The organism is Plantactinospora sp. CNZ320 (assembly GCF_002846275.1).
The window spans coordinates 6322663-6436793 of the sequence record NZ_PJMP01000001.1 but is presented as its reverse complement, the minus strand read 5'-3'; the positions used below and the strand labels follow the sequence as shown (position 1 = coordinate 6436793).

Below are 114131 nucleotides of genomic sequence, written 5' to 3'. Positions count from 1 at the left end.
TGACCCGATGAGCCAGAACACCAGGCCGGACGGGGTCGAGATCGTCGAGGCGGGGCTGCTGCTGCGGCCCTGGCGGGTCGAGGACGCCGAGGACGTACACCGGGCCTGCCAGGATCCGGACATCCAGCGCTGGACCCGCGTACCCAACCCGTACCGGTTGGAGGACGCGATCGATTTCGTCACCAAGCGGGCGCCGCAGGCCTTTGCGACCGGGTCGGGGGCGCCCTTCGCGGTGCGCGACGCGGCCAGCGGCGAGTTGCTCGGCTCCTGCGGGCTGGCCACCATCGACCCGGTACTCCGCTCGGCGGAGGTGGGCTACTGGACCGCCCCCTGGGCCCGGGGCCGAGGGGTCGCCGTCCGGGCCACCCGGGCGGTCAGCCGGTGGGCCTTCACCGAGTTGGGGCTGCGCCGAATCGTCTGGCAGGCCGAGGTCGGCAACCACGCATCCCGGCTGGTCGCGCTGCGGGCCGGATTCCAGGTCGACGGCCGGCTCCGGCTTGCCGACCCGCCGTCCGAGGGGACCCCGGACGGCTGGGTCGGCTCGCTGATCCCGGACGACCTGGCCGGCACCGACCCCTCGGAGATCGCGACGGGCGGCGGCAGGGCCGGCAAGGGCTCGCTCCAGGCCCGCCGGGCCGCCGTCTTCGGCGCGCCCCAGCCGGTGCTCTTCGCCCACCCCTCCAACGGTACGGAGTTGCGGCTCCGCCCCCTGCACGAGTCCGACCTGGATCCGATCGTGCTGACCTGCCGTGACCCGGAGAGCATCCGCTGGACCACCGTGCCCGACCCGTACCAGCGCTCGGACGCGGAGTTCTTCGTGCACGAGCACGGCCCGACGGTGTGGCGGCGGGGTACCGGCGCGGTCTTCGCGATCGCCGACGCCTCCGACAGGTACTCCGGGGTGGTGGAACTGCGGATCTCCCCGGGCGATCCCCTCGTCGCCGACCTGGGTTTCGTGGTCTCCCCGTGGGCGCGCGGCCGTGGCTACTGCCCGGCGGCGGTCGCGGCCGTCTCCGCCTGGGGCTTCACGGCGCTGAACCTGGCCCGGATCGAGTGGCGGGCCAACGTGGGCAACACCGCGTCGCGCCGGGCCGCGGAGAAGGCGGGCTTCACCTTCGAGGGCACGGCGCGGCACGCCCTCCAGCACCGGGGCGAACGGGTCGACGCCTGGGTCGGTGCCCTGCTCCCCGGCGATCTCGGCCTACCGGCGGCCACGGGTCCGGCCGGAGCCCACGGCTGACCACCCGGCGCCCGCTCACCGCCGCAGCGGCGGGGCGTACGTGTCCCCTGACGGGTGCACCCACCGGCTCCGGGGTACCTGCCCCGAGGCCGGTGGGTGCACCGCGCGCGCTCAGGTGTCCAGGGCGATGATGCCGTAGTCGTAGCCCTTGCGCCGGTAGACGACGCTGGGGCGGCCGGACTCCTTGTCCTGGAACAGGTAGAAGTCGTGGCCGACGAGTTCCATCTGGAACAGCGCGTCGTCGACCGTCATCGGCTCGGCCGGGTGCACCTTCTCCCGGGCGATGTGCCAGGGCTGTGCGTCGTCGTACTCGTCGAACTCGGGCTCGGCCTCCGCAGCACGGCCGTTGCCGTTCGATCTCGCGGATTCGGGTGCCGGGGCGGTGAGGGTGGCCAGCGCCGAGTCGCTGGCGTCGACGACCGGCAGCCCGGCGGTGGCGGCGGCCACGGAGATCGGGGCGTGCCGGCCGCGGTGTACGCGGCGCCGGTCGGCGGCCCGGCGCAGTCTCGTGTCAAGCTTCGAGATCGCCGCGTCGAGAGCGCTGTAGAAGTCCTTCGCGCACGCCTCCGCACGGACCACGGGTCCACGCGAGATGCAGGTAATCTCTATTCGCTGGCAGTGATCGGACTGTCGCGGATTGCGTTCGTGAAAGAGTTCCACGTCGACCCGAATAAGCTTGTGGTCGTAGCGCTCGATCTTGGCGAGCTTCTCGGCTACGTGCACTCGGTAATGATCCGGCACCTCGACGTTTCGACCCTTGACCACGAGATCCATGCGTGACCTCCCTGCGCCATCGGAGAGTCTGGGAAACAAAAATCCCGGTCAGCCCGCCCCTGGAGTATCCATTCGGCTTGACCGGATCGGGAACAACGGCGATGCCTCCCTCCAGGTGCGTCCGCGGGGCGTTGAAACACCTGTCATACCCCCGGTAAATAAGACGCTAACCCTAATCGACGCGCCCGTCACCCCGGACAGCAAGACCAATTCGAGAAGATTTGCAGGAAACGCACGACAGGGTGAATCTGGCAACACGTAGAGTGAAGGTTTCTCGCCTGGACCGGCCCTGGTGCACGTGGCCGGGCCGAGCCTCGGGTCAGCCCCGCCCGCGCCGGGCGGTCGCGGCCAGCACCGCAGCCGCGTACACCGGAATGCCGGCGGTCTCCAGCCGCCGGGCCACCGCCGCGAGCGTGGCGCCGGTGGTCACGATGTCGTCCAGCAACACCACCGCGCGGCCGGCGGCGAGCCGACGGACCGCGGGCGAGCGGCCCTCCCGGAGCCGGAAGGCGTCCCGCGCCGCCGCTGCCCGACCCGCGCTGTCCAGCGTGGCCGAGTCAGGCCGGGGCACCGCGCGCAGCGGATGGGCCACCGCCACCGGCCAGCCGGCGGCCCGCAGCCGGCCGGCCGAGTGCCGGGCCAGCCGGCGCAGATGATCGCCGTGCCGGGCCCGCACCGCCCGCGCGGTCGCCGGCACCGGCACCAGCAGCACCGGCCGCCGCTCACCGACCGCCACCGCCACCGCCTCCGCGAGCAGCCTGCCCAGTGGTCGGGCCAGGCCGTGCCGGCCCCGTTCCTTGTACGCCAGCAGCGACTCCCGCAACGCACCCCGGTAGCTGCCGAGCGCCACGCAGTCCGGCAGGCCGGACGGTGCCGGTGACGGACGCACGGGTGTCGGACGCAGCGCGACGAGGTCGGCGGAACAGGTCGGGCAGACGCCCTGGCGCAGCGGCAGCCGCTCGGCCCGGCAACCCGCACACTCGGCCGGCAGCACCAGATCGGTCAGCTCCGCCCAGACCCCCGCCAGCATCCCGCCCGCCTCAGAGAGATCGTTCAGTAGAGATAGAAGGAGGCGGTGGCCGAGTTCACGTCGGGCGGCGGTGCACCCCAGCCGGGTGCAATCTGGTCCGGGATGACTGGTGTGTCGGAGACGAAGGCGACCTCGTTCGCCTCGTACGTCAGGGGCAACGGCCGTACCGCCAGGAAGCTGGGATCGGCGGCCAGCGCCTCGACCGGCGCGGCACTTGCCTGTTTGACCTGCTGCGACTCCAGCGCCCCGTCGACGTTGATCCGGTTGATCGCCCTGGCGTCCTCACCGTCCAGGCCCGCCACCACGAGCAGGTTCTCGCCGAACCAGTCCACCGCGCTCAACGAGTGCAACGAGGTGGCCAACCGGCGGGGCGACTCGACGTTCAGCCCGCCGTCGACCGGCCGTACCCCGGCCACGTAGAGCCGGCCGCCGGAGACGAAGGCGATCCGGTTGCCGTCCATCGAGGCCGCCACCGCCGTCACGCCCGAGGGTGCCCCGGAGAAGGAGACCTGGGTCAGCTCGGGATTGCCCGCGGTGAAGGTCCAGAGTTTGCCCTCCGCCACGACCAGCCCGACCGGCCCGCCGAGGCCCGCCTCCTTCAGCCACACCGGCCGGCTCATGTCGGGGTAGCTGCGCTGGCCGGTGTACAGGGTGCCGGCCGCCCCCGGACCGGTGCCGGTACGGAGCCGGAAGGCGTCGCCGTCCCGGGTGACCAGGGCGACCGCGACGTCGTCGCCGTTGCGGCTCACCCCGGCGGTGACGATGTCGTGGTTCTCCGCGGCGGCGATCGGCACCGGCGCCGGTTCTCCCGGGCTCGTCAGCGGATAGATCCGGCCGGCGAAGACGCCGTACCGGGCGGCGGCACCTTCGAGCTGGTAGAGCGGATGGTCCCGCCGGTAGTCCTCGACGACCTCGATCATCCTGGACTGATTCTGGATCTTGAGTTCCAGCTCGTTGTCGAGCAACTGGTTGGTCCGCAGCGACCAGACGATCTGGGTGAAGAGCCGCTCCAGGTCGAGCCTGGACTCCACCGCGCCGGCCTTGACCGCGAGGTTGATCTCCAGCCGGCCCCCCTCCTCGGGCGCCGGCACGTTACCCACCGGGCTGGTGCCCTCGGGCAGCGCCACGGCCGACTTGAGCCACTCCGCCGGGCCTGCGGTCAGCCACTCCAGCACCGCCGTGGCATGCCGCTGCACCGGCACCGTACGCGGCAGATAGCGCAGGTCCGGCACCAGCGAGGTGCCGTTGACGTTCCAGAAGTAGATGGTGAGCTGCTCGTAGTAGTTGTACAGGGCGTCGTCGGTCATCAGCAGCACCGGCGGCGCCTTGAGCACCCACAGCCCGCCAGGCGTACCCGGGTCGGTCGGCACGGCGCCGATGACGAAGGAGTACGACTTCTCCTGCCGTACCGGCTCGCCTATCGAACCGTTGGCCCGGAGTACCCCGACCTGCTGGACGGTGACCACCACCTTGCTGGTGCCGTCCTTGTTCTGGGTGACCTCGATCCCGCCGCCGTCCAGGTCGACCCGGACGACGTTGATGTCGCCCTTGTCGTTGACCTTGAACCGCTCGGCTTCCTGGATGTACTCGTTCACCCGCTTGTACGCCTCGCCCGCCTCGCCGGCCGCGGCGGTGAGGAAGTTCCTGGCGAACGCCTCCGGGTCGCTGCCGCTGGCGGTACGGTCCGGCGGGCGCACCGCCGGACGGTCGGCCGGCGCGGCCTCGGCCACCGGCCCCCGCCCGTCGATCCGCACGTCGCTCTCACCGGGGATGCCGCAGCCGGCCAGCCCGGCGAGCAGTATCGCCACGGCCCCGAGCGCGATGCCGCGTCGGCTCATCTGGTCACCTCGCTCGGCTCGGCGTCGGCCGGGGGCCTCGGACCGGCCAGCCCACCCGGTACGGCATCGACCGCCTCGTCCGGGGCGGCCGGCCCGTCGGTCACGCCGGTCACCCCGTCGGCCGCCCCACTCGGAGCACCGCCGGACGGGGTCGGGCCGTCGTCGGCGCCCGGAAGCTCCACCCCGGGCGGCAAGGTGGTTCCGGCGCCCGGAAGCTCCGCCCCGGGCCGCGAGGTGGTCGCGGCGCCAGCCGGAACCGGCACGGTCCAGCCGAGGTCGTGCGGGACGGCCAGCGGCGCGTCGGCCGGTACCAGCCGCAACGGCGACGAGGTCAGCCGGTCACCGGCCCGGGCCGGCAGGGTCAGCCGGAACTGGGCGCCCTCGCCCGGTGCGCCCCACGCCTCCAGCCAGCCGCCGTGCAACCGGGCGTCCTCCAGGCTGATGGAGAGACCGAGCCCGGTGCCGCCGGTCTGCCGGGCCCGCGACGGGTCGGCCCGCCAGAACCGGTTGAAGACCAGCTTCTCCTCGCCGGGCTTCAGCCCCACGCCATGGTCCCGGACGGTGATCGCCACCGCCGTCTCGTCCGCCGCCAGCGCCACCGCCACCGGCTTGCCGGCACCGTGCTCCACCGCGTTGCCGACCAGGTTGCGCAGGATCCGCTCCACCCGGCGCGGGTCGACCTCGGCGATCACCGGAGTCTCCGGCACCGTCACCCGCAGCGGGGTGCCGCAGCGGCTGGCGAGCGGCTCCAGCCGGTCGACCACGCGGCGCACCACCGGCACCAGGTCGGTCGGCTCGGCGTCCAGCATGGCGAAGCCGGCGTCGAACCGGCTGATCTCCAGCAGGTCGGTGAGCAGGTCCTCGAACCGGTCCAGCTCGGCGTGCAGCAACTCGGCGGTACGCGTCACCGCGGGGTCGAACCCGTCCCGCTCCGCGTAGATCAGGTCGGCAGCCATCCGTACGGTGGTGAGCGGGGTACGCAGCTCGTGCGAGACGTCCGAGGTGAACCGCCGTTGCAGCCGGGACATCTCCTCCAGCCGGACGATCTGGCGTTGCAGGTTCGTCGCCATCTGGTTGAACGACGAGGCGAGCATCGCCAGGTCGTCCTCGCCGTTGACCACCATCCGTTGGTCGAGCAGCCCTGCCGAGAGCCGCTGGGCGGTACGGGCGGCGACCCGTACCGGATTGACCACCAGCCGGGTGACCAGCCCGGAGAGCAGCCCGAGCAGGACGACCAGGGCGAACCCGGTGGCCAGTACGGTGGCCCGGGAGCCGTCGGCGATCTGGTCCCACCGGGTCAGCGGTACGAAGTAGTAGAGCTCGACCTGACCGAGGCCGGTCCGCACCGGCGAGCCGTAGACCAGGTATTTCGTCGGCCCCTTGTCGAAGAGGTCACCGGTGCGGAACTGGTGGGCGATGTCGCCGCCCCGGACCGCGTCCTCCAGCCCTGGGGTCAGGATGCCGCCGACGTCCACCTGGGGCGAGGTCGCGGGGGCGACCCCGGTGACCCGCAGCGTCACCACCACGCCGCCGAGCTGGGCCGGATCTCCGCCGGCCAGGTAGTTGACGGTGTTCTCCAGGGTCGCCCGCAACCCCTGCTCGGCGACCGTGGTGTGGTTGCTGAGCTGCTCGGAGGCGTACTTCTGGCCGTCCTCCAGCCGACTCTTGACGTCGTTGGTGGCGTTGTCGAGGACGATGTCCGTGATGTTGTCAGCGACCAGATAGGCGAACCCGCCGACCAGCAGGCTCGACGCCACCAGCGTGATCGTGACGACCCGCACCTGGAGCGACCGTCGCCAGGTGCGGTGCAGGCCGCTGACCGCCCGGGCCAGCCGTACCGAGCTGACGCGCCGCAACCGCCGCCCGGTCGCGGCCACACGGCCGAGCAGGGCGGACGAGGAGGTCAGGGTACGGGCCACAGTGCGACCCAGGCTATCCGGTGCCCGCCTTGTAGCCGACTCCCCGCACCGTCAGGATCACCTCGGGTCGCTCCGGATCCGGTTCGATCTTGGCGCGGAGCCGCTGGACGTGCACGTTGACCAGGCGGGTGTCGGCGGCGTGCCGGTAACCCCAGACCTGCTCCAGCAGGACCTCCCGGGTGAAGACCTGACGCGGCTTGCGGGCCAGCGCCACCAGCAGGTCGAACTCCAGCGGGGTCAGCTTCACCTCTTCGCCGTCCCGGCTGACCGTGTGCGCCGGCACGTCGATGTTGATCTGGTTGCCGGGCGGACCGATGGTCAGCAACTCCGGCGCGGCGTCCTCGCCCCGGCGCAGCCGGGCCCGCATCCGGGCGACCAGTTCCTTGGGCTTGAACGGCTTGACCACGTAGTCGTCCGCGCCCGACTCCAGCCCGAGCACCACGTCCACCGTGTCGCTCTTGGCCGTCAACATCACGATCGGGATGCCCGACTCGGACCGGATCGCCCGGGCCACGTCGATGCCGCTCATTCCCGGCAGCATCAGGTCGAGCAGGACGATGTCCGGCCGGTTCTCCCGGAACGCGGCCAGCGCCCGCTCTCCGTCGGCGACGAACGAGGGCAGGAAGCCCTCGCTGCGCAGCACGATGCCGAGCATCTCGGCCAGCGCGGGATCATCGTCGACGACCAGTACCCGGGCTCTCATGGCACTAATATTCCACCCTCTTTTCCACCGCGTGGTCCCCGCACCTCCCGGCGCGGCGCATCGCCGGGCCTGCCCTGGGCACGAGGCGCAGAAGCTTACCCTGGTCAACCGGCCCGCACCAACGACGACCGTCGCCGCCGAACCCCTCCGCGACGCATACCGAACCGTGACGTGCCGACCCCCCTTCCACTCCCCCAATCCCGGCGGCGGGGCGGGGCCGGGTGGCACGCACACCGAACCGTGACGTGGGAACCGGCCGAGCGGCTCCGCCCGGGATGAGCCGACGTGACACCATGACGGCTGCGGTGCGTACCCCCGCCACCCCCGATGCCCGCCGGAGGAGTTCGTTTGCCCGACGCCGGCCAGCCCGCCGTACTGCCGCTGCGGCCGCTCACCGTCGGTGAGCTGATCGACTCGGCGGTGCTGCTGCTCCGCGACCACGCCCGGGTACTGGTACCGGTCGCGCTGGCCCTGGCCGTACTCGAACAACTCCTGCTGCACCCGCTGCGGCTGGTCGCCGAGGTCACCCCGCCGGCCTACCTGCCGAGGATCGACGAGCTGCCGGCGTACTGGTTCCTGCTGGCCGTCGGCGCCGCCTGCGAGGCGGTAATCATCGCGCTGCTCGGCAACCTGACCGCCCGGGCCGCCGGTACGGTCATGCTCGATCCCGGTACCCGGGTCCGCCGGTTGCTCCGCCCGCGCGGTGCCCGACTCCCGGCGACGATCCTGGTCGCCCTGCTGGCCGGTGCCGTGATGTTCGTGGCCTCCCTGGTCATGCCGCTCTGGGTGATCGGCTTCGCGCTGCTCGGCTCGGTGGCGCCGGCGATCGTGCTGGACCGGGTCGGCCCGTTCCGGGCGCTGTGGCGCTCGGCCACCCTCGCCCTGCGCACCGGCGGCCGGGCGGCGGCGATACGGGTGCTCGGCTATCTCGTCTGGTGGCTGTTGCGGATCGGGCTCGCCGTCGGTGTCGTCACCGGGCTGAACTCGCTCGGGCTGCTGGAACCGCGCTGGCAACTGCCCGTCGGCCTGGCGGTCTGGGCCCTGGTCAACAGCATCGCCTATCCCGCGCTCGCCTGCCTCGACGCGGTCATCTACCTGGAGGGGCGGATCCGCACCGAAGGGCTGGACATCGTCATCGACCGGGCCCGGCGGACCGGCTCGCCGATCCTCACCCCGATGGCGGGCCGAAGGTGAGCTTCAGCCGCTGGTGGACGGAGACGACGGCCGCGCTCGGCGACCTGGTGCCGCTCCCCCTGGTCGCGCTGCTGCTGGTGCTCGCCGGCGTGCTCGTCGCGCTCGGCTGGTTCCACTACCCCGCCTGGGTGCCCCGCCGGCTGCCGCGTTGGTGGCCGTCCCGGCGGCGGCGACGGCGCAAGCCCCGCCAGACACAGCCGACCGAGCCGGACGCCGAGGCGACGACCGAGGAGGATCCGGAGTTGCCGGACGTACCGGCCGAGACGCTTGTCGCCCTCGCCGACCGGTACGCCGCCGAGGGCCGGTACGCCGAGGCGGCCCGGGAACGGTTCCGGGGGATGGTCCGGCAACTGGTCGACCGTGGCGTGCTCCAACACCTGCCCGGGCTCACCGTCACCGAACTCGCCACCGCCGCCGCCCGGAACCGGCCGGAGGTGGACCCGGCGCTCACCGAGGCGGGTCGGCTCTTCTCCGACCTCTGGTACGCCCAGCGTCCGGCGAGGCGCGAGCACGACGACCGGATGCGTACGCTCGCCACCGAACTCGACCGTACCCTCGACAGACCGCCCGGCGCCGCCGACGGGACGGCCCCGACGCCGAGCCGGGAGACGATCCAGGAGGGGGTGGCCCGGAGATGACCCCTGCCCCGGACGCGCCCGGGCCGGGCACCCACGCCCCGGCCGGGCAGCAGCACGCCGGTACCGTCCACTCCGGACCTGGCCGGCCGGCAGCGCCAGCAGCGAAGGCAGCGAAGGGCCGCCGACGGCGCCGCTGGCACCGCATGGCGATCCCGCTCGGGGCGGTCGCCGTGCTGCTCGCGGTCACCGGGATCACCCAGGCGATCGACCAGCCCGATCCCGGCTCCGCCGGCTTCCTCTCCCCGGTCAACGGCGACGACGAGGGCGCAAGCCAGCTCGCCGACCGGCTGCGCGCCGAGGGCGTCGCCGTCGAACGGTTCACGAGTACCCGGCGGGCCCTGATCCAGGCGACCAGCCAGGGCTTCACCCTCTTCGTCCCCTCGCCGGGGCTGGTCCATCCGCTCTACCTGCCGTACCTCGCCGAGCCGGCCGCCCGGGCCCGGGTGGTGCTGGTCGACCCGCCACAGCGGGTACTGGAGGCCGCCGGCCTGCCGCTGGCCGTCGCCGGCCGACGCTGGGCCGCCGACGCCGTGGAGGCCGACGCCGACGGCCGCCCCTGCCCGCTGCCCGAGGCGGCGCGGGCCGGCCGGGCGGCCGCACTGCTCCAGCGGTACGCCGCCCCGCCCGGCCTCGACGGTACCGACCACTGCTACGCGGGCGGGCTGGTCCGCACGGAACAGCGGGGCAGCGAGGTCGTGGTGATCGGTGCCAGTGACCCGTTCCGCAACGACCGGATAGCCGAGCGGGGCAACGCGGCGCTCTCCACCGGACTACTCGGCATCCACGACCGGGTCGTCTGGCTCGACCTCGCCGGACCGGAGCCGCCGCCGCCGTACCACCGCGACGGCGAACTGGACCCGTGGACGTCGATGCCGGGCGACTCCGGGTCGGACGAGGACGGCCGGTCCGGAGAGGGCGACGGCGACCGGGAGTACGAGAACCGGCCGCAACCGTCCCCCGGGCAGAACGACAACGCAGACGCGCCGGACCGACGCAACCCGCTCTGGGACGCCTTCCCGCCCTGGTTCTGGGCCCTGCTGGTGCAGCTCGCCCTGGCCCTGCTGCTGGTGGTGCTCTGGCGGGCCCGCCGGCTCGGGCCACCTGTCGTCGAGCCGTTGCCGGTGACCGTCCCGTCCGCCGAGACGGTGCTGGGGCGCGGCCGGCTCTACCAGCGGGCCCGGGCGTACGGGCCGGCGGCGGAGACGCTGCGCGCCGCCGCGCTGCACCGGTTGACGCAGTCCCGGGGCGTACCGCCGGACGCCGGGCCGGACGAGTTGGCCGCGGCCATCGCGGCGCGTACCGGCCGGAGCGCCGCCGAGGTGCACGATCTGCTGCACGGCCCGGCCCCGGAGACCAACCAGGAACTGCTCGACCTGGCCCGGGCGCTCGACGACATCGTCACCTCCCCCGGCACCGCCCCGCCCGACCAGCCCCGGCACGACCGCCCCATCGAAGGAGAAGCCCGGTGACCCGACCCGCCGGAACCACCGATCCGCGCTACGCCGCCGCGCCGTACCCGGTGCCGGCCCAGGCCGGCGCCCCGGCGGAGCCCGACGAGGCCCGCGCCGCCCTGCACCGGCTGCGGGCCGAGGTCGCCAAGGCGGTCGTCGGGCAGGACGCCGTGGTCACCGGGATGGTGATCGCACTGCTCTGCCGGGGGCACGTGCTGCTGGAGGGCGTTCCGGGGGTGGCGAAGACGCTGCTGGTGCGGACCATGGCGGCAGCGCTCGACCTGGAGTCCAAGCGGCTCCAGTTCACCCCGGACCTGATGCCCGGCGACGTCACCGGGTCACTGATCTTCGACCCGCGCACCGCCGCCTTCACCTTCCGGGAGGGGCCGGTCTTCACCAACCTGCTGCTCGCCGACGAGATCAACCGGACGCCGCCGAAGACCCAGGCCGCGCTGCTGGAGGTGATGGAGGAGCGGCAGGTCTCGGTGGAGGGGAACCGCCGGCCGCTGCCGGACCCGTTCATCGTGGCCGCCACCCAGAACCCGGTGGAGTACGAGGGCACCTATCCGCTGCCCGAGGCCCAGCTCGACCGCTTCCTGCTGCACCTGACGATGCCGCTGCCGAACCGGGACGAGGAACTGGGCGTACTCCGGGCGCACCACGCCGGCTTCGACCCGCGCGAGCTGACCGCCGCCGGAGTACGCCCGGTGGCCACCGCCGCCGACCTGGCGCTGGCCCGGGACGGGGTCAGCCGGGTCGGCGTGGTGGAGAGCGTGCTCGGCTACATCGTGGACCTGTGCCGGGCCACCCGGGCGGCACCGGCGCTGGAACTCGGCGCCTCACCCCGGGGTGCGATCGCGCTGCTGGTCACCGCGAAGGCCTGGGCCTGGATGGCCGGGCGGGACCACGTCACCCCGGACGACGTCAAGGCGATCGCCCGGCCGACGCTGCGGCACCGGCTGCGGCTGCGCCCGGAGGCCGAACTGGAGGGCGTCACCACCCGGTCGGTACTGGACGCGGTGCTCGGCACCGTGCCGACGCCACGATGACGGGGCGGGCGGCGGTCCTGCTCGGTGCAGGCGCGCTGACCCTGCCGCTCTGGCCCGCCCCGTGGCTGGGCGTACTCGTGATGTCCGGGCTGGTGCTGGCGCTGACCGTACTCGACTGGCGGCTGGCCGCCCCGCTGAGGGCGATCGAGGCGAGCCGGGAGGGCGACCGGGCTGTCCGGCTCGGCGACACCGCCACGGTCTCGGTGTGGCTGCACAACACCTCCGACCGGCCACTGCGCGGGCTGGTCCGGGACGCCTGGGTGCCGTCCGCCGGGGCGAGACCGGACTTCCCCGGCGCCCCGACGGTACGCGTCGAGCCCGGTATCCGGGTGGAGCTGCCCAGCCGGCTGACCCCGACCCGGCGTGGCGACCGGCCGGCGCTGCGGCTGACGCTGCGCTCGTACGGGCCGCTGGGGTTGGCGTTCCGGCAACGGGCGGAACGGCCGGCGACACCGCCGTGGACCCTGCGGGTGCTGCCCCGGTTCGAGTCCCGCCGGCACCTGCCGGAGAAACTGGCCCGGCTGCGGCTGATCGACGGCACGGAGGTGGCCCGGGGGCGGGGCCAGGGCACCGAGTTCGACACCCTGCGGGAATACGTGGTCGGCGACGACGTGCGCTCGGTCGACTGGCGCGCCAGTGCGCGCCGGGCCGACGTACTCGTCCGGACCTGGCGGCCGGAGCGCGACCGGCGGGTGGTCTGCGTGCTCGACACCGGGCGCACCTCGGCGGTACGGGTCGGTGACGAGCCCCGCCTCGACGCCGCCATCGACGCCAGCCTGCTGCTGGCCGCGCTGGCGGCCCGGGCCGGTGACCGGGTCGACCTGCTGGCCGTGGACGCCGCCGTCCGGCTGGCGCTGACCGGCGGTGCCCAGTCGACGCTGCTGGCCCGGATGGTAAACGCGCTCGCCCCGCTCCAGCCGGCCCTGGTGGAGACCGATTTCGAACTGCTCGCCGGTGAGATCCTCCGGCGGCAGCGCCGGCGTTCCCTGGTGGTGCTCTTCACCGCCCTGGAACCGGGTGCGCTCGGCGAGGGACTGCTGCCGGTGCTGCCCCGGCTGGCGACCCGGCACCGGGTGATCGTGGCGTCGGTGCACGATCCGGTGCTGACCGATCTCACCACCCGTCCGCCGGAGACCGTCCAGGACGCCTACGCCTCGGCCGCGGCCTGGCGGGCGCTCGGCGACCGGGACCGGGTACGCGCGGCGCTGGCCCGGCACGGGGTGACGGTGGTGGACGCCCCGGCCGACCGGCTGGCGCCGACGGTCACCGACACCTACCTCCGGCTCAAGGCCCTCGGCCAGCTCTGATCCGCGCTGGCCCGGAGGCCGGGTTGCCGCCCCTCCGGACCGGCCAGCCCGTTTTGGCGCCCGCCGGGGCGGTCCGGGTAGGCGGCCGGGGCGGGCGGCGCCATAGGGTGTCGCCGATGATGGCCAGATTGATCGCCGAGCGAGAGTTCGTTGTTCCGCAGGGGTTCCCTTCGAGCTGCGACGGCCCGGGTCGTCGGCCCGACGGCGGATGGCAGATGAGGACACCGGATTCGCGACTGCTGGTCCTCGATCCGGAACTGCGCACCGTACGGCAGACGTTCGAACTACCCGGGGAGGGCGGGTGCGCGGTGCGCCCCGACCTGAGCTACGCCGCGGTGGCCGGCACGGATCGGATCACCCTGGTCGACCGGAGCGGCGTCGTGCGGTGGGAGGTCCCGCATCCGGCCTGGACCCCGCGACTCGGGGCGACCGGCTCGGAGGGTTCGTGCATATTCAGCCACGACGGTGACCGGATCTGGGCGGTGGTACCCGGCGACACCGGCGATGACGACGAGATGTGGGTGCTCGACGCGGAGACCGGCCGGGTGCTGGATCGCGCGTCGCTGGGTTGCGTCACCACCGGTTCGCACATGGTGCTGCACCCTGATCGTCGGCACGTGGGCGTGGAGCTGGGCGCACCCCACGATGGCTGGATCGGCTGGGCGCACCTGGTCAATGGTCGCGCCGTCGTGACGGTTCGGGATGCGCGGTACGAGATTCTGGCCGACATCCACCCGACCGGCGATCGTTATCTGACCATGCCGATCGAGGAGGACGTCGTCATGGTGCGCCGCTTCGATGACGGGCTCGTCAGTGCCGCACGCGGCGGAGCCGAGACCTTCGGCGGCGACGCCACGTTCGACACCCACGGTGGCTACCTCGACGTGGACCGGATCGTCGCGACGGCATTCGAGGGGCCGACGGTTCTGCTGACGGCCGACACCCTGGAGCTGGTTGACGTCGTCGACTACCCCGAGGGCGCGGTGACGGAGAGCCCGCTGCCCAGCGGCCGGGGCACCTGGACGACCTTCCAACGGGCATCGGGCCGGGTACAGCTGTGGCGGCTTCAGCCTGCAACTGTGGCGGCTTCAGCCGCTGCCCCAGCTGACCGGCCGGCGACCCGACCGTGAGCGGCGCAGCGGAAACCCGCTGGTCGGAGACAATCTCGATGTCGGATACTTGATGATCAAGCGCGCCACCGTCGCCGCCGGGCGGGGTGGGACGCGACCGACTCGACCCAACCTGGACGGATCTTGCGCAAGCTCGTGTACCTCGTCGCGACCACCATCGACGGCTTCGTCGCCGGCCCGGACGGTGCCGATCCCACCGGCCCGAACGGCTTCTGGCAGATCCCGAAGGACTACCTCGACCACCTCGTCTCGGAATACCCGGAGACACTGCCGCACGCGGCCCGTACCGCGCTCTCCGTGACGGCCGAGGGCACCCGGTTCGACACCGTCCTGGAGGGGCGGCACAGCTACGAGATCGGCCTGCGGGTCGGCGTCACCGACGCCTTCCCGCACCTGCGGCACCTGGTGTTCTCAAGGACCCTGAAGGAGAGCCCGGACCCGGCCGTCGAGGTGGTGAGCGGTGACCCGGTCGCGCGGGTACGGGAGCTGAAGCGCGAGGAGGGTAAGGACATCTGGCTCGTCGGCGGCGGCGAGCTGGCCGGGGCGCTCTACCCGGAGATCGACCAGCTGATCGTCAAACTGGCCCCGCTGACCATCGGTACCGGAATTCCGCTGTTCGGCCGCAAGGCCGAGTTCGACCCGCGCGGCTGGCAGCTCACCGACCACGTCGTGCTGGGCAGCGGATCTGCCTACCTCACCTACACCCGCACGCCCGCCCGGTAGCGATCACGGCTCGTCCGGAGCAGGTTCGCCGGAGAAGATCCGCGGATCACCCGACCGACTCGGTGGCAGCCTGCTCGGTGGCAGCCTGCTCGGTGGCAGCCTGCTCGGCGGCGGCGCGGCGGCCGAAGTGGACGACGTAGCCGAGGAAGCCGAGCCAGGCGACTATGCCGATCCCGACCCGGATCCCGGTGGGCACCGCCGCCGGGGTGACGAAGGCCTCGATCAGCCCGGCGACCGCGAAGAGCCCCACCAGGCCGACCGCGACCAGCACGCCGGAGCGGCCGGCCCGGGCCACCGCCTGGCCCCGGGTCAGGTCGCGCGGCGGCGCGATCCAGGCCCAGCCGATCCGCAGCCCGACACCGGCCGCCACGAAGATCCCGGTCAGCTCCAGCAGGCCGTGCGGCGTGATCATGCTGAAGAAGACGTCGGTACGGTCGTAGGCGGCCAGTACCCCGCCGGTCACCCCGATGTTGACGGCGTTGTGCCACAGCAGGTAGAAGACCGGCACGATCAGGATGCCGGAGGCGAGGCAGCGGGCGGCGATCCAGGCGTTGTGGGTCCACAACTGGAAGGCGAAGCTCGGTGCCGAGTATTCGCTGTAGTAGCCGACGAACCGGGCCTCGAACGCCTCGGCTGCCGCCTCCTCGCCGATCAGTGCGGCGGCGTTCTCCGGGTGCTCGCCGATCCAGTACATCAGGAAGCCCGCGACCAGGACGAACCCGGCGCCGACCGCGGCCCACCACGGCCAGGCCCGGTAGACCGCCAGCGGGAAGCCGGCAACGAAGAACCTGCGGACCGCCGTCCAGGAGAAGCCGGACCGGCCGGCGAGCCGGCCCCGGGCCGCCAGCACCAGTTGGGAGAGCTGGGCGACGAGTACCGGATCGGGCGACCGGCTGCGTACCACAGACAGGTGCGTGGCCACCCGCTGGTAGAGCGCGACCAGCTCGTCCGCCTCGTCCGCGTCGAGCCGCCGCCGCTTCGTCAGCTCCGCCAGCCGCCGCCATTCCCGGTCGTGCTCGGCCGTGTACGCGTCGAGATCCAACTCAGCTCCCCAGGGTTCGGCACCATAGTGTTCACTGTGCTGGTGACAGCGCAAGCACCGAGGTCCACCCTCGCCCGGCCAGCCATCCCTGCCGGGTACGGTGCGGATGCCGGACTGGTCAGCGGCGAGGCGGTCGAGCTGGACGTCCGGGTCGCCCGGCTCGGCTCCCGGGTGCTGGCGCTGCTGATCGACATCCTGACCCAGATCGCCCTGGCGGTGATCCTGCTGGTGAGTGCGGGAATCCTGCTCAGGTCGCTCGTCGGCCCGGGCGCCTTGGACGGGGCGACCCTCAGCGGCCTACAGACCGTCGGGTTGGTACTGGTCCTGGTCGGCTACCCGGTGATCTGCGAGACCCTCAACTCCGGCCGTACGGTCGGCAAGCTCGCCGTCGGGCTCCGGGTGGTACGCGCCGACGGTGGCCGGGTCGGCTTCCGGCAGGCGCTGACCCGCAGCCTGGTCGGCGTCGCGGTGGAGTGGCCGGGTCTGGTGATGCCGCTGCTGACCTGGGCGGTGGGGGTGACCGTGATGCTCACCGATCCACGGGGGCGGCGACTCGGTGACCTGGCCGCCGGCACGCTGGTGATCCACGAACGGAGTCCCGCCGCCACCGGCTACCTCCCGACCATGGTTCCGCCACTGGCCGGTTGGGCGGCCACCCTGGACCTGACCCGGCTGGACAACAACCTGGCGCTGGCCGTACGCCAACTGCTCAGTCGCACCACGACGTTGACCAGGGACTCGCGGCGTGCGCTGACCCGGTCACTCTGGGCGGAGGTGGCGGCCGTGACCTCGCCACCGCCACCGCCGGGCCTGCCCGAGTGGGCGTACCTGGCCGCCGTACTGGCCGAGCGGCACGTGCGGGCCCGGCAACGGCTGGCGCGTACCCGATCGGTGACCTCCAGCCTCTGGCCGGAACTCGCCGCGCCGGCCACCGATCCTGCGGGCTCGCCCGCTGTCCGACCGGCGGCTCCGGCGATGTCGACGACTTCCGCACTGCCGGCGGCTCCCCCGGCGCCGGAGCTGTCGTACCCCGGGGTGGTCCGTCCGATGGTGGCCGGGTCCGCACCGCCGAACGGGTCGGCCCGGTGAAGGCGTTCCTGCCCTGGCTGCTGGTCCTGGCGGTGGTGATCGCGCTGAACGCGCTCCGGCTGCGGCCGCTCGCCACGGCGGTCGCGGTCGCCTGGCTCGGCTACTGCCTCTGGACCTGGTTCCGGCCGCGACGGCGCTGAACGACCGGAGGCGGACCCGCACCAGGAGTTGCGCGACTGCCCGCTGAAGCTCGCGAAGACCTCGGGTACCGATGTTTCCCGTGGTTATGAGCAGTATGATTTCCATATGGTCACCACGGTCAATTTGCCTGACGGATTGCATGAGCGGCTCAAGCAGCTTGCCGAGCAGGAGCACCGGTCGATGAACGCCACCATCGTCGTGGCGGTCGAGGAGTACATCTCCGCTCGCAGTCACCGTGCCCGTGTGCGGGATCTTGCGCGGGAGGTTGCCGAGCGCGACGCCGAACTGCTGCGACGGTTGGCGGAGTGATCAACTATCTTGAGGTCGACGACCTCGTGGAGATCGCCTCGATAGTCTTGGGCGAGACGCCGCAGGTCCGCGATCTCGGCCTGCTTTCGTCGGCGGTGGTTCGCCCGGCCACCGTGGCGTTCGGCCAGGAGGCTTACGCCGATCTCTGGAGCAAGGCCGCCGCGCTGCTTCACTCGATCTGCATGAACCACGCGCTGATCGATGGAAACAAGCGTCTCGCCTGGGCGGCGGTGCGCGTTTTCCTGGCCCTGAACGAGGTGCCGATCCAGGATGTCGATGTTGATCAGGCGGAGGCTCTTGTGATGTCAGTGGCCAGCGGCACCCTGACCGAGGTCTCCGACATCGCCCGTGAACTCCGCAAGCTCTACCTCTGATCCGTCGCACCAATTCTGTAGCGGATGCCGGAGCCTGACGGGCGAGCCCGGGGCGGCAGGGCTGCCGTCCCGGGCTCGCCGGTCGATGCTCAGTAGCGGTAGTGCTCGGGCTTGTACGGCCCCTCGACCGGTACGCCGAGGTAGCTGGCCTGCTCCTTGGTCAGCTCGGTCAGCTTGGCGCCGAGCGCGTCCAGGTGCAGCCGGGCGACCTTCTCGTCCAGGTGCTTCGGCAGCGTGTAGACGCCGACCGGGTACTCCTCGGTCTTGGTGAAGAGCTCGATCTGCGCGATCGTCTGGTTGGCGAACGAGTTCGACATCACGAAGCTCGGGTGCCCGGTGGCGTTGCCCAGGTTGAGCAGCCGCCCCTCGGAGAGCACGATGATCGAGTGGCCGTCGTCGAACTGCCAGACGTCCACCTGCGGCTTGATGTTGATCCGCTGCACGTCGGAGCGCTTCGCCAGCCCGGCCATGTCGATCTCGTTGTCGAAGTGGCCGATGTTGCCGACGATCGCCTGGTGCTTCATCCGGGCCATGTGGTCGTTGCGGATCACGTCGAAGCAGCCGGTCGCGGTGATGAAGATGTCGGCGGTCTCCACCACGTCGTCCAGGGTGGAGACCTGGTAGCCGTCCATCGCGGCCTGGAGCGCGCAGATCGGGTCGACCTCGGTGACGATGACCCGGGCACCCTGGCCGCGCAGCGACTCGGCGCAGCCCTTGCCGACGTCGCCGTAGCCGAGCACGACAGCGGTCTTGCCGCCGATCAGCACGTCGGTGGCCCGGTTGATGCCGTCGATCAGCGAGTGGCGGCAGCCGTACTTGTTGTCGAACTTGCTCTTCGTCACCGAGTCGTTGACGTTGATGGCCGGGAAGAGCAGCGTGCCGTTCTGCTGCATCTCGTAGAGCCGGTGCACGCCGGTGGTGGTCTCCTCGGTCACGCCCTTGATGCTGGCGGCGACCCGGGTCCAGCGCTGGTTGTCCGCGGCGAGCGAGCGGTGCAGCACGCCGAGGATGACCGCGTACTCCTCGGAGTCGGCGCTCTCCACCGGGGGTACCACGCCGGCCTTCTCGAACTGGGCACCCCGGTGCACCAGCAGGGTGGCGTCGCCACCGTCGTCGAGGATCATGTTCGGCCCCTGGCCATCCGGCCAGAGCAGCACCTGCTCGGTGCACCACCAGTACTCTTCGAGCGTCTCGCCCTTCCAGGCGTAGACCGGAACGCCGGACGGGGCGTCGGGCGTGCCGTCCGGTCCGACCACGATGGCGGCGGCCGCGTGGTCCTGGGTGGAGAAGATGTTGCACGAGGCCCAGCGGACCTGGGCGCCGAGCGCCACGAGGGTCTCGATGAGCACCGCGGTCTGGATCGTCATGTGCAGCGAACCGGTGATCCGGGCACCGCGCAGCGGCTGCTCGGCGGCGTATTCGCGACGGATCGACATCAGGCCGGGCATCTCGTGCTCGGCGAGTCGGATCTCCTTGCGCCCGAACTCGGCGAGGGAGAGGTCCGCCACCTTGTAGTCGCCCTCGGCAACGGTGCCGGGCCGGGGCGCGGCGGACGAACCACCCGTGGGTGCCGGGAGAGTGCTGGTCATGAAGGCTCCTGTCGTACGGGTCTGCGGCGCGACCCTCCACGTTACGCCCCGGGCGTACCGCGACGGACTCCGGCCGGGTCGCAATCCGGACAGTACGGATCGAGGGCTGTCCGAGCCAACGGAGGTCCGGGGGCGGCGCCGGAACAGCGCGCGGGGCGGTCGGTCCCGAACGGATTTCCGCCCAGTCTCCGGCCGCCCCGCGCATCCCCCCGGTTTGGTTCCCCGCGCGTGTCTCGGACCTGCGTCGCGATAACGCTGCGTACTCACAGACTCACACTGCGCAAGAACAGTGTCAAGCTGATCCGCAAATTTCCGTTTCGCGGCGGCTCACCTTTGCTCACCGACGGCCGCCGGCTGCCCCACCGTCACCGTCGCCGAACGAACATCCCGCGCTGCGGAACGACGTAGATCAGTCCCTGCTCCACCAGCAGAGCAACGGCCCTACGGACGGTCGTCCGGGCGATTCCATACGTGCCGACAAGCTGGTTCTCCGACGGGATCGCCCGGTCAGGTTGCCAGTCACCACGCTCGATCCGGGCAGCCAAGATCCCCGCGAGCTGCCGGTACGGCGGCACCGGCCCCTCGTGGTCTATCAAGTCGTCGGGCTCCATCTAAACGACGCTAAGCATGATACGTCGACCGAGAGCAACCTCCTACAAGGCTGTACATAGCGCTATGTAGCGCTATAAGGTGTCCGCATGGCCTCCTGCCTGGTAGCACATGTCGGCGTCGGGTGGGGGTGCCGCGCAAGTGAGGGCTGCTGCCGGCACTTCCCCCAAGGTCTCCGGCGCCCGGCAGCAGCCCTCACCCCGACCGCCGAGGAGGTCCGCTTTGCACCCCCAGCCGTTCAACCGCGCTCAACACTTCGACCGCACCCAGCCGTTCGACCGGGTCCGGCAGTCGCCGGAGGAGACCGAACGCCAGCTCCACCGGCTCAAGCAGGAACTGGCCTCCTGCCAGCAGGTCATCTGCGAGATGCAGAGCCGGCTGACCGACGCCCGCTCCCGACTGGCCTTGATAGGGAAGATCGCCCGCGACGACGCCCGCTGCCGGCGTACCCCGACCGTCTCGTGGGCCGCTGTCCGGGCAGCCCTCTACTGCCGACCGGACATGCTCGACCGAATCAGCCCCGACCTGCCCCGCCGATGACCGGCCCGGGACCGCACCCCAACCGGGCCAGGCCAGCCGGTCCGACCACTCGGGCCGATCCGACGGCTCAGGATGGCCCGACCGAGGCGACGTAGAGTTCGCCGTCGCCGCTGACGGTCACCGTCCCGCCGTCGGCCCGGCCGATCGCCGCCGCACCGGGACCGAGCCGCGCCGAACCGGCGCCGTCCGCCACGGTGACCTCGCCGGCCAGGCAGAGCGCGATCCGGGGACCCCGCAGCTCCAGCCGGGCCGATCCGACCCGGTCATCGAGGCGTACCCCGTGCAGGGCGAAGTCGTCCACCGGCACCGGCCAGGTGACCACCCCGGGGCTCACCGGCACCGGGCTGACCACCGGATCGGCCAGCACCTCGAAGCGGAGCACCCGGAGCAGCTCCCGCACGTCGACGTGCTTCGGGGTCAGCCCGCCCCGCAGCACGTTGTCGCTGGCCGCCAGGATCTCCACCCCGGCGCCGTAGAGATAGGCGTGCAGGTTGCCGGCCGGCATCCAGATCGCCTCGCCGGGGGTCAGGGTGACGTGGTTGAGCAGCAGCGCCACCAGTACGCCCGGATCCGCCGGATAGCGTCCGGCCAGCTCCCGGGCCAGCTCGGCCGAGGCGGCGAACTGCTCGCCGACCTCCGCGGCTACCACCGCCGCGACCAGTTCGGCGCGCTCCGCCGACGGCCAGGTGAGCAGGGTACGCACCGCCTCCGCCAGCCCGTCGGTGCCGGCCCGCAGCGCGGCGACCACCGGTGCCAACGCGGGTACGCCGGACGCGTCGAGCAGGTCCGCCGAGACCAACGGGTCGCGGAACCCGCACAGGGCCCGGAACGGCGAGACCGCGACCAGCATCTCCGGCTTGTGGTACGGGTCGACGTAGTTGCGGTGGGTCAACTCCGGATCGGTGGTCTCCGCCGCGTACCCGGCCCGGGCCTGCTCGGCGTCCGGATGCGCCTGCAACGAGAGCGGCGCCTCCGGGGCCAGCACCTTGAGCAGGAACGGCAGCCGCTGCCCGAACCGGTCGACGACGTCGGCACCGAGCCAGCGCCCCGGATCTTCGGCGAACGCGTCGACCAGGCTCAGCGGCACCCCGCCCCGGTCCAGCACGCTCGGGTCACCGGGATGGGCGCCCAGCCACAGCTCCGCCTCCGGGCCGTCGCTCGGCACGGGCCGGCCCTGCAACTGCGCGAGGACGGTCCGCGACCCCCACGCGTAGTCGCGGATCCGGCCGTGCAGCGGCTCCACCGCTCAGACCCCCTTGAGTTCCGGCACCCCGTCCGCGGGCTGCTCGACCTTGCGGTAGATGTCCGGCTCCAGATAGATCACCCGGGCGATCGGCACGGAGTTGCGGATCCGCGCCTCCACCGAGTTGATCCCCTCGGCCAGCTCCGCCGCCGTCTCGTACGGCCGCACCGCGACCTTCGCCGCGACCAGCAGCTCCTCCGGCCCCAGGTGCAGGGTCTTCATGTGGATGATCCGCTCCACCTCGGACCCCGAGGTGATCGCCTCCTCGATCCGCCGGACGTCCTCCGGGGTGGCCGCCTCGCCGAGCAGCAGGCTCTTGGTCTCGAACGCCAGGATCACCGCGATGGCCACCAGCAGGATGCCGATCGCTGCCGTGCCGGCGGCGTCCCAGTAGCCGTTGTCGGTGATCAGGGTCATCGAGACACCGATCAGGGCGAAGACCAGACCGAGCAGCGCGCCCAGATCCTCCAGTAGCACCACAGGCAACTCCGGCGCCTTGGCCCGGCGGACGAACTGCTTCCAGGACGCCTTGCCCCGGATCGCGTTCGACTCGACGATCGCGGTCCGGAACGAGAACGACTCCAGGATGATCGCGACCACCAGTACGACGACCGGCAGCCACTGCCAGCTCTCGATCCCGCCCGGGTGCACCCGCTGCTCGTGCCACTTGTGGTACGCCTCGTAGAGCGCGAACAGGCCGCCGACACTGAACAGCACGATGGAGACGATGAACGCGTAGATGTAGCGCTCGCGGCCGTACCCGAAGGGGTGTTGCGGGGTCGCCCGGCGACGCGCCCGGCGCCCGCCGAGCAGCAGCAGCGCCTGGTTGCCGGAGTCGGCCACCGAGTGGATCGACTCGGCGAGCATCGACGACGAGCCGCTCAGCGCGAACGCGACGAACTTGGTGACCGCGATGCCCATGTTGGCCAGCAGGGCCGCGACGATCGCCTTCGTACCGCCACTCGCGCTCACGACCGCTCCTCCGCCGCGTCGGCCGGCGCCTGGGCCACGGCGGCCCCGGCCCGGGTGATCTGCTCGGTCACTGGTTGGAAAGCTCCTTCATCTCGGTGATCGCGGGCACGGCCATCGGGTCGAGTCCGTGCGCCAGCGCAAGATAGATCGAGGCGAAGTCGGGTACCGCGGTCAGCGAGGCGAGCCGCTCCAGCGCCGACCCGCCCTCGGCGGTCACCACGTCGCAGCGCACGCCACGCCGCTCGGCGAGGGTCTGCACGGCCTCGGCCCGGCGCTCCTCCACCACCAGCGGCTCGTCGGCGTCGTCCTCGGCGTTCAGTCCGCCGTCGCGGAGCAGCACCAGCCGCAGCCGGGTGCCGGTCGCCTCGTCCCCGGGGTCGGCGAAGATGTCCCGGCTGGATTCGACGAGGCCGCCGAAGACGCCGTCGAGCAGGCCGACCCGGCCCCGCCCCGCCTCGCCGAGCGCACCTGCCACCACCGGGTAGCGGGCGTTCGCCGAGAGGGTGTCGCCGAACCGCCGGGCCGCCACTGTGGCCAGCGGCGACGAGCCCCAGACGATCGGCACCGAGCCGGCCAGGCCCAGCGCCAGCGACTTGGCCGGGTTGACGAAGGACTCGGCGGACGGGCGGCACCTGTCGGCCTCCGCGTCCAGCCGGGCCGCCGTCTCGGCCAGGTCCGCCTCGTTCACCTTGACCAGGCCGAGCGCGCGGGCGGCGAGCAGCACCGGCACCGTCAGCGCCCAGAGGCTGGCCCGGGCCGGCGCCCGGCGGGGAACCGGGACGAACGGCGCGCGTACCCCCTCGGCCACCGACTGGAGCTGCGAGTCCGGCGCACCGACCGCGACCAGCCTGGCCCCGCGCCGGGCGGCGGCCTCGGCCGCGCCGAGCGCCTCAGGGCTGCGCCCGGAGGCACTGACCGCGATGACCACGTCCGCCGCGCCCACCCAGCCGGGCACCCCGGCGCTGCGGTGCTGGATCACCGGTACCGGGCAGCGCGGGCCGGCGACGGTGGCCAGCACCTCTCCGGTACGCGCGGCGGTGCCGATGCCGGCGATCACGACCGCCCGGGGGCGCCCCTCGTCGGCCAGCACCCCTAGGTTGGCCTCGGCGGCGAGCGCGGCTGACTCCCGCACCTGTGCCCCGGCCGACGCGGTGTGCCGGAGCATCCCGCCCGGGTCGTTCTCGCTCATCGCGGCGACGTCGTCGAGCAACCCCTCGTCGGGGACCGGGCGGCCGCGCAGACCGGCCGTACCGTCCATCACCGCTGGTCCGCGCTGCCGCCGGGGGTCGCGTCGGAACCGGCCACCGGGCCGCCGCGCGCCTCGTCGAGCAGCAGCACCGGCACGTCGTCGCGTACCTCGAAGATGCGTGCGCACTCGGTGCAGGTCAGGGTCTGCGCCGTCGGGTCGTAGTCCAGCGGTGCGTGATGGGTGTCCGGGCAGGCCAGGATCTCCAGCAACTGCGGGTCGAGGGCCACCGTGCGGCTCCTTCCACTCCTCGTGCGTCGGGTCGGCTACGGCGGGTCTCCGACCAGCGCGATGGATCTTATCGGCGAACCAGTCCGAGCACCTCGTCGCGGAGCGCCACCATCCGGTCCGGGGTGGGCGCCTCGACGTTGAGCCGGAGCAGCGGCTCCGTGTTGGACGGGCGCAGGTTGACCCAGGCCCCGTCCGGGAAGCGCAGGGTCAAGCCGTCCAGATCGTCGGTCTCGGCGTCCGGATAGGCGGCCCGGACCTCGGCGAGCTTGGCCCGCTGGTCCGGAACGGTCGAGTTGATCTCACCGGAGGCGGCGTACCGCTCGTACGCCCGGCCGAGTTCCGACAGCGGGCCGTCCTGCTCGCCGAGCGCCGCCAGCAGGTGCATCGCGGCGAGCATCCCGGTGTCGGCGAACCAGAAGTCCCGGAAGTAGTAGTGCGCCGAGTGCTCGCCGCCGAAGGCCGCGTTGGTGCGGGCCATCTCGGCCTTGATGAAGGAGTGGCCGACCCGGCTGCGCACCGGCTCGCCGCCGTGCTCCCGGACGATCTCCGGTACCGCGCTCGACGTGATCAGGTTGTGGATGATCGCCGCGCCGGGGTGCTTGGCCAGCTCGCGTACGGCCACCAGGGCGGTGATCGCCGACGGCGAGACCGGCTCGCCCCGCTCGTCCACCACGAAGCAGCGGTCGGCGTCGCCGTCGAAGGCGAGCCCGAGGTCGGCGCGGTGCTCGCGTACGGCCGCCTGGAGGTCGACCAGGTTCGCCGGGTCCAGCGGGTTCGCCTCGTGGTTGGGGAACGAGCCGTCCAGCTCGAAGTAGAGCGGCACGATCTCCAGCGGCAGCGCCGGCAGGACGGCGTCGCCGAGTACGGCCGGCGCGGTGTGCCCGCCCATGCCGTTGCCCGCGTCGATCACCACCTTGAGCGGGCGGATCCCGGTCAGGTCGACCAGGGTGCGCAGGTGTGCCGCGTACGCGGGCAGCAGGTCGCGATGCTCCAGCGGCGGCAGCGGCTCGTCCGCCTGCCGCGTCTCGCCCTTGTCCAGCAGCGCCTGTGCCCGGTCGCGCAGCTCGGCCAGCCCGGTGTCCTGGCCGATCGGCCGGGCCCCGCCGCGACACATCTTGATGCCGTTGTAGGCGGCCGGGTTGTGGCTGGCGGTGAACATCGCGCCGGGCAGGTCGAGGCTGCCGGAGGCGTAGTAGAGCAGGTCGGTGCTGCCGAGGCCGAGGTGGAGCACGCCGAGCCCCTCGGAGCGGACCCCGTTGCTGAAGGCGGCGGCCAGACCGGGCGAGGACTCCCGCATGTCGTGGGCGACGGCTACGGTCTCGGCCGGCTCCCCGGAGGTACGGAGCAGCTGCGCGAAGGCCGCGCCCAACGCCTCGGCGGCCCGCTCGTCCCACTGCTCGGGAACGGTACCCCGGACGTCGTACGCCTTGACGATAGCGGACAAATCAGACAAGATCTCGCCCCTCAGCCGGAGACTCGGTCAACGGCCTGAGCGTATCGGAGCCGGACGCCACGCCCCGCCCCAAGGCGATCCGCCGAGGGGCGAACAGCCGCCGTCCGCGCTGTTCGGCGGACAGGCCGACCCCGACACGCCCGATTGGCAGCGGCATCGGCTGACTACTGCTGGGGTCGCCGGGCCGGCGGCAGGATCAGGGTCGCGTCGGGCCCGCCGGCCGAGGGCTGCTCCGGCGGTACGGTCTCCTCCGGTCGGGCCGGTGTCCCCGCGTGGGGCAGCGCACTTTCCGGCCTCGGCGGCGCATTGTCCGGCCTGGGCGGCACGTCGCCGGGGGTCACCGAACCGGGCCGGGCCGGCGGCACCACGGGCGGCGGGACGGCCCCCGGCCGCCGGGGCGGCGTCGACCCGGCCGGACGCGGCAGGACCGTACCCGAGGTGGGCAGGATCAGGGTCTGGTCACCGACCGCCGGTGGTACGGCCAACGGCGTGCTCCGGCCCGCCGGGTCCGGACCTGCCTGCGGAACGGCCGGCGGTACGGCCAACGGCGTGATCCGGGCTGTCGGGTCCGCGTCGACCGGCGGTACGCCCATCGGCGCGCCCCGGGGCGTCCGGCTCGGGCCGGCCTGCGGATTCGGGCCGGCCGGCGCGATCCGGGTGGTCCGCTCCGCGCCGAGTACGACGATCCGGGCGGTCTTCTCCGCGTCGTCCCCCGCCGCCAGGGCCGCCCGGCCACGCTCCGCCCGGCCACGCCGGATCAGCAGCACCAGCAGGGCTATCCCGATCCCGACCATCACGATGCCGACCACCATCACCATGCCGCCCAGCCCGAGCGACCCGCCGGACTCGTCGGCGGCGGCAGGCGGCGCCGGCAGGGCAGCCGCCACGGCCTCGGTCGTCGGCGCGGCCGGCTCCTCGGTGGCCTCCGGGGTCGCCGACGGGATCACCAGTTCGGGAGTACGCTCCGACGCCTCCGGAGCGGCTCCGGTCCGGCCGGTCACCCGGGCCGAGTCGGTGTCCCGGCCGAGCAGCCGGCCACCCGCCCCGTACGCCTCGGCGAGCAGGGTCACCCGGCCGCCGGGCGCACCCTCGGCCAGACTCACCCGGTAGCGGCTGGAGACGTTCTTCCGGGCGCAGAGTTCGGGCTTCTGCGGCGTGGTGCGCTCCCCGACGATCAGCCCGTTCCCGCCGTCCGAGACCGGCACCCGGCGCCAGTCACCATCGGCGGCGACCCGGATCTCGACCCGGTCGGCGGTCAACCCCGGCAGGTGCACCCCGAGCACGGTGCGGACGTTTACGCAGCCGCCCTCGCGCATCGAGACGTTCACCGTCACCGAGCCCGGCGAGCCACCCGCACTTATCGAGTTGGGCGCGCGGACGCGTACCGACTCGCCCTCGGCCACCGCCGGGGCGGCGACGAGTGACACCGTCGTACCGACCAGCAGTCCGACGGTCCCCAGCCAGGTCGCGCCACGCCGTACCGACATGATCACCTCGCTCGTCGCAGTGCGGAATCCGGGCACAGGCTACCGGTGCAGTGGTAACCGCCATCTCTCATGCCCGGCCGGCGCCGCGCCGAATCCTCCGGGTCACGCCTGCCGGTCACACCCCGGCGAATCTGCGCAGTTCGGCCCGACAGAGCCGGTCCGCCTGGCGGGTGGTCTCCGGCAGGCGGTAGGACGGGGTGAGCCGGAGCACCTGGGCGCAGGCGTTGTCCAGGTCCATCCGGTGCCCGACCGAGACGAAGACCGGCTTCACGTCGTCCCGGGTCCGCAGCACCCGGCCGACCAGCTCCGCGCCGTCGACCAGCGGCGCCCAGGATCCACGCCGCCGATCCGGCCCGGCCCACGTCCCCAGCAGCGGCGTCTTGCCGACGCCGATCGCCGGGCGATCGGTGAGCACGCCGAGGTGACAGGCGAGCCCGAACCGACGCGGGTGGGCGAGCCCGTGCCCGTCGCAGATCAGCAACTCCGGCTCGACCGTCAGCCGGGCGAGCGCGGTCAGCAGGGCGGGCAGCTCCCGAAAGGCGAAGAGCCCGGGTACGTAGTCGAAGGCGGCCCGCCCGGTGGCCACCGCCGTGTCCAGTACCTCCAGGGTGGCCGGGTCCAGCACGGTCACCGCGGCGGCGAGCCGGTCGCCGTCCTCGGCGTACGCCACGTCGAGCCCGGCGACGGTGCGGGGTGCGGCCGGCCCCGGCCCGGTCAGGTCGACAAGTGGACGCAGCCGGTCCTGCACCGCCTCCGCCTCGGCGACCGTGCCCGGGATCTCGATCGTCGCGGAGACGGTGGAGAACTCCGGCGGCCGATCCGCCGCCCGGTCGTCGCCGCCCTGCAGATGGTTCACCACTCGATCCCGCTCAGCACCATCACCCGGGACTCGGTGTAGTCCTCCATCGCGCTGCGGACCCCCTCCCGGCCGACGCCGCTGCCCTTCACTCCGCCGTACGGCATCTGGTCGGCCCGGTACGACGGCACGTCTCCGACGATCACCCCACCGACCCGCAACGTCCGGTAGGCGGTGAACGCGGTCTGCAGACTGTGCGTGAAGACCCCGGCCTGCAACCCGTACGCCGAGTCGTTGACGGCGGCGAACGCGGCCGCGTCGTCCGGCACCGGCGCCACCACCAGAACCGGGCCGAAGACCTCCTCGGTGCTGATCCGGCACTCCGGGCGTACCCCGGTCAACACCGTCGGGGTGTAGTGCGGGCCGTCCCGACGGCCGCCCAGCTCGACGGTGGCCCCGGCCGCCACCGCCTCGTCGACCCAGCTTTCGACGCGCCGGGCGGCGGTCTCGTCGATAAGCGGCCCGACCTCGGTCGCCTCGTCGGCCGGATCCCCGGTACGCAGTGCGGCGACCGCCGCGACCAGCCGGGGCAGGAAGCCGTCCAGCAGCCATTCGTGCACGAAGACCCGCTGCACCGCGATGCAGCTCTGCCCCGCCTGGTAGTTGCCGAAGGTGGCGATCCGGTGCGCCGCGTGGTCGAAGTCGTCGGCGCTGGCCCAGTCCGCGCAGACCACCGCGGCGGCGTTGCCGCCCAGCTCCAGCGTGACGTGCTTCTCCGGCACCGACCGCCGGATCGCCGCGCCGACCGGCCCGGAGCCGGTGAACGACACCACCGGCAGCCGGGGATCCCGGACCAGGTCACCGGCCCGGTCGTTCGGCAGCGGCAGCACCGAGACCATTCCGGCCGGCAGGCCGCTGCCCGGACCGTCCGGCTCGGTAACCTCGGCCAGCAGTTCACCGAGGAGCAGCGCGGTCAGCGGGGTCGCCGGGGCCGGCTTGACCACGATCGGCGCTCCGACCGCGAGCGCGGGGGCAACCTTGTGCGCGACCAGGTTCAGCGGAAAATTGAACGGCGTGATGCCGAGCACCGGTCCCCGGGGGAGCCGGCGGACCAGGGCGATCCGACCCTCCCCGGCCGGCTCGGTGTCCAACCGCTGCATCTCGCCGGACCAGCGCCGGGACTCCTCGGCACCCCACCGGAAGGTGGCGACCGCGCGGGCCACCTCGACCCGCGCCCACCTGACCGGCTTGCCGCTCTCGGCCGTGATCAGCCGAGCGACCTCCTCGGCCCGCTCGGCGAGCCGGCGCGACACGTGCGCCAGGGCGTCGGCCCGGACGTGCGCCGGCAGTGCGGCGGCCCGGTCCGCCACCGCGGCGGCGGCGGCCACCGCCGCCTCGACCTGCTCCGGGTCGGCGAAACTGGTCCGGCCGACCTCGCGGCCGTCAGGATGCCGGACCACGAGCGGATCGCCGCCCCGGGCCGGCCGGCCGGCGAGGAGGAACGGCACGGATTCCACGCCCGGCAGCCTATCCCTCCGGTACCGGCCGACAGGTCACCGCTCGCCACCCACCGACGAGTCCGTGGCGGTAGACGGGTCCGTGGCGGTAGGCGGGTCCGTGGCGGTAGGCGGGTCCGTGGCGGTAGGCGGGTCCACGGTGGCTGCGACGCCGTGCCTGTCGCTGGGAACGGTATTCAGGTAGTCGTGCAGCCGGCTCGATCCTTCGAGCATCGCGGTGGCCCGCTCGGTCAACTCCAGCCCACGCCGTGCCACGGCAGCCCGCAGCGCCGCCGTACTCCCGGTGCGGCGCAGACCGTCGAGGATCGGCCGGATCTGCGGCAGCAGGTAGCGGCTCCGCCGGAGCATGCTGATCATCTGGGCGTCCCGGATCTCGGCCGGGCCGAACCGGCGGTACCCGGTGCCCCGTTCCCGCTCCGGGATCAGCAGCCCGGCAGCCTCCCAGACCCGCAGTGCCGAGGTACGCACGCCGAGCCGGGCCGCCAACTCGCCGATCCGCAGCGTCGACCGGGGTACGTTCGCCGACTCGGTTTCCCGTTCGGCGACCGCCTCCAGTGCGGCGGCGGTCTCGGCGAGCGCTCGCCGCTCCTCGTGCAGCCCGGCGTGACTGGCGTCGACAAGCGCGAGCGCCGACGGCAGGTCACCGGCGTGCACCGCGTGCATGATCGACCGGGCGACGTCCCAGCCGTACCCATTGGCCAGCGCCCGGTACGTCAACAGTGCCCGGCGGTGCCGGTCGTCGAACTGGCGGTACCCCGAGGCGCTGCGGGGCGCCGGTGGCAGCACCCCGGCGTCGAGGTAGTTGCGGATCTGCTGGGTCGAGATGCCGGCCAGCCGGGCGAGGTCGACCGGTCGCAGCCTCCGCTCCGCCCCGCTCACCACGCCGTTCCCCCGCCCGTCCGCTGGTACGCTCCCCCGGCTGGCCGATGACCTGCCGAGTTGAGGGTTGCCGGACGCATCGGGCAAGGATAGGCCCTCCGGCTGTGGTAACCCTCAAGGCCATTCTTCGGCCGCGCTGGAGGGTCGGTTGACCGTCGTCGCGGTGGAGGTGGTTCTCGCCATCGCCGGCTACTCGCCGACCGTCCCGTCGAGCAGTTCCCGGGCGATGTCGAGGTGGCCGAGATGCCGGGCGTACTCCTGGAACAGGTGGAAGAGGATCCGGCCGAGTGTCGGCGCCTCCTCCGGGGTGCGGAAGCGCCCGCCGAGCCGGGCCGGCGCGGTCAGCTCGGCGGAGGCGGCGATGGCCCGGGACCGGCGTACCTCGTCGTGATAGGCAGCCAACACGTCCTCGACGGACTCGTCGGCCGGTACCCGCCACTCTGCCTCGTCGTCCGCCGACAGGTACGCCACGACGTCCTCGGCGGCGAAACCCCAGCGCATCCAGCGCCGTTCCACCCAGCCGAGATGCCTGACCAGCCCGAGCGGTGACCAGCCGAGCGGCTCGACCGGGGCGCGCAACTGCGGCTCGGTGAGCCCGTCGATCTTGCGCAGCAGTGCCACCCGATACCAGTCCAGATATCCGAGCAGCAGTTCGTGCGGGTCGGAGACGTCGACCGGCGGGTCGTCCAGAGTCGCCGGCACGCGTTCGGGGAGAGCGGACATGCCTGCGAGGTTAATCCGGGTACCGCTGCCCCGGGTCGGCCGCCAGCGGCTCCGACTTCCGTTCCAGTTCGCGACGGACCTCGTAATCGGTGCGTCCGGCCAGCCTGCGTTGCGGGGAGACGAACTCCCAGTCCAACAGACCCTGCTGGTGCCCCCTGCATCGCGGTTCGTGGCATCGATAACCGTAAGATGCAATGTCCTCTGTGGTCGGACTTGGATATCCGGTGCATTGGTACGGACCGGCCGGGTAGCCTGCCCCCGTGGCCAGTCCTGGCGCTGCGGCGTACCCCGACCTCGCCGGTCGGGTGGTGCCCTCGTCCGGCTCCCCGGGCCTGGACCGACGGCGCCCGATGGCTCGTTCCCGAGCCAGCCGAGGCCGCCCGCGCTGACCAACCCTGATCACGACCGGCGGACTGATCCGCCGGTACTCGCGTACGTCGATCAGTCCGCTCCCCCGTCGGTCCGGCAACGGACCGGAGCGAGAGAGGCGTACCGGATGAATCTCGAAGATCTGCTCAGCGATCGGCTGGCACATTCGTTCGCGGCCGTGGCCGGCGGCGATGCGGTGGACCCGGTGATCCGGCGGTCCCGGCACGCCGACTTCCAGGCCGAGGCGGCGCTGTCCCTGGCTCGCCGGCTTGGCCGGGCACCCCGGGTGATCGCCGCCGAGGTGGTCGAGCGGGCGGCGCTGGCCGACCTCTGCTCCTCGGTGGCGGTCTCCGGCCCCGGATTCGTCAACCTGACGGTGGCGGACGACCTGCTCGGCACACTGCTGTCGAGGATGGCCGCCGATCCCCGGCTCGGGGTGCCAACCGTGACCGCCCCCGAGACGGTGGTGGTGGACTACTCGGCACCGAACGTGGCCAAGGAGATGCACGTCGGCCACCTCCGGTCGACCGTCATCGGTGACGCCACCGCCCGGCTGCTGGAGTGGCTCGGGCACCGGGTCGTCCGGGCCAACCACCTGGGCGACTGGGGTACCCCGTTCGGGATGCTGATCGAGCACCTGGTCGACCTCGGCAGCTCCACCGCCGACCCATTCTCGGTAGGTGCCCGGGAGTCCTTGTCGATCGGTGATCTCGACTCGTTGTCGATTGGCGACCTGGACTCGTTCTACAAGGGTGCACGGGCCAAGTTCGACGCCGACGAGGCGTTCCGGCGGCGGGCCCGTGAGCGGGTGGTCGCGCTCCAGGGCGGGGACGAGTTCACGTTGGGGTTGTGGCAACGGCTGGTCACCGAGTCGGAACAGTACTTCCTGGCCGTCTACGACCGGCTCGACGTGCTGTTGACCCGGGCGGACTTCGTCGGGGAGAGCCACTACAACGACATGCTCGGCCCGGTCACCGACGAACTGGGCCGGCTCGGCCTGCTCACCGAAAGCGGTGACGCGAGCTGTGCGTTCCCGCCAGGCTTTCCCGGTCGGGACGGCGAGCCGGTGCCGCTTATCGTGCGCAAGCGGGACGGCGGGTACGGCTACGCCGCCACCGACCTCGCCGCGCTGCGGTACCGGATCGAGCAGCTCGGCGCCACCCGGCTGCTCTATGTCGTCGGCCTGCCGCAACGGCAGCACTTCGAGATGGTGTGGGCGGTTGCCCGGCAGGCGGGCTGGCTGCGTCCGCCGGCTCGGGCCGAACACATCGGCTTCGGTCTGGTCCTCGGCCCGGACGGCCGGAAGCTGGCCAGCCGGGCCGGCGACTCGGTGAAGCTCGTCGAACTCCTCGACGAGGCGGTGGACCGGGCGGCGACACTGGTCCGGCGGAAGAGCCCTGATCTGGATCGGGCTGCGGTGGCCGAGCTGGGTCGGGCGATCGGCATCGGGGCGGTCAAGTACGCGGACCTCGCCAGCGACCGGACCCGGGACTACGTCTTCGACTGGGACCGGATGCTCGCACTGCACGGCAACACCGCCCCATACCTCCAGTACGCGCACGCGCGGATCCGGTCCATCTTCCGGCGGGCGGGTTGCGGGGTGCCGCAGGGCGTGCCGATCTCGGTCGCCGAGCCGGCCGAACGGGCACTCGCGCTCGAACTGCTCGCGTTCGGCACGATCGTCGAGACCGTCGGCGCGACCCTGGAATTCCACCGCCTCGCCGGCCACCTCTACGCGGTCGCGGTCGCGTTCAGCGGCTTCTTCGAGCAGTGTCCGGTGCTCCGCGCCGAACCGTCGGTCCGGGATAGCCGGCTCGTCCTCTGCGACCTCACCGCCCGGGTACTACGGCTGGGCCTGCACCTGCTCGGCATCGCGGCACCGGACCGGATGTGAGCGCCGGACGACGGGAACCCGCCGCCGGGCAGCCGTGCCGGGGTCAGCAGCGGTGGCGGTCAACCCGCGGTGGGAGCGGCTGGTGGCCCGGTCGCTCTGCCTCGGCGGCTGCCTCGGGTGCGGACGAACCGGCTGCCCCACCGGACGACCACGGCGAGCACCGCCGCGCCGAACAGGCCCGCCACCAGCAGTGCCCACCACTGGGCGGCGAACGGGGACGGTTCCGGGGACGGCCCGCCGAAGCGCCCTGCCTCGATCAACTGCCGGGGCACCTCGATTCCGGTGACCTTGTCGGCCGCGTCGACAAGCAGTTCGAGTTCGCTGTTCCGGGTCACCGCGACCAGCACCGTGTGCCTGGACGCCACCTCGGCGGCCGGGGTGTACGACAGCACCGGATCGACACCGGCCCGCCAGCCGAGCACCTCGATCGGCCGGCCCGGCAGGGCGACCGGGGCACCGGCACTCGCTCCGGTCCTGGCGTCGAGGAACTCGATCCGCCATCGCCGGGCCGCGAAACCCTCCTCGTCGCAGATGGTGGTGCAGCCGTCGAAGGCGAGCAGCGCCAACCGCCCACCGTCCGGGCTCCAGGCACCCGGACCGCCCAACTGGCGGTGGCCGAGATCCACGCTCCACCGCTGCCGTCCGGTCTCGACATCGAGCACCGCGAGTTGCTGGGAGCCGTCGACCGGGTGTTCGCTGGTCACCGCCACCGAGGCGCCGTCCGGGGCGTACACCGCTGCGGCGTAGGTCAGCTCGCCACCGGTGACGAGGTCGCGGGACTTCCCGGTCGTGGCGTCGACGATCACGAGATCATCGGGCCGCTCCGGATCGTTCGACGGCTGCCCGTCCGGGCCGTAGGTGATGACCGAGTCGTCGTTGTCCCGGCCGCACACGATCCACCGGCCGTCCGGCGACCATGCCAGCGGAGCGAGGCCGGAGCCGAGCCGCCGTTCGTCGCCGGTGCTCAGATCGAGCAGTCGAGGGCCGGAACGCAGGTAGTACCGACCGTCCGGGGAGAGCAGCCCCCGGCCTTCACCGACGTCGAGGTACACCAACCGGTAGGCGCCGTCACGCCCCACCACCACCCCGGTGTCCTCAAGGTAGCGGGTGGCGTCGGTGAAGAACATGATCGTGGCCGGCCCCGGTGCCCACTGCCCGGCGGTTGCCTGCCACAGCCACGGCAGCTCCACCCGGGCGGGGACGGCATGCCCTGCCGATGCGGTCTCGGCAGGCACCGTGTCTGATGCGGATTCGGCGAGCATCGACGGCGACAGCATCGCCCCGGCCAGCAGCACGACGGCCGCACCGGCAACGGCGGCGAGCCGGACCCGCCGCCGGCGCCGCCCACGGCGCCACAGGTCGTCCGGCAGTCGCACCGGTGCCATCTCCTCGGCGTACGTCGTCAGCACGCCGCGTACCCGCTCATCCATTCGCGCCGCTCCTCTCGCCCGCCCGCGCCCGAAGGGGTGGCCCGGCGCCGGGCGCCGACCCGGTCGGGTGGATGCCGTGCAGGTCGAGCAGTTCCGGAGCGACCGCGCGCAGCCGCGCCAGCCCGTCCCGCACCTGGCTCTTGACGGTGCCCACCGAACAGCCGAGCACCTCGGCGGTCTGCGCCTCGGTCAGGTCCTCGAAATAGCGCAGCACCAGCGCGGCCCGCTGCCGTGGCCCGAGCCGGGACAGCGCCCGACGGATCACGATGGAGGTGTCGAGTTGGGCGGTACCGTCCGGCAGCGCCCGATCCGGAGGGTCGGCGTACGGGACCGCGAACGGGCGGCGGCGTCGCCACCAGGAGACGTGCTGGTGGTAGAGCACCCGCCGGACGTACGCCTCCGGGTCGCCGGACGCCGCCACCCGCTCCCAGTGCCCGGCCACCTTCAGCAGCGCCGACTGGACCAGGTCCTCCGCGAGATGCCGGTCGCCGGTGAGCAGGTACGCCACCCGGGACAGCGCCGGAAGCCGCGCTGCGACGTACGCGCGGAAGGACTCCTCACCGTTCACCGCCACCTCCTCCTTGCATACACGCGTCGAGACGACCGTACGGAGGGGTGTGACGGTCCGTCGAAGGATGTAGCCCGGTTTCGTCCCGGACGGTGAGGCAGGTCGGAGGGGGTACGCCGACCATTGAACGCATGGCCGGCTACGTCGAGATCACCCCGCCCACGCCCCGAGGGCGTACCCCGTGAGCACGGGTCTGCTGCTGTCGCTGGCCGGGCTCGCCCTGCTGGACAGCACCAGTATCGGCACGTTGTTCATCCCGATCTGGCTGCTCCTGACACCGGAGCGGATCGGTGTCGGGCGGATTCTCGGCTACCTCGGCACCATCGCCGGGTTCTACTTCGGCGTCGGCGTACTGCTGGTCTACACCGGTGAGCGACTCGTCGCGGCGCTGGACGGCGCCGCCGACAGCACACCGCTGCTCTATGCCCAGCTTGCCCTCGGGGTGGGACTGTTCGCACTGAGCTTCCGCTTCGACGGCAAGCGGGGCCGGGGGCGGGGTTCGGTCACGAGGTGGCGGGACCGGGTGAACGCCGGGGACTCCTCGTTCGGCTGGCTGATCGGACTGGCCCTGCTCGCCGCGCTCGTCGAGGTGGCCACCATGCTGCCGTACCTGGGAGCGGTCGGTCTGATCACCACCTCGAACCTCGACCTGCCGACGGTGCTGTCGCTGCTCGCCGGCTACTGCCTGGTGATGGTGCTGCCCGCCGTGCTGCTGCTGGTGCTCCGGATGGCAGTGCCCGGCGGGGCCGAGCGGCAGCTCCACCGGCTGAACACCTGGCTGGTGACGAAGCTCGGCAGTGCGACCGGCTGGGTGATCGGCATCGTCGGCTTTCTCCTCGCCCGGGATGCCGTCACTCGACTCGGGTTCGACTTCTTCGGCGGCTGACGTCGCGGTTGTCAATCCGCGGGTACCGGCTCGCCGGGCCGCGGCGCGAAGAAGCGGACGATGTCGTCGGCCGCGGTGGCGGACAGCATCATCGCCTGGACTCGCGCGGACATTTCGGCGATCGGGTGGATTCTGCTGAACATCGCCTCCTCGTACTCCCGAATCGCCGAGTCGGGGTCGGCGCGGTTGGTGGCGAGTGCGGCGGCGAGTTCGGCCCCGTCGAGCATGGCTTGGTTGGCGCCCTCGCCGACCGGCGGCATGAGGTGCGCGGCGTCGCCGAGGAGGGTGATGCCCGGCTGGTGGAGCCAGCGGGTACCGGTGGGCATCGCCTCGATCCTGCGTGGGGTCGGCGGGCCGTCGCCGGCTTCGATCAGTGCGGTGAGGCGGGGGTTCCAGCCGTCGAACATGTCCAGCAGAAGACGCTTGCTGCGGTAGGTGTCCAGGTGGCGATCGTCCGCGGGCACCGAGATTCCGACTTTGATGCTGCCGTCGCCGAGGCGTTGTGCTGCGAGGATCTGGCGCACGCCGATGCACCAGAGGTTTCCGGGGCCGACCAGCTCGGCGAGATCCGGGTGCCGTCGGTCGGCGTCGCTGATGCTCAGCTCCACAAGGGTGGCCACGGGGGACAGCGTCACGTCGGTCAGCACCGACCGGACGACCGAGCGTGCGCCGTCCGCGCCGACGAGGATGTCGCAGTCGGCGCTGTGGCCGCCATCGAACGTCAGCCCGAAGCCTCCGTCCGGCCGTGGCGTCGCCGCGACGAGCCGGTGCCGCCAGACCACCGTGTCGGCGGGTAGCGAATCGAGCAGCAGGTCACGCAACACACTGCGGTCGATCTCGGGGCGTCCAGAGAACGAGCCGGATGGCGGCCTGTGGTGCACGAGGGTGCGCCCGGCCGGGTCGAGGATGCGATGTTCCTCGCCCTCTGGCCGCGCCTCGGACCGGAACCGGCCGGCGAGGCCCGCAGCGGCCAGTGCCTGTTGCCCGGACTCCGGGTGCAGGTCGAGCGATCCGCCCTGCGGTCGTGCGGATCGGCTCGACTCGCGTTCGTACACCACCGCGTCGATGCCGTGCCGGTGCAGGATCCGGGCCAGCGTCAGCCCGCCGAGGCCGCCGCCGGCAATCGCAACTCGCATCATCATCTCCATTACCGTACGCTGTACCTTATGGATACGCCGTACGGTAGCCCATCACCGCCCGTCTGGGAACGGCCCGAGCCACGGCCACGGGCGGCGCCGGTGCCGCTGAGCCGCGCGAAGATCGCCGCCACGGCGATCCGGATCGCCGACGCCGACGGCCTCGACGGGCTATCGGTACGCAAGATCGCCAAAGAGCTCGGTGTCGGTCCGATGCGGCTCTACGACTACGTGGTCAACAGATCCGAACTGCTCGATCTGATGGTGGACGCCGTGTACGCCCAGATCGCCGGGGCCGGCCAGCACTCCGAGTGGCGCGCCACGGTACTGGCCATCGCTCACCGGACCCGCGATGCCGCTCTTGAGCATGAGTGGTTCGCCGACCTGCTCGGCGCAAGGCCACACCTGGGACCACACGCGCTCGCCGTGGGCGAATCGACCGCAGCGGCACTCAGCCAGGCCCCTGGGGTACGCGATATCGACGACCTACAACGTGCCCTGGGAGCCCTCAACGCGTTCCTCGTCGGAGCACTCCGCAGCGAGATCACCGAACGCCGCGCCGCCCGCGCGACCGGCACCGACGTGTCCGCGTGGCAGGCCGCCCTCGGGCCCTACCTGACCCGCATGCTCGAAACAGGCCGCTTTCCCACCGTCGCCCGGATCGTCGTCGACGGCACTCACCTCAACGCCCAGGAGACCTTCCACCACAACCTGATCACCATCCTGGACGGCATCACCAGCCAGCCCCACCCGTGATGCCGAGGCCATCTTCCGTTGCGGCGCTGCCGTCAACGTCCGCCCGCGCGGCAGCCCCCGGGGCCGTCTTCGGACCGGCCCCGGGGGATTCGCTGTGGCTCGATCGCAGCCGCAGCGAATCCCCCGGCGCTTCCGCTAAGCGACGGTGTACCCGTCGAACACGTGGACGCCGTCGGAGGTCGCGGTCTCGCTTTTTCGGTTCGTGTTGAAGTAGAGCTTGCCGCCGCTGAGCCCCACGCCTTCGATCTCGAACTGCTCGGGATATGCCGAGGACGTGATGCGGAAGGAGAGGTCGGAGGCTGAGAATGCCGTCCCGGTCGTCGTCGGCCCCACGTTGCGGTAGACGAGCACGACGCTGCGGTTCGTGTTGGTCAACGGAATGTAGAGAACCCGCTTGTTCTCGTCGTAGAACATCCCCTGGTTGGTCCAGGTCTCCAGGCCCGGCACCACGGCGCCGTTGACCAGTGCGCCCTCGACCTGCAAGGTGAACGCCTTTGTCAGCTCGATGGTCCCGGAGTTGGCACGCAGCGGGAGGCTGCCGTGGTAGATGTCCTTGCCCTTCTTGAACAGGAACGTGATCGTGCTGCTGGTGACCGAGACCCGGTTGATCCCGGACACGTCCAACAGCGCACCGGCGGAACGCACCTGGTATGACCCGACGTAGTAGTAGGTGGTGCCCTCGTAGCGGAGCTTCACCAACTGCGCGCCGGTTTTGTTCATCGTGACGATGAACATGTGGTGCTGACCATCGATGTCGACGATCGTGATGTCGTTCCCGTGCCACAGCCAGGTGTTTGTCGACGTGTTGTTGGTGCCGTTCTTCATCTGCACCCGCGCACCGGTGGTCTTGTCGACCCGGTAGATGGCGGAGAGGTCGTTACCCTTACGGGCCTTGACCGAGTAGAGGTAGGTGGCTCCGGCGGCGAAGCCCTGCACTCCGGTGGCGCCACTGACGTCGGGCAACGTGGCCAGAGTGGTGTAGGTGTTGTAATAGGCGGCTTGCGCTGGTTGTCCGGACAGGGCCAAAACCCCGACGACAATCAGCCCCAAAGTGGACAGCCGTCGACCAAATCGCATACGTCTCCCCGTAATTCTGACAACTGCGGCCGGGTGCCCCAGAGATCATCGAGTGCAGGCTATTGGCCGACGGTAGGGCGGTCAAGACGCGATCAGACTCACCGATGTCGCCGCACGATGTTTCCGGTGTCCTGTCCTTGAAGGTTGATCGTGTTGCCAAGGTTTCCAGATATCGCTGAGCGGCGACCTGAGGTCGGGTTGGGTGCGGAGTCGTTCCATCCGGTCGTGTCTGGACTACTCATGCGGTCTCGGGCTGAAGGGCGGGCCCGAGGAGGAGTCCACCGTCGATCACGTATTCCGACCCCGTGATGAACGACGCTTCTGACGACGTGAGGAACAGGAGAAGCCGGGTGACGTCGGTCGGCTCTCCGAGTCGGGGGATGGCGAACGGCTCGGGTGAGTAGAAGTCGGCGATTGCCACGGTGGCACCGGCTGCTGGTTCCTGGATGAAGGGAGTCGCGATCACGCCGGGGTGGATGGTGTTCACCCGGATGTGGTCTCGGCCGAGCTCGAGCGCTGCCGTTCGGGTAAGGCCTCGCACGGCCCACTTGCTGGCGACGTAGGGCGCGTAGTGTGCCGTGCCGCCCAGGCTCATCGTCGAGGCGATGTTGACGATGGCTCCCCCTGTGGCGCGGCGCAGAGCGGGGGCGGCGACCTTGATGCCGAGGAAGGTCCCGGTGAGGTTGATGTCGAGGATGCGCGACCACGTGGCCTGGTCCGTGTTCTCAATCAGCGCCGGCGGGTTCTGCACGCCCGCGTTGTTGACGAGCACGTTCAGGGTGCCGAAGGCGCTCTCGGCGGCCAGCACGGAAGCGGACCACGAACTCTCGTCGGTGACGTCGAGGCGGGTGAAGTGAGCGCGGGTCCCGAGCTCGTCGACGAGAGCGGCGCCGCGTTCGGTGTCGATGCCGCCGATCACCACGTTCGCTCCCTCCGCGTGGAAGGCACGTACGTGGCTCGATCCCTGGCCACCGGTCCCACCGGTCACGAGCACGGTCTGATTGTCGAAGCGGTTCATCCGATGTTTCCTCCGGGGCGTGGGTGACTGAGACCGGGGGTCATCGGAGACGAAGGCCGGCCGATGGCGAGCCGATTGACTCACCACTGCCTCGACACTAGGTCGCCGGGAGTGGTGAGTCAAGCCACTCACCTCGTATGCTCGGTCCATGAGCCGGGTCGTGCCGACGTACCACCAGCGCGTCGCCCAGGAAAAACGCGCGCTGATCGTGACGGCCGCGACCGCACTGTTCCTCGAGTTGGGCTACGACCGGACGTCGCTGGCGCGGATCGCAGAGCGCTCGGGTGTCTCGCGGGCCACCTTGTTCAAGCAGTTTCCGACCAAGGCTGCCCTGTTCGACGCCATCGTCACCGAGTCCTGGTCAACCGCTGACGAGGAGGATCCTCCGCCGGCAGGCAACGTCGTCGACGGGCTCAGCGCCATCGGTCGCCGTTACGCCGACCTGTTGAGCCGGCCACAGATGACCGACCTGTTCCGGATCGTCATCGCCGAGCTGCCGCGGTTCCCGGAGCTGGCCCATGCGCAGTTCGCGCAGGGGAAGATGCCCTACTTCGAGTCCGTACGCAGGTACCTGCTGGCTGAGCACGAGGCGGGAACGGTGCGGATCGAGGACGTGGAACTCGCAGCCACCCAGTTCCTGGGCATGATCTCCAACTACGTCTTCTGGCCGACACTCCTGGTGCCGGGCTGGGAGGTGAGCGCCGAACGCGTCGCTCAGGTGGTCGACGAGGCCGTCCGCACCGTCGCCGCCCGCTACGTCGTGGCCGGACCAGGGGCGTCCACCAACGACTGAGTCCCGCCGCACCGAAGCAGCCGATGCCCAAAGCAACCGAGGCCGTCGGCACCGAGAGCATTCGCGGGGTGTCAAGCCCAACCCTCGCAGCTACACCCAGCTTGACCTGAAGCGCACTTCAACTTGCACCGTGCCCACATGGTTACCACCAATTCGCGTTCCGCCACCTCGCGGTACAGGTCGCTGCTGCGTCGATCCGAGGTGCCGTCCCTCCTTGTCGCCTCGGTGCTGAGCAGGTTCCCGCTGTGGATCCTGACGCTGTCGATCGTCGTCTTCATCGTCGACCAGACCGGCGACTACGGCCGCGCCGGCCTGGTCGTCGCCGCCTACAACGTCGCGATGGCCGTCACGGCGCCGCTGCTCGGTCGGTTGGCCGACCGCCACGGTCATGCCCGGCTGCTCCGGATGACGGCGGGCCTCTACGCCGTGCTGATGACCCTGTTCGTGTGGCTCGCCACCGCCCGCCCGGGCAATTTCGGCGCGCTGCTGGTCTCGGCGGTGCTCGCCGGTGCGATGTCACCACCACTGAACAGTTGCATCCGGGTCATGTGGGGGCGGGTGACCGACAACGAGACCCTGACGGCCGCGTACTCCCTGGAAGGCGTGCTCGTCGAGGTGATGGCCGTGGGCAGTCGGCTGGCTGTCGGTGGTCTGTTGCTGCTGCTGTCCTCGGGCATGTTGACGCTCTCGTCTGCCCTGCTCACCGCCGTCGGCACGTTCTGGCTGGCCGCGCTCAGCGTGGCCCGGCCAGATCCGTCGGAGGCGACAGTGCCGACGGTACCGCTCTGGTCACTCGGAGCCCTTCGATCGGTCGGTACCCGGACCCTCATCGCCGCGAACACCTGCATCGGTTTCGCTTTCGGCACCGTGGTGCTCGCGCCACTGGTTCTGCTCGACACGGAGGGCGCTCCCGGGATCAGCGCGCTGGGGCTGGCCTGCTTCTCCGCCAGCGGGGTCGTCGCCGGCATCATCTACGGCGCCCGGCCACCTGCGGTGGACCCGGCACGCCGGTTTGCCGCGCTCGGCACCGCTATGGCCGTCGGAGTCGGCGCAGTCGCGCTGGCCTGGGATCCCTGGGCGTTACTGCCCCTGCTGCTGCTCGCGGGGATCGCGGTTCCGCCGTTGATGACCACCGCCCAGATCCTGATCGACATGACCGCAGGCGGACAGCATCCGACCGAGGCTCGGGCCTGGATCTCCACCTCCCTGAGCGCCGGTGTCGCGCTTGGGTCGGCGGCCACCGGCGCGCTCGCGACCTGGCTCGACTGGCGAACTCCGCTTCTGGTCGCGGCCGCGGTCACCGCCGCCGGCACAGCGCTCGTGCTGGCTCCCGGGGCCGGCCTGCGCAGCCGCCGACCCCAGCCGTCGGTCGAGCCGGCGGTCCCGTAGTGAGCGTCGGGACAGCGGGCGCGCTCCGACCGCCGCACTCTCAGCCTGCGTCGACGCTCGGAGGCGGGATTCGCCAGAGGGTCCAGGAACGGAACTTCCCATCCCGGATGTCGGCGGCGAACACGTTCTCTGCGACACCGAACACGGCCTCCGCGACACCGCGCACCGTCGACACCTGCACGTCGCCCGACCCGGAAGGCGGTTCCAGGCTGATCCACGCCACCGGTTCGAGGTCGCCGGTGCAGAGCAACAGCCCATGCTCGTTCGTCAGGAGTAGCGCCGACCGGTCGCTCAGGAAGAATCCGTACAGCGAGAATGCGAGATCTTCGACTTTCATGTCATCCGCGTGGAGCCGGGCAAGGGACCGCCGACTCGGCCACTCCAGGACGGATATCTCGTTGTCGAAGCTGGGGTGACAGGTGAGCAGCAGGCGATCTCCGGACGGTGCGAAGCTGGCCGCGAGCACGTTTTCGGCGACAAGCTCCACCTTGAGCCTGTCGTCGAGCACCTGTGCGACATAGATCAGAGCGCCGTCCTGACCCATGGCCGCGTCCAGGATCACCGATCCGTCGTACGGGTGGGGCACGGTGGTCACACTGGCGTCCACTGCGCCGAGAACGGCCTGGTCCAGGACATCTCCCGAGCCCAGATCCACCAGGAACACCAGGTGCTCGCCCCTGGCGTCGTACTCCCGGCCCTTGTACGTCAGGCGTTCGATCATCGGCGCGGTGACCAACATTCGGCCGCCCGGTAGCAGCGTCGCGGAATCGGCTGCCGCGATCTCGACCGGGATCTGTCGACCTGCCGCCATGATGGTGACCCGACGGGTGTCGGTCACGACGACGGTCGTCAGGTCCGGGCTTGCCGCAAGAAGTTCTGCTGTGGGTGACACGTCGATCGGCAGTCGAACGACGGGCTGCAACTGCTCGTCCAGCCCGCTTACCATTCCGTCAGACAGGTGGTACCTGGCCACCGGCTCCAACGACTGTGGCACGAGAACACGGTCCAGCCGTTCATCCGGGAGGCGACGCACCCATTCTGCTCTGATTGGGCGCACCGGGGCATTCTGCCAGAGCGAGACACCCGGACGCCGGTTCAAGATCAAGCCGAGGCGGCGTGTCACAGCCTCGGCTCCACTGGCCATAACAGGGTGTGAGAACGATCGGGCAGCATTCCGACCCGCAACTGTGGGCCGATGCGGTCGAGGGGTGCCAGGACGCGTTCGGCGTCCTCTACGACCGCCACGTTCAGGCTGTCTATCGGCACTGCTTCCGACTGACCGCCTCCCTGGCGGCAGCCGAGGACGCCACCCAGTCGACGTTCCTGCTGGCCTGGCGCAAGCGGGCCGGGGCGAGGCTGGTCGACGACTCGATGCTGCCCTGGCTGCTGTCGATGGCGGCGAACGTCGTCCGGGACCAGCGGCGCTCGGTCCTGCGATGGCGCAGGGCCGTCCTCCGGATGCCACCCGAACGGGACAGCCCCGACATCGGGGAGGACGTGGCGGGCCGGGTGGACAGCCAACGACGGATGTGGGAGGTGCTGCGGGTGGTACGCCGACTGCCGCCGGCCGAACGCGAGGCCCTGGCGCTCTGCGTCTGGTCGGAGGTGTCGTACGCGAACGCCGCCGAGGTCCTCGGGATCAACGAGGCGGCCGTACGGGCCCGGGTGAGTCGGGCGAAACGCCGTCTGGCGCGCCTGCTCGACAGCGAGTCCGGGCACCAGGAGGACCCGAGATGACCAGTCCCGAACAGCTACCCCCGGTGCAGCTGCCCGAGGGCACCCGGCAGCGGATGCGTGCCCGCCTGCTGGCCGAGATAGCCGATGCCGACCGGCGCACCCGTTCCGGCTGGAGCGGGTGGCTGGCACTCACCGCCGTCGCGGCGAGCGTGCTGCTGGCCGCCGGTGGTGTTGCCGTCTATCGGACGAGCGTCGACCCCGAACCACCACCACCAGGCGCGGCGGGCACCCGAACCAACGCCAGCCCACCGGCCACCGCCTCGCCGGACGCGAGTTCCGGCGGCAGCGTCGACTGCGGCACCATCCGGCTGTCGCAGGGGGAAGATCTGCCGGCAACCGCGGTGGATTGCTTCCTGACGGCCGTACGGGCGGGTCGCCCCGCCCGATTGACGGTGACGAGACCGACCATCGAGGGTGACCCCATTTCCATCGCCTACACCGCTGACGGTCAGGGCAGCGTCGAGGTGGTAACCGACAGCCGCCAGGACAAGTTCGGTGCCCAGGAGATCCACCGACAGTTGTGCACGGGCCCGACCAGCGCCGGAGGTGGTCTCACCTTCGCCCGCTGCTCAACGCCGACAGTCGTCGGCTGAGCCGGCCCGGCCCGTTCACCGGCCCGACCACCAGCCGGGGAACGGGCCGTGACCGCGATCGGTTGCCACATCGTCGGTACGGAAACACGGCCCCTGGTCAGGAGAGTTCGGCGAGCATCCCCTCGCAGCTGCGTACCACGACCCGGGCGGCACGGCGCTGGTCGACGCCGCGTAGCGGATCCTCGGCCAGTTCCTGCCAACGGCGTACCGCTGCCGAGCCGCGCGCCCACAGCTCGCCTCCGGTGGCGTCGTGCTCGACACCGAGCCGGGCCGCCAGGCTCGCCCCGTCCCCGCCGATCAGCCGGTTGGCCTCGGCCGCCAGCTCCGGGTCGAACCGCAGCTCGCCGCCGAGCAGCGCCGCCGAGAGCCGCAGCTCGCGGAACTCGTGCGCGCCGGCCAGCACCTGCTCCAGCCGGGCGAGCAGCTCCGCCGCACCCGGCCGGGGCTCGGAGCGGAGCAGCGACTCCAGCGCCATCAACACCGCCCGGGCCTTGAGCACCGGGGCCCGGTCGACGAAATAACGGGCCATCGACTCGCGCAGCTCGGTCAGGCCACTGCGCCGGACCAGTTCGGCGGCGAGCCGGGCCCGGCTGTCCGAGCCGGTCCGGACCAGCGTGGTCGACAGGCGTACCCCGAAGATGCCGAGCCGGTCGAGCAACCGCCGCCGGGTCTCGACGTCGATCGCGACCGGGAAGTCGGCGGCGAGGAACCGGTCGGCGGAGAGCAGCAGCCGGTCCGTCTCCGCCCGGGGCAACCCGGCCAGCGCGGCCAGCGCGGCGTACTCGGACTCGCTCAGCATCCGGCCGGCGAGCGCGACGAGTCCGCCGAGCGCGACCACGCTCAGGCAGTACGCGTTGATCCGCGGGTCGCGGCGGTGCCGGCGGGCGAGCTGCCGGGCGGTGAGCAGCGCGTCGACCCGACCGCCGCCGAGTTCGTCCACTCTGGACAACACCAGGAGTACGTTCACCGGCGCGGCCCGGGCCACCGAGCCCGGTTGCGCGGCCTGGAACGGGCGCAGCTCGTCCCCGCTGCCGTCCCCGCTCAGATAGAGCACGGCATCGGCCTCGTGCACGATCCGCCGCAGGACCGCGCCGCCGCCGGCACCACCCACCAGTTCGGCGTCGCCACCGGCGGTCGGCCCGGCCGCGAGCGCCAACCGGTCCCGCCCGACCCCGTCCTCGTCGTCGCCGTCGTCGGTCCGGATGTCGTCGGGTCGGTGGTTCACCGCCGGAGTGTCGATCAGCACCGCGTGCCGCAGCGCCCGGGTCGGCCACTGCACCACGATGTCGTCGACCTGGTCCCACCGCCCACCGCCGAGGTCGACCCGCATCCCGTTGGCGGTACGGGTCACCGCGAGGTCCCGGGGCGCGCCCCCGGTCGGGTACGCGGTGACCCGGGGTTCCGGCCCGTCCTCGTACCAGGTGAAGACCTGGCGGCCGTCGGCCACCTCGACCGGTGCGACCGCCTCACCCATCACGGCGTTGACAAGGGTCGACTTGCCGGAGCGCCACGGGCCGGCGACGGCAATCCGCAGCGGCTCCTCGAACCGGGCGAACTGCCGGTGCAACTGCTCCACCGCCCCGGGATCGTTGCCGTAGACCTCCAGCGCCTCGTGCACCAGCCCCCAGGTCGCCTCGTCCAGCCGCCCGACCCGGCTCACGGCCCAGGCTCCAACCCGGTGGCGCCACGGCCGGAGCCGAGGGACTGCGCGCCGGCAAGCGCCTGCGCCTTCTCGTAGAGGTCGGCGAGCCGTTTCATCTCCAGGGCGAGTCGGCGCTGCCGCTGGTCCCGCTCGGCCGCGTCGGCCTCGGCCGCCTGCTTCGCGGTCCGGAACGACCGTACGATGCCCTCCTGCAACTCCTCGGTCAGCCCGGTGAAGTGGTCCCGGAGCATCCGCTGCACCTGCCGGGCGGTGTCCTTGCAGTCCTTGCTCAGCCGCAGGAAGAAGTCGTCGACGTGCCGCTGGGTCGCCGTCTTGACCGCCGCCTGCCGGCGCTTGAGCAGCGACTTTCCCTCGTCGCGGACGCTCTTGCCGCCGAAGAGCGCGCCGGCGCCGAGCGAGATCGGGTTGATCAGCGGCATCCCGGCCAGCGTCGTGGCCAGGCCGAACATCAACACACCGCCGTACGAGCCGCGCAGCCCGGTGACCAGTTTCTGGGTACGGGTGAACTTCTCGACCGTCGGCTGCTCCATGATCTGGATCCGGTCGCTGAGATTCTCCGGTACCCGTACCGACCAGCTCGGCAGCGCGTCGAAGCCGTACCTGTCGAACTGGCTGGCGACCCGGTTGGCGATCCAGCCACAGCGCTCGGCCAGCCAGGCGTAGTTCGCCTCCGCCGCGTCGGTGAGGTTCTCGGTCAGCCACTCCTGGAAGGTGTCCCAGCCGGTGAGCGGGTCGGCCTTGTCGAACGCCTCGTCCACCTTGCGCAGGATCTGCCGGGTACGGTCCCGCAGGTCGTACTCGACGTCGGAAATCAGGTCCGCCATCTCGTCGTTGAGGGTGTTCTGCCAGCGGACCGAGCAGCGGCGCAGTTCGTCCACCTCGCGCTGTGCCGCGTGCAGTTTCGAGATCGGGCCGGACTGCTCGACGGCGGCCTCCCTCGCCACCGCGAGTTCGGCCCGGAGCGGCGCCGCGAGTTGCTCGATAACGGTCCGGGCGCTGTGCGCCACCGCTGCCCGGGCCAGCGCGTCGGCCTTGCCGGCCTGGTCGCGCTTGATCCGGTTGAGCAGCTCCGGAAAGTGCGACTCGGCGTTGAGCTGCTTGTCGTTGCTCCGGGCCGCCTGAAGGCGCAGTGTCGCGGAGACCGGGATCAGCGCCGCCGGTACGCCCGCCTCGGCCAGGTGCTGCCGATTGCGCTCGACCACGGTACGCCAGTTCGGCACCATGTCGATCTTGCTCTGCACCACGGCCAGGTTGGCGTGCGACCGCGCGATGTGCAGCAGCAGGTCGAGTTCGGCGACCGAGAGTTCCCGGGTCACGTCCGAGACCAGCAGCACCAGATCGGCCTGGTTCGGGGTGGCGGCCGGGCTGATCGCCCGCCCCGGGTCGGTGCCGCCCGCTCCCGGGGTGTCGACGAGGACGAGCCCGGAGGCGAGCAACGCCCGAGGAATGCCGATCTCGGCGTGCTCAAGTCCACCGCCCGGTCGCCGCCGGACCGCCCCGGCGCCACCGACAGTGCGCCCACCGCCGTCCACGTCCGGTACGTCGCCGATCCCGCCACTGCGGCCGCTGATCCGGGCCACGATCTGCTCGATCGGTACGGCGAGCCGTTGCGCCGCGCCGGGCACCGCCGCGCCCGGCCGCGCACCTGGCCCGAACGGCGGGCCGGCCGGACCAGTCTGCTCGGCTGCCCCCATCGGGGTGTCCGGTCGGCGACCGGACGCCGGGGTGTCTCGGCGGCGACCGGCCGGACGCCTCGGCTCGGGGCCGTCCACCGGCCGCCCCCGGGCCGGCTGGTCCGGCGCCTGCGCCGGACTCCAGACCAGCGCGGCGGTCGGCGCCTCGGCGTGCCCGACCACTGTCGGGATGGTGGTGCTGATCCCGTCTCCGACCGGGCAGACCGAAGCGTTCAGCAACGCGTTGACGAGCTGGCTCTTGCCCTGTTTGGGCTCGCCCACGATCAGCACCCGCAGCCTCGGGTCCAGCAACTGGGCCCGGCGACGCCGAAGCCACGAGATGAGGTCGCCCCGACCGTGCGCGCCAGAAACCCGCACGATCTCGTCGAGTACGTCAAGCCAACTGGGCGCCATCACCGCACCAAGTGTGCCGGTTACGCCGGAATTATCAAGAGGACCGAAGGCCGGACCGTGGGACCACGGTCCGGCCTTCGGCGGGCCTCACGGACTTCCCGCGCTCAGAGAAGGTTGTCCGTGATTCCCAGGAGGCCGCCGGAGGTGGAGGCGTCTACTTCTCCGGCGGGGTCGCTGTCACCGATGACACCCGAGGTGGTGCCACTGATCGTGTTGCCGAGGCTGCCGGTGAGGTCGGAGACCGTCGAGGTGGTGCCGTCGAGCACCGGCGTGCCGGTGGAGCCGAGTGGTTCGAGGTCGAGCGCGTCGCCGACCCCGGTGACGGTGTCCGTCACGCCGCCGACCGTGCCGCCGAGGCCGCCGACCGTGCCGGTGACGCCGAGCGAGTCGACCAGCCCGGTGACGTCGTCCAGGGTGCCGCGCACGGTGTCACCGGCGAAGTCCACCAGGCCGGTCTGGCCACCGTCCACAGTGTTCTCGACCAGGCCGCCGGGGGTGCCGACCGCGCCGGTGGGGTCGGTGAGCACCGGATCCACCACCTCGGAGTCGAGGGTGTCGGCGACGTCCACACCTGTCGGCACCAGCGGGTCGACCAGCCCGAGCGGGTCGGAGAGCTGGCCGGTGCCGAGCCCCGGCAGGACCGCGCCGAGCCCGCCCGGCGCCACGCTCATCGCACCGAGCGTCGCCGCGTTGACGTCCGAGGCCGTCGACTGTGCGGGAACGCCGAGCTGCGTGGCCACGCTCTGCAACTGGCCGATGACACCACTCGGGTCGAGCTGGAACTGGCCGAGGCCCGCGTCGTCGCCGATCGGCGCCAACGAGCCGAGGCCCTGCACCGGCGCGTAGTCCACCACCAGCGGGACCACGTCCTGGACGTCCGCGACACTGATGTCGGCCAATCCGGCGTCACGCAGCGTCCCCTCCGGGTCGATCTCGAAGGCGGACCGGGCGTCCGGGTTGGTCAGCAGGTTCAGCACGAAGTCGTGCAGTGTCTGGGGCGAACCCATGTGCCGGTCTCCTCGGTGCGGTCGCCGCCCGGCGCAGGTCCGGTGCGGTGTCTTGGCGGCGGCGGATCCGCATCCGGTGGGAGCGGGTCCGCCTGAGGTGGCGCAGGTCGTGCGGGTGGCGCAGGTCGTGCGGGGGTGAATCTCCGGCGGCGACGCGCTGCGTTGCGCCACCGCCGGATGTCTGCCCCAGACGCTAGACGGAATCGGCCTGGCCGGACATCGGGGACGACGCCGGGGTCGTCCGGCCGGTCCGCTAGGGCAGCGCCTTAGATCTGCGTTAGGGGCATAGGGGATGCGTTCCGGCAGAGTTAGGGTCCCGATGGCGGATAGATCTCTGGTACGAAAAGATGACTCCCTAACGGCCCACCGGGCGATCCCAGCCGCCCGGGGGCGTCCCCGGTGAAGCCGCACGCGGAACGCGCCGTCCCGGGGTCATGACTCGCGGTGAAGGAATGGTCGGATGCCCTACGTCCTCGGAATCGATATCGGCAGCACCGCCACGGCTGCCGCTGTCGCCCGACTCCGGGGCAACAACTGGGATCCCCCCGAACCCGTCCGGCTCGGCCCGGCCGGGCACACCGTGCCGTCCGTACTGCTGATGTCGGCCAACCGGTCGATCACCGTCGCCGACCCTGACGAGTACGACACCCCCGTCGACAGCTGCTGGGTCGCCCGCGACTTCGGCAACCGGATCGGCGACGGGGTACCGCTGCTGGTCGGCGACGAGGCGTGCTCGGCGCAGGCGCTCACCGCCATGCTCGCGATGTGGGTGGTCGAGCGGGTCGTCGACCAGGAGCGCGAGCGTCCAGAGTGGATCGTGATCAGCCATCCGGCGAGCTGGGGCGACTATCGGCGGCACCTGCTCGGCGAGGCGCTCTGGGACGTCGGGCTCGCCGACGTGTCACTGCTGCCGGCACCGGTCCTCGCCGCCGCCAGCCACGCCGTGCACGGCTTCTCCGGCCGTACCCTCGCCGTCTACACCCTCGGCGGGCACAGCTACTCCACCGCCGTAGTCGACCGGGCCCAACCGCTCGGCTTCGACCTGCGCGGCGGGCTGGCCGACGCCGGGCCGCCCGCCGGAGCCGACTTCGACGAGGCGCTTGTCGAACACGTCCGGGCCAGCCTCGGCAAGGAACTCGCCGACCAGACCGACCCACTGGTCCGGCACGCCCTGCTCGGCCTGCGCCGGGAGTGCCGCCGGGCCAAGGCGGAACTGACCGTCGCCGACACCGCGGACGTGCTGGTCCGGCTCCCCGACCGGCAGACCCGGGTGCCGGTACGCCGGACCGAGTTCGAGGACCTGATCCGGCCCGCCGTCACGCTGACCGTGGACGAGCTGACCCGCACCGTCCGGTCGTGCGGGCTGGCACCGCACCGGATCGACGGCGTACTGCTGGCCGGCGGCTCGGCCCGGATCCCGCTGGTGCGGGAACTGCTCGCGGCCCGGTTCCCGGTACCCGTGGAGGTCGAGGCCGACCCGCAGCTCACCGTCGCGGCCGGTGCGGCGGTGGCCGGCGGCCAGATCCTGGACCGGCAGCGAGGCAACCGGCCGCCGCCGCGCCCGCCGGTGATGCGTCCGCCCCGCCCCGGCGCCCGGCCCGGCGTCGGACGCGGCGAGCCACCGGCCCGCCGGCAGCGCGGCCGCTCCGGCGACGGCCGCGAACCCGCCCGGTACGACGAGGACGCGCCCCCGCTGCCGCCCCGGCCACCGATCCGGATCACTCCGCTGGAACTGCCGATGCGGGCACTGGCCCGCCTCGCCTCCGGCCGGGAGAGCACGGTGATCGGCCTGGCGGTGCTGGTGACCGCGCTCGGCCTGCTGCTCGGCACGAGTGTCGGAGCCGAGCCGCTGACCGTCACCGCCCCGGCCGGATGGGGCCGGTGAGGACGAGTTGACGCTGCGCACCGACACCGAAACCCGACTCGTGCTCGACGAGCAGACCAGTGCCTTCCTCAACCGGGTCGACGCCGATCCTCGGGCACCGCTCTGCACCGCCGTACAGGCGGCGGGCGGGCACGGCAAGACGGCGGTACTCGCCCGGCTACGACGCGGCTACCGGCAGGCCGGCGTACCGGTGCTGGACTCCTGGCGGGAGCTGACCGGTTCCGGCGACACCGACTGCGTCGTACTCGTCGACGACGCCCACCTGCTCGATCCGGCCGCCCTGGCCGAGCTGCGCCGGCTCGCCGAGACCGGGCACACCCGACTGGCGGTCGCGTTCCGGCCCTGGCCCCGCCCCGCCGGCCTGACCGAACTGGCCGAGGTACTGCACCGGGGCGGTCCACCGGTGCTGCCCGGCCCGTTCACCGAGGCACGCACCGCCGCCTATCTCGGCTCGGTGTACGGGTCGAGCGCGCCGCCCGGAATCGCCCGGCTGGTGCAGGAGCAGACCGGTGGCGTACCCCGGTTCGTCGAGTGGCTGGCCCGGGCGCTGCGCCCGGCCGACCGCCGGCCCGCCCGGATGGATCGGCCGCCCACCGGTGCCGAACGCCCGACGTCGGCCCTTGAGGTGCCCCGCTCGGTACTGCTCCAGTTCGCGCCCGAGTTGGAGAGCCTCGACATCGAGGTACGCCGGCTGCTGCTCGCGATGGCGGCCGGCCCGGCGCTCCCCGCCGACCTGCTCGGCGCGCTGCTCTCCCGGCACCCGGACGAACTTGACGAGTTGCTGGCGGCGGCCCGCGCCGCCGGGCTGCTCGGGCCGGACGACCGGCTCGCCCCGATCGTCCGGCGCGCCATCGGCGCGCTCAGCCCGGCGAGCCAGCGGGCAGCGGTCTGGCAGCGCCTCGCGGAGTTGCAGTTGCAGCGCGGCGGGCGGGTGCTCCCGCTGGTCCGGTCGATGCTCGACGGCGGTTTCGGCAGCAGTTGCCCGCCCGGGGTGGCGGAGGCGGCCGGTGACGAGGCGTTGGGCGAGGATCCCGCGCTGGCGGCCCGACTCTTCTCGGTCGCCGGGGCGGCCGGGCGGCCGGTGGCGGCCCGGCGGGCGATGGCGGCCGCACTCTCCGGCGACCTCGACTCCGCGCTGCGGCTGGCCGACCGGCTGATCTCCACCCCGGACTCACCGGACCGGGCCGACGGGGCGGCGGTCGCCGCGACCGCGCTGGTGCACCGGGGGCACACCGATCGCGCGGTCGAGCTGTACCGCTGGAGCGGCACGCCGTCGTCGCTGGCGTTCGCGGCTCTCGGCGCGGCCGGCACCGGCCAGGTCGAGCAACTCGACCGGATTCTCGCCGACCCGCCCGCCGACGGCCCGCCGACGCTGCTCGCCAGCGCGGCGCTGCTGATGGCGCGAGGGTTGAAGGAGACCCTCTCCGGCCCGCCGACCGCCGCGCTCTCCACCCTGGTGCAGGCGTCCGCGCTGCTCGAACCGGCCGGCCGGTCGGTGCTGCTGCCGGAGACCCCGGCGGCGCTGGCCGCCCTGGTGGCGCTGCACTCCGGAGAGCTGGACATCGGCGAGCGGGCCCTGGACCGGGCCGTCACCGCCGGGCTCGGCGCGGCGCTGACCGCCCGCCGGCACCGGCTGCTCCAGGCCTGGCTGCTGATGGTCCGGGGGCGGGCTACCGAGGCCGCCGCGCAGTTGGCGGCGGTCGCCACCGGCCCGGTACCGCTGGAATCCCGCGATCTGATCTTCGCCGCCGCGCTGGACCTCGGTACCGCCCGCCGCAACAGCGATTTGCCGGCCCTGCAACGCGGCTGGGAACGCGCCCGCGAGGCGGTGGTACGCCACCCGGTGGACCTGTTCACCCTGCTGCCACTCGGCGAGTTCGCCATCGCCGCCGCCCGGCTCGGCGAACTCGACCGGCTCGCGCCCTATCTGGGCGAGGCGCGGGACCTGCTGGCCCGGCTCGGGAATCCACCACTGTGGACGACGCCGTTGCACTGGAGTTGCCTGCACGCCGCGATCCTGGCCGACCGCCCGACGGTGGCGGACGAACACGTCGCCGCGCTGGCCGCCGCCACCGGCCACACCAGGTACGCCTCGGTGGTCGCCGCCGCCGGGCAGAGCTGGGTCGAGGTGCTGCGCGGCGCCGTCGACCCGGTACGGGTGGAGGCCGCCGCCCGGGGCCTGCACGGCATCGGACTCTGCTGGGACGGCGCCCGACTCGCCGGGCAGGCCGCCATCCGTACCTCCGACCGGAAGGCGATGACCACCCTGCTGGACTGCGCACGGATGCTCCAGGGCCGACCGGCCGGGGCGAAGGGCGGTACCCGGCCGGCGGGTACCGGAGCCGCACAGGTGGCGGACGCGATCGCCGTACCGGCGGAGAACCGGCTCAGCGAACGGGAACGGGAGGTCGCCGAGCTGGTGCTGGGCGGCCTGACGTACAAGCAGATCGGCGACCGGTTGTTCATCTCGGCGAAGACCGTCGAACATCACGTGGCCCGGATGCGTCAGCGGCTGAACTGCGCCAACCGCAGCGAGCTGCTGGCCCGGCTGCGGACCATCGTCGAGGAGCGCTCCGGCGGCCGCCCGGCCGGATCGCCGTGGCCACAGCGGACGGCACGGTGAAGAGGGCGGCGCGCCGGATCGCGGCGCTCGGCTCCGGGCTCCGGGGCGGGGAAGCGGTCCCCAGCCCAGCCAACGCCGCGCCGGTGGACGGTCCGGTCAACCGGCCGGCCCCGACGGACCAGCGGGTCGATTCGCCAAGGCCGGCAGAACGACAGCCAAGGCCGACGAAAGGCCAGGTCATCCAGCCACGGCCAGCAGAACGGCAACCGGACCGGCCACGTTCAGCAGAAGGGCAACCGAGGCCGGCAGAAGGGCAGGTCATCCGGCCACAGCCGTCGGCGCAACCTGGTCCTCCGGCGCAGCATGGTCGCCCGGCGCAGCCTGCCGTCCGGGGGCCACGTCCGGCAGAACCAGAGAACGGCAGCAGGACTCGGCCAGCGCAGCCTGTCGCCGGCAGGCCACGACCGGCGGAACAGGCAAGCGGCAACAGGACCCGGCCGGGAGAACAGCCGGGCAGCCGGGTACGGCCGGTGGAGCATCCGGGTGACCGGACCCGGCAGCCGCGGCGGCAGGTACCCGACGGCAAGCCCGACTCCGGCGCGGGGCCGACGCGCGGCGAGGCCGGGACGGTCGGACGTGGCGAAGCCAGGACGCCCGAACCGCCAGCCGTAGCGCCGCCACCACCAACGCCGACACGCCCCGCGACGCCGCCACCGGCGACAGCGACATCGCCAACACCGACGCCACCGTCGACGCCAACACCGACAGCCACACCGAACCGGATCATGGTCAAGGTGGCCGCCCTGCTGGTCGTGCTGACAGTGCTCTGGGGCTACGCCACCTTCCTGACCGCCCGGGACACGATGGACCTGCTCGCGGTCCGCACCCTCGGCACCCAGCTCGGTCAGCCGACCGACGCGCTGATCCTCGGCCTCCAGGCGGAACGCCGGCTCAGCATGGTCGAGCTGGCGGCACCGGGGCGGCACCGGGCCGCCCTGCTCGAACAGCGCGGTCGCACCGACACGGCGGTCGGGGCACTTCGGCGGTTCACCGAGGGGACGGACTTTCGGCTGGTCACCGTCGGCGGGGTACGGGAGCGGGCGGCGGAACTGGTCCGACGGCTGGACGGCCTCCGGCCACTCCGCGACGACATCGACGGCGGCCGGATCGACCGGGCCAGCGCCGCCGCGTCGTACGGCGGCATCATCGACGCCGGCTTCGCCGTGTACGGCTCACAGTGGGCCAGTCGGCGCAGCGACCTGATCGAGGAGACCCGTACCCTTCTCGCGCTCTCCCGCGCCGCCGAGCTGCTCTCCCGGGAGGACGCTCTGGTGGCCGGGGCGCTCGCCTCGCCCCGGTTGACCGAAGCGGAGCACGCCCGACTGGTAGACCTCGTCGCGGTGGCCCGGTTCGTCCGGGCCGAGGCGGGGGCCGGACTGCCCGAGACGGAGCGGGCCGATTACCAGCGACTCGTCACCGGCCCGGTTTTCGCGACGCTGAACGCTGCCGAGACGGAACTGCTGGAGGCGGACTGGGATGGCGGAAGCCCGCCGGTCCAGCCCGCCCGCTGGCAGGCGGCGACCGAACCGGCCCTGTCCGAGCTGCGGGCCCTGGTCACCGTCGGGGTACGGGACAGCGTCGACCGGGCCACCCGGGGCGCGGCCGGGGTGGTCGCCCGGGCCGGCCTGGTCGGCGGCCTCGGTCTGGTGGTACTGGTCGCCGCCGCCGTACTGACCCTGCGCGGCACCCGGCGGGTCGTCGCCCGGCTCGACGAGTTGGGCAGCGAAAACGTCGCCCTGGCAGGTGCCCGCAACGAGCTGGCGGCGGAACTGGCCGCCCAGCGGGACCGGGCCGCCATGTTGACCGACCGGGCGGCCGAGCTGACCGCCCAACGCAAGAGGCTCACCAGCCAGCGGGAACAGCTGGTGGCGCAGACCGGGCGTCGGCAGGCCGAGACCGACCGGGTGACCGAACGGGCCGCGCAGATCTCGGCCCGGCTCGCCGCGCACCAGCGGGCCAGAGAGGTCAACATCTGGTTGAGCAGGGAGAACCAGAGCCTGCTGCACCAGCAGATCGGCCTGCTCGACGCGATGGAGCGGCGGGAGACCGACACCGAGGAGCTGGCCGAGCTGTTCCGGCTCGACCATCTCGCCACCCGGGTCCGGCGCAACGTGGAACAGTTGATCAGCCTCTCCGGCGGTACGCCCGGCCGGCGCTGGCGGCGACCGGTGCCGCTGGTCGACGTCGTACGGGGCGCGGTGGCCGAGGTTTCGGACTATCCACGGGTACTGGTGGCTCCGAACTGGTCCGGTTCGGTAGCCGGGCGGGCCCTGCCCGACCTGATCCACCTGCTCGCCGAGGTCATCGAGGCGGCGCTTTCCGGGTCGGCCCCGACCACCACGGTCCGGATCGCCGGTGAGGTACGCGACGGCGGTCGGGCGATCATCGTCAGCGACGACGGTGTGGGCCGGGGGCCGGCCGAGCTGGACACCGTCAACGAGTTGATCCGGGACACTCCCAACACCGGGCCACTCAACGGCGCCGTCGGGATGTACGTGGTCGGCAGGCTCGCCCGACGGCACGGCGTCACAGTCGAATTGACGGCCGGGCCTCGGGGCGGGACGGCCGCGATCGTACTGGTGCCGGCTACTCTGCTGGTCGAGACATCCGAGCCCGAACCGACTACCGCCCCGGGCACCACCACCGCCTGGGGGCGGCCGACCGACAGTGGCGTCGTCGGACAGTCGGCTGGTGCGCCCCGACCTGGGGCGGCCCCGGCTCTGCCGGTTCGGGTACGCCGTCCGGACCTGGACACCCCGGTCGGCACCCCGAGTCGGGCCACCGGCCCCGCTCCGAACGGCGCGCCCGTCAGGCGTGCCGCAACCGACTGGTCGGCGACGATGGAGCTGCCGGTAGCGCTCCCGGCATCCGGCGCCGACCAACCCGAAAGCAGCGAGAGGACGACAGGTGACTCACGCAGTGGTCACGACGGATAACCTGGTCCGGATACTCGACGAATTCGTGGACCGGGTCTCGGCGGCCGAGCATGCCGTGGCACTCTCCCCCGACGGGCTGCTGCTCGGGGTGTCGCAGGGGGTCGGCGGCGAACTCGCCGACCAACTCTCCAGTGTGGTCGCCGGATTGCAGGCGCTGGCCCAGGCCGCCGCCCGGTATTCCGGCGACGGTGGGGTGCGGCAGGTCATCGTGCAGATGCACCGGGCGTTCCTCTTCGTGGCCGCGACCCGGGGCGGGGCGATCCTCGCCGTCCGGTTCGCCGGGGACGCCGACGTCGACGAGATGGCGTACGAGGTGGCGTTGGCGGCCGGTCGGGCGGACTCGCACCTGCCCACTTTCCCGGTACCGGCCGATGACCTGACCGGGGGGTGACGCGCGGTGCGCACCGGTGCAGGAGGTCGGCACGACGACGCCTGGTACGACCAGGATGCCGGACCGGTTGTCCGCCCGTACGCGATGACGCGGGGCAGGACACAGCCGATCCGGGGACAGTTCGATCTGATCTCTCTCGTGGTGGCCCGCTGGCCGGTGCCGCAGCGCGCCGAGCTGACGCCCGAACAGTCGGAGATCCTCGCCAGTTGCCGCCGGCCGCTCTCGGTCGCCGAGGTCGCCGCCGCACTCGACCTGCCGGTCGGCACCATACGGGTGCTGCTCGGCGACCTGCTGGACGCCGGACTGATCGACACCCACGAGCCACCGGTGCTGGACGCGCCGTCGGAGGATCTGCTGGAGGCTGTGCTCGCCGGGCTGCGGGCGCTCTGACCCGTTCGGCCCAGGTCTGACGGGCGGGGGCGGCGCGGCGTCGCCACCCGTGCTGCGAAAGGGAAGACACGTGCGCAAAGCTCGCCGACGTCCGGCGCGTACCCTGCCGGTCGCCGTCCTCGACGCGCTGCTCGCCGGGGTGGCCGTACTGCGCGCCCCGGTCCGCCGGCTGTCCGGGCTGCTGCCGTCGGGCCGGGGCGACCGGCTGACGGCTACCCTGATCGTCGCCGCGGCACTGGTAGCGGTCATCGGCACCGGATTCTTCGTCGTCGCACTGCTCCGTACGCCGGACCAGTTCGCGCCGTTGGGTGTGGCGCCGCCGCCGACGGTCGGGATCGAGGTGGATCCGGCGGACGGGGCGGACGGGGCCAGTGGCAGCGCGACCCCGCCGGCGTCCTCACCGCTGCCTCCCTCGCCGACTCCGCCCCGGGCTGAACCCCGGAACAGGCCGGAGCGTTCCGCCTCACCGACCCCGGCGCCCCCGCCGGTGTTGGCGGCCCGCTACGCGACCGAGGACGTCACGCTGCTCAACTACACCGCATCGGTGACCATCAGCAACCCCGGCCCCGGGCCGGCGAACGGTTGGCGGCTCGTCATCACCCTGCCCCGGACGACCCAGTCTGTCGGCGCGGTGGACGGTGCCGAGGCCAGCCGCGACGGCGCGACCTGGACCTTCGTGCCGGACCAGGCGACGGTACGGGTGCCGGCGCGCGGCTCGGTGCAGGTGCGCTTCCGGGTCGACGGTGCGTTGATCGACGGCGAGCCGACCGCCTGCACGATCAACGACCGCCCCTGCCAGGCATAGCGCGACAACCGCCCTGTCCCGCAGAGCATGTGCTGCTCTCGGGCCGCCGCCCCGCTGCTATTCGATCGTCCAGTCGAGCCGGCCCTCGGCGTCGACGGTCGGGCGGTAGCGCCCGGCGTACGGCTTTCCGGTCTCCAGCGACCTGGCCACCCCGGTCAGCAGTTCGGTGACCGACGCCGGCCAGCGGTCGAAGCCGGTACCGTCCTCGGGATAGAACTCGCCGACCCGGCCGTGCCCGCCCGGCCGCTGGTCGACCAGGAGACTTCCGCCGTCACCGGCCGACGCGAACGGCACGAAGGACGGGTGCCACCAGTCGTCGCCCATCGACAGATCGCGGCCTACCGAACAGTTCACCGCCCAGTCGGCGGCGATCCGGTCGAGCCGTAGCGGCTGGTAGAAGGGTGGCAGCTCGAAGTCGTCCGCCCCGTCGTGCCGGCGCAGCGAGGCGACCAGGTCGGCGGGGAAAGGTACCGACATCCGGGTCTGGAGCGCGGAGATCCGGGCCGGTGCGGCCGGCGGGCGCAGGCCGGCCCGGCTACGCGGGGCATGCCGGGCCAGCCAGCGTTCGATGCGTAGCCAGGCGGCGTCGACCCGGGCCGTGGTCGCCGCGTCCGGCACGGTTGCCACCACTTTGCGGGCGGCCTGCACGCAGACGCCACGAGTGGGTGACCGGGTCGGGGCCGGAGTCCGGGGCGGCATCGGAATCGAGGGCTGCACCGGTATCGGCATCCGGGCGATCGGCCCCGGCCCTTCCGGCGCGTCGCGCTGCTCGATCCGGTATTGAGTGACGACCGCCGGACCGGTCGGTGCGACGACGTTCAGGCCGCAGAGCAGCAGGACCGACGCGAGGAAGATCAGGAGCAGGGCGATCAGCACCCGCTTGCCGCTGAACGTCCGGGTGACGGGCGCCCGGAGTCCCCCACGATCCGCCGACCCCGCCGAACCGTTGCCCGCCGCCTCCGCCGGCCCCTTCCCCGCCGCCTCCGCTGGGCCCTTCCCCGCCGCCTCCGCCGGACCATCGCCCGCCGGCTCTGCTGGGCCCGTCCCCGCCGGCTCTGCTGGACCATCGCTCGCCGGCTCTGCCGGACCATCGGCCGGCGCGGGAACTGGTCCGACCTGCGATGCGGGAGCGGGTGCGGCCTGGGGCGCGGGAACTGGTCCGGCCTGCGGTGCGGACGGGGCGGTGGTCACGACCGGGGGGCGGGTGGCGTGCAGCAGCGGGTCCAGCCAGCCCGGGGCCGCCGTCCGGAACTCCTCCGGCCGGTCGGCCGCGTCCACCGGAATCCGGCCGGCCAGCCCGATCGGCAGCCCGGCGAGTTCGTCACCCTCGCCGACCGCGACGACCGCGCCGGTGAGGTCGCGTCCGGCGAGCACGTCGAGGGCCAGTGTGGTGTGGTTGACCGCGCCGGGTCCGAGGTCGGCGACGAGCACCACCGGGGCGCCGAGCGCCCAGGCCAGGTCCGCGAGGGTCCAGCCCGTCCGACCCAGCGGTACGGCGAGACCGGGCGCCCCGGTCACCAGGACCAACCCGTGGGTACGCGACAGCGCGCGTACGACCCCGACGAGATCGTCCACCCCGATCGGGTCGACGGTACGGACCCGCACCTCCAGCCAGCTGGCGAGGTTGTCGGGCAGCGGTGCGGGCCGGGCGTCGTCGACGGCGGCTACGTCATTGACGTCGTGGACGATCCGCAGCACCGCCGCTCGTGCCGTCGACGCAGCGCAGAGGGCGGCCGTGGCCACGACCCAACTCGGGCTCGACGACGTCGTGGCGACCACCCAGGGTCCACCATCCGGCCAGGACATCGACGCCTCCCCAGGTCGCCCGCAGCCTACCGAAACCGCCCCGGCACGGGTGTACCCCGCACACGTCACCCGCCGAACGCCCGGCCCCGCCTCCCTGGGGGAAGCGTCGCCGCGTCGCCGTGCCCCGTTTCGGTCGGACCGTGGCCGGGCATTTATGGGTCGGCGAGCTGCGGAGAAGCAGCTCGGCGAGAACTGGAGGACACAATGGGCATGGGAGACAAGATCCGGCACAAGATCGAGGAAGTTGCCGGAGCGGCCAAGGAAAAGACCGGCGAGGCGACCGACAACGAGCGGCTGCGTGCCGAGGGCGCCACCGAGCAGACCGAGGCGAACGTCAAGCAGGCCGGTGACCACGTGGCCGACGCCGCGCGGGACACCCGGGACGCGTTCCGGCCCTGATTTTCCCCGGAGACCCGGGTGGCGGTGTCTCGACCCTCGACACCGCCACCCGGGTCCGCCGTGTCGTGGCAGCCCCATCGAGCTAGTAGTTAGGCTGGCTTATCTTACTTAGGTGCGCCTAAGTCATTTCGCGAAGTAGCGCTGTGCGGCTCTATCTGACCGCGCTCAACCCGACAGACTCGGTGCTGGACGGCTTCCTGCCGGCCGCCGCGCAGCTCGGGCTGCCGGTGACGGTCCTGACCGACCAGCCCGCCGCCTGGCCGGCGAGTCCGGCACAACTGTCCGGGGCGGAGGTCTCCGGCGCCGACGTCCGCGAGGTGCGGGGCGTACTCGACGCGGTGCACCGGGGCGAGCCGCCGATCGCACTGCTCTCCAACAGCGACCATCTCCAGACCCCGACCGCGCTCGCCGCGGCGTACCTGGGCCTGCCCGGCAAGGACTGGCGGGCGACGCTGCGGAGCAAGGACAAGCGGCTGACCCGGCGTACCGTCGCCGAGGCCGGCCTGGACCGGGTGGCCGTGGTGGCGCTCGGCCCGGACGAGTCACCGGAGCGGGCCGCGACCGTGCCGTTCCCGGCGGTGGTGAAGCCCCGGGAGGGGGTGGCCAGCGAGGACGTCTACCTGGTCGACGGGATGCCCGAGCTGCGCCGCCGAGTCACCGAGATCCGCGAACGCCGCTCCGGCCAGGACCTGCTGGTCGAGGAGTACCTGGCCGGCGATCTGCACACCCTGGAGACTCTCGGCGACGGCTCGACGATCGCAGTGCTCGGCGGTTGGCGGACCAGCCTCGGGCCGCCGCCGACCTTCACCGAGGAGGCCGTCGACTGGGCACCGGACCTGCCCGCGCCGGTACTCGCCCAGGTGCTCGCCCAGCTCGACGCGCTCGGCGTCGGCTTCGGCGCCTGCCACACCGAGTTCGTGGTCGCCGACGGTCGGGCCCGGCTCGTCGAGGTCAACTATCGGCTGATCGGCGACCGGGTCGACCTGGTGATGGCCGAACTGCTCGACCTGCCGCTCTTCGCGTACGTCATCCGGCTGCACGCCGGTGACCCGCTGCCGGCCCTGCCCGACCCGGTGACGCTCAATCGGTACGCCCGGGTCGAGTGGGTCTGCGCCGACCGGGCCGGGAGGCTTGTCGACGCCCCGGGCCGGGTGGACGCGACCGGGGCGGCCGGAGTGCTGCTCGGCTGCCGTCCACTCCGGACGGTGGGGGTGACCGCACCGCTGACCGGCACCAACCGGGACTACCTGGCCGCGCTGCACGCGATCGGGCCGGATTCGGCGACCGTGCACGACGCGCTGCGCGACTTCCGGGCGGCCCACCGCTGGAGGATCGAAGCATGACCACGCGACGGCGACCGGAACAGCGCGGCACACCCGGCGGCGACGTCCGGCGGTCCGGGCGCCGGCTCTCCCGGGTGGTGCGGTGACCGGGGCCGGCGCCGACGCCGCCGAGCGGCAGCTCTTCCAGCGGGTACTGGACACGCTGCTCCGGGAGGACCACCTCGGCCTGACCGGCAACGGGCGGCGGAGCGGGCAGTGGTGGTCGACCCGGATCCCCGGCGCCCGGCTGCGGCTGCCGGTCCGACCCGACGGCTTCCAGCACGAGCTACGCACCGCCCGGCCGGAACTCGTGGTGCTGCCCGACGCCGAGCAGGCGAGGGCCGGAGCACTGCCCGACCGCGAACCCCTGGAGTCGCCCGACGTCGAGCGGGTTCCGGGGCGGGTGGTGCGGCGCCTCGACGAGTTGCTGGACCTGCTCGCCCCGACAGGCGATCCGGAGGCCGAGGCGGGCTGGGCGGCGTTCCGCGCCGAGTGCCGGGACGATCTCGTGGCCCGTCGGCTCGCCGACGAGACCCGTTCCCGGGTGCACGCCGACCTGCTCGCCGCCCGCGCGGGTACCCCGGACGGGATGGCCGGGGCGCTGCTCGACGACGTACTGGCGGCCCGGACGGATCACCCCGTCTATCCGACCAGCCGGGCGCGGATCGGCCTGGACCGCGCCGCCCTGCTCGGGTACGCCCCGGAGCACGCCCCGGCCTTCGCGCTGCGCTGGCTGCCGGTGCCCCGGACCGAACTGATTCTCACCGGTACGCTGCCGCACTGGTGGCCCCTGTCAGGTGAGCCGGGGACCGTACTGTTGCCGGTGCACCCGGTCACCGCCGACCGGTTACACCTGCCGGTCCGCGCCGACGAGCCGGAGGTACTCGTCCGGCCGACCCTGTCGACCCGGACGGTGGCGCTGCTCGCCGACCCGTACACGCATCTGAAGCTGCCGCTGGCCACGGCGACGCTCGGCGCCCGGAACGTCCGTACCATCTCGCCTGGCACCCTGGTCGACGGCGCCGAACTGCACCGGTTGCTGGCCCGGATCGCCGCCGCCGAGCCGGCGTTCGCCGGTCGGATCCTGCACGCCGACGAGAGCTGCCACGGCCATGCCGGCGATCCCGCCCGGTCCTTCCTGGTCCGCCGCTTCCCCGCCGGGCTGGCCGGGCGGGTCGTGGTGCCGGCCGCCGCGCTGGCCGCCGAGGACCCGGCTGGCGGAACCGTGGCGCAGCGGGTGGCCGGGCCGGACCCGCGCCCGCTGCTGGAGTCCTATCTGGACCTGCTGGTCGACTGGCACGTCTTCCTCTGGCTGCGGCACGGCATCGCGCTGGAGGCGCACCAGCAGAACATCCATCTCGTCCTCGACCACGGCGCCTGCTCCGGAGGTGACCCGCTCCGGCTGCTCTACAAGGACAACGACGGCGCCCGGTTGGTCCGGCGGCCCGGCCCGGACCTGCGGGACGAGCGGATGTGGATCACGGATCCCGGCGAGCTGGCCGACGTCTTCACCACCATCACGCTGCACCTGGCCGCCGCCGCGCCGCTGCGCGCCCTGGCCGAGCGGGGCGTGCCGGTGCCGGCACCCGGCGCGGCGCTGCGGCACCGACTACTCGCCGCCCGGGACCGCTGGACCGCCACCCCAAACCGCCCACCCCCAACCGGCACGGCTGGCCCGGCGGACGCGGCTGACCCGGCCGACGCGACTGGCCCGGCGGGAACGGCTGGCCCGGCCGGCTGGGACAGCGCCGCCGCCGGGCGGCTGCTCACCGAACGGATCCTGGCCGCCGACCGGCTGCCGGTCAAGGCGATGCTCACCGCCGGAACGCTGCTGCCGAAACAGCGCACCGGCTGTGCCGACATCAACAAGTACTACCTGCGTACCGGCCCCAACTACCTGCGGCCCGACCCCGACCACCTGCGGTTCGATCGGTGACCGCGGTCGGGCGCGGGCCGGGTCCCGACAAGGAGCTGTCGATGACCGCCGCCGTCTCCCGGCGTACCGCCGATGTCGCAAGTACGCACACGCTGCTCGGCTGCGTCGCCCGGGAGGTCGCCGGCCCGGAGCGGCAGACGACGCTTGCCGACGGACACGCCGTGGTACGCCTGCCGCGCAGCGCCGTACTGCTGCGCTGTGCGGTGGCCCGGGTCTCCGAGGTGGGGGCGCACCGCTACGAGGGCCCGGTACAGCGGTTCTCCGGCGGCGTCTGGTCACCTGTCGACGCGGCCGGGCTGGCCGCCCTGGTCGCCGACGAGTTGACCCTGCGCACGGGGGTACGCAACGACGAGTTCACCGGGCAGGTGGTGGCGAGCCGGGACGCGCTGGACCGGGTACTCCGGCTGCGCCCGTCCACCGATCCGGACCCGACCGGCGACCCGGTCGTCGACTCCTATGTGGACTCGGAGCAGTCCCTTGTGCACGGACACCCCCGGCACCCGGCCCCGAAGTGGCGCAGCGGCGACGTCGAGGCGTGGAACGCGTACGCCCCCGAACTGCGTACCAGCCTGCGGCTGCGCTGGATCGCCGTACCGGAGACACTGGTCGGCTCGGACGGGCCGTTCGACGAGCTGGTCGGGGTACTCGACCCGCCCGTGCCGCCGTCCGGGTACGCAGTACTGCCGGTGCATCCCTGGCAGTACGAACTGTCCGGGCCGCTCGACCCCCGGCTGCGCGACCTCGGCCCGGCCGGTGCGGTACTCCGCCCGACCGCCAGCGTCCGGACCCTCTACGCACCAAGGGCGGACCTCTTCGTCAAGACCAGCCTGCACGTCCGGATCACCAACTGTGTGCGCAAGAACGCCCGATACGAGTTGACCGGCGCGGTGGCGCTGACCCGGCTCCTCGCCGCGCTGCCGTTGCCGGCCGGGGTGGCGCTGCTGCCCGAGCCGGCGTACCGGACGGTGGAGTTGCCGGGGCTGGACGAGACGTACGGGGTGATCCTGCGCGGCGGGTTGCGCCCGCACCTGGCCGAGGGCGAGCGGCCGGTGATCGCCGCCGCCCTGGCCGCCGCGCCGCTGGCGGTGACCGACCCGGTCGGCTGGTGGGACGCGTACGCCCGGCTGCTCGTCCCGGCCGTACTGGAACTCTGGTGGCGGCACGGGGTGGTGCACGAGGCACACCTGCAGAACGTGGTGGTGGTGCTGGACGCCGACCGGTGGCCGGTGCGGATGCTGCTGCGCGACCTGGAGGGCGTCAAGCTCGACACCGAACGCCGGGCCGACTGGCTCGCCCGGCTGCCGGCCCCGATCGGGTACGACCCGGAGCAGGCGTTCAACCGGGTCAGCTACTGCCTCTTCGTCAACCATCTGGTCGAACTGGCCGGGGCGCTTGCCGACGCGCACCCCGGGGTGGAGGCACGGCTCTGGGCGGCACTGCGCGAGGTGGTACGCGAAACGTCCGTCCGGCTGGGCGATCCGCCCCGGCTGCGGGCGCTGCTGGCTGGCGTACCGCTGCCGGCAAAGGCCAACCTGCTGGTGCGCTGGCAGCGGGACGCCGACCGGAATGCCGACTACCTGCCCTTCCCCAACCCGCTCGGAAAAGGTTGGTGAGCCGTTCCCACATCCTCACGGTCAGAGGCCGAGGGCGCCGATGGCGGCAAGCAGGGTGGGCGCGGTGGCGAGTTGGCGTACGTCGTGGCGTTCGCGGAGCCAGATCCGGCAGGTGATGCCGTCGTAGTGCGCGGCGACGGGTTGTCCGGCATGGTGCCGGGCGAGCCGGCGCAGCAGGGGTACGGGATCGTCGACCACGGTCGGGGTGGGGTTCTGGGGTACCGGGATCGGTTCGGTCGGGTCGGCGGGGACGTTGTTGGCGATGGCGAGTTCGAGGTATTCGAGGCAGAACGCGGTGGCGGCTTCCGGGCTGGCGTGGGTGGGCGGGTCGGCGGGGGCGGGTGGTCGATCGGGGCGGCTGATGGTGACGTCCCAGCTCTCGCCCTGGATGAGGCGGAGGTCGCCGACATTGTGGGCGTGGTCGGTGAGGGTGATCGTGACTTTCAGGTGTAGCCCGAGGACGAGCCGGACGAGATCTGCCAGGGGTGGCACGTCGGGCCGTCGGGCGAGCAGGAAGAGTCGGGCGGCGGGCCTGCCTCGGGCGGCCCAGCGTAGGTATTCGGTCAGCGGGTCAGCCCCAGGTTGATCGAGGGTGACGGTGCCGTCCCGGAGACCGTGGTCGAGGCTGCCGCCACCGTCGAGCTCGACCAGGTCCTGCGGGCGTACGCCGAAATGGTCGGCCCAGCCGGCGAGCCGGAACTGTTCGGGAAGCTGGTGCAGCGGCTTGCCGCCGGGATGGGTTGCCACGTGTGGGGCTGGCACACGCCGACCGGCCCGCAAGTGCTCCTCACCTGACTCGGCCTGCTTGCCGAGGTTGCTGGGGTGGGCCTGCCAGGTGTGTTCGCCGGTCTGCCAGCCGGTCGGGCCGGTCCGCCAGCTCAGGTGTGCGACCCGGCTGGTGAGGTCGGTGATGGTGACGGTCACCTCCTGGTAGCGGCGGTGGCTGCCCCAGCAGGTGTAACAGCGCAGGAGCGACGGGCTGCGGCCGGAGCCGGCGCACCGTGGGCAGTCGGGATCGGTCCGGTTGGTGCCGAGCCGGCAGTCGCAACGGCGCAACCGGCTGTGTGGGTCGCAGTCGGGGCAGTCGACGTACCCGATGGGCGGGCCCTGCCACGATGGTGCCGGCGGCTGCCAACCGCGCCGCAACGTCGGCGTCCGCCGGCAGTGGATCTGTCCGGTGGTCCACTCGGTGAGGGTCTCGGTGCTGCCGGCGGTGCGGAGGCTGGTGTGCCACCAGCGGCCGTCGCGCCAGACGGCTTGCGCGCCGGGGTGCGGGTCGCCGCTGGCAAGGTCGACGCAGTCGGCGAGGATCCGCCGTTCGAGCTGGTCCAGGTCGATTGTCGGCAGGTCGGCCGGCGGTGGCCCGATCGCCAGTCGGTGGGCGGGAGCGGTCCGACCCCGTTCGTCCAGCCCGTAGCAGGCGTCGAGATCGCTGGTGGTCGTGATCGCGGTGGTCAGGTCGTCGGCGTAGCCGTAGGTCTCGGCCGGGACCGGCCCGCCCGGCACCTCGAACCGGACCGCCCAGGTGAGCGCGTCGCTGGCGGTCAGACGGCGGGCCTCGACCACCAGATCGAGACAGAGCAGGTCGGCGAGCCGGCACCACCTGCCGAGTTCGGCGGCAGGGCTCCGCTCCGGGGCGACAGCGATCCGGCCGAGGTAGAGCCGCCACGCGTCGAGACTCTCCCCCGCGACCGCCTCCGCCTCCAACATCCGGCGCTCGGGTCTGGGCTGCTCGGGTCGCCACGCGCGGGGCACCATGACGAGCGGACCGTCCGGCTCACCGGGCGCCCGAACATCCGTCCACGAGCCGACACCGACGAGCGCGGCCAGGTCGTGCAGCAGCGGGGCCAGCGGTAGATGCCAGCTCCGACCATCGTCACCCGGCCATGGGGTGGGCTCGACAACTCCGGGTACGACGTTCGCCGACGCCACCGCCCCGGTGTCCAGGTTCGCCATCGTCAGGACGAGTTGCGCCCGACACCGGCCGGACTGCCGACAGTCGAAACACGGCCGGGCGAGGGTTCCGACCCCCTGACAGTCCCGACAGTCCTGGTACGCCTGCCCGCCCCGCTGGTCCTGATCGGTGACGAGGAGTCGGTTGCCGCCGTAGGTGCAGCGGCACGGGTCGAGCGTGAACGCCAGCCCGTCACACGACCGGCACCGCACCACCGGCACCCCGGCCATCAACGCCCGGCCAGTTCCCGCGCGGACGGGGCCTGCCGGGACTGCCACCGCCGCAACGCGTCCTTGATCCGGGCGTTCTGCTCCCGAACCCGAGCCAATTCGGTGTACGCCCTGGCCAGGTCACCTGCCACCTGGTCCAGGAACTCGGTCACCTCGTCAGGGTCCACTCCCCGCCGGCCGAAGCCGACCGGGGTGAACCGGCGTAACCGCACCTGGGACGGCCACAACGGCCGGTACACCGCCGACCGGTACGCCGCCCCGAGCCGTCGGGCCGGGTGTCAACCCCGTCAACTTGACGCACTTGCTGATCGTCAAGTCCGTACGTTCGGTTCATGAGGCTGGCAGGCATGGCAGAGATCCAGCAGATGCTGGGCGGAGTCAGTCGGCAGCGCGCCTCTGAGATCGTTTCCCGGGCGGGATTCCCTGCACCGTTGGACACCCTTGCCACTGGCAGAATCTGGTCACGGGAAGCCGTAGCGGCGTGGATCCGCGAGAACCGGCGAACCCAGCGAGAAGACGAGACGTAGCCACTGGGCCCCGGAGCCCGGATTCACCTGCCCGGGGGTTTGCGAGTCCCGTAGCGAACGAGAGGCGGCCTGGTGACGGGGCATGTCGGGCCGAGCTACTGGTACGACCTGGCTGGGCTGGACGTTTCGGTGGCGGCGATCCGGGCTGCGTTGCCCTCCGGGGTCGACCTGCTCTACGCGATGAAGGCGAACCCGGACCCGGGCATCCTGCGTACCCTCGCGCCGCACGTCGACGGCTTCGAGGCGGCCAGCGGCGGAGAGTTGCGGCACCTGGCCGAGGTCTTCCCGGGTACCCCAGCGGCGGCGTTCGGCGGGCCGGGCAAGACCGACGCCGAACTCGCCGCCGGCTTGGCTGCCGGGGTACGCCGCTTCCACGTCGAGTCCCCGACCGAGCTGCGCCGGCTCTCCCTGCTGGCCGTCGACCGGGGCACCGTTGCCGAGGTGCTGCTCCGGGTCAACCTGCCGATGCCGGTCGGCAAGGCGGTGCTGGTGATGGGGGGCCGGCCCAGCCCGTTCGGGATGTCTCCGGCCGACGCAGTCGATTGTGCCCGGCTGGACCTGCCCGGGATCCGGATCCGGGGCGTGCACGCCCACCTGGGCAGCGGGCTCGACGCACCGGCCGCCGCCGAGGTGGCCCGGAGCATTTTCGGCTGGGCGGTGGCCGAACTCGACGCCCGGGAGGTGAACGTCGGCGGCGGAATGGCGGTGGACTACGCCGACCTGAGCGCCCGGTTCGACTGGCCGGCGTACGGCGACGCGCTCGCCAGGCTGCTCGCCGAGCATCCTGGTCGGACGCTGCGGATCGAGCCGGGACGCGCGATGACCGTCTACTGTGGTCGTTACCGGGTCGAGGTGCTGGACGTGAAGCGTTCCGGTGCCGAGTGGTTCGTGGTGGTGACCGGCGGCACGCACCAGCTGCGTACCCCCGCCGCGAAGGCGCACTCCCAGCCGTTCACCGTGCTGCCCCGGCCCGAGTGGGCGTACCCGTTTCCCCGGCCGGTGACCGGGGCCGGGCCGGTGACGATCGTCGGGCAGCTCTGCACGCCGAAGGACGTGCTGGCCCGGATACCGGACGCGGCCGAGTTGCCGCCGCCGGGCCGGATCGCGGCCGGCGACACGATCGTCTTCGAGATGGCTGGCGCCTACGCCTGGAACATCAGCCACCGGGACTTCCTGATGCACGATCCGCCCGAGTTCCGGACCGGAACGCCATCGCCCTGACCACCACCCCCAGGCCAGCTCAAGAATCTTGACGACCATTCCACACGCGCCGGGGCAGGACCGGAGGGGATCTCTGACTATAGTCAGAGAAATGACGGAGATGCTCGAACAGGCTCGGTCGGTCCGCGATTTCAACCGCTACTACTCGCAGCGGATCGGCCTGCTCACCGACCGCTACCTCGGGCAGGACCGGCCGCTCAGCGAGGCCCGGCTGCTCTACGAGATCGGCACCGGCGCGTCAGTGCGCGACCTGCGCAGCCGGCTCGGCTGGGACTCCGGCTACCTGAGCCGGTCACTGCGTTCCCTACAGGACCAGGGCCTGGTCCAGCTCCGAGCACACGAGACGGACGGCCGGGTCCGGGTCGCCGAGCTGACCGACGCCGGCAACGCCGAACTCGCCGAGCTGGACCGACGGTCGACCACCGCCGCCAGCGAACTGCTGGCGGCGCTCACCCCCGCCCAGCGGGCGGAACTGATCGCCGCCCAGCGCCGGACCCGCCGACTGCTCCGGCTGGCCGCCGTCACGGTCGAGGTCGTCGAGGCCGACTCGGCCATCGCCCAGGAGTGCCTGACCGGGTACGCCGCCGAGTTGGCGATCCGGTTCCCCGAGGGGTACGACACCCGCGCGCTCGTGGACCCGGCCGAGGTCAGCGGGGCCGGCGGCACCTTCCTGGTCGCCTGTGAGCAGGGGCGCCCGATCGGCTGCGGCGGGATCCGCACCCTCGCCCCGGGCATCGCGGAACTGTGCCACCTCTGGGTGCACGGCGACGCCCGTGGCCTCGGACTCGGTCGCCGGCTGCTCGCCGAGCTGGAACGGCAGGCGGTGAGCCGTGGCCTGCACACCGTGCGGCTGGGCACCCACCGATCGTTGCCCGAGGCGGCAGCGCTCTACCGCTCGGCCGGCTACCGGCAGATCCCGCTGTACGGCGAAAGCCCGTACAACCAGCTCTGCTTCGAGCGGACGGTCGCTGAGGACGTACCCGGGAAGGCGCTGCCGTCGCTGGACGGCCGGCGGTTCCGCGCGGTGGGTGAGGTCGACGGCGGCGAGGTCGGTGCCGAGACGGTCTTCGACTATCGGGAACGCGGCGGAGAGATCTCGGCGACCTACTCCGGCGGCAGCGTCCGGACCGGCCACCTGGTCGGCACCCGGGACGGCGACACCCTCGACTTCCGCTACGTGCAGCTCAACGACGCCGGCCAGACCTCGGGCGGGCACTGCGTCAGCCGGGTCTCGATCCTGCCGGACGGCCGGCTGCGGCTCGACGAGACCTGGAGCTGGGAGTCCCGCGCGGGCTCCGACACCAGCGCGGCCGAGGAGATCGGATAGCCGGCGGGCAGGCACATCCCCGATGAGCGAGGTGCCACGGTGTCACCATGGTGACACCGTGGCACCACCGTCAAAAGACAACTGCCTCCCGGCGCCGAACCAGACCCCCGACGGGCGCCGACCTAGACCCCCGACGGGTACGTCTCCATCTCGCCGGGCGCGGTCGCGGCGGGCAGCGGGTGCAGCGCGGTGGTGTGGTCGCACCAGACGAACGCGTCGTACCGGTCGCCTAGCCGGGTCGGCACGTAGTTGCCCCACGCCTCGAACGACGGGTCGTAGACCACCCCGATCGCCCGGTGGTCGGCCTCCTCGTCCAGCCACTCCGGCCGGTCGCCGGAGTCGAAGACCAGGATGGCGCGCTCGGGCAGCAGGTGGTGCAGCCGCTCCTCCACCGAGCCGGGCCGAGCCGCCGGCACGGTCAGCACCTCGGCTGGCGCGCCCCAGCGGTCGGCGGCGACGACACTGCCCTGGTAGCTGCCGAAGCCGACCAGCACCACGTTGTCGGTGCCGTGCCGCTCGCGGGCGAGCTGGCCGATGTTGACCATCCCACCGGCGGCCATGTCGGTGGCCCGGGCGTCGCCGACGTGCGTGTTGTGCGCCCAGACCACCGCCCGGGCCTGCGGTCCGTACCTGTCCAGCAGCCGGTCGAGGGTGTCGGCCATGTGGCTGTCCCGGACGTTCCAGGACTGCGGACCACCGCCGACCATCGCCCGGTAGTACCGCTCCGCACCGGCCACCACCTCCGCGTTCTGCCAGGCGGAGAAGGCGTCGGCACCGTCGGCGGCGGCACGTTCGCGGGTACGCGCCAACAGGCGTACCACCTCGGCCTCGCAGCGGGCCGAGACGAACCGGCTGGCCAGCCCGTACTCCTCGATCCGGGTGCCGTACGGCTCGAAGCACCGGTACGCCTCCTGGGCGACCTCCAGCGACGCCGGGTCCTCCTCGCCCAGGTAGTCAAGAATCGCCTGCATCGAGTCCCACAGGCTGTAGACGTCGAGCCCGTGGAAGCCGGTCCGTTGCCCCTCCGGCCGCTCCAGGTTCCAGGCCCGCAGCCACCGGCAGAACCGGGACACCTCGGCGTTCGCCCACATCCAGGTCGGCCACCGCTCGAACCGTTCCAGCGCGCGCTGCGGATCGTCGTCCCCACCCGGGGCCGCGGTCACCGAGCGGTGCACGAGATCGCAGTCCGGCCAGTCCCCCTCGACGGCCACGAACGAGAAACCACACTCGGTGATCAGCCGCCGGGTCAACTGCTCGCGCAGCCGGTAGTAGTCGTAGGTGCCGTGGCTCGCCTCACCCAGCATCACCACCCGGGCCGAGCCGATACGCTCCAACAGCGGGTCGAAGTCGTCCGGAGCCCCGAGCCGGTGAACCTGCATGGGCGGCGGCTACCCGGCGGACCCCCCGGGTAAACGCCGGGTGTGGCGGGGCCGGGACCGGGTAATCGACCGGTATGCGAGCCAACGCGATACAGCTGCAGGAGTCGCTCGCCGGACTGGACTACCCGGTGTCGAAGGAGGACCTGGTGCGCTGGGCCCAGGAGACCGGTGTCGACACCGAGACCCTCAGGCTGCTCCAGTCACTGCCGGTCGAGCAGTTCCAGACCCCCGCCGAGATCGGCGACGCGATCATCGAACTCTCCTGAGCCCCCGCCGGTAACCCGGTGGAACCGGCGTCAGCCGCCGGCAGCGCCGTTCAGGTACGCCAGCACGGCCAGTACCCGGCGGTTGTCGTCGTCCGACTGCGCCAGGTCGAGTTTGCCGAAGATGCTGGCGGTGTGCTTGCCGACCGCGCTCTCGCTGAGGAAGAGCCGCTGCCCGATGGCGCTGTTGGAGCGTCCCTCGGCCATCAACTCCAGCACCTCCCGCTCCCGGGGGGTCAACCGGGCCATCGGGGCGTCCCGGCTGCTCCGGGCGACCAGCTTGGCGATCACGTCCGGGTCCATCGCCATGCCGCCGCCGGCCACCCGACGTACCGCGTCGACGAACTGCTCCGCGTTGAAGACCCGGTCCTTGAGCAGGTAGCCGACCCCGCCGGTACCGTCGGCGAGCAGTTCCCTGGCGTAGAGCTGCTCGACGTGCTGGGAGAGCACCAGCACCGGCAGCCCGGGTACCTCCCGACGGGCCGCCAGCGCCGCCTGGAGCCCCTCGTCGGTCTGGGTCGGCGGCAGGCGTACGTCCACCACCGCCACGTCGGGGCGCAGCTCCAGCAACGCTGACAGCAACTCCGGACCGGTCTCCACCGCCGCCACCACGTCGAAGCCGTGCGCGGTCAACATCCGGGCGAGGCCGTCCCTCAGGAGGTAGAGGTCCTCGGCGAGGACAACGCGCACGGCACCTCCAGGATCACCATCGTCGGGCCGCCCGACGGGCTGCTCAGGTCGACGACGCCGTCGAATGTACCGAGCCGGCGAACGAGGCCGTGCAGCCCAGTACCCCTCGTCTCGTCCGCGCCGCCCCGCCCGTCGTCGGTGACCACCACCCGCAGCCGGCCGTCGGCGTACCCGAGATCGACGGTGATCCGGGCGGCGCCGGCGTGCTTCACCGCGTTGGTCAGCAGTTCGCTCACCGCGAAGTAGACCGCCGACTCGATCGGCGGCTCCGGCCGGCCGGGCAGCGCGACGGTGACCTCGGTCCGGACCGGGGTGTCCAGGGCGAGCGCCCGGACGGCGTCGCCGAGCCCTCGCTCGGCGAGTACCGGCGGATGGATGCCCCGGACCAGGTCACGCAGCTCGATGAGTGCCTTGGCCGACGCCTGCCGCGTCTCCGCCAGCAGTGCCCGGGCCGCCTGCGGATCCTTGTCCAGCAGGTATTCGACGTTGCCGAGGTTGATCCCCATCGCGACCAGCCGGGCCTGGGCGCCGTCGTGCAGGTCACGTTCGATCCGGCGCAGCTCGGCGGCCTGGGTCTCGGTGGCGTCGGCCCGGGACTCGGTGAGCCGCTGCACCCGCAGCGCCAGCCGGGCCTTGGCGGTCGGGGCGAGCAGCAGCGCGACCCACCGGCCGTTGAGCCGGAGCATCGCCGGGGCGGCCAGCAGGCCCAGCGCGGCCAGGGACAGCCCGACCGGTACCGCCGCCGCAGCGGAACCGGCCACCGAGGCGTACCAGTCGGTGCCGCCGTCCGGCCTCAGCCCGAGCAGCATCCACAGCCTCGGCATGGCCAGCCCGAAGATCCCGTAGCCGATCGCGGCGAGCGGGGCGGCCAGGGACAGCCCACCGACCACCGGGTCGAGCGCCAGCCAGCCGAAGTCCCGCCAGCTCGCCGGATCCCGGGTGAGCCAGCGCAGCCGCAGGTTGTACGCCGCCCACCGCTCGGTCCGGTAGAGGTTGTTCCCCACCTGGTAGCGGCCGTCCGGGCGGCGGTCCGGCAGCCCCGGCCGGGGCAGGTACGGCGAGTCCACGGTCACCCCGCTCCACTGCCCGGCCAGCCGTCGACGCAGCTCCGGCAGTGGGCGGATGTTCTGGATCACCGGTGGCAGCACCACGACGAGGCCCAGCCCGTAGGTCAGCAGCAGGGCGACGGTGGAGAGCAGGGCCAGCGGCAGGGCGAGCAGGCTCAGCCCGAGCAGGCAGAGCAGCCGGAGCAGCAGCAGGAGCTGGTTGCCGTACCAGACGCGGAGGCGGCCGGGCTGCCGCTGTGTCGCGCCCAGCCACCAGCGGGTCCACCCCACGTGCAGGGTCCGCAGCCAGGGGGCCAGTGCCAGGCCGGCGGCGGCGAGCGCGAGCCCGGCCGGTACCGCCCACCAGTGTTGGTCGACGTTGCTGGCCGCGTACCAGCCACCGACGGCGAGCAGCGCGACCGGCAGGCCGCCGAGCAGCAGCCCGACCAGCGGAGTGAGGGTCATCCAGCCGAGATCGCGGAAGGTGGCCGGATCCCCGAGCAGCCAGTCCAGCCGGCGGAGGAACGCCGGGATCCAGGGCCGCCGGTAGAGCCGGTTGTCGTGCAGGTAACGCCCGTCCGCCTCCGGCCGCGGCGACGCCGGCCGGGGCCGGTACGGCGAGTGGACCGGCTCCGCTGATCCGGCGCCGGCCAGCCGCCGGGCCAGGTCGGTCAGGTGCCGCCCGGCCATGATCGGCAGCGGCAGCAGGAAGAGCAGGCCGAGCCCGAACCCCGGCAGGAAGAAGACCAGGTGCACCAGGAGCGCCACCGCCCCGGCCAGGCCCAGCCCGGCCAGTGCCGCGCCGTGCAGCAGTGCGAGCCCGGCGGCGCGTACCGCTCTGGTTGTCATGCGGTCAAGTCTGGCTGGTCGGGGCCGGCGACGGCAGTACCGGGAGGCGCCGGGCAGGGGTGGGGTTAGCTACACCCCCGCCCGGCACCCGGCCACATTCCGGCGAGCACCGGAAATTCCTAGTGTTGCTGCCATGAACAACAACGCGTCCCCGGCAGCCGGGCCCGCCGCGCTGCGGCTCACCGGACTGACCAAGCGGTACGGCGACACCGCCGCCGCCGACTCCGTCGATCTGATCGTGCCGGCCGGCTCCTTCTTCGGCCTGGTCGGCCCGAACGGGGCAGGCAAGACCACCAGCCTGTCGATGGCAGTCGGACTGCTCCGGCCGGACGCGGGCAGCGCCGAGATCTTCGGCGTGGACGTCTGGCAGAACCCGATCGAGGCCAAGCGCCAGGTCGGGGTGCTGCCGGACGGTCTGGCCTTCCCGGAGCGGCTCACCGGCCGGGAACTGCTCGGCTATTTCGGGCGGCTCCGGGGCATGCCGGCCGACGTGCTGGCCGGGCGGATCGACGAACTGCTCCGGGTACTCGACCTGGAGCGGGCCGAGCGGACCCTGGTTCTCGGCTACTCGGCCGGGATGCGCAAGAAGATCGGCCTGGCCACCGCGCTGCTGCACGCGCCCCGGCTGCTCGTCCTGGACGAGCCGTTCGAGGCGGTCGACCCGGTCTCGGCGGCCACCATCCGGGCCATCCTGCGCCGGTTCGTCGCCGGTGGCGGCTCGGTGGTGCTCTCCAGTCACGTGATGACGCTGGTCGAGCAGGTCTGCGACTCGGTCGGGGTGATGGACCGGGGGCGGATGGTGGCGGCCGGCCCGCTCGCCGAGGTCCGGGGCGACCGGAGCCTGGAAGAGAGCTTCGTCGAGCTGGTCGGCGCTCCGGTGCCGAGCGGGGAGGAGCTGTCGTGGTTGGCGTCCTGATCGACCTGCGACTCGCGCTGCTGCGCCGGTCCTTCACCGGTGCCCAGGGTTACAACCTCGGGTCCGGTGCGCTCTTCGGGCTGGCCGGTGCGGTGGGCATGATCTGGCTCGCCACCCGGAACACCCCGGCCCGGGCCGGCGACCTGCTCACCCTCACCCTGGCCGGCACGCTTGTCGGCTGGCTGGCCGGGCCGGCCCTGGGTGGCGGCGCGGACCTGGGCATCCGCCGCGAGCATCTGACGCTGCTTCCGGTACGCCGCCGCGACCTGCTCCTCGGGCTGTACGGCGCCGCCCTGACCGGGATCGGACCGGCCGTCAGCCTGGTCGCCTCGACCGCACTCGTGGCGTACGGCGCCCGGCTCGGCATCGTACCGGCGCTGGTCGGTGTGCCGGCCGCGATCCTGCTGGTACTCCTGCTGGTGGCGCTCGCCCGACTGATGGTGGCCACCCTCGGGGCGGTACTGGGCAGCCGGCTGAGCGCCGCACTGAGCGCGGTGCCCTGGGCGGCGATCACCGCCGGGATGGCGCAGTGCTGGGTCATCTTCGTGGCGCTCGGCGGCAGCAACCGGCCGTTCAACGACGGGATCCCGTCCGCCGCCGCCCGCGCGTTGCGGATCCTGCCGTCCGGCTGGCCGGTCGTCGCGATCGAGTCCGCGCACCGGGGCGACTGGGCACTGGTCGCCGCCGCTCTCGCCGGGCTGGCCGGACTGATCGTGCTGGCGCTGCTCGCCTGGGCCCGGCTGATGGACCGTCCCGCCGCCACCCCCGTCTCCGGGGTGGCCCGGCGTACGTCGACCCGGCTGCCGGGCTCCGCGTTCGGGGCCGTACTCGGCAAGGAGCTGCGTACCTGGTGGCGGGACCTGGTCCGGATCCACTACCTCAGCTTCGCCCTGGTCTACGGGCTGGTCTTCGTGCTGCTGCCGCTGGTGATCAAGATCAGCGACCTGCTGCCGCTGGCCGGGCTGGTGGTGGCGATCATGCTGGTCTCCAGCTCGGCACACCTGTACAGCTCGGACGGCACCGCCCTCTGGATGACCCTGATGGCCCCCGGTACGGAGCGGGCCGACGTACGCGCCCGACAGGTCGCCTGGCTGCTCGTCGTCGCGCCGCTGGCGGTGGTACTCACCCTCGCCGGCCTGGTCGGTGCCGTGCACTGGTGGACCCTGCCCTGGGTGACCGGCCTGCTGCCGGTGGTGCTCGGCGGCGGCTCCGGACTGGTGGTGCTGGTCTCGGTGCTGGTACCGGTCCGGATGGCGGACCCGCACCGCCGGGGCGGCAACCCCGGTGAGGACGGCGGGTCGGTCGGCGGGCTGGTCTGGCTGATGCTCGCGCTGCTCGCGGTGGTGTCCGCTCCTACCGCGTTGCTGCTCTACCTGGGCACCCGGGCGGGCGATTCGGCGATGCTCTGGTCCGCGACCCCGGTCGGGGTGTTCAGCGGGCTGCTCTTCGCCTGGGTACTGGGGTGGTTCGCCCACCGGCGGCTGGCGGCACGCGGTCCGGAGCTGCTGGCCCGGCTCGGCGCCGCCTGAGCCCCCCGCCCCGGTCTGTCGGGGTCGGGCCGTCACGGGGCGGTCCGACCCCGACGAACGTCGGTGGCCCGATCTCGAAGAACGTCGGCGGCCCGATCTCGGCGGGATGTCGGTGATCAGGAGGGCAGGGTGACGGTGCGGCGCTGCTCGCGGGCGGTCTGCGCGGCGGCGAGCACCGAGACCACGTCCCGGCCGAACCGCACGTCGCACTGATGGTCGCGGGTGCCGCTGTCGACCTCGGTGCAGAGTTGCTCGATCGCGAGCCGGAGCGCGTCGACAGCGGTCCCGTCCCGCTCCGGCAGCACCGCGATGCCGTCCTCACCGTAGAAGGCGAACTCGACGGCGGTCGATGCGGGTGGGGCGTCCAGGGCCAGCGACAGGGTGCTTGTCGCACTCTCGCCGTGCGCCAGGGTCAGGTGCACGCTGTCGCGGGGCCCGCTCATCGCGGCGACCTGGGTCACCTCGCCGAGCACCGGCAGGACCAGCGAGAGCGCGTGCGGGCCGACGTCCCAGAGCGCGCCCTGGGTGCGCCGCCAGGCCGATCCGCCGTACGGGTTGCCGGGCTGGAAGATCGACGCGTAGTGCACGCCCCGGGCACTCTGCCAGCCTCCCGTCGCCGCCGTACTGGCCAGGAAGGTGGAGATGGCCGGCTGGAAGCGGTTGGTGAAGAAGACCACCGAGGCGACTCCGCTCTGCGCGGCGGCCGCCACCACCCGGTCGGCATCCGGCAGGCTCAGTGCCAGCGGCTTGTCCAGCAGCAGGTGCCGGCCGGCGGTGGCGGCCCGCACCGCCAGATCGGCCTGTACGTCCGGCGGCAGCGCCACGGAGACCGCCTGCACCGCCTCGATCAGCGCGTCCGCGTCGGCGTACGCCGGCACGCCATAGCGGTCGGCCAGCGCCTGTGCCTTGGCCGGGTCCCGGCCCCAGACTCCGGCGAGGCGGGCCCGGGGATGGCCGGCGAGTGCGGCCGCGTGCACCTCGGCCGCCCAGTGACCGGTGCCGAACAGTCCGAACGTGAGCACGGGAATCCCCTCTTGGCGCCACTGTGAGCAGGCAGTTCTTCCTAACACACCGGGCCGGGCGCGACCGGTCGACCTAGCCGGTCCGCCGTCGACGCCGCCTTCGGTCCCGGCCGCGCCGCTGTTCGTACCGCCGCACGGTGTGGTACGCCTCCCGTGCCTCGGCGACCGAACGGTTCGCCTCGGAGAGCAGTTCCCAGGCTGCCGCCTCGGTGCTCCGGGCCTCCTGCTCGGCACGTCGGGCCAGCGCGGCCGTCCGGTCGTACGCTCGGCGCGCCTCGGCCAGCCGCATCCGGGCGAGGTCGAGCTGCCGTTCCCGCTCCTCCTGCGCCGGGTCCCAGTTTCCGGTACGCCGGAACACCTCACGCAGTTGCGACAGCGAGAGATCCCCGCGCCGGTACGCCGCCAGCGCCGCCCGGCCCACCGCGCGGTCCCGCTCCGGATCGGATCCGGTATCGGTGACCGGTGCCCTGCTGGCCGCCTCCCGACCGGCGGATACCGCCCGCCAGGCCCGGTCGTACTCCCGCTCGACCGTCTCCTGGTACGCCCACGCCTCGTCCCGGTGCCGTTCGGCCTCGGCCAGCGCCACCCGGGCGGCGGCGGCGATCGCGGCGGCCCGGCCGGCGTCGGTCTGGGTCGCCACCGCGTACGCCTCCAACTCGTCGGCGGCGGCGCGCAGCCGCTCCAGGTCGGGTCGCGGTGTCCTCGGTCGGTCCGCCACCACGGCGAGGACGAGGAGGGAGAACAGCACCACACCACCGGCGATCAGCAGCGCGGAGCGCGCGTCGATGCCGGACAGGTCCACGCGGTGGGGCTCCCGGTGCGGTGGCGGCCGAAGGTGACGGTCGGGGGTGACGGACGGGGGGTGACGGTCGGAGGTGGCGCCAATCATAGAAGACACTGATGGTCTGGTCATGATCGCCCGGTCCCCCGACACTCGCCCGCCCGGTCCCCGACACTTCCCCGGGTCACGTCACCCGCGCAGGGCCTCCGGCAGCGGCTCGCGGTGCAGCACGACCAGGCCCGCGACGGCCCGGGTCAGCACCACGTAGAGCCGGTTGAGACCGCGGGGTTCGGCGGCCACGATCTCGGCCGGCTCCACCACCACCACGTGGTCGTACTCCAGTCCCTTGCAGAGGCTGGCTGGCACGACGGCGACCCCGGGCAGGTCGACGAGCCCGGCGAGCTCGTCGGCGGTGTCGTCGGCGGCGATCACCGCGACAGTCGTGTCGGGCGGGGCCTGCCGGGCCGCCGCCCGGGCCGCCGCGTGCAGATCGTCGACCTGGCGCACCGACAGCGACCCGCCGGGCCGGTACGAGCGGGTCGGCGTGATGCCGGGGGCGAGGACCCGGGCCGCGTACTCCGCGACGACCTGGGGTACCCGGTATCCGGTGTTCAGCTCCAGCGTGCGTACCTCGCGCTTGCCGAGCCGGGTGAGCAGAGCCGGCCACGAGTCGGTCGCCAGCGGGTGGGTCGCCTGGCCGAGGTCGCCGACCACGGTCATCGAGGCGTACTCCGACCGGCGGGCGATCATCCGGCACTCCATCGGCGACAGGTCCTGCGCCTCGTCGAGGATCACGTGCAGGTAGGGGTCCTCGCCCGACGGTTCCTCCTCGGGTTCCGGCACCGGCAGCGGCTCGGCGAGCACCGGCACGTAGCCCTCCTCGCCGTGCGGGTCGTACCCGTCGGTCCAGCCGACCACCTTGTGCCCCTCGCGGAGGATGACTGCCTCGGCCCAGCGCTGGGCGGCGCCGATCGCGTCGTTGTCGATCCCCGGCCCGGCGAGGGCGATCGGGGTCGGAAGCCCCGGCGCGTAAAGCTCCCAGCCTTCGCGCAGCCCGCAGGTGAGGACGAAGTTCTCCACGATCCGGGTACCACTGGTCAGCTCGCGCAGCCGCCACTGCGGCTCTGGTGCCCTCGGCGCGGCAGGCGGCTCGCCGAGCAGTTGGGTCAACTCGTCGAGCAGCGGTACGTCGTCCACCGACCAGTCGCCCGGCCGGCTCCGGTAGGAGTGCGCGAGCAGCTCGGCGGCACCGTCGTCCAGCCCGACCACCCGGGCGGGTTCGGCGAGCCAGCCGAGTACGGCCGTCGGGGTGAGCACCGGCCACCAGGCGTGCAGGAACCGAAGGAACTCGCTGCGGTCCCCGACCTCGTCGGCGAAGAGTTGCCGGTCGAGGTGCCCGCCGTGCAGCCGTTCCCAGAGGACGTCGAGCAGAATCGCGGCGGCGGCCGGGCGGGCGGCGTTCGGCAGCGTGCCGGTCGCCGCGCACCGGGCGCGTACCCGACGACGGGCGGCCGGCAGGTCGTCACCGTCCACTGTGAGCACCTGCCCGGCGTAGACGAGGCGCAGCCGGTCCGGCGCGGTCGGCGGCGTCTGCCAGGTCAGTTCGGTGAGCACCTCCCGGATCCGCTCGCTGCCCTTGATCCGGGCGACCTCCGCCCGGTCCCGGCGGGTGGCGGTCACGCCGTCGAAGAGTTCACCGATGGCCCGCAGTCGCACGCTCTCCTCGCCGAGGGAGGGCAGGACCCGGCTGATGTAGTTGGTGAAGACGGTCGAGGGGCCGACCACCAGGATCCGGCCGTCGGTGAACCGGCCCCGGTCGGTGTAGAGCAGGTACGCCGCCCGGTGCAGGGCGACCTGGGTCTTGCCGGTACCCGGCCCGCCGGTGATCAGTGTGACGCCGCGGGCGGGCGCCCGGATCGCCTCGTCCTGCTCCCGCTGGATGGTGGTGACGATGTCGCGCATGTGCGGGCCACGGGAGCGGCGCAGCGCGGCCAGCAGCGCCCCCTCGCCGAGTACCCGGAGGTTGCCGGCGTCGTCCGGGGACAGCACGTCGTCGTCGAGGTCGACGACCTCCGGACCCCGGCAGATGATGACCCGGCGGCGTACCACGCCGAGCGGCTCTCCCGGGGTGGCCCGGTAGAACGGCGCGGCGGCCGGCGCCCGCCAGTCGATCAGGAGCGGTTCGGTGCCCTCGCGTACGCCGAGCCGCCCGATCCGGTAGGTCTCGCCGTCGTCGAAGTCGAGTCGGCCGAAGACCAGGCCCTCCGCCTCGGCGTCGATCGCCCGCAGCCGGGTGGCGGCCCGGTGTGCCATGGCGTCCCGCTCCACCAGCCCGGTGAGCGGGCCGGCGGCGGCGCGCTGCCTACCCTCGTCGGCGAGGGCGGCCGCCTGCGCCCGCATCACGTCGAGCCGCGCGTAGACCCGGTCGACGACCTGTTGTTCGGCGGCGATTTCCTGAATTCGGTCGTCGGACACAGTGCTCCCCCGGAAAGTCCAAATGGTGGCTTCGGGTGATCATATGTACGGTTCAGGGCTGAGAAATCATCATTCACGCCGACGCGAAATGGCTTGCCAGGCGGATAATATGAGAATGGCCGGGAGGACTTCCCACCCCTTTACCCCGCGCTACTACACGGGTTAGTAGACTGCCCCGGTGAGTCGACACCGGTCCCGCGCCGCCGCGCTGCCCTCTCGCACCGGCGTACACCCCGGGGTCGGCCGATGAACGAATTTCTGGTCGCGTCCTCGATCGTGCTGTCGCTCGTACTCGCGGTATGGAGCCTGGTGACCACCATGCGCAACCGGCCACCGGACGTCTCCCACCTCGCCGGCCTGGCCGTGCTGGAGCTGGTGCTGCTCGCGCTCGCCGCCGCGGCGGTGGTCGCCTGGGTCGGCGGTGAGCAGCCCGCCGAGGCCGGCACCTTCACCGGCTACCTGGTCACCCTGGTCTGCCTTCCGCCGCTGGCCGGCGTGCTGGCCCGGATGGAGCCGACCCGGTGGGGCTCGGTGATCGTCACCGTCGTCTGCCTGGTGATCCCGGTCGTCGTGGTACGCCTGCAACAGACCTGGCAGCTCCCCGGTGGCTGAGCCGGCAGGCAGCGGGACGACGACCTCGGACAGGCCGCCCCGACGCGTCAACAGCGGTCCCGGGCGGGTGCTGGTCGCGGTCTACATCCTCTTCGCGATCGCCGCGACCTGCCGGGCCGGGGTGCAGATCATCACCAAGTTCGACGAGGCGCCGGTCGCCTACCTGCTCTCCGCGCTGGCTGCGGTGATCTACATCGTGGCGACCGTCGGGCTGGCCCGGGGCGACCGGGCCGGGCGCCGCACCGCGCTGGTCTGCTGCACCGTGGAACTCGTCGGGGTGCTCGGCGTCGGGGCGTTGAGCCTGCTCGACCCGGCGCTCTTCCCCGACGACACCGTCTGGTCGGACTTCGGCGGCGGCTACGGCTACGTCCCGCTGGTGCTCCCGGTGCTCGGCCTGCTCTGGCTACGCCGCACCCGCCCCGCCTGAGTCGGGCGGGGTCGGATTACTCGACCAGGTCGGAGCGGTGTAGGCGGATCCAGCGGTAGCCGTATCCGGCCAGCTCCAGCGCGTCGAGCTTGCCCACCGGCGGGTACTCCCGGTCGGCGAGTACGTCGATCGGCATGTCCGCCTCCGGGAAGAGCGCGCCCAGGTTGACCACGACCGGCCGGGTACCGAGGTTGTGCAGGAAGAGCATGCAGCCGGTCGGGCCGTCGGCGCGGTGCGCGAGGACACCGGGGGGCATCTCCTGGTCGACGTGCGTGCACGAGCCGGAGCCGACCTCGGGCGCCTCCCGGAGGGTGCGGATCATCCGCTCGAACCAGGCCAGCAGGGACTTCGGGTCGTGCCGTTGCGCGGTGACGTTGACCCGCTCGTAGCCGTACTCGCCGCTGTCGATCACCGGTCGGATCAGCTTGTCGGCGGGGGCGCTGGAGAAGCCGGCGTTCGGCTTCCCGGACCACTGCATCGGGGTACGGATCGACTCCCGACCCGGCAACGACAGGTCCTCCCCCATCCCGATCTCCTCGCCGTAGCGGAGTACCGGCGTGCCGCGCAGCGAGAACTGGAGGGCGTACGCCAGCTCGATCCGGCGCCGGTCGTTGCCGAGCATCGGGGCGAGCCGCCGCCGGATGCCCCGGTCGTAGATCCGCATGTTCTCGTCCGGACCGAACTGCTCGTAGACCTGGGCCCGCTGCTTGGCGGTGAGCCGGGAGAGGTCGATCTCGTCGTGGTTACGCAGGAAGGTGGCCCACTGGGCACCGGCCGGCAGTGCCGGGGTGTCCCGCAGCGCGTCGATGATCGGCTCCGGGTCCTGCCGGGCCAGCGCGAGCATCAGCCGGCCGTTGAGCATGAAGTCGAAGAGCATGTGCAGCCGGTTGGCCGAGCCGCCGCTGTCGCCGAAGTAGTCGACGAGCTGCGCCGGTTCCACGTTCGCCTCGGCCAGCAGCAGCGCGTCGGCCCGCCGCCACTGGACGTGCTGGCGCAGGTCGGTCAGGAACTCGAAATCCTTTGGCGAGTCCGGGTTGCCGGGCTCGGTCAGCTCGATGATGAACGGTGCCGCGTCGATCCGGAATCCGGCCACACCGAGCTGGAGCCAGAACGACATGATCTTCTTGACCTCGGCCCGTACCGCCGGGTTGCTGAAGTTGAGGTCCGGCTGGAAGCGGTAGAAGCGGTGGTAGAACCACGCCTTCGCGGTCCGGTCGTAACTCCACGTCTCGTTCTGCTCGCCGGGGAAGACCATGCCCTGGTACCGGTCCGGTGGCGCCTCGTCCGACCAGAGGTACCAGTCCCGGTATGGCGAGTCCGGCGAGGAACGGGCGGACTGGAACCACGGGTGCTGGTCCGAGGTGTGGTTGACGACGAGATCGATGATGATTTTGATGCCCCGGTTGGCGGCCTGGTGCAGCAACTCCGCGAAGTCGCCCAGGGTGCCGAGCCGGGGGTCGACACCGTAGAAGTCGGTGGCGTCGTAGCCGTCGTCGCGCTGCGTGGAGGGGTGGATCGGGTGCAGCCAGAGGCAGGTCACCCCGAGCCGGGCGAGATAGTCGAGGCGGCCGATCAGGCCCCTGATGTCGCCGACCCCGTCGCCGTCCGAGTCGGCGTACGTGTCGATGTCGAGGCAGTAGACGACCGCCTCCGCGTACCACCGGTCAGTCATGACCGGAACTCATTTCCGATCGGTCACCTCGGCAAACCGGATCCGGGTACCGGACCGTCGCGGCGGCTGGTGTAACCGGGCCGATCTCGGGGTACCCAGACCTCTTCTCCCGGACTTTCCCTGAGCCGACCTGCGAGCCGACGAAGGAGTGGGTACGCCGTGGCCCTCGCCCAGGACGTGGACCCGACGCAACTCGGCGGACTGACCGGCTGGATTGCCGGGGTGATCGACACGCTGGGCGTACCCGGAGTCGGTCTGCTGGTCGCCCTGGAGAACATCATCCCGCCGGTACCGAGCGAACTGGTGCTGGCGATGGCCGGCTACCTGGCCGGCGAGGGCCGGATGAACGTGGTCCTGGTGGCGCTCTCCGCCACCGCCGGTTCGGTGCTCGGCGCGATCCTGCTCTACTGGATCGGCGCGGCGCTGGGCGAGGACCGGCTCAAGCGTTGGCTGGACCGGATTCCACTCGTCGACACCAACGACCTGGACCGGGCCGACCGTTGGTTCGAGCGGTACGGCTCCTGGGCGGTCTTCTTCGGCCGGATGGTCCCGGTGTTCCGCAGCCTGGTCTCCATCCCGGCCGGTGCCGACCGGATGCCGCTGGGCCGGTTCCTGGTGCTTACCACGCTGGGCAGTGGCATCTGGAACGCGATCTTCGTCGGCCTCGGCTACGGCCTCGGGTCGCAGTGGCAGCAGATCGACAAGTACGCCAGCTACTTCGACTACGGGCTGCTGGCCATCTTTGCGATCATGATCGGGCTGTGGGTGGCGAAGAAGCTGCGCCGCCGCTCGCACCGGCGCCAGGCCGCCAGCACCCGCTGACGACCCGACGCCCGGTGCAGCGCGGTCAGGGCAGCGTGTTCAGGTGTGGTCGGACAGTCCGGGCGAAGTTGTTGCCGTTGGTGACGTCCCAGTTGATCGACCAGGTCATCGCGCCCCGGATCCCCGGGTAGGTGCGCGGCGGGCGGAAGCTGCCGCAGTTCGTACCCCTGGCCAGGCAGTCCAGCGCCTGGTTGACCAGGCTGGGCGCGACGATCCCGCCACCGGCCGCACCGGGACCGGCGGGCAGCCCGAGCGCCACCTGGTCGGGGCGGAGTCCGGCTTCGAGTTGCAGGCAGGCCAGCGCCGTCATGAAGTTGACGGTGCCCTGGGCGTACGCGAAGGACTGGTCGCAGCCGAGCATCGAGCCGGAGTTGTAGAACTGGGTGTGCACGACGGTGAGGATGTCGCGGATGTCCAGGGCCAGCTTGAAGTACGACACCGACGGCGACTGCATGTCGATGGTCTGCGGTGCCATGGTGATGATCAGTCCCGCCCCGATCCGGCTGTGCAGTGACCGCAGCGCCTGCGCCATGTACGTCGGGTTGAGCCCGTTCTCCAGGTCGATGTCGACGCCGTCGAAGCCGTACTGCTGGATCAGGTTGTAGACGCTGTTGCTGAAGTTGGTCGCGGAGGCCGCGTCGTTGACGGCGACCCGGCCGGTCTCGCCGCCGACCGAGAGAATCACCTTCTTGCCCCGCGCCCTGACGGTGCGCACGTCGGCGGCGAAGTCGGCGTTCGTGTAGCCGCCGACCGAGGCGGACAGCCCCGGGTGGATGCCGAAGGTGACCGCGCCGGGGGTGGCGGTCGCCTCGGCGAAGGCGACGGCGATCAGGTCGTACTCGGCGGGCACGTCCCGCAGTCGCAGCTCGACCGCCGGGTTGTCGAAGTTGTGCCAGTAGCCGGTCAGGAAGTGCCGGGGCAGCCCGGTGGCGGGCGGGTTCGTCGGCGGGTTGGTCGGGGTCCCGGTGCTGGGCGGCGTGGTCGGCGGGCGGGTCGTCGGCGAGGAGGTGGGGGTGGTGGTGCCGCCGCAGGCCGCGCCGTTGAGGGTGCAGTTGGCCGGGCTGCCGGAGCCGGTGGCGAGGAAGCCGAACGACACCGAGGCGCCCGGCGCGATGCTGCCGTTCCAGGACCGGTTGGTGAAGGTGTGCCGCTGGCCCGAGGAGGTCAGCAGCGCGTCCCAGTAGCTGCCCATCGTGGTGCCGGCGGGCAGGTCGAAGGCGACCGACCAGCCGTTGATGGCGCTGGTGCCGCCGTTGGTGATGGTGTACTTCCCCTCCCAGCCGGTGCCCCAGTCGGAGGTCTTCACGAAGGTCGCGGTCGGTCCGGCGGCGTACGCGGGCAACGCTCCCCAGGCGACGCCGGCCGCCGCGACGAGGCCGGCGACCAGGGACAGGACAAGGCTTCTGCGGCGTCTCATGTGGTCCTCCACCGAGTGGTCGGGCATCCACAGCCATCGACTGTCCGCCAATTATTAGGAAGGTTAACTTTCAATGCAAGAGGTGTAAGGAAGGGCCCCCGGTTATCGCTTTCTGTTGTAGCGGGGGCCCTTCCTTACCGTTCAGCGGCGGAAGGTGAACCAGTTGAGGTTGGCGAAGTCCGCCGGCTGGCCGCTACTGAAGGTCAGGTAGACCGTGCGTACCCCGGTGACCGCCGAGACGTTGCCGGGGATCGACTGCCAGCTCTGCCAGCCGCCGGTGTTGCCGACGGCGAGGCTGCCCAGGACCGGACCGGTCGGGCTGTCCACCCGGACCTGCACCAGTCCGCTCACCCCGGCACCGGCACCGGAGGCGAGCCGGGCCACGAAGTCCCGGGGCGGTGTCGAGCCGAAGTCGACCCGGTCGTACCGGACCCAGTCACCGTTGGCGAGCCAGCCGATGTTCTGGCCGCCCTCGCTGCACGCCTCGACCGCGACACCCTGCTGCCCGTTGTACGCCTCGGCCTGGATCGTCGAGTACGCGCTCACCGTGCCGCCGGCCGGCGGCGTGGTCGGCGGCGGAGTGGTCGGCGGGTTGGTCGGGTTGCCGCCACCGCCCCGGCTGTACACCGCGACGTAGTCGACGAGCATCGGCCGGCCGGAGACGGTCGCCGAGGTCGGGGTGGTGCCGCCGGCCACCCCGTTCGGGAAGGAGCCGCCCATCGCGACGTTGAGCAGCAGGAAGTAGCCGGCGTGGTCGGTCATCTGTGACCAGTACGAGCCGACCTGGGACTGGGTGACGGTGTGGTAGTGCTGGCCGTCGACGTACCAGCGCAGTTGCTGGGGGCTGACCGACGCGTCCCACTCGAACCGGTAGGTGTGGAACGCCGACTGGCAGGTCGAGCCGGGGCAGGCCCGCTGGGCACCGAGGCCGCTGAACTCGTTGCACGGCCCGCCGGGCGCGACGCCGCAGTGCAGTACGCCCCAGACCGAGTTGATCCCGTTGACGTTCTCCATCACGTCGAACTCGCCGATCCCCGGCCAGTTCTGGTAGTTCCCCCGGTACGGCGCACCGAGCGCCCAGAACGCCGGCCAGTACCCGGCCGCCTCCGCACCGGTCACGTTCGGCATCTGGATCCGGCCCTCGATCGCCAGTACGCCACCGGCCGGCGCCTTGAAGTTGCTCCGGACGGTTTCGATCCGGGACGAGGTCCACTGGCCGGAGGCGTTGCGGATGGGGGTGATCCGCAGGTTGCCACTGCCGTCGTGGCTGACGTTGGCGGTGCTGTTGGTGTAGGTCTGGATCTCGCCGGTGCCCCAGTTCGGCGGGCCACCGGGATAGCTGGTGCCGGTGTCGATGATCCAGTTCGCCGACGAGGGCAGGGTGTTGGCCGCGCCGGTGAAGTCGTCGCCCCAGACCAGGCTCCAGCCGGAGGCGGGTGGCGGGATGGCGGCGCGGGCGGTGACTGTCGCCGTGCCGAGGACCGCGGCGAGCAGGGTGGAGGCGGTCACCAGCAGCGCGAGGCGCCGTCTGGTGCTCCGGCCGGCGGGGGCCGACCGGGCGATCCGGATGGGGTTCATGTGCGTGGGCCTCTCTACAGGGGACGGGGAGCCCTACGGGGGAATCGAGAGAGCGCTCTCTCAGGAGTTGTACGTCCCTTGCCGCAACCTGTCAACACCTGTCGATCCCTCGCCCCGGCACGCCCGGCGCCCCGCACGGCCGAAGATCCTGCCACCGCCCGACTCGGCCAGCGCCCGGCACGGCCGGAGATCCCGCCGGCGCCCGGCTCGGCCAGTGGCCCTGCCGCCGACCCGGGCGTCCGGTACGGATGCCGCGAATCGTCCCCCGGACGTTTTCCGGCATTGACACTGAGGGTAATGAACAACCGGTCGCGTCAGCGACGCAGTTCGGATCGAACGACGGGCGGTGATGGTGATGGTGATGCTCGACGGGCTGGCCGCACCGATGCAACCTCTGCCGAACGCTGGACCGGATCCGCTGACGGTCGGGGTCGAGGAGGAGTTCCTGCTCGTCGACCCGGTGACCGGCGCGGCGGCACCCGCGGTGGAGGCGGTACTGGCCGAGGTGCCGGACGAACTGCGCGGGCAGGTACAGCGCGAGTTCCAGACCAGCCAGATCGAGATCGGTACCCCGCCGGGCCTGGAGCTGAGCGCGCTGCGGCACTCGCTCGGGCTGCTGCGTACCGGGCTGGCCGACGCCGCCGAGGCGGCCGGGGTACGGCTGGTCGCGGTCGGCACCGGCCCGGTCGACGGCCCGGTGCCGCCACTGGCGGAGAATCCCCGCTTCGACAAGATGATCGAGCAGTTCGGGCTGCTGGTCCCGTCGCCCGGGGTCAACGGCATGCACGTGCACGTCGGAATACCCGACCCGGAGACCGGCGTGCAGGTGCTCAACCACCTTCGCCCGGCGCTGCCGATCCTGCACGCCGCCACCGCGAACTCGCCGTTCTACCAGGGTCGGGACACCGGCTACGCGAGCTGGCGCTCGATGCTCTGGGAGCGCTGGCCCTCGGTGGCGCCGACCCCCTGGCTGGAGTCGCACGCGCACTACGAGAGCCTGGTCGAGGACCTGATCGGCACCGGGATGATGCTCGACGAGGGGATGCTCTACTGGTACGCCCGGCTGTCGTCGAAGTATCCGACGGTGGAGATCCGGATCGGCGACGTCTGCCCCAGCCTGGACGACACGATCTTGATCGCCGCACTGGTCCGGGCGCTTGTCGACACCGCCCTGACGGACATCGCGGCCGGGGTGCCGGCGCCCCGGGTGTCGCACCACATGCTGGTGGCCGCGCACTGGCGGGCGGCACACGACGGGCTCGAAGGACTCGGCGTCGACCCCGTCGACGGCAGCGTACGACCCGCCTGGCAACTGATGCGCCAACTCCTGCAACGGATCCGGCCCGCCCTCGAACGGCACGGCGACCTGCCCGTGGTCACCGAACTGCTGAGCCGGTTGCAGGCGCACGGCACCGGCGCCGCCCGGCAGCGGGCCGCCTACGCGCGGCGGCAGGAGATCTCCGACGTACTCGACGACCTGGTCCGGCGTACCCGGGGCAGCGCCGGACATGGCTGAGAAGCTGGTGGTGGTCGGCGGCGACGCGGCGGGGATGTCCGCCGCGTCGCAGGCCCGGCGCCGCCGCGACCGGTCGGCGCTGGAGATCGTGGCGTTCGAACGCGGTCACTTCACGTCCTACTCGGCCTGCGGCATCCCGTACTGGGTGGGCGGGCTGGTCGACGACGCGGACCAACTGGTCAGCCGCGACCCGGCCACGTTCCGGGAGGAGTTCCAGGTCGACGTCCGGCTCCGGCACGAGGTGGTCGGCATCGACCTGGACCGGCGCGAGGTGGTGGCCCGGGACCTGGAGCACGGCGGGCGCGAGGTCCGGGAGGGTTTCGACCAGCTCATGTACGCCGCCGGCGCGGTACCGGTCACCCCGGACTGGGCCCGCACCGACGCGGCCGGGGTGTTCGGGGTGCAGACCCTGGACGACGGCGCGGCGCTGATCGACTGGCTGGACGGCGAGCCCACCCCGCGCCGGGCGGTGGTGGTCGGCGGCGGCTACATCGGCGTCGAGATGGCCGAGGCGATGATCCAGCGCGGCCTCTCGGTCAGCCTGGTCGAACGGAGCCCCGAGCCGATGTCGACAGTCGACCCGGACATGGGCGCCCTGGTCCGCAAGGCACTGGGCGGCCTCGGCGTCGACGTCCGCAGCGGGGTCACCGTGACCGGGCTGGAGACCCGGGACGGCCGGGTCACCGCCGTGGTCACCGAGGACGGCACGCTGCCGGCCGACGTCGTGGTGCTGGGTCTCGGGGTACGCCCGAACACCGCACTCGCGGCCGAGGCCGGGCTGCCGATCGGTCCGACCGGCGGAATCCGGGTCGACCTGCGGATGCGGGTGGTGGACACCCCCGGGGTCTGGGCGGCGGGCGACTGCGTCGAGTCGGTGCACCGGGTCTCCGGCCAGCCCGTCTTCGTGCCGCTCGGCACCCACGCCAACAAGCAGGGCCGGGTCGCCGGGATCAACATCGGCGGCGGGTACGCCACCTTCGCCGGGGTGGTCGGCACCGCCGTGACCCGGGTCTGCGACCTGGAGGTGGGGCGTACCGGGCTGCTCGAGAAGGAGGCGACGGCGGCCGGTTTCGAGTTCGTCACGGTACGGGTCGAGTCGACGAACCGGGCCGGCTACTACCCGGGGGCGAAGCCGATGACCGTGAAGCTGATCGTCGAGCGGCGCAGCGGGCGGTTGCTCGGTGCGCAGATCGTCGGCCGGTCCGAGGCGGCGAAGCGGATCGACGTGCTGGCGGTCGCCCTGTGGAACCGGATGACCGTGGACGAGATGTCCGGCCTCGACCTCGGCTACGCGCCGCCGTACGCCCCGGTCTGGGATCCGGTGCTGGTCGCCGCCCGCAAGGCGGTCGACGCCATCCGCTGAACCGACGGTGCCGGAGCCAACGGGTACCCGATGGCCGATAGGCTGTGCCGCCATGGAGCGGGAACCGCAGGACGACGCCGACCGGATCCGGGTCTCCGACCGGGAGCGGGAGCAGGTCGTCGAGTTGCTCGGTACGGCCGCCGCCGAGGGCCGGCTGACCCTGGACGAGTACGCCGACCGGGCCACCGCCGCGCACGCCGCGAAGACCCGGGGCGAACTCGCCCGGCTCACCGACGACCTGCCGACCGGCTCGTCGGCGGCTGCGGCGCCGGCCCGCCGCTCCGAGTCCGCGCTCGCCGGGTCGGCCCCGGAACGGCTGCTCGCGGTCTTCGGCAACGAGTCGCGCAAGGGGCGTTGGCCGGTGCCTGCCCGGCTGGAGGCGCGTTCGGTCTTCGGCGACTGCCACATCGAGTTGCAGGATGCCACGATCCCGCATCCGGTGATCACGATCGAGGCGACCGCGATCTTCGGGTCGGTGACCATCTTCGTGCCGGAGGGGGTGGAGGTGCGGCTCACCGGTACGGCGATCTTCGGCAGCAAGGAGTCCAAGCTGCGCGGGGACGCCCCGCCGGGCGGTCCGGTGCTGGAGGTGCACTCCAGGGTCATCTTCGGCTCGGTGACCGTACGCCCGCCGAAGCGCCGCTGGTTCTGAGCCCGCTGGCGCCTCAGGCCGGGGTCAGGTGCAGCGCCGCCCAGAGCGCGACCACCCCGGCGACGAGCGCGGTGGGTGTGGTGAGCACGCCGAGCCGCAGGAAGGTGCCGGTGACCGGCGGATCGGCCCGCAGGTGCAGGATGCGCCGCCAGAGCAGGGTGGCCAGCGAGCCGACGTAGTAGAGGTTCGGCCCGACGTTGACCCCGATCAGCACGGCCAGCACCAGGCCGGGTGAGTGGGCGACCGCCGGCACCAGGACCAGCGTCGCCGGCAGGTTGTTGATCAGGTTGGCCAGCAGCGCGGCCAGTCCGGCGACGGCGAGCAGCCCGAGCAGGTCGGCCCGGTGCGGGGCGAGCCGGCCGACCAGGTCGTCGAGGCCGTTGCGGCGTACCGCCAGCACCACCCAACCCAGTACCGCCGCCAGCAGCATCACGGCGGTGAGAGTCGGCATCAGGCCGGCAGCCTATGGCCACGGCTCGGCGGCGGCTACGGCCGGAACCGGCGGTGTGGCCAGGGCAACGCCGCTGGTCGGCATCCCGACCTTGACAGCGGGCCGGGTTGGTTAGATGGTTAGTTACATGAGTAATGAACCCATGAAGCCGAGCCCGGCCGACCCCCGGTCGTGTCGGCCGGCGGGCGGGTCCGGCTGATGGAGGACGGGCGACCGATCTTTCTCCAGATCGCCGAGCTGATCGAAAACTCGATCATCGACGGCACGCTCGCCGAGGAGGCCCAGGTGCCCTCCACGAACGAGCTGGCGGCATTCCACCGGATCAACCCGGCAACCGCGGGCAAGGGCGTCAACCAGTTGGTGGACGACGGGATTCTCTACAAGAAACGAGGTATCGGGATGTTCGTCGCCACCGGCGCCCGCGCGAGACTGCGGGACCGCCGCCGCGAGGAGTTCGCCCAGCAGTTCCTGCACCCGCTGCTCGCCGAGGCGGGCAAGCTCGGCATCGACGCCGACGAGCTGAAGCGCATGATCGACCGTTGGGAGCAGGACCGATGACCGGGGTGGTCCAGGCCGAACACGTCAGCAAGCGGTTCCGCGACGTCACCGCCCTCGACGACGTCAGCTTCACCCTGCAGGAGAACCGGATCCACGGCCTGCTCGGCCGGAACGGGGCCGGCAAGACCACTCTGATGCAGATCATGACCGGGCAGCTCCTGGCCAGCTCGGGTGCGCTGACCATCGACGGGAGGTCGCCGTACGAGAACGAGGCGGTGATGTCCCGGGTCTGCTTCATCAAGGAGAGCCAGACCTATCCGCAGTACTTCAAGGTGCGGCACGCGCTGGAGGCGGCCCGGCTGCTCTTTCCCGGCTGGGACGAGGACTTCGCGCAGAAGCTGCTGACGGACTTCCGGCTGCCGCTGGGCCGGCAGGTCCGGAAGCTGTCCCGGGGCATGCACTCGATGCTCGGCATCATCATCGGGCTCGCCTCCCGCGCCCCGCTGACCCTCTTCGACGAGCCGTACCTCGGGCTCGACGCCGTCGCCCGGCACCTCTTCTACGACCACCTGCTCACCGACTACGCCGAGCACCCCCGGACGGTGGTGCTCTCCACCCACCTCATCGACGAGGTCGGCGAGCTGCTCGAACACGTACTTCTGCTCGATCAGGGTCGGACGCTGCTGGACACCAGCGCCGAGGAACTGCGCGGCCAGGTGGTCACGGCCGCCGGACCGGCCGCCGCCGTCGACGAACTGGCCGCGCAGCACGAGGAGCTGCACCGCGAGACCCTCGGCCGGTACGCCCGGGCGACCCTGCGCGGCAGCTTCGGCGCCGCCGAACGCGCCCGGGCCAAGGCGCTCGGGCTGGATCTGGAGGCGGTCTCGCTCCAGGACATCGTCATCCGGCTCACCACCGCACAGGCCCGGTCCGGCGGCGACGCCACCGGTTCCCGGAAGGAGACCACCCGATGAACCGCGTGCTGACCGTGACCCGGGTGCAACTTGTCGGCTGGCAGAACACCGTGGCCTGGCCATGGCTGCTGCTCCTGATGGTCTTCGCCGTCAACTACACCGTCTTCCTGGTGATCGGTGACCGGAACATCAACCCGACGACCGGTGCGATCGTCTCGATCTACATCGTCGTCTTCGTCAGCAGCATCAACTGGATCACCCAGCTGCTGCCCTTCAGCATGGCGTTGAGCGTGATCCGGCGGACCTTCTACCTGGCGTCCGCGCTCTTCCTGGTGACCCAGTCCGTCCTCTTCGGCGTACTGCTCTTCTGCTGTCAACTGGTCGAGGACGCGACGAACGGCTGGGGCATCCGGCTGCGGTTCTTCGGGCTGAACTTCATCGACGAGCTGAACCCGCTGCTCCAGATCGCGATCTACACGATGCCGTTCATCCTGCTCGGCTTCCTCGGGATATTCGTCGCGGTCTTCTACAAGCGGTTCGGGCTGACCGGGATGTGGCTGCTGAGCACCGGCACCCTGCTGGTACTGGCCGGCGTCGCCATACTGCTCAGCTGGCTCGACCTCTGGTCCGGGATCGGCGGCTGGTTCGCCGACCAGCCGGCGGCAGCCTGGATCGTGGGCTGGCCGGCACTGCTGACCGCCCTGTTGGCCGGGGCCGGCTACCTGACCATCCGCCGCGTCACGCCCTGAGCGGTCGCGGGGCCTTTCCAGCGGTCGCCGGGCCTTTCGAGCCGGGTCCGGTTCACCGGCTGGTTCGGTTCACCGGCCGGCCCGGTCTCACCGCTCCGGCCCGGGATCGCCCGCGGCGTCGCTGGCAGCGCGGGCACCAGTACGAGTTACGGCCGGCCTGCTCCGCCCGCAGGACAGCGGTACCGCAGAGATGGCAGGGCAGGCCGGCACGGCGGTAGACGTACACCTCGCCGCCGTGCCGGTCGACCCGGGGCGGCCGGCCCATCGCCTCGGGCAGGTGCTCCGGGCGCACGGTGTCGATCCGCCCCGTGACGACCGCCGCCGTCATCAGCTCCACCAGATCGGCCCAGATCGTCCGCCACCCCTGCGGGGTGAGGTCCCGGCCGGGCGTGGTGGGTGGCAGGCCGGCCCGGAACAACGCCTCGGTGACGAAGATCAGGCCGGTGCCGGCGACGATCGACTGGTCGAGCAGGAGCGCGAAGAGCGGGGTCGGGCTACGCCGGATCCGGGCGTACGGGGCGTCGGGGTCGGCGTCGGCGCGCAGCGGGTCGGCACCGAGCCTGGCCCGCAGGGCGTCGACCTCGGGTGGGGAGAGCAGCTCGCAGGCGGTCGGGCCGCGCAGGTCCAGCCAGTGCCGGTCGGTACGCAGCCGCAGCCGTACCTGGCCGACCGGCGCCGGCGGCTCACCCTCCCCGTCGGCGAACTTCCCGTACAACCCCAGGTGTACGTGCAGCGCCTGCCCGTCGCCGTAGTGGTGCAGCAGGTGCTTGCCGTACGCCTCGGTGGCGTCGAGTACGCAACCGGAGAGCAGTGCGGCGCCCTCGGCGAACCGCCCCTGCGGGCTGCTGGCCAGCACCTTCTCCCCACCGAACAGCTCCCGGTGCCGGGCTGCCAACCGGTGGATGGTGTGACCCTCGGGCATGGTCGCCAAGCATAGACTTCCGGCCCCGTCCGGCTCGGCTGCCTGGCGACGACCACCCGGGACCGCCGGTCGTCAAGTCGACTTGACGTCAAGGCGACCTGACGGCAGGATGGATCGCATGACGACTCCAGACGAGCTGGAACGGCAGTTCACCCTGTTGACAGCCGCCGCCCGGTACGACCAGCTCCGGCTCCGCGACGCACTCGCCCCGGCGACCGACGAGCCGGACGAGGCGGCCGACCCGGACGCCAGGCCACTGAGCCGGGAGGAGGCGTTGGAGCTGCTCGCCCTCGGCGAGGTGATCGTGCGCAAGGCGAGCTACGGCCGGCAGTTGACGGTCCGGACCGCCCGGATGACCGGCGCCTCCTGGACCCAGATCGGTGCCGCCCTGGCCACCAGCAAGCAGTCCGCCTGGGAAACCCACACCCGCTGGCTCGGCGAGCAGGTTGCGACGGCCACCGAGCCGTAGCACCCCGGCCGGCGAGGTCAGCCGTGCCAGGAGCGCCAGAGGGCGGCGTACGCGCCGTCGGCCCGGAGCAGCTCGTCGTGGCTGCCCAGCTCGGTGATCCGGCCCTGCTCCATCACCGCCACCCGGTCCGCGTCGTGCGCGGTGTTCAGCCGGTGCGCGATCGCGATCACCGTACGGCCGGCGAGCACCGCACCCAGCGCCCGTTCGGTACGCCGGGCGGTTGTCGGGTCGAGGGCCGCGGTCGCCTCGTCGAGGATCAGCGCGTGCGGGTCGGCGAGTACCAGCCGGGCCAGTGCGAGCTGCTGCGCGTCGGCGGGACTCAACTCCCGGGCCCCGTCGCCGAGTTCGGTGTCGAGATCGTCGGGCAGTTCGGCGTACCAGTCGGCACCGACCGCGACCAGCGCGGAGCGCATCTGCACATCGGTGGCGTCCGGGGCGGCGAAGGCGAGATTGTCCCGCAGCGAACCGAGGAAGACGTGGTGCTCCTGGGTGACCAGGGCGATCCGGCGCCGCCGCTGCGCCGGGTCGAGGTCGGTGACCCGGCAGCCGCCGAGCCGCACCTCACCCTCCCGGGGACTGTCGATCCCGGCCAGCAGCCGGGCCAGCGTGGACTTCCCCGCCCCGGACGGGCCGACGATGGCCAGCCGTTCGCCGGGCCGGACCGTCAGGTCCAGACCGTGCAGCACGTCGGGGCCGTCGGCGTAACCGAAGCGCACATCCCGGACCTCGATCTGCTTTCCGTCCGGCACGGCGCCCTGCCCACGCGGCTCGGGCGGCACCTGGCCGACCCCGAGCACCCGGGCGAAGGAGGCGAGGCCGCGCTGCGCCTGCTCCATCCATTGCAGGACCTGGTCCAGCGGGCCGATCGCCTGTTGCAGGTAGAGCGCGGCGGCGACCACCTCGCCGAGGGTGACCAGCCCGTTGTCCAGGCAGAGGCCGCCGACCAGCAGTACCGCCGCGATCGGCAGCGGATAACTCCCCTCCACCACCGGATAGAAGACCGAGCGCAACCCGAGGGTGCGCCGCCGGGTCGCCCAGACCCGCCCGATCCGGGCCCGGCCGTGGGCGATCCGTTCGCCGCTGAGCCGCAGCGCCTCGACGGTACGGGCACCCTCGGCGGTGGTGGTCAGCGTCTCGGTCAGCTCCGCCGATGCGGCGCCCTCGGCGAGATACGCCGTGGAGGCCCGCCGCAGATACCAGCGGGTCACCACGACGATCGACGGCAGCCCGGCCAGCGCGGCGACGCCGAGCACCGGATGCAGCACGAATATCACCCCGAAGAGCAGGGTCAGTTGCGCCGAGGCGATCACCACCACCGGCACCACCTGGCGGACCGTGACCCCGACCGTGGAGACGTCGACCGAACTGCGGGTGGCGAGGTCTCCGGTGCCGGCCCGCTCGACGACCGAGACCGGCAGTGCCAGGGTCCGGCGTACGAACTCCTCGCGTAGTTGGGCGACCGCGCGCTCACCGAACCGGTGACCGGCGTACTGGGCGTACCGGGAGAGCAGGGTCTGGGCCAGTACGCAGCCGATGATCGCCAACGCCAGCCGGTCCACGGTGCCGGTGCCGGCGCCGGCCACCACCTCGTCGACGATGACCCCGAGCAGCCAGGGTGCGGCCAGCCCGGCAAGGGTCGCCGCGACGTGCAACACCAGGATGACGGCGACCGCCCGCCGGTCCCGGCGGATCAGGTCCCACCCCGCCCGGCGTACCGTCTCCGGCTCCGCCACCGGCAGCCCGGTCACCGCAGCGCCCCCTCGCCGTCGACGGCCCCGCCGCTCGCCACCGGCTCACCGTCCCGGGAGACCAGCGCCCGGTAACCCGGGTCGCGGTGGAGCAGCTCGGCGTGGGTACCCGTGTCGACGATCCGCCCGTCGCGCAGGTGCGCCACCTGATCGGCGTGCCCGAGCAGCAGCGGCGAGGTGGCGAGCAGGATCGTGGTGCGACCGTGCCGGGCGTCCCGGAGCCGCTGCGCGATCCGCGCCTCGGTGTGCGCGTCCACCGCCGAGGTCGGGTCGACCAGGATCAGCACCTCAGGTTCGACCAGCAGCGCCCGGGCCAGGCGTACCCGTTGCCGCTGGCCACCGGAGAGCCGGCGGGCCCGGGTGTCGATCGGGGTCTCCAGTTCCTCCGGCAGGGCCTCCACGACGTCCTCGGCCGAGGCGACCCGAAGGGCGGCCCGCAGCTCGGCGTCGGTGTGCCGGCGTCCACTGTGCAGGATGTCCCGCAGCGTCCCGGCGAAGAGGTAGGAGTCGTGGTCGGCGACCAGGATCCGGGCCCGTACCTCGGGCAGCGCGACAGCGGCCAGCGGCACTTCGCCCCAGGTCACCCCGCTCCGCTGGTACCGGCCGAGCCGGTCGGCCAGCGCGCTCGCCTCGGCCGGGTCGGCGGCGGCGACCCCGATCAGCCGCCCGACCGGCACGGTCAGCCCGGTGACCGGATCGTGCAGCTCGGCGGGGCCGGCCGGGGCCGGGCTCGGCACGACATCGGCTCGGCCGTCGTCGTCCCGAGCGGTGACGTCGTCCGGGGTCAGCCGGAGTACGGCGATGATCCGGCGGGCCGCGACCCGACCCCGGATCACCTGGTAGCTGCCCTCGATCATGAACCAGACCGGGACGATCAGCACCGCGACGTACCCGTAGACGGCGACGAGTTGCCCGATGGTGATGTCGCCGTGCACGGCCATCCGGGCCGCCAACCAGATCACGGCGGCGAGGAAGCCGGCCGGGATCGCGTTGGTAAGCGCCTCGATCCAACTGGTGACCGCGCCGACCCGGTACCCCTCGGCGCGCAGTTCCTGGGAGCGGACGGCGTACCGGCGGGCGAAGAGGTCCCGGCCGCCGACCCCGGCGAGCACCCGCAGCCCGGCGACGATGTCCCCGGCCCGGGCGGTGAGGACGCCCTGCCGCTGCCGGTAGGCGGACTCGGCCCGGTCGAGCCGGCGCAGCAGCGGACCGATGATGATGGCGACCGCCGGCACCCCCAGCAGTACGCAGAGGGCGAGCGGTGGCGAGATCGACCAGAGGATCACCGCGACGACCCCGTACGCCAGCACTGCCCCGACGCCCGGCCCGGTCAGTGTCAGTACGTGCGAGGTGTTCGTGATGTCCGAGCCGCCGACCGTGGCCACCTCACCGGCGGCGAGCTTGCGCGGCAGTACCGCACCGATCCGGGACAAGTGCCGCAGGAGTACGGCGGCGGAGCGGGCGCTGGCGTCCTCCCGGACGAAGGTCATCGTCCGGTGCCGCTGGATCCCGAGCTGCGCCAGCCCGAAGCCGGCGACCACGATCGTGGCGGCCCAGAAGAGCAGCGCGCCGGTGTCCCCGGTCCGCAGCCCGTCGTCGATCGCCCGGGAGACGAGGTACGGCCGCGCCGCCAGCCCGACCATCCAGGCCGTGCCGATGAGGCTGCCCCGCAGCACCCGGACGGGTTGGCTGCGCACCAGCCACCAGATGTAGCGCAGTGGACCCCGGGTGTCCGGCACCCCCGGATCGGGGTGCGGGAGCTGCGGGGCCATCGGCTCAGGCTACCGAGGCAGGGCTGGCTTACCCACCGATTTCAGCCCTGGGCGGATGGACCTGCGGGCTCGGGTCGCCGGTCAGCGGCACGCGCCGGGCCCGGTGGCTCGCCGCGCCGGTAGCGTCCGGGGGCGATGCCGTAGCGGCGTTTGAACGCGGCGGCGAAGGCGAATTCCGAGGCGTACCCGATCCGGCCGGCGACAGCGGTCAGCGGCGCGTCGGATTCCCGGAGCAGCCGGGCGGCGATGGTCATCCGCCACCACGTCAGGTACGCCAGCGGCGGCTGGCCGAGCAGTGCGGTAAACCGGCGGGCGAACGGTGCCCGGGAGAGTCCGGCCTCGGCGGCCAGGGTGGCGACCGTCCACGGTCGGGCCGGTTCGCGGTGGATCGCCCGCAGCGCCGCGCTGGTGACCGGATCGCGCAACGCCGCCGCCCAACCGCCGCTGCCGCTGCCACCACGGCTGCCAGCATCGCTGCAGGTGCCGGTGTCGGTGTCGGTGCGACCGTCGCTGCCACCACGGCTGCCGCTGGCCCTGGTGCTGGTGCTGGCGCTGGCGCTGGTGCTGGTGCTGGCGGTGCCGGTGGGCGGGGGGCGGTCGAACCAGGCCCGCAGGATGTAGAGCAGCAGCGTGTCGAGCAGTGCCGGGACGATGGCGTCGGTGCCGAGCCGGGGCGAGGCGAGTTCGGCGGCCAGCAGGTCCACTGTGGCCCGGAGTTCGGGATGTCGCCCGAGGTGCGCGGGCAGGTGGATCAGTTCGGGCAGGTCGTCGAGGAGCGGATGGGTCCGGGCCGGGTCGAGTTCGTACGCCCCGCAGAGCGTCACCGTCAGCCCGGCCTCGCCGTCGCGTGCCCCGTCGCCGGTCGGGCCGGCGGGGTCGGCGACGTACCGGGCCAGCGAGCGCGGGTCGGCCGGGTCGCAGGCGGGTCCGGGTCGGGTCGACGGGCTGTCGGCCAGGGTGTGCCCGCGCCCGTGCGGCCGGAACAGCACGTCTCCGGCGGCCAGCGGCACCGGCTCGCGCTCCGGCCGGATCAGCCAGCAGGGACCGCCCAGGATCACCTGGAAGCCGGCCGCTCCGGAGACCGGCCCGAACTCCTGCGCCCACGGGGCGCGCCAGGCCAGCCGGGCCGATCTGGGCCGCCCGGTCCGCATCACCGCGACCACGTCGCTGAGCACGTCCATGGTGGAACTGTATCCTTGACGAGACGATCGAATATGAATCAGGGATCGGGGAGCATGGGTCGTCTCGGCACGGCGCCGTAGCTTTCTGTTCATGAGAGCAGCACGAATCCACGGGTACGGCGACGCCTCCGTGATCCGTTACGACGAGGTTCCCCGGCCGGTCCCCGGCGACACGGAGGTGCTGATCGAGGTGGCCGCCACCTCGTTCAACCCCTCCGACATCGGTCTGCGCAGGGGACTGCTGCGGAGGCGCTTCGCGCTGGAACTGCCGTACACGTTGGGTGCTGACGTGGCCGGCACCGTCGTCGATGTCGGCGGCGGCGTGCGGACCCGGGCCGTCGGGGACCGGGTGGTGGGTCGGGTCGACGGCGGCGGCGCGGCGGCGGACTACCTGGTCACCGTGGCCGAGACGGTGGTGCCGGCGCCCGGCACCGTGCCGCTGGCGCACGCCGCCGCGCTACCGGTCGCCGGGTTGACGGCCTGGCAGGCGGTGTACGAGCACGCCCGGCTCACCCCCGGCCAGCGGGTGTTCGTCAACGGCGCGGGTGGCGGCATCGGCGGCTTCGCGGTGCAGCTCGCCAAGCACGTCGGGGCGTACGTGATCGCCACCGCGAGCCCGCGCAGCGCCGAGCCGGTACGCCAGCTCGGTGCCGACCAGGTCGTCGACTACACCGCCACCTCGCTGGCCGAGGCGCTCGACGGACCGGTCGACGCACTGCTCAACCTGGTGCCGTTGGGTGCGCGGGCCGGGGCCGCCCTGCTGCCGCTGGTCCGGCCGGGCGGGGTACTGGTCTCGGCGACTGCGCCGATCAAGGCACCCGTCGATTCGCCGGTCCGGACGACCCAGTTCGTGGCCCGCAACGACCCCGGCCAGCTGAGCGAGCTGGTCGCACTGGTGGACGCGGGCATCGTCCGGGTGGATGTGGCCGGGTCGCGGCCGCTGGCCGAGCTGGCCTCGGTGCACCGGGCTGCCGAGGCGGGGGAGATCCGGGGCAAGACTCTCCTGATCCCCGAGGATGCCGCACGATCCGCCGGCCGGTCAGAAGCGCAGGTCGAGGCGCGGCCGGTCAGAAGCGCAGGCCGAGGTAGGTGAGCGGGCCCGGGTCGGCGACGTCGACGACGTGGAAGCCGAGCCGGTCGTAGAAGGCCCGAGCCGACCGATTGGCGGTGACCATTCCGACGTGCAGTCCGGGTACGCCGGCCCGGCGTAGCGCCGCGACGAAGGTGTCGACAAGCGCCCGGCCGTGGCCGGCGCGCTGATATCCGGGGAGCAGATCGATGTGCAGATGCGCGGGATGCTCCTTCAGAACCGGCAGGACCATCCGCTCCGGGCTGTGCAGCAGGTGCGCCATCACCTCGTCCGGGGTGGTCGGCTCGCCGACCGGTGCCGGATAACGGTCGGCCACCCGGGGCAGCCACTCGTCCCGGAACCGCCGAGCGAAGACGGCGGTGTCGGCGGTGCCGAGTACGTAGCCGACGGCCTGCCCGCCGTCGTCCAGTACGAAGGCGAGTTCCGGCTCCAGTTCGGCGTACGGGTGGGCGAAGATGTGCGGCAGGATGCCCGGGTCGGCGTACGAGCCGGAGGCGTCCTGCCCCGCGTCGGCGGTACGGATGCAGATGTCGTGCACGGCGGGCCGGTCGCCGGGCCGGTACGGGCGGATCTCCATGCCGGGCAACCTATCTACTGGTACCGCTCTCATCCCTCCCCTCGCACGCTGGTGACCCGGCCGGGGCGGGCGTCCGGGAGGTGCTGTCTCCGAGCGCCCCGCCTCGGGCCGGGAGCCCGGCGCGCGTACCGTGGGGTCGTTCCTCTCCGGCCCGCGACCCGGGCCCTGACCTCGCGGAAGGCGGAGGCGATGCACATCCCCGCCCGGTTCAACGGACCGCCCGGCTCCGGCAACGGCGGCTACTCGGCCGGCCTCTTCGCGCACGGCGAGAGCTGCGAGGTCACGCTCCGGATGCCGCCGCCACTGGACACCCCGCTGTCGCTGCTGGACTGCCAGGTCCGCACCGCCGACGGCGCCGTCGTGGCCGAGGTCGCGGCGGAGGCCGAGGTCGACACCGTGGTCCCACCGATCGGGTACGCGGACGCGGTCGAGGCCGCCAAGGGGTACGCCGGATTCGTCGACCATCCGTTCCCGACCTGCTACGTCTGCGGTCCGGACCGCACCGACGGGTTGGGCATCTTTCCGGGGCGGCTCGCCGACGGCAGCACCGCCGCACCGTGGACCGTCCCGGACGACGTCTCGGAGCCGACCGTCTGGGCCGCATTGGACTGCCCCGGCGGCTGGTCGGTGATCGGCGCCGGCCGCCCGTACGTGCTGGGCCGGATCGCCGTACGCCTGGACCGGCTGCCCGCCCCCGGCGAGCAGTGCGTGGTGCGCGGTGCCCTCGCCGGCACCGAGGGCCGCAAGGCCCTGGTGCACACCACGCTGTACGCCCCGGACGGCACCGAACTGGCCCGCGCCCGCGCGACCTGGATCGCCCTGTCCGGCTGATCTCTTCGCTTGTCGGACGAGGACGGTGGCACCGTCGTCGGCGGGTTCAGTGCGTCGGCGGCGGGCCGAGCAGCTCGATGCCGTGCCGGGCGGCCGCGTGCCCGAGGGCGGCGGGATCGATCGGCCCGGGGTCGGGCAACCGGTGCTCCCGGGCCGCTTCGCCGACCTCGGCGGCGAACCGCTCGAAGCCGGCGGGGGCGGTGATCTGGAGGGTGCGCAACGGCTCGTCGGCACCGACCAGGAAGGTGTGCGCCAGCCCGGCGGGCAGCAGCACGAAGTCACCGGGCCCGACCGGGAACACCTCCCCGTCGCAGCGGAACTCGGCGGTGCCGGCGAGGACGTAGAACATCTCGTCCTCGACCAGGTGCCGGTGCACGGGTGGCGCGAAGCCGGGCGGGTTGACGAACTCCACGACGGTGACCCGCTCGCCCGTCTCCGCGCCGTTCGCCTTGACCGTCACCAGGCTGCCGAGGAACCAGAGGGCCTCGCCCTCGCCCTCCCGGCGCACGAACGGACGGACTGCCGCCTGGGTCATGGTGCCGCCTCCCTGCCGCTGGTCGGTCGTTCCCGCTGGACCGGGAGCCGACCGAGCAATTCAACATACCGCTGTCTAGTGAATATGTAGCTAGTATGACGAAGTCATGAGTGCTGTCAACCCCAGGCCCAGGCGGCGTTACCAGTCACCGGTCCGCGAGGAGGCGGCCCGGCGTACCCGGCAGGCGATCGTCGCGGCGGCCGGCGAGATGTTCGTCCAGCGCGGCTACGTGGCCACCTCGCTCGCCGACATCGCCACGGCCGCCGGCGTGGCCCGGCCGACCGTCTTCGCGGCCTTCGGCTCCAAGCCGGCGCTGCTGCACCAGGTACTCGACCAGGCGCTCGCCGGCGACGACGCCCCGGTCGCCGTCGCCGACCGGCCCTGGTTCAGGCCGGTCTGGGACGCCACCACCCCGGCGGCGGTGCTCGACGCGTACGCCGAGGTGTGCGTGCTGATCGGCGGTCGGGCCGCCCCGCTGTTCGAGACCGTACGGCGGGCCGCCGACGACGCGCCCGAGGTGGCCGAACTCTGGCAGACGCTCGGCCGCAACCGGCGGGCCGGCGCGACGATGGTGCTCGACCACGCCGCCACCCTCGGCCCACTCACAGCCGACCTCGACCGGGACCGCGCGATCGACGTCCTCTGGCTCTACAACGACCCGGCGTACTACGCCACCCTGGTGCTCGACCGCGGCTGGTCCGAACGGGACTTCGCCGGATGGCTGGCCGGAACGATGCGCCAGGCGCTGCTGCCGCGCTGACCTCCCCGTCCGGTGGACCCGGCCGGCCCCGCGCCAGGTGTGCTGGATCGCCCATCGGGGTACACCGATCCCAACGCTGCGTAGGCGCCACCGACGAGGCTCCGCGCATGAATCAGGAGGTGTGTTGTGGTCAGGATTCCATCACTGATGCGCCAAACGGAGCCCGCGCCGACACGGGACGAGAACGGTGACGGTCAGGTCGACGCCCGCGACGAGCGTGCCGACGGCCGTCACGAGCGCACCGAGGTCCGCGACGAGCGTGCCGACGGCCGCACCGAGCGGTCGACCGGTACCGCCACGGTGGCGGACCCGCCGCGCACCGGCTCGCCCGACCGGACCGTGGACTCGCCGGACCGGGTGGAGCGGAGCGACGACACCCACACCGACGACGGGACGCGGCGCCCGGCCGGGACCGTGGTCACCGAGCCCGACACCGCACCCCGGAAGGTTCCGCCTGTCGCACCCGCTCCTCCGGTGGGGACGAAGACCGAGACCCGGCGCGAGGCCGACCGTACGACCGAACCGGAGCGCGGGCTCGACGGGCGTACGCCGGACGCCGACCGTACGCCGGACACCGAGCCGGCCGTGGTGGACCGGGGTCCCCGTCCCCGGGGCAGCATGCTCGCCACGCTGAGTCTGGTCCTCGGGGTGGCCGCCGCCGCGTTCGTGCTGGCCGGCGCCCTCGCCGGGTACGGCATCGCGCTCGGCACCCTCGCCCTGCTGCTCGGCGTCAGCGGTGTTTCCGCGACCGCCCGCCGGCACGTCGCCGGCCGGACCGACGCGCTGATCGGGATCGTCCTCGGGGTCGGCGCCGTCGTCGCCGCCGTGCTGGCGATGACCGGCCAGTTCGACTGGCCCAACACCGACGGCGAGAACGTCGTGCGGTTCCGCGAGTGGCTTGATTCACAGTTTGTGAACCGGTTCTGACCGGGTAAGGACCTGCGCGGAGCGGTGGTGCACCGCTCCGGCCCCGCCAGCCGGTGGTGGTTCACCACCTGAGCGCACATTTTCGGGGGCGGCGACGACGCCGCCCCCGCAGTGTGTTTACGCCCCGGTCCGCGTCCACGCCCCGAGGTGCGCAACGGGTCCAGGCCCAGGCGCGCAACGGATCGTCGGTGGGCGGCCTGACAGACGCAACGATCAGCCGGTGGTAAGCAATCCTCGGTCATGGTTCCGGTCGGTCCTGCCCGCATAGCGTTGGGTTCGGCGCCAGCCCACGTGCCGTACGGAGGCCGGGCGCGCCCGACCCCAGGAGCAGGACCATGACCTTGGACGCCATCGCCACCAGCGGGCGTACCCCGGCCGGCCCGGCGCAGACCCGGCGCTACCTGATGTGCCGGCCGACGTACTTCACCGTCGAGTACGCGATCAACCCCTGGATGAACCCGGCCGCCCCGGTCGACACCGCCCGCGCGGTACGCCAGTGGGAGACGCTGCGGCAGACCTACCTCGACCTCGGGCACACCGTCGACGAGATCGAGCCGCTGCCGGGGCTGCCGGACATGGTCTTCGCGGCGAACGGCGCGACGGTGCTCGACGGCCGGGCCCTGGCGGTGCAGTTCCGCGACCCGGAGCGTGCCGACGAGGCACCGGCGTACGCCGGCTGGCTGGACCGGGCCGGCTTCGAGGTGCACGAGGCCAAGCAGGTCAACGAGGGCGAGGGCGACATCCTCCCGGTCGGCGGGCTGCTGCTCGCCGGCACCGGGTTCCGCACCTCGCACGCCGCGCACGCGCACCTCCAGGAGGTCTTCGGGCGGCCGGTGATCACCCTGCAACTGGTCGACCCGCGCTTCTACCACCTGGACACCGCGCTCTGCGTGCTCGACGACGAGACCGTGGCGTACCTGCCGGAGGCGTTCTCGCCGGGCAGCCAGGCGGTGCTGCGCCGGCTCTTCCCCGACGCGGTACTGGCCGGGATGGCAGATGCCGAGGTGCTGGGCCTGAACGCGGTGAGCGACGGCCGGCACGTCGTACTTCCGGCGCAGGCCACCGGGCTGTCGGCGGCGCTGCGCGATCGCGGGTACGACACAATTGGTGTTGATTTGTCCGAGCTGCGCAAGGCGGGCGGCGGACCGAAGTGCTGCACCCTGGTGCTGCGGGAACGAGAGGCGACCAAGTGATCGTGGACGACGTGCTGCGTACTCCGGAAGCGGGCGACCTCCCGGACGCCCCGGCGGCGGACGACTCGCTCCGCACCCCGGCGGCGGTGCGGGAGGCCGAGCGTTGGACCGCGCACAACTACCACCCGCTGCCGGTGGTGATCTCCTCGGCCGAGGGCGCCTGGGTCACCGACGTCGACGGCCGGCGCTACCTGGACTGCCTCGCCGGCTACTCGGCACTGAACTTCGGGCACCGGCACCCGACGCTGATCGCCGCCGCGCACGCCCAGCTCGACCGGCTCACCCTGACCAGCCGGGCGTTCATCCACGACCAGTTCGCCGACTTCTGCCGGGAGCTGGCACAGCTCTGCGGCAAGGACCTGGTGCTGCCGATGAACACCGGCGCCGAGGCGGTGGAGACCGCGATCAAGGTGTCCCGCAAGTGGGGCTACCGGGTCAAGGGGGTACCGGACGGGCAGGCCACGATCGTGGTCGCGGACGGCAACTTCCACGGGCGTACCACCACGATCGTCAGCTTCTCCACCGACCGGGAGGCCCGGGACGACTTCGGGCCGTACACCCCGGGGTTCCGGATCGTCCCCTACGGCGACCTCGCCGCGCTGGCCGAGGCGGTCGACGAGACCACAGTGGCGGTGCTGCTGGAACCGATCCAGGGCGAGCAGGGCGTGGTGGTGCCGCCACCGGGCTACCTGCCCGGGGTACGCCGGCTCTGCACCGAACGGAACGTGCTATTCGTCGCCGACGAGATCCAGTCCGGGCTGGGCCGCACCGGCGAGACCTTCGCCTGCGACCACGAGGGCGTCAAGCCGGACATGTACGTCCTCGGCAAGGCGCTCGGCGGCGGCATCGTGCCGGTCTCGGCGGTCGCGGCCGATGCCGAGGTGCTCGGCGTACTGCGGCCCGGCGAGCACGGCTCGACGTTCGGCGGCAACCCGCTGGCCTGCGCGGTCGCCACCGAGGTGGTCCGGCTGCTCGCCACCGGCGAGTTCCAGCGCCGCTCGGCGGAACTCGGCGCGCGGCTGCACGCCGGACTGCGCGGGCTGGTCGGCGAGGGTCTGGTGGCGGTACGCGGCCGGGGGCTCTGGGCCGGCATCGACATCGACCCGGCGCTGATGACCGGGCGGCAGGCGTGCGAGCGGCTGGCCGAGCGCGGCGTACTGGCAAAGGACACCCACGGCTCGACGATCCGGCTCGCCCCGCCACTTGTCGTCGAGGCCGACGAGCTGGACCACGCGGTACGCCAACTCGCCGCCGTACTGGGCTGAGCCCTCGCCCCAACAGCGGGACCGGAGGCGGGCGGGTGCGGCGTACCGCATCCGCCCGCGTCCGGTCGGCACGTCAGAGGGTCAGAGCGCCACGTTGTCGCTGAGCACGTTGCCGGTGGTCGGCGCCTGCACCCCGCCGGTACCGAGCGCCCGCCACCGGGTACCGCTGACCGTCATCCCGGTCCCACCGACGATCTCGATCGCGTGCCGGGCACTGCCGTAGGCGGTGTTGTCCCGCAGCAGCACCCGGTTGGAGCCGCTGACGTGCACCGCGTTGTACCTGTTGGGTTCCGGGTGCGACGCGTCCTGGAGGAGGTTGCCGGAGACCTCGACGAGGTCGACGCCGGTGATCACGATGCCCTCCCGCTGCGGGCGGTAGACACGGTTTCCGTTGATCCGCGACGCCTCGATGTTGGTGAGCCGGATGCCGACCGGGGTCACGCTGTTGAGTTGGAGGTCGTTGTCGGCCACGGTGATCCCGGTGGTCTGGGCCGACTTGTCCTTGCTGACCTGGATGCCGTACTCACCCGGGCCGATGATCATGTTGCCAGTGACCACCACTCCGATGACCAGCGCGTTCTCGGTGCTGCTGTCCACCCGCACGCCGCCCGCCCTGGGCACGTTGAAGGTGTTGCCGGTGATGCTGATGTTGCCGGTCGGCGCGTCGCCGACGAACACCCCGTTCTTGCCACCCGAGGTGTTGTTGCCGGCGATCGACAGGCGCTGGCAGCCCCAGCAGTCGATGCAGTTGTCCCCGAACCCGACCACGGTGTTGCCGGCGAGGCTGGCGTCCCGCCCGTAGCGGCAGGAGATGCCTTGCGCGATGGTCGGGGCCGGGCTGGCGCAGGTGATGGTGTTGCCCTGGCAGGTGTAGTACCTGATGCCCGGGCTCTCCTGGCCACCCCGGAAGTAGACGCCCCAGTCGCACTCCAGCAGGTCGTTGTCGACGACGGCACAGAAGTCGGCGTCGGCGACGAAGACGGTGCAGTTCCACGGGCTGTCCACGGAGCCGTGCCCGCAGTACCGCATCGTGCAGCCGGTCACCTTGCTGCGGTGGGCGCCCGGCGCGATGCTCACCGCGCAGGCCGGCACGTTGGTGAAGGTGCAGCCGTCCACCACGCTGCCCGGGGCACTGCCCTCGATGATCAGGGCGAGCCCGGTGGATTGTCCGGCCCCGTCGAACACCAACCCGCGTACGGTGTGGCCGGCTCCCCGGAACCGCATCAGGTCGACCCCGGCGCCGGCTCTGATCCTCGCCCCGCGACCGGTGAGCACCCGTGGCGTCGACCCGTCGACGATGAGGGTCGCGGTGATCAGATAGCTGCTCTCCGGGCCGCCGAAGTCGACGGCGAGGTTGCTGGCCAGACATGCCTGCACGGCCACCGTGTCGTCGGTGACACCGTCGCCCACGGCTCCGTGATCCCGTGGTGAGGCGGTGGTCGCCGCCACGGCGACGGCGGCCACCGCCGGGTCGCCGGGCGCCAACGCGGCCCCGCCGACGGCCATGGGCGCGCCATAGAGCAGCGCCCGCCTGGATACCCGTCGTCCTCGCATTCCAATGTCCTCCCCCGTGCGTACCGACGCAGATGGAACCTGCTCCGTCCGAACAGCGCGCTGTCCGCCCCGCCCGGGGGCGCGGACGGACAGCGGGAACGGTCGCGGAAGGTTCACTGCCGACATCGACAACCGATATCGGAACTGGCCGCCAGGATAGACAACCGAGCGGTTCACCGGTGCCCCGAACGCGGCCACGCCGACGGACCGCCCGGGGCGCCGGACCGCCCGGGGCGCCGGACGGTCCGGAGGGAGGGCGGATCGGCGGTCAGCCCCGGCCGGGCAACCTGATCGCCATGGTCGGCGCCTCGGCCATCACCGAGGTCGGGTTCGTCATGCCGCCGGCGTTCCAGGTGCTCGACCGCCCCACCTGCACACCCGGATAGAGCTCCACGATGTCGCCACCGCGCATCACCCGGGACTGCTGGTGGGCCAGCGCCACCCGCTCCGCCTCGTCCATCGACCCGCCCGGCCGTACGCCGGAGCCGTTGGTGCTGACGTCCTGCGCGACCAGGTCGCCGCCGCGCAGCTCGAACCGGACGTGACTGCGGCTGATCCAGCGTCGCGCCTCGTCGTTGAGCCACTGGCCGAGCCGGATCCCGCCGGAGTCGTCCGGTGCCCGGCCCACCACCACCGGCCGCTCGGCGGTCACCACGAAGCGGCGCCGGACCATGCCGCCGATCCGGATCGACAGCACCTCCTCGGTCGGCCTCGGGCCGGCGTCGCTGAGCCGCTGGTCGTGCCGGGGGCAGGTCGGCGTACCGGTACGCAGGGTCGGCGGCGGCTGTCCGCTCGGCTTGCGGTCGATCTCGGCGAGGTCGGCGAAGGCGCCACCGCCACCACCGCCGCCGAAGAGCACGCAGCCCGGCTCCTTGCACCGCCAGGTGCGGGCGAGCAGCTTCCGGCCGGTCGGCGACGGCCCGGTGGCCGCCACGTTGCCCTTGACCCGCTGCGCCAGCACCGGGCCGCCGGCACCCGGCAGCGGGGCGAGCAGCCGGCCGGGTGCGCTTGTCACCCACGGGAAGCGCCCGGCCATGCCGTCGAAGCGGCCCCGGCTCAGCACCGGCAGGCCGAGCAGGTCGGCCACCTCCAGCACCCGGTCACCGGGGTTGACGAGCACCTCGACCAGGCCGTTGTCGGCCCAGCGCCGGAGCACCATCCGCTCGTTGGAGGTGAGGTCGGCGTCGCTGAGCAGCGCGCGGTGCACCACCGCGTACACCGGGACGTTGTCCTCCTCCAGGTGCCGCCCGAGCGCGTCGATGACCATGCCCAGTCGCATGGTGCTGGCCGGCCGGCCGCCGTCGAGGTCCTGGTAGCGGACCACCTCGGCCAGGTCGAGCACCGCCCGCACCAGCGACGGGTCGGTGCTCACCCGGTCCTCGATCGCGTCGAGGACCTTGCTTATCTCGAATCTCACGCCGCTCCCCGGGCTATTTCGTCGATACGCCGCGCCAGTTCGACGTCACGTCGGGTCACCCCACCTACCGAATGGGTCGCGCAGCGGAAGGTCACCGTGCGCCACCGGATGTCGATGTCGGGATGGTGGTCGAGTTCCTCGGCGACCACCGCGACCCGGTCCACCACCTCGATCGCGTCACGGAACGTGGGCAGTTCGACAGTACGGGCGATGCCGGCCGGATCGCCGGCCCAGCCATCCAGCCCGGCCAGCTCGGTCCGCACCGCCTCCGCGTCCAGCACCTCTGCCATGGCCAGACCATACCGCCGAGGCCGGTGGCCGTGGGATACAACCGGCCCGCCCGCGAGGGCTTCCGCCCCGGTGAGCGGCGGAAATCGGTACGCCTCGACCTGTGGCGGAGCGTTACGCTGTCCGGCGTCCGGCCACGGCAGGTGACTGCGCGTGGCCTTTGTCACGGGGAGGAAACACCAGATGAAGACTCGACGGCTGGCGATCGCCGGCCTGGCCCTCGTCACCGCCCTCGGGGTCGGCGTCGCGGGCTGTGCCCTGCCCGGCACCGAGCGGCGCGACAACGGGACCGGCGCGGCGGACACGCCGGAGACGAGTCCCGCCGACGCCTTGGCCGCGTCGGTGCGGAAACTGAACGAGGACACCTTCACGGTCAGCCTCAAGATGTCGGTGATGTCGGCGCAGGGCGCGATGGACCCGAAGGCCGGGAAGGCCAACCTGGCCATGAAGCTCGACGCCCCCGGGCAGTCGATGGACTTCAAGATCGTCCTGCTCGCCGACGACCTCTTCGTGAAGTATGCCGGCCTGCCGGGGCTGCCCAAGGAGTGGATGCGGGTCGACGCCTCCAGGATCAAGGACGGCAGCACCCTGGACATCATGCCCGAGGACGACCCGATGGGCGTGAACAACCTGATGAAGGGCATCGTCAGCGTCGACCGGGTCGACGAGCGCAACTTCCGGGGCACCCTCGACCTGGCCAAGTCGCCGACCGCCGACCCGGAGTCGCTGAAGATGTTCGGCGACAAGGTGCACGCGGTGCCGTTCACCGCCAGCGTGGACGCCCAGGGCCGACTGGTCGAGATCGTGGCGGACACCATGACCGTCTCGCCGCTGATCGGTGACATGAAGGTCAGCTACGACAACTTCGGCAAGCCGGTCGAGATCACGCCGCCGAAGTCCTCCGAGGTCGTCGAGATGCCGACCGAACTGCTCGGCCTGATGGACGCCTGAGGCGCGCTCCGGACCGCGCTTCGTGGGGCGGCCCCGCCCAGGGCCACCCCACGATCCGCTGACCGTCGTACCTAACCGGCGCTGCCGCGCGCCGCGGCCCCCTCCGCCCGCAGCGGGGCGCCGACCGAGTGCAGGTGCCGCAGCGCCTGGCGGTACGAGTCGAAGAGCCCGGTCTCCTCGTACGGGATGCCGTGCTCTTCGCAGTACCGCGCGACGATCGGCTGGGCCCGCCGCAGGTTCACCCGGGGCATGCTCGGGAACAGGTGGTGCTCGATCTGGTAGTTGAGGCCGCCCAGCGCGAAGTCGACCAGTATCCCGCCCCGGACGTTGCGCGAGGTCAGCACCTGCTTGCGCAGGAAGTCGAGGTCGTCCTCGGCGGTCACCACCGGCATGCCCTTGTGGTTCGGCGCGAACGAGCAGCCCATGTAGAGCCCGAACAGCCCCTGGTGGACGGCGAGGAAGACCAGCGCCTTGCCCGGGGAGAGCACGGTGAAGAGTGCACCCAGGTAGCCGACCGCGTGCAGGGCCAGCAGCACCGCCTCGGCCCGGCGGCGGCGCATCGGCGTACCGTCGGTGAGCGCCCGGACGCTGGAGACGTGCAGCGCCAGCCCCTCCAGCAGCAGCATCGGGAAGAAGAGGTACGCCTGCCGCTGTGCCAGCCACCGTCCGAAGCCCCTGGTGGCCCGAGCCTGCTCGTCGGTCCAGACCAGCGCCCCCGCGCCGACGTCCGGGTCGTCATCCTCGTGGTTGGGGTTGGCGTGGTGCCGGTTGTGCTTGTCGATCCACCAGCCGTAGCTGAGCCCGACCGCCAGGTTGCCCGCCAACAGCCCGGCCAGTTCGCTGGCCCGCCGGTGCCGGAACATCTGCCGGTGCCCGGCGTCGTGCCCGAGGAAGGCGACCTGGGTGGTGGCACCGGCCAGGAAGACCGCCACCAGGATCTGCCACCACGAGTCGCCGACCACTGCGAAGGCGACCCAGCCGGCGACGAAGAGCCCGATCGTGAGAGCGATCCGGGCCACGTACCAGCCGGTCCGGCGTTCCATCAGACCCGCCGCGCTGATCCGTCGAGATAACCGTGAGTAATCACTACCTCGACGGGCCTCCGGCTCGGGCACGGCAGCGAGGACCGCCATCTGTAGCTCCCTACATCGCGTTTCGCCACGCCGGTCGGCGGAGCGCTGATCTCCAGTCTCCGGGGGAAGGTTGCGGACAGTAACCCCGGAAGCCCCCGTATCGGGGGTAGTGCTAGCACCACTGCGTACCCGGCCACCGCCGGCTCGACACGCCGGTCAGCTCATCCGGTTGACCGCCGCGCGCAGCCGGCGCAGGTCGCGACGCCGCCGCTCGTAGGTCATCGCAAGGCCGATCAGGGCGAACCCGCCGACCGCCAGGAAGATCCACCGGGGCAGCCGGTCCCACACGTCGACCATCTCCCGCAGCGCGAGTACGGTCAGAACGGCGCCGCCGAACACCACCGGCGCCTGGCGCCGCCACCGGGCACCGGCCAGTACCGCCAGCAGGGCACCAGCGCCGAGCAGCAGCCGCCGCCACGGCTGGTCACCGGCGACCAGTACCGAGACCAGGCTCGGCAGCAGCGCGGCACCGAGCCCCGGGCCGTACGCCACCCAGCTGGTCAGCCCCGGCCAGGCCCGCAGCGCCAGCCAGCCGGCCAGCAGCCCGAGCACCGCCGCCGGCAGGGTGTACGCCTCGACCAGCGCCACCCGGGCGGAGCCGAGCAGCAGCCAGGCGGCGACCAGTTCCGCCGTGCCCGCGGCTGCCGCCCGCACCCAGCGGTACGCCATCGGCTCGCCCGGACGCAGGGCGCGCAGGCCCAGCGCCACACCCCAGAGCGTGCAGACCGGCGCCGCGTACCGGATCTCGCCGGCGGTCAGCAGCAGCGCGATCGTGGCGGTCGTGTGGCTGGCCACCTCGACGGCGACCGCCTCCACCCGGCGGCCCGGCACCGCCGCAGCCGGCCCCGCCATCCCGGCCAGCAGCGTGCTGCCGGCCAGGGCCAGCGCGGCGA

The 114131-nt window shown here is 72.4% G+C and carries 101 protein-coding genes and 3 pseudogenes (1 of these 104 running past the window's edge); 52 read left to right on the top strand and 52 right to left on the bottom strand.

The features are described 5' to 3' along the window. Positions 1-7: 7 nt before the first annotated feature. Positions 8-1240 (top strand): GNAT family N-acetyltransferase, encoded by a 1233-nt coding sequence (locus CLT71_RS28885; protein ID WP_101369877.1) that lies wholly within the window; start codon positions 8-10, stop codon positions 1238-1240. Positions 1241-1351: 111 nt separating this feature from the next. On the opposite strand, the gene hpf is transcribed toward CLT71_RS28885, so the two are convergent. The 5 genes from hpf to mtrA all read right to left on the bottom strand — a co-directional run bounded on the left by hpf (position 1352) and on the right by mtrA (position 7504). Beyond that, entirely contained in the window at positions 1352-2014 is a 663-nt protein-coding gene (gene hpf / locus CLT71_RS28880; protein ID WP_101369876.1) for a ribosome hibernation-promoting factor, HPF/YfiA family, read from the bottom strand. 319 nt (positions 2015-2333) lie between these two features. After that, positions 2334-3044, bottom strand: coding sequence for a phosphoribosyltransferase family protein (locus CLT71_RS28875; protein WP_101369875.1), 711 nt, complete (start codon positions 3042-3044; stop codon positions 2334-2336). A 23-nt stretch (positions 3045-3067) separates the two neighbouring features. Continuing rightward, entirely contained in the window at positions 3068-4882 is a 1815-nt protein-coding gene (locus CLT71_RS28870) for an LpqB family beta-propeller domain-containing protein (RefSeq protein WP_101369874.1), read from the bottom strand. After that, complete coding sequence (mtrB, locus tag CLT71_RS28865; RefSeq protein WP_486483507.1) at positions 4879-6801, bottom strand: MtrAB system histidine kinase MtrB; 1923 nt, start codon at positions 6799-6801, stop codon at positions 4879-4881. The genes CLT71_RS28870 and mtrB overlap by 4 nt, the downstream gene beginning before the upstream one ends. A gap of 13 nt (positions 6802-6814) precedes the next feature. Then, on the bottom strand, positions 6815-7504 hold the full coding sequence (mtrA, locus tag CLT71_RS28860) for an MtrAB system response regulator MtrA (protein ID WP_101369873.1): 690 nt from the start codon (positions 7502-7504) through the stop codon (positions 6815-6817). 348 nt (positions 7505-7852) lie between these two features. Here mtrA and CLT71_RS28855 point away from each other — a divergent pair, with 348 nt between their 5' ends. The 7 genes from CLT71_RS28855 to CLT71_RS28825 all read left to right on the top strand — a co-directional run bounded on the left by CLT71_RS28855 (position 7853) and on the right by CLT71_RS28825 (position 14996). After that, the gene (locus CLT71_RS28855) at positions 7853-8698 is read left to right on the top strand and encodes a hypothetical protein (protein WP_101369872.1); all 846 of its coding nucleotides are present in this window, start codon (positions 7853-7855) and stop codon (positions 8696-8698) included. Continuing rightward, entirely contained in the window at positions 8695-9336 is a 642-nt protein-coding gene (locus CLT71_RS28850; protein ID WP_101369871.1) for a DUF4129 domain-containing protein, read from the top strand. The genes CLT71_RS28855 and CLT71_RS28850 overlap by 4 nt, the downstream gene beginning before the upstream one ends. Next, a complete protein-coding gene (locus CLT71_RS28845) occupies positions 9333-10805 on the top strand; it encodes a DUF4350 domain-containing protein (RefSeq protein ID WP_199187753.1) in 1473 nt (490 codons plus the stop codon). The genes CLT71_RS28850 and CLT71_RS28845 overlap by 4 nt, the downstream gene beginning before the upstream one ends. 50 nt (positions 10806-10855) lie before the next feature. Then, positions 10856-11836: an AAA family ATPase gene (locus CLT71_RS28840; protein WP_101371882.1), complete on the top strand. Its 981-nt coding sequence runs from the start codon at positions 10856-10858 to the stop codon at positions 11834-11836. Continuing rightward, positions 11833-13143, top strand: coding sequence for a DUF58 domain-containing protein (locus CLT71_RS28835; RefSeq protein ID WP_101369870.1), 1311 nt, complete (start codon positions 11833-11835; stop codon positions 13141-13143). Before CLT71_RS28840 ends, CLT71_RS28835 begins: the two co-directional genes overlap by 4 nt. Before the next feature lie 215 nt (positions 13144-13358). Beyond that, the gene (locus tag CLT71_RS28830) at positions 13359-14273 is read left to right on the top strand and encodes a hypothetical protein (protein ID WP_101369869.1); all 915 of its coding nucleotides are present in this window, start codon (positions 13359-13361) and stop codon (positions 14271-14273) included. Positions 14274-14396: 123 nt separating this feature from the next. Continuing rightward, a complete protein-coding gene (locus tag CLT71_RS28825) occupies positions 14397-14996 on the top strand; it encodes a dihydrofolate reductase family protein (RefSeq protein ID WP_101369868.1) in 600 nt (199 codons plus the stop codon). Between the two features lie 46 nt (positions 14997-15042). Here CLT71_RS28825 and CLT71_RS28820 read toward each other — a convergent pair whose 3' ends face one another. Continuing rightward, positions 15043-16038: a stage II sporulation protein M gene (locus CLT71_RS28820; protein WP_101369867.1), complete on the bottom strand. Its 996-nt coding sequence runs from the start codon at positions 16036-16038 to the stop codon at positions 15043-15045. A 42-nt stretch (positions 16039-16080) separates the two neighbouring features. On the opposite strand from CLT71_RS28820, the gene CLT71_RS28815 reads away from it, so the two are divergent. The 4 genes from CLT71_RS28815 to CLT71_RS28805 all read left to right on the top strand — a co-directional run bounded on the left by CLT71_RS28815 (position 16081) and on the right by CLT71_RS28805 (position 17951). Beyond that, positions 16081-17127, top strand: a complete 1047-nt coding sequence (locus CLT71_RS28815) for an RDD family protein (RefSeq protein WP_486483506.1) — start codon at positions 16081-16083, stop codon at positions 17125-17127. Continuing rightward, positions 17124-17267, top strand: a complete 144-nt coding sequence (locus CLT71_RS37580) for a hypothetical protein (protein ID WP_199187752.1) — start codon at positions 17124-17126, stop codon at positions 17265-17267. Before CLT71_RS28815 ends, CLT71_RS37580 begins: the two co-directional genes overlap by 4 nt. A 106-nt stretch (positions 17268-17373) precedes the next feature. Further along, positions 17374-17577: an Arc family DNA-binding protein gene (locus CLT71_RS28810; protein ID WP_101369866.1), complete on the top strand. Its 204-nt coding sequence runs from the start codon at positions 17374-17376 to the stop codon at positions 17575-17577. Next, positions 17574-17951, top strand: coding sequence for a Fic family protein (locus CLT71_RS28805; RefSeq protein ID WP_101369865.1), 378 nt, complete (start codon positions 17574-17576; stop codon positions 17949-17951). Before CLT71_RS28810 ends, CLT71_RS28805 begins: the two co-directional genes overlap by 4 nt. A gap of 89 nt (positions 17952-18040) precedes the next feature. Here the strand turns inward: CLT71_RS28805 and ahcY are convergent, their stop codons facing one another. Continuing rightward, positions 18041-19540 (bottom strand): adenosylhomocysteinase, encoded by a 1500-nt coding sequence (gene ahcY / locus CLT71_RS28800; protein WP_101369864.1) that lies wholly within the window; start codon positions 19538-19540, stop codon positions 18041-18043. A gap of 365 nt (positions 19541-19905) precedes the next feature. Beyond that, entirely contained in the window at positions 19906-20151 is a 246-nt protein-coding gene (locus tag CLT71_RS28795) for a GntR family transcriptional regulator (protein WP_101369863.1), read from the bottom strand. 220 nt (positions 20152-20371) lie between these two features. Here CLT71_RS28795 and CLT71_RS28790 point away from each other — a divergent pair, with 220 nt between their 5' ends. Further along, the gene (locus CLT71_RS28790; RefSeq protein ID WP_101369862.1) at positions 20372-20689 is read left to right on the top strand and encodes a hypothetical protein; all 318 of its coding nucleotides are present in this window, start codon (positions 20372-20374) and stop codon (positions 20687-20689) included. A gap of 67 nt (positions 20690-20756) precedes the next feature. Here the strand turns inward: CLT71_RS28790 and manA are convergent, their stop codons facing one another. The 10 genes from manA to CLT71_RS28740 all read right to left on the bottom strand — a co-directional run bounded on the left by manA (position 20757) and on the right by CLT71_RS28740 (position 31236). Beyond that, positions 20757-21932, bottom strand: a complete 1176-nt coding sequence (manA, locus tag CLT71_RS28785) for a mannose-6-phosphate isomerase, class I (RefSeq protein WP_101369861.1) — start codon at positions 21930-21932, stop codon at positions 20757-20759. A gap of 3 nt (positions 21933-21935) precedes the next feature. Further along, positions 21936-22904, bottom strand: coding sequence for a cation diffusion facilitator family transporter (locus CLT71_RS28780; RefSeq protein ID WP_101369860.1), 969 nt, complete (start codon positions 22902-22904; stop codon positions 21936-21938). A gap of 67 nt (positions 22905-22971) precedes the next feature. Further along, complete coding sequence (locus CLT71_RS28775; RefSeq protein ID WP_101369859.1) at positions 22972-24165, bottom strand: SIS domain-containing protein; 1194 nt, start codon at positions 24163-24165, stop codon at positions 22972-22974. Beyond that, positions 24162-24380, bottom strand: coding sequence for a Trm112 family protein (locus tag CLT71_RS28770; protein ID WP_101369858.1), 219 nt, complete (start codon positions 24378-24380; stop codon positions 24162-24164). Before CLT71_RS28770 ends, CLT71_RS28775 begins: the two co-directional genes overlap by 4 nt. Before the next feature lie 68 nt (positions 24381-24448). Then, complete coding sequence (locus CLT71_RS28765) at positions 24449-25834, bottom strand: phosphomannomutase/phosphoglucomutase (protein WP_101369857.1); 1386 nt, start codon at positions 25832-25834, stop codon at positions 24449-24451. Between the two features lie 164 nt (positions 25835-25998). Further along, positions 25999-27321 (bottom strand): hypothetical protein, encoded by a 1323-nt coding sequence (locus tag CLT71_RS28760; RefSeq protein WP_143743647.1) that lies wholly within the window; start codon positions 27319-27321, stop codon positions 25999-26001. A gap of 115 nt (positions 27322-27436) precedes the next feature. Further along, positions 27437-28099 carry a deoxyribonuclease V gene (gene nfi, locus CLT71_RS28755; protein ID WP_199187967.1) on the bottom strand — a complete coding sequence of 221 codons (663 nt, stop codon included), beginning with the start codon at positions 28097-28099 and terminating at the stop codon, positions 27437-27439. 74 nt (positions 28100-28173) lie between these two features. Beyond that, positions 28174-29634 (bottom strand): aldehyde dehydrogenase family protein, encoded by a 1461-nt coding sequence (locus tag CLT71_RS28750; protein WP_101369855.1) that lies wholly within the window; start codon positions 29632-29634, stop codon positions 28174-28176. Between the two features lie 36 nt (positions 29635-29670). After that, positions 29671-30513: a MerR family transcriptional regulator gene (locus CLT71_RS28745; protein WP_101371879.1), complete on the bottom strand. Its 843-nt coding sequence runs from the start codon at positions 30511-30513 to the stop codon at positions 29671-29673. Between the two features lie 189 nt (positions 30514-30702). Beyond that, positions 30703-31236, bottom strand: a complete 534-nt coding sequence (locus CLT71_RS28740; protein WP_101369854.1) for a DinB family protein — start codon at positions 31234-31236, stop codon at positions 30703-30705. Between the two features lie 496 nt (positions 31237-31732). On the opposite strand from CLT71_RS28740, the gene argS reads away from it, so the two are divergent. Then, positions 31733-33499 carry an arginine--tRNA ligase gene (gene argS, locus CLT71_RS28735; protein WP_101369853.1) on the top strand — a complete coding sequence of 589 codons (1767 nt, stop codon included), beginning with the start codon at positions 31733-31735 and terminating at the stop codon, positions 33497-33499. A 59-nt stretch (positions 33500-33558) separates the two neighbouring features. Here the strand turns inward: argS and CLT71_RS28730 are convergent, their stop codons facing one another. After that, complete coding sequence (locus CLT71_RS28730) at positions 33559-34929, bottom strand: WD40 repeat domain-containing protein (RefSeq protein ID WP_101369852.1); 1371 nt, start codon at positions 34927-34929, stop codon at positions 33559-33561. Beyond that, complete coding sequence (locus tag CLT71_RS28725; protein WP_486483505.1) at positions 34922-35503, bottom strand: SigE family RNA polymerase sigma factor; 582 nt, start codon at positions 35501-35503, stop codon at positions 34922-34924. The genes CLT71_RS28730 and CLT71_RS28725 overlap by 8 nt, the downstream gene beginning before the upstream one ends. Before the next feature lie 175 nt (positions 35504-35678). On the opposite strand from CLT71_RS28725, the gene CLT71_RS28720 reads away from it, so the two are divergent. Continuing rightward, positions 35679-36383 carry a GAP family protein gene (locus CLT71_RS28720; RefSeq protein ID WP_101369851.1) on the top strand — a complete coding sequence of 235 codons (705 nt, stop codon included), beginning with the start codon at positions 35679-35681 and terminating at the stop codon, positions 36381-36383. Positions 36384-36394: 11 nt separating this feature from the next. Here the strand turns inward: CLT71_RS28720 and CLT71_RS28715 are convergent, their stop codons facing one another. Further along, the gene (locus tag CLT71_RS28715) at positions 36395-37519 is read right to left on the bottom strand and encodes an FAD-dependent monooxygenase (protein ID WP_101369850.1); all 1125 of its coding nucleotides are present in this window, start codon (positions 37517-37519) and stop codon (positions 36395-36397) included. Between the two features lie 30 nt (positions 37520-37549). Here CLT71_RS28715 and CLT71_RS28710 point away from each other — a divergent pair, with 30 nt between their 5' ends. Then, on the top strand, positions 37550-38275 hold the full coding sequence (locus tag CLT71_RS28710; RefSeq protein WP_486483504.1) for a TetR/AcrR family transcriptional regulator: 726 nt from the start codon (positions 37550-37552) through the stop codon (positions 38273-38275). A gap of 135 nt (positions 38276-38410) precedes the next feature. Here CLT71_RS28710 and CLT71_RS28705 read toward each other — a convergent pair whose 3' ends face one another. Next, complete coding sequence (locus CLT71_RS28705) at positions 38411-39352, bottom strand: hypothetical protein (protein ID WP_143743646.1); 942 nt, start codon at positions 39350-39352, stop codon at positions 38411-38413. A gap of 238 nt (positions 39353-39590) precedes the next feature. Then, positions 39591-40370 (bottom strand): SDR family oxidoreductase, encoded by a 780-nt coding sequence (locus CLT71_RS28700; RefSeq protein WP_101369848.1) that lies wholly within the window; start codon positions 40368-40370, stop codon positions 39591-39593. A 148-nt stretch (positions 40371-40518) separates the two neighbouring features. Here CLT71_RS28700 and CLT71_RS28695 point away from each other — a divergent pair, with 148 nt between their 5' ends. Together CLT71_RS28695 and CLT71_RS28690 are read left to right on the top strand one after the other, a co-directional pair. Beyond that, positions 40519-41163, top strand: a complete 645-nt coding sequence (locus CLT71_RS28695; protein ID WP_101369847.1) for a TetR/AcrR family transcriptional regulator — start codon at positions 40519-40521, stop codon at positions 41161-41163. Between the two features lie 138 nt (positions 41164-41301). Then, a complete protein-coding gene (locus CLT71_RS28690; RefSeq protein WP_101369846.1) occupies positions 41302-42552 on the top strand; it encodes an MFS transporter in 1251 nt (416 codons plus the stop codon). Between the two features lie 40 nt (positions 42553-42592). Here CLT71_RS28690 and CLT71_RS28685 read toward each other — a convergent pair whose 3' ends face one another. Then, entirely contained in the window at positions 42593-43546 is a 954-nt protein-coding gene (locus CLT71_RS28685) for a hypothetical protein (RefSeq protein WP_101369845.1), read from the bottom strand. A gap of 158 nt (positions 43547-43704) precedes the next feature. Between CLT71_RS28685 and CLT71_RS28680 the strand changes: the two genes are divergently transcribed. Together CLT71_RS28680 and CLT71_RS28675 are read left to right on the top strand one after the other, a co-directional pair. Further along, the gene (locus tag CLT71_RS28680; protein WP_101369844.1) at positions 43705-44289 is read left to right on the top strand and encodes an RNA polymerase sigma factor; all 585 of its coding nucleotides are present in this window, start codon (positions 43705-43707) and stop codon (positions 44287-44289) included. Then, positions 44286-44882 (top strand): DUF4362 domain-containing protein, encoded by a 597-nt coding sequence (locus CLT71_RS28675; RefSeq protein WP_101369843.1) that lies wholly within the window; start codon positions 44286-44288, stop codon positions 44880-44882. Before CLT71_RS28680 ends, CLT71_RS28675 begins: the two co-directional genes overlap by 4 nt. A gap of 97 nt (positions 44883-44979) precedes the next feature. Here the strand turns inward: CLT71_RS28675 and CLT71_RS28670 are convergent, their stop codons facing one another. The 3 genes from CLT71_RS28670 to CLT71_RS28660 all read right to left on the bottom strand — a co-directional run bounded on the left by CLT71_RS28670 (position 44980) and on the right by CLT71_RS28660 (position 49639). After that, entirely contained in the window at positions 44980-46542 is a 1563-nt protein-coding gene (locus CLT71_RS28670) for a P-loop NTPase family protein (protein ID WP_101369842.1), read from the bottom strand. Next, positions 46539-48632: a GTPase gene (locus CLT71_RS28665; protein ID WP_101369841.1), complete on the bottom strand. Its 2094-nt coding sequence runs from the start codon at positions 48630-48632 to the stop codon at positions 46539-46541. The genes CLT71_RS28670 and CLT71_RS28665 overlap by 4 nt, the downstream gene beginning before the upstream one ends. A gap of 104 nt (positions 48633-48736) precedes the next feature. Then, positions 48737-49639 (bottom strand): IniB N-terminal domain-containing protein, encoded by a 903-nt coding sequence (locus tag CLT71_RS28660; protein WP_101369840.1) that lies wholly within the window; start codon positions 49637-49639, stop codon positions 48737-48739. Positions 49640-50099: 460 nt separating this feature from the next. On the opposite strand from CLT71_RS28660, the gene CLT71_RS28655 reads away from it, so the two are divergent. The 6 genes from CLT71_RS28655 (at position 50100) to CLT71_RS28630 (ending at position 58669) form a co-directional block, all read left to right on the top strand. Then, on the top strand, positions 50100-51524 hold the full coding sequence (locus CLT71_RS28655) for an Hsp70 family protein (protein ID WP_101369839.1): 1425 nt from the start codon (positions 50100-50102) through the stop codon (positions 51522-51524). Positions 51525-51531: 7 nt separating this feature from the next. Beyond that, complete coding sequence (locus CLT71_RS28650) at positions 51532-54147, top strand: LuxR C-terminal-related transcriptional regulator (protein WP_199187751.1); 2616 nt, start codon at positions 51532-51534, stop codon at positions 54145-54147. A 734-nt stretch (positions 54148-54881) separates the two neighbouring features. Then, positions 54882-57083, top strand: a complete 2202-nt coding sequence (locus CLT71_RS28645) for a nitrate- and nitrite sensing domain-containing protein (RefSeq protein WP_158242325.1) — start codon at positions 54882-54884, stop codon at positions 57081-57083. Further along, positions 57067-57474, top strand: coding sequence for a roadblock/LC7 domain-containing protein (locus tag CLT71_RS28640; protein ID WP_486483503.1), 408 nt, complete (start codon positions 57067-57069; stop codon positions 57472-57474). The genes CLT71_RS28645 and CLT71_RS28640 overlap by 17 nt, the downstream gene beginning before the upstream one ends. Positions 57475-57480: 6 nt before the next feature. After that, positions 57481-57864, top strand: a complete 384-nt coding sequence (locus CLT71_RS28635; protein WP_486483502.1) for a helix-turn-helix domain-containing protein — start codon at positions 57481-57483, stop codon at positions 57862-57864. A 70-nt stretch (positions 57865-57934) separates the two neighbouring features. Further along, positions 57935-58669: a cellulose binding domain-containing protein gene (locus tag CLT71_RS28630; RefSeq protein ID WP_101369836.1), complete on the top strand. Its 735-nt coding sequence runs from the start codon at positions 57935-57937 to the stop codon at positions 58667-58669. A gap of 57 nt (positions 58670-58726) precedes the next feature. On the opposite strand, the gene CLT71_RS28625 is transcribed toward CLT71_RS28630, so the two are convergent. Then, the gene (locus tag CLT71_RS28625; RefSeq protein WP_101369835.1) at positions 58727-60475 is read right to left on the bottom strand and encodes an AAA family ATPase; all 1749 of its coding nucleotides are present in this window, start codon (positions 60473-60475) and stop codon (positions 58727-58729) included. Between the two features lie 210 nt (positions 60476-60685). On the opposite strand from CLT71_RS28625, the gene CLT71_RS28620 reads away from it, so the two are divergent. The 4 genes from CLT71_RS28620 (at position 60686) to CLT71_RS28605 (ending at position 65745) form a co-directional block, all read left to right on the top strand. Further along, entirely contained in the window at positions 60686-60874 is a 189-nt protein-coding gene (locus tag CLT71_RS28620; RefSeq protein WP_486483501.1) for a CsbD family protein, read from the top strand. 143 nt (positions 60875-61017) lie between these two features. Further along, on the top strand, positions 61018-62217 hold the full coding sequence (locus CLT71_RS28615) for an ATP-grasp domain-containing protein (RefSeq protein WP_101369833.1): 1200 nt from the start codon (positions 61018-61020) through the stop codon (positions 62215-62217). An 82-nt stretch (positions 62218-62299) separates the two neighbouring features. Next, the gene (locus CLT71_RS28610; RefSeq protein ID WP_486483500.1) at positions 62300-64132 is read left to right on the top strand and encodes an IucA/IucC family protein; all 1833 of its coding nucleotides are present in this window, start codon (positions 62300-62302) and stop codon (positions 64130-64132) included. Between the two features lie 41 nt (positions 64133-64173). Then, a complete protein-coding gene (locus CLT71_RS28605) occupies positions 64174-65745 on the top strand; it encodes an IucA/IucC family protein (protein ID WP_101371874.1) in 1572 nt (523 codons plus the stop codon). 21 nt (positions 65746-65766) lie between these two features. Here the strand turns inward: CLT71_RS28605 and CLT71_RS28600 are convergent, their stop codons facing one another. Both CLT71_RS28600 and CLT71_RS28595 read right to left on the bottom strand, forming a co-directional pair. Continuing rightward, a complete protein-coding gene (locus CLT71_RS28600) occupies positions 65767-67929 on the bottom strand; it encodes a hypothetical protein (protein ID WP_101369832.1) in 2163 nt (720 codons plus the stop codon). After that, positions 67929-68180: pseudogene (locus tag CLT71_RS28595) on the bottom strand (DivIVA domain-containing protein); the annotation flags it as partial. The pseudogene CLT71_RS28595 and the gene CLT71_RS28600, both read right to left, overlap by 1 nt. Positions 68181-68528: 348 nt before the next feature. On the opposite strand from CLT71_RS28595, the gene CLT71_RS28585 reads away from it, so the two are divergent. After that, positions 68529-69677 (top strand): type III PLP-dependent enzyme domain-containing protein, encoded by a 1149-nt coding sequence (locus tag CLT71_RS28585; RefSeq protein WP_486483499.1) that lies wholly within the window; start codon positions 68529-68531, stop codon positions 69675-69677. Between the two features lie 91 nt (positions 69678-69768). Continuing rightward, positions 69769-71004, top strand: coding sequence for a bifunctional helix-turn-helix transcriptional regulator/GNAT family N-acetyltransferase (locus CLT71_RS28580; protein WP_486483498.1), 1236 nt, complete (start codon positions 69769-69771; stop codon positions 71002-71004). 122 nt (positions 71005-71126) lie between these two features. Here CLT71_RS28580 and CLT71_RS28575 read toward each other — a convergent pair whose 3' ends face one another. Then, positions 71127-72383, bottom strand: a complete 1257-nt coding sequence (locus tag CLT71_RS28575) for an erythromycin esterase family protein (protein ID WP_101369829.1) — start codon at positions 72381-72383, stop codon at positions 71127-71129. A gap of 74 nt (positions 72384-72457) precedes the next feature. Here CLT71_RS28575 and CLT71_RS28570 point away from each other — a divergent pair, with 74 nt between their 5' ends. Beyond that, the gene (locus CLT71_RS28570) at positions 72458-72649 is read left to right on the top strand and encodes a DUF2795 domain-containing protein (RefSeq protein WP_101369828.1); all 192 of its coding nucleotides are present in this window, start codon (positions 72458-72460) and stop codon (positions 72647-72649) included. Between the two features lie 30 nt (positions 72650-72679). Here CLT71_RS28570 and CLT71_RS28565 read toward each other — a convergent pair whose 3' ends face one another. Beyond that, positions 72680-73336: a response regulator transcription factor gene (locus CLT71_RS28565; protein WP_101369827.1), complete on the bottom strand. Its 657-nt coding sequence runs from the start codon at positions 73334-73336 to the stop codon at positions 72680-72682. After that, positions 73300-75231, bottom strand: a complete 1932-nt coding sequence (locus CLT71_RS28560) for a sensor domain-containing protein (protein ID WP_101369826.1) — start codon at positions 75229-75231, stop codon at positions 73300-73302. The genes CLT71_RS28565 and CLT71_RS28560 overlap by 37 nt, the downstream gene beginning before the upstream one ends. A 133-nt stretch (positions 75232-75364) precedes the next feature. Between CLT71_RS28560 and CLT71_RS28555 the strand changes: the two genes are divergently transcribed. Further along, positions 75365-76147, top strand: a complete 783-nt coding sequence (locus CLT71_RS28555) for an ABC transporter ATP-binding protein (protein ID WP_101369825.1) — start codon at positions 75365-75367, stop codon at positions 76145-76147. Then, positions 76132-77676, top strand: a complete 1545-nt coding sequence (locus tag CLT71_RS28550; RefSeq protein WP_101369824.1) for a hypothetical protein — start codon at positions 76132-76134, stop codon at positions 77674-77676. Before CLT71_RS28555 ends, CLT71_RS28550 begins: the two co-directional genes overlap by 16 nt. A 116-nt stretch (positions 77677-77792) precedes the next feature. On the opposite strand, the gene CLT71_RS28545 is transcribed toward CLT71_RS28550, so the two are convergent. The 3 genes from CLT71_RS28545 to CLT71_RS28535 all read right to left on the bottom strand — a co-directional run bounded on the left by CLT71_RS28545 (position 77793) and on the right by CLT71_RS28535 (position 81954). After that, a complete protein-coding gene (locus CLT71_RS28545) occupies positions 77793-78698 on the bottom strand; it encodes a Gfo/Idh/MocA family protein (protein WP_101369823.1) in 906 nt (301 codons plus the stop codon). A 73-nt stretch (positions 78699-78771) separates the two neighbouring features. Then, complete coding sequence (locus CLT71_RS28540) at positions 78772-79500, bottom strand: hypothetical protein (RefSeq protein ID WP_101369822.1); 729 nt, start codon at positions 79498-79500, stop codon at positions 78772-78774. Positions 79501-79668: 168 nt separating this feature from the next. Beyond that, the gene (locus tag CLT71_RS28535; protein ID WP_101369821.1) at positions 79669-81954 is read right to left on the bottom strand and encodes a UvrD-helicase domain-containing protein; all 2286 of its coding nucleotides are present in this window, start codon (positions 81952-81954) and stop codon (positions 79669-79671) included. A gap of 246 nt (positions 81955-82200) precedes the next feature. Here CLT71_RS28535 and CLT71_RS28530 point away from each other — a divergent pair, with 246 nt between their 5' ends. Together CLT71_RS28530 and CLT71_RS28525 are read left to right on the top strand one after the other, a co-directional pair. Beyond that, on the top strand, positions 82201-82566 hold the full coding sequence (locus CLT71_RS28530; RefSeq protein WP_101369820.1) for a hypothetical protein: 366 nt from the start codon (positions 82201-82203) through the stop codon (positions 82564-82566). Further along, entirely contained in the window at positions 82559-82993 is a 435-nt protein-coding gene (locus CLT71_RS28525) for a hypothetical protein (RefSeq protein ID WP_199187750.1), read from the top strand. The genes CLT71_RS28530 and CLT71_RS28525 overlap by 8 nt, the downstream gene beginning before the upstream one ends. Positions 82994-83009: 16 nt before the next feature. Here CLT71_RS28525 and CLT71_RS28520 read toward each other — a convergent pair whose 3' ends face one another. Beyond that, positions 83010-84665, bottom strand: coding sequence for an alpha-amylase family protein (locus tag CLT71_RS28520; protein WP_101369818.1), 1656 nt, complete (start codon positions 84663-84665; stop codon positions 83010-83012). 159 nt (positions 84666-84824) lie between these two features. Here CLT71_RS28520 and CLT71_RS28515 point away from each other — a divergent pair, with 159 nt between their 5' ends. Further along, positions 84825-85487, top strand: a complete 663-nt coding sequence (locus CLT71_RS28515; protein ID WP_101369817.1) for a DedA family protein — start codon at positions 84825-84827, stop codon at positions 85485-85487. Between the two features lie 25 nt (positions 85488-85512). Here CLT71_RS28515 and CLT71_RS28510 read toward each other — a convergent pair whose 3' ends face one another. Both CLT71_RS28510 and CLT71_RS28505 read right to left on the bottom strand, forming a co-directional pair. Continuing rightward, positions 85513-86904: a cellulose binding domain-containing protein gene (locus tag CLT71_RS28510; RefSeq protein WP_101371873.1), complete on the bottom strand. Its 1392-nt coding sequence runs from the start codon at positions 86902-86904 to the stop codon at positions 85513-85515. A 141-nt stretch (positions 86905-87045) separates the two neighbouring features. Then, positions 87046-88482, bottom strand: coding sequence for a carbohydrate-binding protein (locus CLT71_RS28505; protein WP_101369816.1), 1437 nt, complete (start codon positions 88480-88482; stop codon positions 87046-87048). A 355-nt stretch (positions 88483-88837) separates the two neighbouring features. On the opposite strand from CLT71_RS28505, the gene CLT71_RS28500 reads away from it, so the two are divergent. Genes CLT71_RS28500 through CLT71_RS28490 form a run of 3 tightly spaced genes read left to right on the top strand, consistent with a single transcriptional unit; the run spans position 88838 to position 92013 of the window. Further along, the gene (locus tag CLT71_RS28500) at positions 88838-89998 is read left to right on the top strand and encodes a glutamate--cysteine ligase (RefSeq protein WP_101371872.1); all 1161 of its coding nucleotides are present in this window, start codon (positions 88838-88840) and stop codon (positions 89996-89998) included. Continuing rightward, positions 89991-91361 (top strand): FAD-dependent oxidoreductase, encoded by a 1371-nt coding sequence (locus CLT71_RS28495; protein WP_101369815.1) that lies wholly within the window; start codon positions 89991-89993, stop codon positions 91359-91361. The genes CLT71_RS28500 and CLT71_RS28495 overlap by 8 nt, the downstream gene beginning before the upstream one ends. 52 nt (positions 91362-91413) lie before the next feature. Next, positions 91414-92013 (top strand): DUF1707 and DUF2154 domain-containing protein, encoded by a 600-nt coding sequence (locus CLT71_RS28490; RefSeq protein WP_101369814.1) that lies wholly within the window; start codon positions 91414-91416, stop codon positions 92011-92013. Positions 92014-92026: 13 nt separating this feature from the next. Here the strand turns inward: CLT71_RS28490 and CLT71_RS28485 are convergent. Continuing rightward, positions 92027-92440 (bottom strand): annotated as a pseudogene (locus CLT71_RS28485) (ArsB/NhaD family transporter); the annotation flags it as partial. A 222-nt stretch (positions 92441-92662) separates the two neighbouring features. On the opposite strand from CLT71_RS28485, the gene CLT71_RS28480 reads away from it, so the two are divergent. From CLT71_RS28480 to CLT71_RS28470, 3 genes are read left to right on the top strand one after another with little or no spacing between them, the layout of a single operon-like run. Continuing rightward, positions 92663-93022: a GntR family transcriptional regulator gene (locus CLT71_RS28480; RefSeq protein WP_101371871.1), complete on the top strand. Its 360-nt coding sequence runs from the start codon at positions 92663-92665 to the stop codon at positions 93020-93022. After that, a complete protein-coding gene (locus CLT71_RS28475) occupies positions 93019-93936 on the top strand; it encodes an ABC transporter ATP-binding protein (RefSeq protein WP_101369812.1) in 918 nt (305 codons plus the stop codon). The genes CLT71_RS28480 and CLT71_RS28475 overlap by 4 nt, the downstream gene beginning before the upstream one ends. Further along, a complete protein-coding gene (locus tag CLT71_RS28470) occupies positions 93933-94625 on the top strand; it encodes a hypothetical protein (RefSeq protein ID WP_101369811.1) in 693 nt (230 codons plus the stop codon). Before CLT71_RS28475 ends, CLT71_RS28470 begins: the two co-directional genes overlap by 4 nt. Before the next feature lie 52 nt (positions 94626-94677). Here CLT71_RS28470 and CLT71_RS28465 read toward each other — a convergent pair whose 3' ends face one another. Then, entirely contained in the window at positions 94678-95547 is an 870-nt protein-coding gene (locus tag CLT71_RS28465; protein ID WP_101369810.1) for a DNA-formamidopyrimidine glycosylase family protein, read from the bottom strand. A 118-nt stretch (positions 95548-95665) separates the two neighbouring features. On the opposite strand from CLT71_RS28465, the gene CLT71_RS28460 reads away from it, so the two are divergent. After that, entirely contained in the window at positions 95666-96016 is a 351-nt protein-coding gene (locus tag CLT71_RS28460) for a hypothetical protein (protein WP_101369809.1), read from the top strand. A 17-nt stretch (positions 96017-96033) separates the two neighbouring features. On the opposite strand, the gene CLT71_RS28455 is transcribed toward CLT71_RS28460, so the two are convergent. The 4 genes and pseudogenes from CLT71_RS28455 to CLT71_RS38265 all read right to left on the bottom strand — a co-directional run. Then, positions 96034-97764: an ABC transporter ATP-binding protein gene (locus tag CLT71_RS28455; RefSeq protein ID WP_101369808.1), complete on the bottom strand. Its 1731-nt coding sequence runs from the start codon at positions 97762-97764 to the stop codon at positions 96034-96036. Further along, the gene (locus CLT71_RS28450) at positions 97761-99536 is read right to left on the bottom strand and encodes an ABC transporter ATP-binding protein (protein ID WP_101369807.1); all 1776 of its coding nucleotides are present in this window, start codon (positions 99534-99536) and stop codon (positions 97761-97763) included. Before CLT71_RS28450 ends, CLT71_RS28455 begins: the two co-directional genes overlap by 4 nt. Before the next feature lie 41 nt (positions 99537-99577). After that, positions 99578-99961 carry a helix-turn-helix transcriptional regulator gene (locus tag CLT71_RS38270; protein WP_486483731.1) on the bottom strand — a complete coding sequence of 128 codons (384 nt, stop codon included), beginning with the start codon at positions 99959-99961 and terminating at the stop codon, positions 99578-99580. Positions 99962-100108: 147 nt separating this feature from the next. Beyond that, positions 100109-100717 (bottom strand): annotated as a pseudogene (locus CLT71_RS38265) (cupin domain-containing protein); the annotation flags it as partial. Positions 100718-100808: 91 nt separating this feature from the next. On the opposite strand from CLT71_RS38265, the gene CLT71_RS28435 reads away from it, so the two are divergent. Beyond that, entirely contained in the window at positions 100809-101810 is a 1002-nt protein-coding gene (locus tag CLT71_RS28435) for an NADP-dependent oxidoreductase (protein ID WP_101369806.1), read from the top strand. On the opposite strand, the gene CLT71_RS28430 is transcribed toward CLT71_RS28435, so the two are convergent. Then, complete coding sequence (locus CLT71_RS28430) at positions 101785-102384, bottom strand: GNAT family N-acetyltransferase (RefSeq protein ID WP_101369805.1); 600 nt, start codon at positions 102382-102384, stop codon at positions 101785-101787. The genes CLT71_RS28435 and CLT71_RS28430 overlap by 26 nt on opposite strands. A 189-nt stretch (positions 102385-102573) precedes the next feature. Between CLT71_RS28430 and CLT71_RS28425 the strand changes: the two genes are divergently transcribed. After that, complete coding sequence (locus CLT71_RS28425; protein WP_101369804.1) at positions 102574-103215, top strand: hypothetical protein; 642 nt, start codon at positions 102574-102576, stop codon at positions 103213-103215. 46 nt (positions 103216-103261) lie between these two features. Here the strand turns inward: CLT71_RS28425 and CLT71_RS28420 are convergent, their stop codons facing one another. After that, a complete protein-coding gene (locus CLT71_RS28420; protein ID WP_101369803.1) occupies positions 103262-103750 on the bottom strand; it encodes a cupin domain-containing protein in 489 nt (162 codons plus the stop codon). A 106-nt stretch (positions 103751-103856) separates the two neighbouring features. Between CLT71_RS28420 and CLT71_RS28415 the strand changes: the two genes are divergently transcribed. The 4 genes from CLT71_RS28415 to rocD all read left to right on the top strand — a co-directional run bounded on the left by CLT71_RS28415 (position 103857) and on the right by rocD (position 107895). Continuing rightward, a complete protein-coding gene (locus tag CLT71_RS28415) occupies positions 103857-104510 on the top strand; it encodes a helix-turn-helix domain-containing protein (protein WP_101369802.1) in 654 nt (217 codons plus the stop codon). A 147-nt stretch (positions 104511-104657) separates the two neighbouring features. Beyond that, complete coding sequence (locus tag CLT71_RS28410) at positions 104658-105437, top strand: thrombospondin (protein WP_101369801.1); 780 nt, start codon at positions 104658-104660, stop codon at positions 105435-105437. 335 nt (positions 105438-105772) lie between these two features. After that, positions 105773-106630, top strand: a complete 858-nt coding sequence (gene ddaH, locus CLT71_RS28405; protein WP_101369800.1) for a dimethylargininase — start codon at positions 105773-105775, stop codon at positions 106628-106630. 14 nt (positions 106631-106644) lie between these two features. After that, positions 106645-107895: an ornithine--oxo-acid transaminase gene (gene rocD, locus CLT71_RS28400; RefSeq protein WP_101371870.1), complete on the top strand. Its 1251-nt coding sequence runs from the start codon at positions 106645-106647 to the stop codon at positions 107893-107895. Between the two features lie 81 nt (positions 107896-107976). On the opposite strand, the gene CLT71_RS28395 is transcribed toward rocD, so the two are convergent. The 3 genes from CLT71_RS28395 to CLT71_RS28385 all read right to left on the bottom strand — a co-directional run bounded on the left by CLT71_RS28395 (position 107977) and on the right by CLT71_RS28385 (position 111156). Then, the gene (locus CLT71_RS28395; protein WP_158242324.1) at positions 107977-109401 is read right to left on the bottom strand and encodes a right-handed parallel beta-helix repeat-containing protein; all 1425 of its coding nucleotides are present in this window, start codon (positions 109399-109401) and stop codon (positions 107977-107979) included. A 316-nt stretch (positions 109402-109717) separates the two neighbouring features. Beyond that, positions 109718-110866 (bottom strand): FHA domain-containing protein, encoded by a 1149-nt coding sequence (locus CLT71_RS28390; protein WP_101369798.1) that lies wholly within the window; start codon positions 110864-110866, stop codon positions 109718-109720. Continuing rightward, entirely contained in the window at positions 110863-111156 is a 294-nt protein-coding gene (locus CLT71_RS28385; protein WP_101369797.1) for a 4a-hydroxytetrahydrobiopterin dehydratase, read from the bottom strand. The genes CLT71_RS28390 and CLT71_RS28385 overlap by 4 nt, the downstream gene beginning before the upstream one ends. A gap of 181 nt (positions 111157-111337) precedes the next feature. On the opposite strand from CLT71_RS28385, the gene CLT71_RS28380 reads away from it, so the two are divergent. Further along, positions 111338-112105 (top strand): hypothetical protein, encoded by a 768-nt coding sequence (locus tag CLT71_RS28380; RefSeq protein WP_101369796.1) that lies wholly within the window; start codon positions 111338-111340, stop codon positions 112103-112105. A 71-nt stretch (positions 112106-112176) separates the two neighbouring features. Here the strand turns inward: CLT71_RS28380 and CLT71_RS28375 are convergent, their stop codons facing one another. Together CLT71_RS28375 and CLT71_RS28370 are read right to left on the bottom strand one after the other, a co-directional pair. Next, the gene (locus tag CLT71_RS28375; RefSeq protein WP_101369795.1) at positions 112177-113238 is read right to left on the bottom strand and encodes an acyl-CoA desaturase; all 1062 of its coding nucleotides are present in this window, start codon (positions 113236-113238) and stop codon (positions 112177-112179) included. Between the two features lie 156 nt (positions 113239-113394). Then, on the bottom strand, positions 113395-114131 hold the 3' end of the coding sequence (locus CLT71_RS28370) for an SCO7613 C-terminal domain-containing membrane protein (protein ID WP_101371869.1). The gene runs 2869 nt beyond the window's last position; the window shows 737 of its 3606 coding nt (coding positions 2870-3606); its start codon lies off the right edge, out of view — the gene reads right to left on this strand; it ends in the stop codon at positions 113395-113397.

Excerpts from the sequence above, each read along its gene's own strand:
- CLT71_RS28885 (WP_101369877.1), top strand. The coding sequence starts at position 8 with ATGAGCCAGAACACCAGGCCGGACGGGGTCGAGATCGTCGAGGCGGGG.
- hpf (WP_101369876.1), bottom strand. The coding sequence starts at position 2,014 with ATGGATCTCGTGGTCAAGGGTCGAAACGTCGAGGTGCCGGATCATTAC.
- CLT71_RS28875 (WP_101369875.1), bottom strand. The coding sequence starts at position 3,044 with ATGCTGGCGGGGGTCTGGGCGGAGCTGACCGATCTGGTGCTGCCGGCC.
- CLT71_RS28870 (WP_101369874.1), bottom strand. The coding sequence starts at position 4,882 with ATGAGCCGACGCGGCATCGCGCTCGGGGCCGTGGCGATACTGCTCGCC.
- mtrA (WP_101369873.1), bottom strand. The coding sequence starts at position 7,504 with ATGAGAGCCCGGGTACTGGTCGTCGACGATGATCCCGCGCTGGCCGAG.
- CLT71_RS28845 (WP_199187753.1), top strand. The coding sequence starts at position 9,333 with ATGACCCCTGCCCCGGACGCGCCCGGGCCGGGCACCCACGCCCCGGCC.
- CLT71_RS28835 (WP_101369870.1), top strand. The coding sequence starts at position 11,833 with ATGACGGGGCGGGCGGCGGTCCTGCTCGGTGCAGGCGCGCTGACCCTG.
- CLT71_RS28830 (WP_101369869.1), top strand. The coding sequence starts at position 13,359 with ATGAGGACACCGGATTCGCGACTGCTGGTCCTCGATCCGGAACTGCGC.
- CLT71_RS28810 (WP_101369866.1), top strand. The coding sequence starts at position 17,374 with ATGGTCACCACGGTCAATTTGCCTGACGGATTGCATGAGCGGCTCAAG.
- ahcY (WP_101369864.1), bottom strand. The coding sequence starts at position 19,540 with ATGACCAGCACTCTCCCGGCACCCACGGGTGGTTCGTCCGCCGCGCCC.
- CLT71_RS28795 (WP_101369863.1), bottom strand. The coding sequence starts at position 20,151 with ATGGAGCCCGACGACTTGATAGACCACGAGGGGCCGGTGCCGCCGTAC.
- CLT71_RS28760 (WP_143743647.1), bottom strand. The coding sequence starts at position 27,321 with ATGTCGGTACGGCGTGGCGCGACCTGGCTGGGGACCGTCGGACTGCTG.
- CLT71_RS28740 (WP_101369854.1), bottom strand. The coding sequence starts at position 31,236 with ATGTCCGCTCTCCCCGAACGCGTGCCGGCGACTCTGGACGACCCGCCG.
- argS (WP_101369853.1), top strand. The coding sequence starts at position 31,733 with ATGAATCTCGAAGATCTGCTCAGCGATCGGCTGGCACATTCGTTCGCG.
- CLT71_RS28730 (WP_101369852.1), bottom strand. The coding sequence starts at position 34,929 with ATGGATGAGCGGGTACGCGGCGTGCTGACGACGTACGCCGAGGAGATG.
- CLT71_RS28715 (WP_101369850.1), bottom strand. The coding sequence starts at position 37,519 with ATGCGAGTTGCGATTGCCGGCGGCGGCCTCGGCGGGCTGACGCTGGCC.
- CLT71_RS28710 (WP_486483504.1), top strand. The coding sequence starts at position 37,550 with ATGGATACGCCGTACGGTAGCCCATCACCGCCCGTCTGGGAACGGCCC.
- CLT71_RS28705 (WP_143743646.1), bottom strand. The coding sequence starts at position 39,352 with ATGCGATTTGGTCGACGGCTGTCCACTTTGGGGCTGATTGTCGTCGGG.
- CLT71_RS28700 (WP_101369848.1), bottom strand. The coding sequence starts at position 40,370 with ATGAACCGCTTCGACAATCAGACCGTGCTCGTGACCGGTGGGACCGGT.
- CLT71_RS28695 (WP_101369847.1), top strand. The coding sequence starts at position 40,519 with ATGAGCCGGGTCGTGCCGACGTACCACCAGCGCGTCGCCCAGGAAAAA.
- CLT71_RS28690 (WP_101369846.1), top strand. The coding sequence starts at position 41,302 with ATGGTTACCACCAATTCGCGTTCCGCCACCTCGCGGTACAGGTCGCTG.
- CLT71_RS28675 (WP_101369843.1), top strand. The coding sequence starts at position 44,286 with ATGACCAGTCCCGAACAGCTACCCCCGGTGCAGCTGCCCGAGGGCACC.
- CLT71_RS28665 (WP_101369841.1), bottom strand. The coding sequence starts at position 48,632 with ATGGCGCCCAGTTGGCTTGACGTACTCGACGAGATCGTGCGGGTTTCT.
- CLT71_RS28660 (WP_101369840.1), bottom strand. The coding sequence starts at position 49,639 with ATGGGTTCGCCCCAGACACTGCACGACTTCGTGCTGAACCTGCTGACC.
- CLT71_RS28655 (WP_101369839.1), top strand. The coding sequence starts at position 50,100 with ATGCCCTACGTCCTCGGAATCGATATCGGCAGCACCGCCACGGCTGCC.
- CLT71_RS28625 (WP_101369835.1), bottom strand. The coding sequence starts at position 60,475 with ATGTCCTGGCCGGATGGTGGACCCTGGGTGGTCGCCACGACGTCGTCG.
- CLT71_RS28620 (WP_486483501.1), top strand. The coding sequence starts at position 60,686 with ATGGGAGACAAGATCCGGCACAAGATCGAGGAAGTTGCCGGAGCGGCC.
- CLT71_RS28605 (WP_101371874.1), top strand. The coding sequence starts at position 64,174 with ATGACCGCCGCCGTCTCCCGGCGTACCGCCGATGTCGCAAGTACGCAC.
- CLT71_RS28600 (WP_101369832.1), bottom strand. The coding sequence starts at position 67,929 with ATGGCCGGGGTGCCGGTGGTGCGGTGCCGGTCGTGTGACGGGCTGGCG.
- CLT71_RS28580 (WP_486483498.1), top strand. The coding sequence starts at position 69,769 with ATGACGGAGATGCTCGAACAGGCTCGGTCGGTCCGCGATTTCAACCGC.
- CLT71_RS28575 (WP_101369829.1), bottom strand. The coding sequence starts at position 72,383 with ATGCAGGTTCACCGGCTCGGGGCTCCGGACGACTTCGACCCGCTGTTG.
- CLT71_RS28570 (WP_101369828.1), top strand. The coding sequence starts at position 72,458 with ATGCGAGCCAACGCGATACAGCTGCAGGAGTCGCTCGCCGGACTGGAC.
- CLT71_RS28560 (WP_101369826.1), bottom strand. The coding sequence starts at position 75,231 with ATGACAACCAGAGCGGTACGCGCCGCCGGGCTCGCACTGCTGCACGGC.
- CLT71_RS28555 (WP_101369825.1), top strand. The coding sequence starts at position 75,365 with ATGAACAACAACGCGTCCCCGGCAGCCGGGCCCGCCGCGCTGCGGCTC.
- CLT71_RS28530 (WP_101369820.1), top strand. The coding sequence starts at position 82,201 with ATGAACGAATTTCTGGTCGCGTCCTCGATCGTGCTGTCGCTCGTACTC.
- CLT71_RS28520 (WP_101369818.1), bottom strand. The coding sequence starts at position 84,665 with ATGACTGACCGGTGGTACGCGGAGGCGGTCGTCTACTGCCTCGACATC.
- CLT71_RS28510 (WP_101371873.1), bottom strand. The coding sequence starts at position 86,904 with ATGAGACGCCGCAGAAGCCTTGTCCTGTCCCTGGTCGCCGGCCTCGTC.
- CLT71_RS28505 (WP_101369816.1), bottom strand. The coding sequence starts at position 88,482 with ATGAACCCCATCCGGATCGCCCGGTCGGCCCCCGCCGGCCGGAGCACC.
- CLT71_RS28500 (WP_101371872.1), top strand. The coding sequence starts at position 88,838 with ATGGTGATGCTCGACGGGCTGGCCGCACCGATGCAACCTCTGCCGAAC.
- CLT71_RS28495 (WP_101369815.1), top strand. The coding sequence starts at position 89,991 with ATGGCTGAGAAGCTGGTGGTGGTCGGCGGCGACGCGGCGGGGATGTCC.
- CLT71_RS28490 (WP_101369814.1), top strand. The coding sequence starts at position 91,414 with ATGGAGCGGGAACCGCAGGACGACGCCGACCGGATCCGGGTCTCCGAC.
- CLT71_RS28480 (WP_101371871.1), top strand. The coding sequence starts at position 92,663 with ATGGAGGACGGGCGACCGATCTTTCTCCAGATCGCCGAGCTGATCGAA.
- CLT71_RS28475 (WP_101369812.1), top strand. The coding sequence starts at position 93,019 with ATGACCGGGGTGGTCCAGGCCGAACACGTCAGCAAGCGGTTCCGCGAC.
- CLT71_RS28470 (WP_101369811.1), top strand. The coding sequence starts at position 93,933 with ATGAACCGCGTGCTGACCGTGACCCGGGTGCAACTTGTCGGCTGGCAG.
- CLT71_RS28465 (WP_101369810.1), bottom strand. The coding sequence starts at position 95,547 with ATGCCCGAGGGTCACACCATCCACCGGTTGGCAGCCCGGCACCGGGAG.
- CLT71_RS28460 (WP_101369809.1), top strand. The coding sequence starts at position 95,666 with ATGACGACTCCAGACGAGCTGGAACGGCAGTTCACCCTGTTGACAGCC.
- CLT71_RS28450 (WP_101369807.1), bottom strand. The coding sequence starts at position 99,536 with ATGGCCCCGCAGCTCCCGCACCCCGATCCGGGGGTGCCGGACACCCGG.
- CLT71_RS28435 (WP_101369806.1), top strand. The coding sequence starts at position 100,809 with ATGAGAGCAGCACGAATCCACGGGTACGGCGACGCCTCCGTGATCCGT.
- CLT71_RS28430 (WP_101369805.1), bottom strand. The coding sequence starts at position 102,384 with ATGGAGATCCGCCCGTACCGGCCCGGCGACCGGCCCGCCGTGCACGAC.
- CLT71_RS28425 (WP_101369804.1), top strand. The coding sequence starts at position 102,574 with ATGCACATCCCCGCCCGGTTCAACGGACCGCCCGGCTCCGGCAACGGC.
- CLT71_RS28420 (WP_101369803.1), bottom strand. The coding sequence starts at position 103,750 with ATGACCCAGGCGGCAGTCCGTCCGTTCGTGCGCCGGGAGGGCGAGGGC.
- CLT71_RS28415 (WP_101369802.1), top strand. The coding sequence starts at position 103,857 with ATGAGTGCTGTCAACCCCAGGCCCAGGCGGCGTTACCAGTCACCGGTC.
- CLT71_RS28410 (WP_101369801.1), top strand. The coding sequence starts at position 104,658 with ATGCGCCAAACGGAGCCCGCGCCGACACGGGACGAGAACGGTGACGGT.
- ddaH (WP_101369800.1), top strand. The coding sequence starts at position 105,773 with ATGACCTTGGACGCCATCGCCACCAGCGGGCGTACCCCGGCCGGCCCG.
- CLT71_RS28395 (WP_158242324.1), bottom strand. The coding sequence starts at position 109,401 with ATGGCCGTCGGCGGGGCCGCGTTGGCGCCCGGCGACCCGGCGGTGGCC.
- CLT71_RS28385 (WP_101369797.1), bottom strand. The coding sequence starts at position 111,156 with ATGGCAGAGGTGCTGGACGCGGAGGCGGTGCGGACCGAGCTGGCCGGG.
- CLT71_RS28380 (WP_101369796.1), top strand. The coding sequence starts at position 111,338 with ATGAAGACTCGACGGCTGGCGATCGCCGGCCTGGCCCTCGTCACCGCC.
- CLT71_RS28375 (WP_101369795.1), bottom strand. The coding sequence starts at position 113,238 with ATGGCGGTCCTCGCTGCCGTGCCCGAGCCGGAGGCCCGTCGAGGTAGT.